Source organism: Corynebacterium sp. 2571A, assembly GCF_055700935.1.
This window is the reverse complement of the sequence record NZ_JASTTE010000004.1, coordinates 57,672-171,601: the sequence shown is the minus strand read 5'-3', so window position 1 is coordinate 171,601 and position 113,930 is coordinate 57,672. Positions and strand designations below refer to the sequence as shown.

104 protein-coding genes (2 of these 104 cut by a window edge) are annotated in these 113,930 nt (G+C 66.8%); 26 read left to right on the top strand and 78 right to left on the bottom strand.

Annotated features, from left to right (window positions below):
- The 3 genes from QQS53_RS09515 to QQS53_RS09505 all read left to right on the top strand — a co-directional run.
- A protein-coding gene (locus tag QQS53_RS09515; protein ID WP_472775600.1) for an inorganic phosphate transporter crosses the window boundary here: on the top strand, nt 1-1,025 show its 3' portion. It extends 265 nt beyond the left edge of the window; 1,025 of the gene's 1,290 nt are visible here — the last part of the coding sequence; the start codon falls outside the window, past its left edge; its stop codon occupies nt 1,023-1,025.
- 5 nt (nt 1,026-1,030) lie between these two features.
- Complete coding sequence (locus QQS53_RS09510) at nt 1,031-1,321, top strand: hypothetical protein (protein WP_472775599.1); 291 nt, start codon at nt 1,031-1,033, stop codon at nt 1,319-1,321.
- Between the two features lie 140 nt (nt 1,322-1,461).
- On the top strand, nt 1,462-1,719 hold the full coding sequence (locus QQS53_RS09505; protein ID WP_472775598.1) for a hypothetical protein: 258 nt from the start codon (nt 1,462-1,464) through the stop codon (nt 1,717-1,719).
- A 132-nt stretch (nt 1,720-1,851) separates the two neighbouring features.
- Here the strand turns inward: QQS53_RS09505 and QQS53_RS09500 are convergent, their stop codons facing one another.
- From QQS53_RS09500 to QQS53_RS09465, 8 genes are all read right to left on the bottom strand, one after another.
- Nucleotides 1,852-3,483 (bottom strand): ABC-F family ATP-binding cassette domain-containing protein, encoded by a 1,632-nt coding sequence (locus QQS53_RS09500; protein ID WP_472775597.1) that lies wholly within the window; start codon nt 3,481-3,483, stop codon nt 1,852-1,854.
- A gap of 93 nt (nt 3,484-3,576) precedes the next feature.
- On the bottom strand, nt 3,577-3,984 hold the full coding sequence (locus QQS53_RS09495) for a metal-sulfur cluster assembly factor (RefSeq protein WP_070768020.1): 408 nt from the start codon (nt 3,982-3,984) through the stop codon (nt 3,577-3,579).
- Nucleotides 3,984-4,433 (bottom strand): Fe-S cluster assembly sulfur transfer protein SufU, encoded by a 450-nt coding sequence (sufU, locus tag QQS53_RS09490; protein WP_290221825.1) that lies wholly within the window; start codon nt 4,431-4,433, stop codon nt 3,984-3,986. Before sufU ends, QQS53_RS09495 begins: the two co-directional genes overlap by 1 nt.
- On the bottom strand, nt 4,434-5,678 hold the full coding sequence (locus tag QQS53_RS09485) for a cysteine desulfurase (RefSeq protein WP_472775596.1): 1,245 nt from the start codon (nt 5,676-5,678) through the stop codon (nt 4,434-4,436).
- An 11-nt stretch (nt 5,679-5,689) separates the two neighbouring features.
- Nucleotides 5,690-6,448: a Fe-S cluster assembly ATPase SufC gene (gene sufC / locus QQS53_RS09480; protein WP_472775595.1), complete on the bottom strand. Its 759-nt coding sequence runs from the start codon at nt 6,446-6,448 to the stop codon at nt 5,690-5,692.
- Between the two features lie 41 nt (nt 6,449-6,489).
- Complete coding sequence (gene sufD, locus QQS53_RS09475) at nt 6,490-7,656, bottom strand: Fe-S cluster assembly protein SufD (protein WP_472775594.1); 1,167 nt, start codon at nt 7,654-7,656, stop codon at nt 6,490-6,492.
- Nucleotides 7,657-7,661: 5 nt separating this feature from the next.
- Nucleotides 7,662-9,107 (bottom strand): Fe-S cluster assembly protein SufB, encoded by a 1,446-nt coding sequence (sufB, locus tag QQS53_RS09470; protein WP_368526515.1) that lies wholly within the window; start codon nt 9,105-9,107, stop codon nt 7,662-7,664.
- 30 nt (nt 9,108-9,137) lie between these two features.
- Nucleotides 9,138-9,857: a helix-turn-helix transcriptional regulator gene (locus QQS53_RS09465; RefSeq protein WP_472775593.1), complete on the bottom strand. Its 720-nt coding sequence runs from the start codon at nt 9,855-9,857 to the stop codon at nt 9,138-9,140.
- A 188-nt stretch (nt 9,858-10,045) separates the two neighbouring features.
- On the opposite strand from QQS53_RS09465, the gene mptB reads away from it, so the two are divergent.
- The 5 genes from mptB (at nt 10,046) to QQS53_RS09440 (ending at nt 15,695) form a co-directional block, all read left to right on the top strand.
- Nucleotides 10,046-11,809, top strand: a complete 1,764-nt coding sequence (mptB, locus tag QQS53_RS09460; protein ID WP_472775592.1) for a polyprenol phosphomannose-dependent alpha 1,6 mannosyltransferase MptB — start codon at nt 10,046-10,048, stop codon at nt 11,807-11,809.
- Between the two features lie 6 nt (nt 11,810-11,815).
- Nucleotides 11,816-12,748, top strand: a complete 933-nt coding sequence (locus QQS53_RS09455) for an ABC transporter ATP-binding protein (RefSeq protein WP_472775591.1) — start codon at nt 11,816-11,818, stop codon at nt 12,746-12,748.
- A gap of 10 nt (nt 12,749-12,758) precedes the next feature.
- Complete coding sequence (locus tag QQS53_RS09450) at nt 12,759-13,571, top strand: ABC transporter permease (RefSeq protein WP_472775590.1); 813 nt, start codon at nt 12,759-12,761, stop codon at nt 13,569-13,571.
- Nucleotides 13,572-13,645: 74 nt separating this feature from the next.
- Nucleotides 13,646-14,710: a COX15/CtaA family protein gene (locus QQS53_RS09445; RefSeq protein ID WP_472775589.1), complete on the top strand. Its 1,065-nt coding sequence runs from the start codon at nt 13,646-13,648 to the stop codon at nt 14,708-14,710.
- A gap of 19 nt (nt 14,711-14,729) precedes the next feature.
- A complete protein-coding gene (locus tag QQS53_RS09440) occupies nt 14,730-15,695 on the top strand; it encodes a quinone oxidoreductase family protein (RefSeq protein ID WP_472775588.1) in 966 nt (321 codons plus the stop codon).
- Nucleotides 15,696-15,801: 106 nt separating this feature from the next.
- Here the strand turns inward: QQS53_RS09440 and QQS53_RS09435 are convergent, their stop codons facing one another.
- Nucleotides 15,802-16,776, bottom strand: a complete 975-nt coding sequence (locus QQS53_RS09435; protein ID WP_472775587.1) for a heme o synthase — start codon at nt 16,774-16,776, stop codon at nt 15,802-15,804.
- Between the two features lie 401 nt (nt 16,777-17,177).
- Between QQS53_RS09435 and tkt the strand changes: the two genes are divergently transcribed.
- The 5 genes from tkt (at nt 17,178) to pgl (ending at nt 23,841) form a co-directional block, all read left to right on the top strand.
- Nucleotides 17,178-19,253 (top strand): transketolase, encoded by a 2,076-nt coding sequence (tkt, locus tag QQS53_RS09430; protein WP_472775689.1) that lies wholly within the window; start codon nt 17,178-17,180, stop codon nt 19,251-19,253.
- Between the two features lie 57 nt (nt 19,254-19,310).
- Entirely contained in the window at nt 19,311-20,408 is a 1,098-nt protein-coding gene (tal, locus tag QQS53_RS09425) for a transaldolase (protein WP_472775586.1), read from the top strand.
- Nucleotides 20,409-20,571: 163 nt separating this feature from the next.
- Nucleotides 20,572-22,104 carry a glucose-6-phosphate dehydrogenase gene (zwf, locus tag QQS53_RS09420; RefSeq protein ID WP_472775585.1) on the top strand — a complete coding sequence of 511 codons (1,533 nt, stop codon included), beginning with the start codon at nt 20,572-20,574 and terminating at the stop codon, nt 22,102-22,104.
- Nucleotides 22,105-22,131: 27 nt separating this feature from the next.
- A complete protein-coding gene (locus QQS53_RS09415) occupies nt 22,132-23,064 on the top strand; it encodes a glucose-6-phosphate dehydrogenase assembly protein OpcA (RefSeq protein ID WP_472775584.1) in 933 nt (310 codons plus the stop codon).
- An 18-nt stretch (nt 23,065-23,082) separates the two neighbouring features.
- Nucleotides 23,083-23,841 carry a 6-phosphogluconolactonase gene (pgl, locus tag QQS53_RS09410; protein ID WP_472775583.1) on the top strand — a complete coding sequence of 253 codons (759 nt, stop codon included), beginning with the start codon at nt 23,083-23,085 and terminating at the stop codon, nt 23,839-23,841.
- Nucleotides 23,842-23,956: 115 nt separating this feature from the next.
- Here the strand turns inward: pgl and secG are convergent, their stop codons facing one another.
- The 29 genes from secG to pyrR all read right to left on the bottom strand — a co-directional run bounded on the left by secG (nt 23,957) and on the right by pyrR (nt 56,335).
- The gene (secG, locus tag QQS53_RS09405; protein WP_070768004.1) at nt 23,957-24,190 is read right to left on the bottom strand and encodes a preprotein translocase subunit SecG; all 234 of its coding nucleotides are present in this window, start codon (nt 24,188-24,190) and stop codon (nt 23,957-23,959) included.
- A 184-nt stretch (nt 24,191-24,374) separates the two neighbouring features.
- The gene (gene tpiA / locus QQS53_RS09400) at nt 24,375-25,157 is read right to left on the bottom strand and encodes a triose-phosphate isomerase (RefSeq protein WP_472775582.1); all 783 of its coding nucleotides are present in this window, start codon (nt 25,155-25,157) and stop codon (nt 24,375-24,377) included.
- A gap of 68 nt (nt 25,158-25,225) precedes the next feature.
- Nucleotides 25,226-26,443 carry a phosphoglycerate kinase gene (locus QQS53_RS09395; RefSeq protein ID WP_472775581.1) on the bottom strand — a complete coding sequence of 406 codons (1,218 nt, stop codon included), beginning with the start codon at nt 26,441-26,443 and terminating at the stop codon, nt 25,226-25,228.
- Nucleotides 26,444-26,575: 132 nt separating this feature from the next.
- On the bottom strand, nt 26,576-27,583 hold the full coding sequence (gene gap, locus QQS53_RS09390; protein ID WP_472775580.1) for a type I glyceraldehyde-3-phosphate dehydrogenase: 1,008 nt from the start codon (nt 27,581-27,583) through the stop codon (nt 26,576-26,578).
- 357 nt (nt 27,584-27,940) lie between these two features.
- The gene (gene whiA, locus QQS53_RS09385) at nt 27,941-28,969 is read right to left on the bottom strand and encodes a DNA-binding protein WhiA (RefSeq protein ID WP_472775579.1); all 1,029 of its coding nucleotides are present in this window, start codon (nt 28,967-28,969) and stop codon (nt 27,941-27,943) included.
- Between the two features lie 121 nt (nt 28,970-29,090).
- The gene (locus QQS53_RS09380; RefSeq protein WP_472775578.1) at nt 29,091-30,074 is read right to left on the bottom strand and encodes a gluconeogenesis factor YvcK family protein; all 984 of its coding nucleotides are present in this window, start codon (nt 30,072-30,074) and stop codon (nt 29,091-29,093) included.
- A gap of 287 nt (nt 30,075-30,361) precedes the next feature.
- Nucleotides 30,362-31,234, bottom strand: coding sequence for an RNase adapter RapZ (rapZ, locus tag QQS53_RS09375; RefSeq protein WP_472775577.1), 873 nt, complete (start codon nt 31,232-31,234; stop codon nt 30,362-30,364).
- A 47-nt stretch (nt 31,235-31,281) separates the two neighbouring features.
- The gene (uvrC, locus tag QQS53_RS09370; protein ID WP_472775576.1) at nt 31,282-33,348 is read right to left on the bottom strand and encodes an excinuclease ABC subunit UvrC; all 2,067 of its coding nucleotides are present in this window, start codon (nt 33,346-33,348) and stop codon (nt 31,282-31,284) included.
- Nucleotides 33,349-33,356: 8 nt separating this feature from the next.
- Nucleotides 33,357-33,896, bottom strand: coding sequence for a PH domain-containing protein (locus QQS53_RS09365; protein WP_472775575.1), 540 nt, complete (start codon nt 33,894-33,896; stop codon nt 33,357-33,359).
- A complete protein-coding gene (ribH, locus tag QQS53_RS09360) occupies nt 33,896-34,417 on the bottom strand; it encodes a 6,7-dimethyl-8-ribityllumazine synthase (RefSeq protein WP_472775574.1) in 522 nt (173 codons plus the stop codon). The genes QQS53_RS09365 and ribH overlap by 1 nt, the downstream gene beginning before the upstream one ends.
- 105 nt (nt 34,418-34,522) lie before the next feature.
- Nucleotides 34,523-35,809, bottom strand: a complete 1,287-nt coding sequence (locus QQS53_RS09355; protein ID WP_472775573.1) for a bifunctional 3,4-dihydroxy-2-butanone-4-phosphate synthase/GTP cyclohydrolase II — start codon at nt 35,807-35,809, stop codon at nt 34,523-34,525.
- A complete protein-coding gene (locus QQS53_RS09350) occupies nt 35,799-36,443 on the bottom strand; it encodes a riboflavin synthase (RefSeq protein ID WP_472775572.1) in 645 nt (214 codons plus the stop codon). Before QQS53_RS09350 ends, QQS53_RS09355 begins: the two co-directional genes overlap by 11 nt.
- 89 nt (nt 36,444-36,532) lie before the next feature.
- Complete coding sequence (gene ribD / locus QQS53_RS09345) at nt 36,533-37,585, bottom strand: bifunctional diaminohydroxyphosphoribosylaminopyrimidine deaminase/5-amino-6-(5-phosphoribosylamino)uracil reductase RibD (protein ID WP_472775571.1); 1,053 nt, start codon at nt 37,583-37,585, stop codon at nt 36,533-36,535.
- A 100-nt stretch (nt 37,586-37,685) separates the two neighbouring features.
- Nucleotides 37,686-38,363, bottom strand: a complete 678-nt coding sequence (gene rpe / locus QQS53_RS09340; RefSeq protein WP_472775570.1) for a ribulose-phosphate 3-epimerase — start codon at nt 38,361-38,363, stop codon at nt 37,686-37,688.
- A 10-nt stretch (nt 38,364-38,373) separates the two neighbouring features.
- Entirely contained in the window at nt 38,374-40,011 is a 1,638-nt protein-coding gene (locus QQS53_RS09335) for an RsmB/NOP family class I SAM-dependent RNA methyltransferase (protein ID WP_472775569.1), read from the bottom strand.
- Nucleotides 40,008-40,979 carry a methionyl-tRNA formyltransferase gene (gene fmt / locus QQS53_RS09330; RefSeq protein ID WP_472775568.1) on the bottom strand — a complete coding sequence of 324 codons (972 nt, stop codon included), beginning with the start codon at nt 40,977-40,979 and terminating at the stop codon, nt 40,008-40,010. Before fmt ends, QQS53_RS09335 begins: the two co-directional genes overlap by 4 nt.
- A 122-nt stretch (nt 40,980-41,101) precedes the next feature.
- Complete coding sequence (gene def / locus QQS53_RS09325; RefSeq protein WP_472775567.1) at nt 41,102-41,632, bottom strand: peptide deformylase; 531 nt, start codon at nt 41,630-41,632, stop codon at nt 41,102-41,104.
- A gap of 35 nt (nt 41,633-41,667) precedes the next feature.
- Complete coding sequence (locus QQS53_RS09320) at nt 41,668-43,701, bottom strand: primosomal protein N' (RefSeq protein WP_472775566.1); 2,034 nt, start codon at nt 43,699-43,701, stop codon at nt 41,668-41,670.
- 11 nt (nt 43,702-43,712) lie between these two features.
- Nucleotides 43,713-44,942, bottom strand: coding sequence for a methionine adenosyltransferase (gene metK / locus QQS53_RS09315; protein ID WP_472775565.1), 1,230 nt, complete (start codon nt 44,940-44,942; stop codon nt 43,713-43,715).
- Nucleotides 44,943-45,067: 125 nt separating this feature from the next.
- Nucleotides 45,068-46,363 (bottom strand): bifunctional phosphopantothenoylcysteine decarboxylase/phosphopantothenate--cysteine ligase CoaBC, encoded by a 1,296-nt coding sequence (gene coaBC / locus QQS53_RS09310; RefSeq protein WP_472775564.1) that lies wholly within the window; start codon nt 46,361-46,363, stop codon nt 45,068-45,070.
- A 123-nt stretch (nt 46,364-46,486) separates the two neighbouring features.
- Nucleotides 46,487-46,789 carry a DNA-directed RNA polymerase subunit omega gene (rpoZ, locus tag QQS53_RS09305; protein ID WP_070768356.1) on the bottom strand — a complete coding sequence of 101 codons (303 nt, stop codon included), beginning with the start codon at nt 46,787-46,789 and terminating at the stop codon, nt 46,487-46,489.
- A 41-nt stretch (nt 46,790-46,830) separates the two neighbouring features.
- Nucleotides 46,831-47,400 carry a guanylate kinase gene (gene gmk / locus QQS53_RS09300; protein ID WP_472775563.1) on the bottom strand — a complete coding sequence of 190 codons (570 nt, stop codon included), beginning with the start codon at nt 47,398-47,400 and terminating at the stop codon, nt 46,831-46,833.
- A gap of 8 nt (nt 47,401-47,408) precedes the next feature.
- The gene (gene mihF, locus QQS53_RS09295) at nt 47,409-47,729 is read right to left on the bottom strand and encodes an integration host factor, actinobacterial type (protein ID WP_070768354.1); all 321 of its coding nucleotides are present in this window, start codon (nt 47,727-47,729) and stop codon (nt 47,409-47,411) included.
- A gap of 239 nt (nt 47,730-47,968) precedes the next feature.
- Nucleotides 47,969-48,838, bottom strand: a complete 870-nt coding sequence (gene pyrF / locus QQS53_RS09290; protein ID WP_472775562.1) for an orotidine-5'-phosphate decarboxylase — start codon at nt 48,836-48,838, stop codon at nt 47,969-47,971.
- Complete coding sequence (gene carB / locus QQS53_RS09285; RefSeq protein ID WP_472775561.1) at nt 48,819-52,163, bottom strand: carbamoyl-phosphate synthase large subunit; 3,345 nt, start codon at nt 52,161-52,163, stop codon at nt 48,819-48,821. Before carB ends, pyrF begins: the two co-directional genes overlap by 20 nt.
- Before the next feature lie 26 nt (nt 52,164-52,189).
- Nucleotides 52,190-53,350 (bottom strand): glutamine-hydrolyzing carbamoyl-phosphate synthase small subunit, encoded by a 1,161-nt coding sequence (gene carA / locus QQS53_RS09280; protein ID WP_472775560.1) that lies wholly within the window; start codon nt 53,348-53,350, stop codon nt 52,190-52,192.
- 75 nt (nt 53,351-53,425) lie between these two features.
- Nucleotides 53,426-54,787 (bottom strand): dihydroorotase, encoded by a 1,362-nt coding sequence (locus QQS53_RS09275; RefSeq protein WP_472775559.1) that lies wholly within the window; start codon nt 54,785-54,787, stop codon nt 53,426-53,428.
- A 13-nt stretch (nt 54,788-54,800) separates the two neighbouring features.
- Nucleotides 54,801-55,754, bottom strand: a complete 954-nt coding sequence (locus QQS53_RS09270; protein ID WP_472775558.1) for an aspartate carbamoyltransferase catalytic subunit — start codon at nt 55,752-55,754, stop codon at nt 54,801-54,803.
- 2 nt (nt 55,755-55,756) lie between these two features.
- On the bottom strand, nt 55,757-56,335 hold the full coding sequence (pyrR, locus tag QQS53_RS09265) for a bifunctional pyr operon transcriptional regulator/uracil phosphoribosyltransferase PyrR (RefSeq protein ID WP_472775557.1): 579 nt from the start codon (nt 56,333-56,335) through the stop codon (nt 55,757-55,759).
- Between the two features lie 278 nt (nt 56,336-56,613).
- On the opposite strand from pyrR, the gene QQS53_RS09260 reads away from it, so the two are divergent.
- The 3 genes from QQS53_RS09260 to QQS53_RS09250 all read left to right on the top strand — a co-directional run bounded on the left by QQS53_RS09260 (nt 56,614) and on the right by QQS53_RS09250 (nt 59,128).
- The gene (locus QQS53_RS09260) at nt 56,614-57,990 is read left to right on the top strand and encodes a TIGR01777 family oxidoreductase (RefSeq protein WP_472775556.1); all 1,377 of its coding nucleotides are present in this window, start codon (nt 56,614-56,616) and stop codon (nt 57,988-57,990) included.
- A 168-nt stretch (nt 57,991-58,158) separates the two neighbouring features.
- Entirely contained in the window at nt 58,159-58,650 is a 492-nt protein-coding gene (locus tag QQS53_RS09255) for a YbjN domain-containing protein (protein ID WP_472775555.1), read from the top strand.
- Nucleotides 58,643-59,128 carry a YbjN domain-containing protein gene (locus QQS53_RS09250; protein ID WP_472775554.1) on the top strand — a complete coding sequence of 162 codons (486 nt, stop codon included), beginning with the start codon at nt 58,643-58,645 and terminating at the stop codon, nt 59,126-59,128. The genes QQS53_RS09255 and QQS53_RS09250 overlap by 8 nt, the downstream gene beginning before the upstream one ends.
- Before the next feature lie 160 nt (nt 59,129-59,288).
- Here QQS53_RS09250 and nusB read toward each other — a convergent pair whose 3' ends face one another.
- The 15 genes from nusB to aspS form a co-directional block, all read right to left on the bottom strand.
- Complete coding sequence (gene nusB / locus QQS53_RS09245; RefSeq protein WP_472775688.1) at nt 59,289-59,900, bottom strand: transcription antitermination factor NusB; 612 nt, start codon at nt 59,898-59,900, stop codon at nt 59,289-59,291.
- Between the two features lie 73 nt (nt 59,901-59,973).
- A complete protein-coding gene (gene efp / locus QQS53_RS09240) occupies nt 59,974-60,537 on the bottom strand; it encodes an elongation factor P (protein ID WP_472775553.1) in 564 nt (187 codons plus the stop codon).
- A 174-nt stretch (nt 60,538-60,711) separates the two neighbouring features.
- Nucleotides 60,712-61,809: a M24 family metallopeptidase gene (locus QQS53_RS09235; RefSeq protein WP_472775552.1), complete on the bottom strand. Its 1,098-nt coding sequence runs from the start codon at nt 61,807-61,809 to the stop codon at nt 60,712-60,714.
- Between the two features lie 128 nt (nt 61,810-61,937).
- Nucleotides 61,938-62,387: a type II 3-dehydroquinate dehydratase gene (gene aroQ / locus QQS53_RS09230; protein ID WP_472775551.1), complete on the bottom strand. Its 450-nt coding sequence runs from the start codon at nt 62,385-62,387 to the stop codon at nt 61,938-61,940.
- A complete protein-coding gene (aroB, locus tag QQS53_RS09225) occupies nt 62,387-63,457 on the bottom strand; it encodes a 3-dehydroquinate synthase (RefSeq protein ID WP_472775550.1) in 1,071 nt (356 codons plus the stop codon). Before aroB ends, aroQ begins: the two co-directional genes overlap by 1 nt.
- 55 nt (nt 63,458-63,512) lie before the next feature.
- Entirely contained in the window at nt 63,513-64,049 is a 537-nt protein-coding gene (locus QQS53_RS09220) for a shikimate kinase (RefSeq protein WP_472775549.1), read from the bottom strand.
- A 33-nt stretch (nt 64,050-64,082) separates the two neighbouring features.
- Complete coding sequence (gene aroC, locus QQS53_RS09215) at nt 64,083-65,306, bottom strand: chorismate synthase (protein WP_472775548.1); 1,224 nt, start codon at nt 65,304-65,306, stop codon at nt 64,083-64,085.
- 44 nt (nt 65,307-65,350) lie between these two features.
- Nucleotides 65,351-65,857 (bottom strand): prepilin peptidase, encoded by a 507-nt coding sequence (locus tag QQS53_RS09210; RefSeq protein WP_472775547.1) that lies wholly within the window; start codon nt 65,855-65,857, stop codon nt 65,351-65,353.
- A gap of 93 nt (nt 65,858-65,950) precedes the next feature.
- Nucleotides 65,951-66,799 (bottom strand): shikimate dehydrogenase, encoded by an 849-nt coding sequence (locus QQS53_RS09205; RefSeq protein WP_472775546.1) that lies wholly within the window; start codon nt 66,797-66,799, stop codon nt 65,951-65,953.
- 28 nt (nt 66,800-66,827) lie between these two features.
- A complete protein-coding gene (gene mltG / locus QQS53_RS09200) occupies nt 66,828-68,027 on the bottom strand; it encodes an endolytic transglycosylase MltG (RefSeq protein ID WP_472775687.1) in 1,200 nt (399 codons plus the stop codon).
- Nucleotides 68,028-68,087: 60 nt separating this feature from the next.
- Complete coding sequence (gene ruvX / locus QQS53_RS09195; RefSeq protein ID WP_472775545.1) at nt 68,088-68,621, bottom strand: Holliday junction resolvase RuvX; 534 nt, start codon at nt 68,619-68,621, stop codon at nt 68,088-68,090.
- A 4-nt stretch (nt 68,622-68,625) separates the two neighbouring features.
- Nucleotides 68,626-71,292: an alanine--tRNA ligase gene (gene alaS / locus QQS53_RS09190; protein ID WP_472775544.1), complete on the bottom strand. Its 2,667-nt coding sequence runs from the start codon at nt 71,290-71,292 to the stop codon at nt 68,626-68,628.
- A 201-nt stretch (nt 71,293-71,493) separates the two neighbouring features.
- Nucleotides 71,494-72,873 carry a replication-associated recombination protein A gene (locus tag QQS53_RS09185; RefSeq protein WP_472775543.1) on the bottom strand — a complete coding sequence of 460 codons (1,380 nt, stop codon included), beginning with the start codon at nt 72,871-72,873 and terminating at the stop codon, nt 71,494-71,496.
- A gap of 68 nt (nt 72,874-72,941) precedes the next feature.
- A complete protein-coding gene (locus QQS53_RS09180) occupies nt 72,942-74,159 on the bottom strand; it encodes a phosphotransferase family protein (protein ID WP_472775542.1) in 1,218 nt (405 codons plus the stop codon).
- Between the two features lie 67 nt (nt 74,160-74,226).
- Nucleotides 74,227-76,059: an aspartate--tRNA ligase gene (gene aspS / locus QQS53_RS09175; protein ID WP_472775541.1), complete on the bottom strand. Its 1,833-nt coding sequence runs from the start codon at nt 76,057-76,059 to the stop codon at nt 74,227-74,229.
- 411 nt (nt 76,060-76,470) lie between these two features.
- Here aspS and ypfJ point away from each other — a divergent pair, with 411 nt between their 5' ends.
- From ypfJ to QQS53_RS09150, 5 genes are all read left to right on the top strand, one after another.
- On the top strand, nt 76,471-77,364 hold the full coding sequence (gene ypfJ / locus QQS53_RS09170) for a KPN_02809 family neutral zinc metallopeptidase (RefSeq protein ID WP_472775540.1): 894 nt from the start codon (nt 76,471-76,473) through the stop codon (nt 77,362-77,364).
- A 42-nt stretch (nt 77,365-77,406) separates the two neighbouring features.
- Nucleotides 77,407-78,192 (top strand): CBS domain-containing protein, encoded by a 786-nt coding sequence (locus tag QQS53_RS09165; RefSeq protein ID WP_472775539.1) that lies wholly within the window; start codon nt 77,407-77,409, stop codon nt 78,190-78,192.
- Nucleotides 78,193-78,250: 58 nt separating this feature from the next.
- Nucleotides 78,251-79,363, top strand: coding sequence for an LLM class flavin-dependent oxidoreductase (locus tag QQS53_RS09160; protein ID WP_472775538.1), 1,113 nt, complete (start codon nt 78,251-78,253; stop codon nt 79,361-79,363).
- A gap of 55 nt (nt 79,364-79,418) precedes the next feature.
- Nucleotides 79,419-80,282: a CE1759 family FMN reductase gene (locus QQS53_RS09155; protein WP_472775537.1), complete on the top strand. Its 864-nt coding sequence runs from the start codon at nt 79,419-79,421 to the stop codon at nt 80,280-80,282.
- Between the two features lie 105 nt (nt 80,283-80,387).
- Nucleotides 80,388-81,797, top strand: a complete 1,410-nt coding sequence (locus QQS53_RS09150; RefSeq protein WP_472775536.1) for an L-serine ammonia-lyase — start codon at nt 80,388-80,390, stop codon at nt 81,795-81,797.
- 47 nt (nt 81,798-81,844) lie between these two features.
- On the opposite strand, the gene QQS53_RS09145 is transcribed toward QQS53_RS09150, so the two are convergent.
- The gene (locus QQS53_RS09145; protein ID WP_472775535.1) at nt 81,845-83,863 is read right to left on the bottom strand and encodes a YhgE/Pip family protein; all 2,019 of its coding nucleotides are present in this window, start codon (nt 83,861-83,863) and stop codon (nt 81,845-81,847) included.
- On the bottom strand, nt 83,860-84,618 hold the full coding sequence (locus QQS53_RS09140; protein ID WP_472775534.1) for a hypothetical protein: 759 nt from the start codon (nt 84,616-84,618) through the stop codon (nt 83,860-83,862). The genes QQS53_RS09145 and QQS53_RS09140 overlap by 4 nt, the downstream gene beginning before the upstream one ends.
- A gap of 136 nt (nt 84,619-84,754) precedes the next feature.
- On the opposite strand from QQS53_RS09140, the gene QQS53_RS09135 reads away from it, so the two are divergent.
- Nucleotides 84,755-85,339: a TetR/AcrR family transcriptional regulator gene (locus QQS53_RS09135; RefSeq protein ID WP_472775533.1), complete on the top strand. Its 585-nt coding sequence runs from the start codon at nt 84,755-84,757 to the stop codon at nt 85,337-85,339.
- Here the strand turns inward: QQS53_RS09135 and hisS are convergent.
- The 3 genes from hisS to tpx form a co-directional block, all read right to left on the bottom strand.
- Complete coding sequence (gene hisS, locus QQS53_RS09130) at nt 85,320-86,600, bottom strand: histidine--tRNA ligase (RefSeq protein WP_472775532.1); 1,281 nt, start codon at nt 86,598-86,600, stop codon at nt 85,320-85,322. The two genes, QQS53_RS09135 and hisS, sit on opposite strands and share 20 nt — an antisense overlap.
- 6 nt (nt 86,601-86,606) lie before the next feature.
- The gene (locus QQS53_RS09125; protein WP_472775531.1) at nt 86,607-87,254 is read right to left on the bottom strand and encodes an MBL fold metallo-hydrolase; all 648 of its coding nucleotides are present in this window, start codon (nt 87,252-87,254) and stop codon (nt 86,607-86,609) included.
- A 178-nt stretch (nt 87,255-87,432) separates the two neighbouring features.
- A complete protein-coding gene (tpx, locus tag QQS53_RS09120; RefSeq protein WP_472775530.1) occupies nt 87,433-87,930 on the bottom strand; it encodes a thiol peroxidase in 498 nt (165 codons plus the stop codon).
- A gap of 190 nt (nt 87,931-88,120) precedes the next feature.
- On the opposite strand from tpx, the gene QQS53_RS09115 reads away from it, so the two are divergent.
- Nucleotides 88,121-88,984 (top strand): peptidylprolyl isomerase, encoded by an 864-nt coding sequence (locus tag QQS53_RS09115; protein ID WP_472775529.1) that lies wholly within the window; start codon nt 88,121-88,123, stop codon nt 88,982-88,984.
- 341 nt (nt 88,985-89,325) lie between these two features.
- On the top strand, nt 89,326-89,694 hold the full coding sequence (locus QQS53_RS09110) for a hypothetical protein (protein ID WP_472775528.1): 369 nt from the start codon (nt 89,326-89,328) through the stop codon (nt 89,692-89,694).
- A gap of 135 nt (nt 89,695-89,829) precedes the next feature.
- Here QQS53_RS09110 and QQS53_RS09105 read toward each other — a convergent pair whose 3' ends face one another.
- The 13 genes from QQS53_RS09105 to QQS53_RS09045 all read right to left on the bottom strand — a co-directional run bounded on the left by QQS53_RS09105 (nt 89,830) and on the right by QQS53_RS09045 (nt 105,518).
- A complete protein-coding gene (locus QQS53_RS09105) occupies nt 89,830-90,384 on the bottom strand; it encodes a DUF421 domain-containing protein (RefSeq protein WP_472775527.1) in 555 nt (184 codons plus the stop codon).
- Between the two features lie 149 nt (nt 90,385-90,533).
- The gene (locus QQS53_RS09100) at nt 90,534-92,618 is read right to left on the bottom strand and encodes a bifunctional metallophosphatase/5'-nucleotidase (RefSeq protein ID WP_472775526.1); all 2,085 of its coding nucleotides are present in this window, start codon (nt 92,616-92,618) and stop codon (nt 90,534-90,536) included.
- A 217-nt stretch (nt 92,619-92,835) separates the two neighbouring features.
- Complete coding sequence (locus QQS53_RS09095; RefSeq protein ID WP_472775525.1) at nt 92,836-95,130, bottom strand: RelA/SpoT family protein; 2,295 nt, start codon at nt 95,128-95,130, stop codon at nt 92,836-92,838.
- A 47-nt stretch (nt 95,131-95,177) separates the two neighbouring features.
- Complete coding sequence (locus tag QQS53_RS09090; protein WP_070768318.1) at nt 95,178-95,729, bottom strand: adenine phosphoribosyltransferase; 552 nt, start codon at nt 95,727-95,729, stop codon at nt 95,178-95,180.
- A complete protein-coding gene (locus QQS53_RS09085; protein ID WP_472775524.1) occupies nt 95,730-97,382 on the bottom strand; it encodes an ABC transporter substrate-binding protein in 1,653 nt (550 codons plus the stop codon). It abuts the gene before it with no gap.
- A gap of 93 nt (nt 97,383-97,475) precedes the next feature.
- Nucleotides 97,476-98,642 carry a protein translocase subunit SecF gene (gene secF, locus QQS53_RS09080; RefSeq protein WP_472775523.1) on the bottom strand — a complete coding sequence of 389 codons (1,167 nt, stop codon included), beginning with the start codon at nt 98,640-98,642 and terminating at the stop codon, nt 97,476-97,478.
- Nucleotides 98,642-100,483, bottom strand: a complete 1,842-nt coding sequence (gene secD / locus QQS53_RS09075) for a protein translocase subunit SecD (RefSeq protein WP_472775686.1) — start codon at nt 100,481-100,483, stop codon at nt 98,642-98,644. Before secD ends, secF begins: the two co-directional genes overlap by 1 nt.
- Nucleotides 100,484-100,809: 326 nt before the next feature.
- A complete protein-coding gene (gene yajC / locus QQS53_RS09070; protein WP_472775522.1) occupies nt 100,810-101,157 on the bottom strand; it encodes a preprotein translocase subunit YajC in 348 nt (115 codons plus the stop codon).
- A 67-nt stretch (nt 101,158-101,224) separates the two neighbouring features.
- Nucleotides 101,225-102,322, bottom strand: a complete 1,098-nt coding sequence (ruvB, locus tag QQS53_RS09065) for a Holliday junction branch migration DNA helicase RuvB (protein ID WP_070768315.1) — start codon at nt 102,320-102,322, stop codon at nt 101,225-101,227.
- Between the two features lie 43 nt (nt 102,323-102,365).
- Entirely contained in the window at nt 102,366-102,983 is a 618-nt protein-coding gene (ruvA, locus tag QQS53_RS09060) for a Holliday junction branch migration protein RuvA (protein ID WP_472775521.1), read from the bottom strand.
- 88 nt (nt 102,984-103,071) lie between these two features.
- The gene (gene ruvC / locus QQS53_RS09055; RefSeq protein ID WP_472775520.1) at nt 103,072-103,656 is read right to left on the bottom strand and encodes a crossover junction endodeoxyribonuclease RuvC; all 585 of its coding nucleotides are present in this window, start codon (nt 103,654-103,656) and stop codon (nt 103,072-103,074) included.
- Between the two features lie 185 nt (nt 103,657-103,841).
- Nucleotides 103,842-104,594: a YebC/PmpR family DNA-binding transcriptional regulator gene (locus QQS53_RS09050; protein WP_472775519.1), complete on the bottom strand. Its 753-nt coding sequence runs from the start codon at nt 104,592-104,594 to the stop codon at nt 103,842-103,844.
- 96 nt (nt 104,595-104,690) lie between these two features.
- Nucleotides 104,691-105,518, bottom strand: a complete 828-nt coding sequence (locus QQS53_RS09045) for an acyl-CoA thioesterase (RefSeq protein WP_472775518.1) — start codon at nt 105,516-105,518, stop codon at nt 104,691-104,693.
- Nucleotides 105,519-105,682: 164 nt separating this feature from the next.
- Between QQS53_RS09045 and QQS53_RS09040 the strand changes: the two genes are divergently transcribed.
- Nucleotides 105,683-106,162: a DUF3817 domain-containing protein gene (locus QQS53_RS09040; RefSeq protein ID WP_472775517.1), complete on the top strand. Its 480-nt coding sequence runs from the start codon at nt 105,683-105,685 to the stop codon at nt 106,160-106,162.
- Between the two features lie 119 nt (nt 106,163-106,281).
- Nucleotides 106,282-107,595: a DUF2029 domain-containing protein gene (locus tag QQS53_RS09035; RefSeq protein ID WP_472775516.1), complete on the top strand. Its 1,314-nt coding sequence runs from the start codon at nt 106,282-106,284 to the stop codon at nt 107,593-107,595.
- On the opposite strand, the gene QQS53_RS09030 is transcribed toward QQS53_RS09035, so the two are convergent.
- The 7 genes from QQS53_RS09030 to QQS53_RS09000 all read right to left on the bottom strand — a co-directional run.
- Nucleotides 107,512-107,967 carry a hypothetical protein gene (locus QQS53_RS09030; protein ID WP_472775515.1) on the bottom strand — a complete coding sequence of 152 codons (456 nt, stop codon included), beginning with the start codon at nt 107,965-107,967 and terminating at the stop codon, nt 107,512-107,514. The two genes, QQS53_RS09035 and QQS53_RS09030, sit on opposite strands and share 84 nt — an antisense overlap.
- Nucleotides 107,968-109,071 (bottom strand): glycosyltransferase family 4 protein, encoded by a 1,104-nt coding sequence (locus QQS53_RS09025; protein ID WP_472775514.1) that lies wholly within the window; start codon nt 109,069-109,071, stop codon nt 107,968-107,970.
- A 6-nt stretch (nt 109,072-109,077) separates the two neighbouring features.
- Nucleotides 109,078-110,010 (bottom strand): phosphatidylinositol mannoside acyltransferase, encoded by a 933-nt coding sequence (locus tag QQS53_RS09020; protein ID WP_472775513.1) that lies wholly within the window; start codon nt 110,008-110,010, stop codon nt 109,078-109,080.
- Between the two features lie 15 nt (nt 110,011-110,025).
- Nucleotides 110,026-110,643 (bottom strand): phosphatidylinositol phosphate synthase, encoded by a 618-nt coding sequence (gene pgsA, locus QQS53_RS09015; RefSeq protein ID WP_472775512.1) that lies wholly within the window; start codon nt 110,641-110,643, stop codon nt 110,026-110,028.
- Nucleotides 110,636-111,211: an HIT family protein gene (locus QQS53_RS09010; protein WP_472775511.1), complete on the bottom strand. Its 576-nt coding sequence runs from the start codon at nt 111,209-111,211 to the stop codon at nt 110,636-110,638. Before QQS53_RS09010 ends, pgsA begins: the two co-directional genes overlap by 8 nt.
- A complete protein-coding gene (gene thrS / locus QQS53_RS09005) occupies nt 111,204-113,261 on the bottom strand; it encodes a threonine--tRNA ligase (RefSeq protein WP_472775510.1) in 2,058 nt (685 codons plus the stop codon). The genes QQS53_RS09010 and thrS overlap by 8 nt, the downstream gene beginning before the upstream one ends.
- 72 nt (nt 113,262-113,333) lie before the next feature.
- Nucleotides 113,334-113,930 carry the final stretch of a Dyp-type peroxidase gene (locus QQS53_RS09000; RefSeq protein ID WP_472775509.1) on the bottom strand. 657 nt of this gene lie beyond the right edge of the window, so the window shows 597 of its 1,254 coding nt (coding positions 658-1,254); its start codon lies off the right edge, out of view; it ends in the stop codon at nt 113,334-113,336.

Sequence of the window (113,930 nt, the reverse complement as noted above, 5' to 3'; positions counted from 1 at the left end):
CCGACGGGCAGGCACTGCTGATGGTGGTCTTCACCGGCCTTATCGGCGGCATCCTGTGGAACCTGTTCACCTGGCTGCTGGGAATGCCGTCGAGCTCCTCCCACGCCCTGTTTGGCGGCCTGATTGGCGCGGCGTTTGCCGCCATGGGCTCCGGCGGCGTGGAGTGGTCCTCCATCGCCGGCAAGATCATCATCCCGGCCCTGGCCTCCCCCGTCATCGCCGCTCTCGTTTCCGCCTGCGCCACCGCCCTGGTCTACTGGGTCACCAACACCATCCCGACCAAGGTCAAGAACGAGCACTTCCGCCACGGCCAGATCGTCACCGCCTGCCTGGTTTCCCTGGCACACGGTGCCGGCGACGCACAGAAGACGATGGGTGTCATCTTCCTGGCCCTGGTCGCCGCCGGCGAAACCTCCGCCGAGGCACGCATCCCGACCTGGGTCATCTTCGCCTGTGCTATCGCCATCGCAGCCGGCACCCTTTCCGGCGGCTGGCGCGTTATCCGCACCCTGGGCAAGGGCTTGGTCGAAATCGAATCCCCGCAAGGCATGGCCGCTGAGGCAACCTCGGCCGCCATCATCCTGACCTCCGCCACCGGCGGCATGGCGCTGTCCACCACCCACGTGTCCACCGGCTCCATCATGGGCACCGGCATCGGTAAGCGCGGCGCCGACGTCCGCTGGGGCGTGGCCATGCGCATGGCTGCCGCCTGGCTGATTACGCTGCCCTGCGCCGCTTTCGTCGGCTTTGTCAGCTGGTGGCTCGCCCACGGCGTGTCCGCCTTCTCCTCGCTGACGGTGGGCGCCATCGTCGACTTCGTCCTGTTGGTCGCCATGGCAGCCCTCATCGTTGTCCGCTCGCGCATGAACCCGGTGGATGCCTCCAACGTCAACGAAGACTGGGACAAGGACGCCGAGTCCGTCGACTCCTCCATGGCGCGCGTCAAAGAGCCGGTCCCCGCCCCCACCGCGGCCGCTGAGCCGGTCGCCGCCTCCGATTCCGCTAGCCCGCAGGAAGGTCGCTAAACGCCATGACCGTCACCGAGATTTTCCAATCCATCCTTCACGTCGCCGGCCTTGCCCTTCTCTTCGGCGCCGGCATCCCCCTCCTGTTTTCGCTCGGCATGCGCTGCATGACCGGCGATCCCATCCGCAACGCCGACGGCGTCGTGGTGGACGACACCCCGGCAAGCCCGCAGATGAAGGTGCTTGGCTGGACCGTCTACGCCGTTCTAGCCGCCGTCATCATCCTGGCCATCGTCTGGATTGCCCGCGACACTATCTCCCACTACTTCGGCATGGAGCTCTTCGGCGGCCTATAAACACTGGTTCGTGATTCCAAACACATTCAAGGTGAACAGAAAGTAAACTCCTAGTTACCTAGGGGTTGCTTTCGCAGTATGGGCGTCCTACAATTGAGGCATCAACAAAGAGACGATCCGTATTCACGTGGAGGTGAATCATGAAGACGACAATGCGCACCATCCTGGATGGCATTGCTGATACGTTCAAGGATTCTCTCACCGGTACCGGCGTGGATACCATTTCCGCTACCCCGGTCGACGCTGCGGTGGCAGAATACTTGGTCGAGGCCGACTCGACCCCGGCAAGCACGAAGGAGGCCGCCACGGCCTTCGAAGTTATCGCCGGCCACGCCCCCGATACCGACGAGATGATTCAGCTCGAAGCATTCCTGCTGAGCTTCGGTTGGCTGCGCTAAGCCCAACCGCCCAAAGACGCACCGCCGCGGCTGCCTGCATGGCAACCCGCGGCGGTGCTTTTTGTCTCGAGCCTCCCCCTCTTCCCCGCCACCTGGCCACACGGCTGGCAGGGGGCGTAAGCGTTAAGGCGTTTAGGCCAGCTCGACGATCTCCATGTACTCGTCCGACCACAGGTCCTCGTCGCCGTCGGGCATAATGATGACGCGCTCGGGTTCAAGGGCCTTGACCGCACCCGGGTCGTGGGTCACGAGGACGACGGCACCGGTGTAGGTGCGCAGGGCGTCGAGGACCTGTTCGCGGGAGATCGGGTCCAGGTTGTTGGTCGGCTCGTCCAGCAGCAGGACGTTGGCGCGTGAGGAGACCAGCGTGGCCAGGGCCAGGCGGGTCTTCTCACCGCCGGAAAGCGTGCCGGCGGGTTGCTCCAGCTTGTCGCCGGAGAACATGAACGCGCCCAGCAGACCGCGCAGGTCCTGCTGGCCGGCCTCCGGGCAGGCCTCGATGGTGTTTTCCCACACGGTCTTGTCGCCATCGATGGTGTCGTGCTCCTGGGCGAAATAGCCGATCCGCAGGCCGTGGCCGCTGACGATACCGCCTTCGCCGTCGGTGCGCTCCACCCCGGCCAGCAGCTTAAGCAAGGTGGTCTTGCCCGCGCTGTTGGTACCCAGCACCACCACGCGGGAGCCCTTGTCGATGGCCAGGTCGACGCCGGCGAAGACCTCCAGGGAGCCGTACATCTTGGTCAGCCCCTTGGCGTTCATCGGGGTCTTGCCGCAGGGCGCGGGCTCCGGGAACTTGATGCTGGCGAACTTGTCGCTCACGCGCACCTCGTCCAGCTCGTTCATCATGCGGTCGGCGCGGGCGAGCATCTGCTTCGCGGCCGCGGCCTTCGTCGCCTTCGCGCCCAGCTTCGCGGCCTGCTTGTGCAGCGCGGCGGCCTTCTTCTCCGCATTGGCGCGCTCGCGGCGCCGGCGGGCCTCGTCGGTAGCACGCGCGTCGAGGTACTTCTTGTACCCCATGTTGTAGACGTCGGCCTCGGCGCGGACCGCGTCCAAAAACCAGATCTTGTTACAGACGGCAGCAAGAAGCTCCACGTCGTGGGAGATCATGATGAGGCCGCCCTCGTGCTTAGCCAGGAAGCCGCGCAGCCAGGTGATCGAGTCCGCGTCTAGGTGGTTGGTGGGCTCGTCCAGCAGCAGGGTCGTGTTCGACTTGCCCGCTCCCGCGGTGGCGGAGAAGAGGATTTGAGCCAGCTCCACGCGGCGGCGCTGGCCGCCCGACAGGGTCTTGAGCTGCTGGTCCAGCACGCGCTGCGGCAGACCCAGGTTATCGCAAATCTGGGCGCACTCGGCCGCGGCCTCGTAGCCGCCCAGCGCCTGGTAGCGCTCTTCCAGGCGCGAAAACTTGGCGATTGCCTTGTCGCGCTTGTTGTCGTCGTCCGTATTTTCCATGATGTGCTGCTGCTTTTCCATGGAGCGCTGGATTTCATCCAGGCCACGGGCGGAGAGCACGCGGTTGCGGGCGGACTGATCGATGTTGCCTTCGCGGGAGTCCTGCGGCAGGTAACCGATGGGCCCGGAGGTGGTCACCGAACCGCCATAAGGCTCCGTCTCCCCCGACAAAATGCGCATCGTGGTGGTCTTGCCGGCGCCGTTGCGCCCGATCAGCCCGATACGGTCCCCCGGCTGGACGCGCAGGTGCTGCCCCGGGGCGTTGAGCAAAGTGCGGGCGCCGACGCGAACTTCCAAGTCATTGGTAACAATCACAACCCGCTAGTCTATCAACTTCCGCGCAGCACAAAGCCAGGCCCCCTGGGCGAGCAGGGGAACCTGGCCAAGTGTGAGAAAACGGAGACTAGCCTAGACGGCGAACCCGAGGGCCTGGAGCTGTTCGCGCCCCTCCTCGGTGATCATGTTCGGACCCCACGGCGGCATCCAGACCCAGTTGATTTCCAACTGGTCGGCTACCTTGTTGCCCACGACCGCCTGCTCGGCCTGTTCGGCGATGATGTCGGTCAACGGGCACGCCGGAGAGGTCAGTGTCATGTTAACGACGGCCTTTTCCTTGCCCTCGTTTTCTTCCATCCAGATCTCGTAGACCAAGCCGAGGTCGACGACGTTGATGCCGAGCTCGGGGTCGATGACGTCGCGGAGGAACTCAGCGACGTCGTAGGCCTTCGCGATCTGCTCCTCGGTCTGCTCGGGGCGCTCGCGGCCCCCGTCGAAGCTCGAGGACTCGTTCTGGTACGGGTCAGTGGGCTGGGTCATTAGTGCTCCAATTCGTTGAGTGCGTCGCCTGCAGCGGCTTGGAATGCCTTCCAGCCTAGCAACGCGCATTTGACTCGGGCTGGGTATTGAGAAACCCCGGCGAAGGCCACGCCGTCGCCGATGATTTCGTCGTCGCCCTCTTCCTTGCCGCGGGAGGTCACCATCTTCTCGAACTCGGCGAGCTTCTGGTTTGCCACCTCCAGCGGCTGGCCCACGATCTCCTCGGCCATGACCGAGGTCGAGGCCTGCGAAATCGAGCACCCTTCCGCGTCGTAGGAAATGTCCTCCACGGTCTTGCCGTCCTCGGACAGCTTGACGCGCAAGGTCAGCTCGTCGCCACAGGACGGGTTCACGTGGTGAACCTCGGCCTGGTGGCCCTCCCGCAGGCCCTTGTACTGAGGGTTCTTGTAGTGATCCAGGATCACCTCTTGGTACATCGAATCCAGCATCTACACCACTCCAAAGAATTCTTGCGCCTTCTTGATGGCGGCGACCAGCTGGTCGACTTCTTCGCGCGTGTTGTACAGGTAGAAGCTCGCGCGGGCCGTGGACTGCACGCCCACCGCGCGGTGCACCGGCCACGCGCAGTGGTGACCCACGCGGATGGCGACGCCCTGGTCATCGAGCACCTGGCCCATATCGTGCGGGTGCACGCCGTCGACGAGGAAGGAAATGGCCCCGCCGCGGCGATCCGCCGTCTTCGGCCCCACGATGGTCAGGCCGTCGATCTGGTTCAGCTGCTCCAACGCGTACTCGGTCAGTTCCCGCTCGTGGGCCTGGATGTTGTCCATGCCGATCTCGGACAGGTACTTGACCGCCGCGCCCAAGCCGACGACCTGGCTGGTCATCTGGGTACCGGCCTCGAAGCGCTGCGGCGGCTCCGCAAAGGTGGTGCCTTCCATCTTGACGACCTCGATCATCGAGCCGCCCGTCAAAAACGGCGGGAGGGCCTTCAGGTGCTCGGCCTTGCCGTAGAGCGCGCCGATGCCGGAGGGCCCGCACATCTTGTGCCCGGAGAAGGCGGCGAAGTCCACATCGAGCGCGTGGAAGTCGACCGGCATGTGCGGGACGGACTGGCACGCGTCCAAGACGGTGAGCGCTCCCACGGCCTTCGCGCGGGAAACAATCTCCGCGACGTCGGCGACGGCACCCGTCACGTTGGACTGGTGGGTGAACGCGACCACCTTGACGGACTCGTCCAGCTCCAGGGAGTCCAGGTCGATCCGGCCGTCCTCGGTGACCGAGTACCACTTCAGGGTGGCGCCGGTGCGCCGCGCCAGTTCCTGCCAGGGAACCAGGTTGGCGTGGTGCTCCAGCTCGGTGATGACGATGGTGTCGTCGGCCGTGACGGCCAAGTCGCCGGCGCGGTCGTCGCCTAGGACGTAGGCCACCTCGTTGAGGGCCTCCGTCGCGTTCTTGGTGAACGCGATCTCGTCTCGGTCGGCGCCCACGAAGGCGGCGATAGCCTGGCGGGCCGACTCGTAGGCGTCGTCAGCTTCCTCGGCCAGCTGGTAGGCGCCGCGGTGGACAGGTGCGAAGGTGTGCAGGACGAAGTCCTCCTCCGCCTTCCACACAGGCAGGGGCCGCTGCGAGGTCGCCCCGGAGTCGAGGTAGACCAGCGGCTTATCCCCGCGCACGGTGCGGCTTAAGACGGGGAACTGCGCCCGAATAGCTTGCGTATCTAGTGCTGACATAGTCTCCGGCTTTACTTGACGAACTTGTCGTAGCCCTCGGCCTCGAGCTGGTCTGCCAGTTCGGCGCCGCCGGTCTTGACGACCTGGCCGTGGGCGAAAACGTGGACGAAATCCGGCTTCACGTAGTTGAGGATGCGCTTGTAGTGCGTAATCAGCAGGATGCCGCCGTTGGTCTCGTCCTGGTACTGGTTGATCCCGTCGGAGACAATGCGCAGCGCGTCCACGTCGAGGCCGGAGTCGGTCTCATCCATGATGGCCATCTTCGGCTTCAGGATGTCCAGCTGCATGACCTCGTGGCGCTTCTTCTCGCCGCCGGAGAAGCCCTCGTTCACGGAGCGGTGTGCGAAGGACTTGTCGATCTGCAGCTGCTCGCGGGCCGCGGTCAGTTCCTTGTTCCATTCGCGCAGCTTCGGGGCCTCGCCGCGGGTTGCGGTGACGGCGGAGCGCAGGAACTGGCTCATCTTCACGCCCGGGACCTCGGTCGGGTACTGCATGGCCAAAAAGAGGCCGGCGCGGGCGCGCTCGTCGACTTCCATGTCCAGCACGTTCTCGCCGTCGAGGAGGATTTCTCCCTCGGTGACCTCGTACTTCGGGTGGCCGGCGATGACGTAAGACAGGGTGGACTTGCCGGAGCCGTTCGGGCCCATGATGGCGTGGGTCTCACCGGAGTTGATGGTCAGGTTCACGCCCTTGAGGATCTCCTTGGGCTCTTCGCCCTCTTCGTTCGGGAGCACCTGGGCGTGGAGGTTCTTGATTTCCAGAGTTGACATAGCGATTTAATCTTTCTGTTGCGTGGGTTTCAGCAGGGGCGCTAGGCGTTGATCTTCGCTAGCTCGTCAGAAACACGGTTTTCCAGCTCTTCGCGCAGGGACTCGACCGGAATGCGGTTGATGACCTCGTTGAAGAAGCCGCGGATGATAAGCCGGCGGGCCTCGGCCTCCGGGATACCGCGGGACATGAGGTAGAACAGCTCCAAGTCATCGAAGCGGCCGACGGTGGCAGCGTGGCCGGCGCCGGTGATTTCCCCGGTCTCGATCTCCAGGTTCGGGATCGCGTCGGCGCGCGCACCGTCGGTCAGAATGAGGTTGTTGTTCGTCTCATAGGTGTCGGTGCCCTGCGCGTCGGCGCGGATGAGCACGTCGCCCACCCAGCAGGTGCGGGACTCGGCCTTCTTGTCGCCCTGCAGCGCGCCCTTGTAGAGCACGCGGGAGCGGCAGTTCGGCACGGAGTGGTCGACCAGCATGCGGTTTTCGAAGTACTGGCCGGAGTCCGCGAAGTAGACGCCGAGCAGCTCGACGTCGGCGCCCGGGGCGCTGAAGGTCACGCGCGGGACGATGCGCACGATCTCGCCGCCGAAAATGGCGGAGTTGTGGCGCAGGGTGGCGTCGCGGCCCATCTTGATCGCCTGGTGCGACAGGTGGACTGCGTCGTTGTCCCAGTCGGCGTCGACAATGACGGTGACGTGGGCGCCGTCGCCGATGACGAACTCGACGTTGTCAGCGTGGGTGCCAGAGCCCTCGTACTTGAGCACGACGGTGGCCTCGGCGTGGTGGCCGACCTCGATGGAGGTCGCACCGAAGCTGGTGACGCCGTCGCCGCGGCCGGTGATCGTCACGATGGTCGGCTCGCTAAGCTGGGCTTCCGGTTCGATGGTGACTATCTGGGCCTCCGGCATGGAGGTCCACGCCTGGGCTGCCACACGGTCGGTGGGCTTGCCGGCCCGACCCAGCCGCTCGTCGGTGGGAGCAACCGTCTCGGTGCGGACCTCGTCCGGACCGGTGACATTCACGTCCTGGGCTACGGCCTCAGCAAACTCGCCGTTGTGCAGGCCGCGGAGGTTGCGCAGGGAGATAAAGCGCCACACCTCGTCGCGCCCCTTCGGGATGTCGAAGTCCGCCACGTCGAAGGAACCGAAGAGATCGCCTTTGGTGACCTGGTTCGGGTTCTTACGAGCAGAAAATTCGTTTGAGTTCACCATCGGGACTAGCCCACCGATCCTTCCATCTGTAGCTCGATGAGGCGGTTGAGCTCTAGGGCGTACTCCATCGGGAGCTCCTTGGCGATAGGCTCAACGAAACCGCGCACGATCATTGCCATTGCTTCTTCTTCCGCGATGCCACGCGACATCAGGTAGAACAACTGCTCCTCCGACACCTGCGAGACGGTCGCCTCGTGGCCCAGGGTCACGTGGTCGTTGCGGATGTCGTTGTAGGGGTATGTGTCCGAACGCGAGATGCTGTCGACCAGCAGGGCGTCGCACTCCACGTTAGAGGTGGAGTGGTGCGCGTTCTGGTTGACCTGCACCAGTCCGCGGTAGGCCGCGCGCCCGCCGGCGCGGGCGACGGACTTGGACACGATGTTCGAGGAGGTGTGCGGCGCCATGTGCGTCATCTTCGCGCCGGTGTCCTGGAACTGATCCTCGCCGGCGAAGGCCACGGAGAGCACCTCGCCACGGGCGTGCTCGCCGGTCAGCCAGACGGCCGGGTACTTCATGGTCACCTTGGAGCCGATGTTGCCGTCGACCCACTCCATGGTCGCGCCCTCTTCGCACTTGGTGCGCTTGGTCACCAGGTTGTAGACGTTGTTCGACCAGTTCTGGATGGTCGTGTAGCGGCAACGGCCGCCCTTCTTGACGATAATCTCCACGACGGCGGAGTGCAGGGAGTCCGACTTGTAGATCGGCGCGGTGCAGCCCTCGACGTAGTGCACGTAGGCGTCCTCATCGACGATGATGAGGGTGCGCTCGAACTGCCCCATGTTTTCCGTGTTGATGCGGAAATAAGCCTGCAGCGGGATGTCCACGTGGACTCCCGGCGGAACGTAGATAAAGGAGCCACCGGACCAGACGGCGGAGTTCAGCGAGGAGAACTTGTTGTCGCCGGCCGGGATGACCGTGCCGAAGTACTCCTTGAACAGCTCCTCGTGCTCGCGCAGCGCGGTGTCGGTGTCAACGAAGATAACGCCCTGGCGCTCCAGGTCCTCGCGGATCTGGTGGTAGACGACCTCCGACTCGTACTGGGCGGCGACGCCAGCCACCAGGCGCTGTTTTTCGGCGTCCGGAATACCCAGCTTGTCGTAGGTCTCCTTAATGTCGGCGGGCAGATCGTCCCAGGTCTGGGCCTGCTCCTCGGTCGACTTGACGTAGTACTTGATGTTGTCGAAGTCGATGCCGGACAAATCCGCGCCCCAGGTCGGAATCGGCTTCTTCTCGAAAATGTTGAGGGCCTTGAGCCGCTGGTTGAGCATCCACTCGGGCTCGTTCTTCTGACGCGAGATGTCACGAACGACCTCCTCGCTCAGCCCACGACGTGCCGATGCACCGGCCACGTCCGAGTCGTGCCAGCCATATTCGTACGCACCGATGGACTCGATGATTTCATCATCGGTCATCTTGGCCTCGGTACCCGGCGCAGATTGTGCCTGAGTCATGACCCGCTCCTTTCTCACTGCGTGTGAAGATTAGTTGCGTTGATTAAAAATTGGTGTCAAGGGGATGTTAGTCGTGCATATCCCGTGGCCGTCCGCGATGGAGGCCAAAGGCTGCACGTGCTTGCCTAACAGGGCGGAAAAGACCTCCTGCTCCGCTTCACACAACTCGGGGTGCTCCGCTGCCACGTGAGCCACGGGGCAATGGTGCTGGCAAATCTGCACTCCGTGTCCCGCGCTGGTCACGGTGGCGGCGTAACCGTGGTCGTCCAAGGCCGCGGCGAGCTCCGCCGCGATCTCTTCCACGGATTCGCCCTCCTGGACCAAGGGTTCCACGTCCGCCAGCAAGCGCTCCATACGGGCTTTCGCAAATTGCTTGACGGCCGCAGAGCCGCCGACTTCCCGAAGGGCTGTCAGCGCCTCGGAGGCGAGTTCGTCGTAGGCGTGCCCGAACTGGGCCCGCCCCTTGTCGGTGAGGCGGAAATGTTTGGCGGGGCGCCCACGCCCGGCCGGTTCCCCGTACTTGGGGTGCGGCCGGCGGTGGACAACCTCCGTCAAATCCTCTTCCACCAGGATGTCTAGATGGCGTCGCACGCCCGCGGCGGACAGCCCCAGGCGCTTTCCCAGGTACGAAGCGGTGACCGGACCGTCCTTGAGCAGCAGAAGCATGACTTGGCGACGAGTATCCCCCTCCGTGGAGCGAGACTCCTTTGCCCGGCTGGCCGCCGCGGCAGCTCGCGCCTTCTCAGTCATGTCTTCCACCTCCTTGCGCACTCGCCGTGCACACTTAACAAGTCGTATCCGAGTCAGCCCCGTCGGTACCCGGGCTAACACTTTAGACAACACTAGTGTTCCCTAATTCATTCCCGAATGCCACCAACGCTGGTTATCGGCGTGCCGCCCGCCGGCCCCCGCAGCCCGAGTGCGTAAAGTAGACGCCGATGAAAAAGATGTTCGCCGACGGTCTCGCCTCGCTGAGATCCGCACTTCCCCGCCTGGGCACGGCCGGTTCCCGGTCGGCGTTGCTGCACACCAGCGACGAGTCGGCCTCCCGCGCGGAACGCGCGGAAGGCGGCGAGAAGGGCGCTCGCTTCGATCTGTTGCCGGTCGACCCCGTAGGGGGTGGCCGGGGGCGATATCCCGTCGGCCACCTGCGCGGCTTTTTCGTCCTGCGCTGGATGGGCACCGTAGGCGCCTTACTTATCGCCTTCGGCGGCCTGGGCGCGGGCGCGGTGCCCGTGGTCGGCAACCCTTACGACAACGTCCCCTTCGGGTCACTGATGTCCCGCATGCTGCAGACCGCCTCCGCCCTGGTCTTTCTGGGCGTAGCCCTGCTGGTGGTGGCCTGGGTGCTCATGGCGCCCTACGTGGGCGCGCCCCTGCGCCGCGCGCAGCGGACTCACCCGGCCATCGCCCCGCACCTGATTTGGCGCACCTTCGCCGGCTGGGTCATCCCACTTATCCTGACCGCTCCCCTGTTCACCCAGGACATCTATTCCTACCTGGCCAACGGCTCCATCGTCGTCGCCGGGCTGGACCCCTATTCGGCGGGCCCGGTGCAGCTGCTGGGACCGGAAAACGAGCTGGCCCGGTCCGTGCCGTTCATCTGGGCGAATTCGCCCTCCCCGTACGGCCCGGTCGCCCTGGGGCTGGCGGGCGCGGTCAGCTGGCTGACCCAAGACTCCATCCTTTTGGGCGTTATCTCCCACCGCCTGCTGTCCATCCTGGGCGTCGGCGCAGCCGGCTGGGCGCTGACCCGGCTGGCGCTGCGCTGCCGGGTGAAGGTCGCCACGGCCCTGTGGCTGGGCATCCTCAACCCGCTGACGGTCCTCCACCTCATCGGCGGCATCCACAACGAATCCATCATGCTGGGGCTCATCCTGGTCGGCGTCGAGTGCGGCCTCCGCGCCGCCGACCGGGTGGCGGACCTGCCGGCTGACGCGGGGCTGGACAGCCCCGCCGGCCGCGCTATCGCCGGCTACCTGGCCCTGTCCGTCGCGCTCATCTCCTGCGCCGGCATGGTCAAGGTCACCGGCTTTATCGCCCTGGGCTTCGTCGGCATGACCCTAGCCCGCACACTGGGCCGCCACCGCGGCGCCAGCCCGCTGCGGGCCATCGCCTTATCTGCCGCTCTCCACCTGGTCCTCCTCGTTGCGACCATCGCCGCGGTCACTCTGCTCACCGGCATCGGCCTGGGCTGGATCACCGGCCAGGGCGGCGCGGCCACCATCCGGTCCTGGATGTCGGCGACCACCTCGGTGGGTGTGGGCACCGGCTTCCTGGGAATGCAAGTAGGGCTGGGCGACCACACCGACGCCATCCTCTCGGTCACCCGCACCCTGGGCGTCTTGCTCGCCGGCGTATTCATGGTGCGCATGCTCTTTGCCACCTTCCGCGGCTCCATCCACCCCGTCGGCGGGCTGGGGGTCTCCACCCTGGTGCTGGTCGTCTTCTTCCCGGTGGTCCACCCCTGGTACATCCTGTGGGCGGTCTTTCCGCTGGCCGCCTGGGCCAACCGCCTGGTCTTCCGCGTAGCGGTGGTCGGCTACTCGGCCATCGTTAGCTTCTTCGTCCTGCCCCGCGGCCTGGGGCTGCCGCCGATGACCATCCTGCTGATCTACCTTGCCGCGGCGGTAATGTTCGTCATAGTCGGCGGAATCTGGTGGGTACTATTACGCCGATCGCGGGTCGATCTCCTAAGGTAGTGCGGTGTGACTAAAACTTTCGATGGATCTTTAGCGTTAGAGCTCCGCGGGGTACACAAGACCTACGGCAGTAAACCCGCCGTCAACGGGCTCGACCTGCGGGTGCCGCGTGGGCAGATGCTCTGTCTGCTCGGACCGAACGGTGCCGGCAAGACCACCACCATTGAAATGTGCGAGGGGTTCATCTCCCCCACCTCCGGCTCCATCCGCGTGCTGGGGCTGGATCCCACCACGCAGGCGGACCAGGTGCGCGCCCGGATCGGCATCATGCTCCAGGGCGGCGGTTCCTATTCCGGCATTCGCGTGCGCGAGATGCTGCACCTGGCCGCCAGCTACAACCAGAACCCGCACGACCCGGACTGGCTGATGGAGCTGCTCGGCCTCGAGGGCGTGGCCCGCAATACCTACCGCCGGCTCTCCGGCGGCCAGAAGCAGCGCCTGTCCCTGGCGCTGGCGATCATCTCCCGGCCCGAGCTGGTCTTCCTCGACGAGCCGACCGCGGGCATGGATGCCCAGTCCCGGCTGGCCGTCTGGCGGCTTATCGATGCCCTCAAACGCGACGGCACCACCATCGTGCTGACCACCCACCTCATGGACGAGGCCGAGGCCCTGGCGGACTACATCGCCATCATCGACCGGGGCGAACTGATCGCTGAGGGCACCCCCAGCGAGCTGATGACGCGTACCGCGAACCCGCAGGTGACGGTCTCGACCAATGAGGCCATCGACGTCGAACGCTTCGCCCGTGACTCCGGCATCGGCCTCGACCTGGTCCGGCCGCTGCACTACCGCGTGCACGCCGCGGGCACCCCGGAGCTTCTGGCCCGGTTGACCCAGGCCCTAGCCAGCCAGGGGGTCCTGGCGCACCGCATCGACACCGCCCACCGGAACCTCGAGGACGTCTTCCTCGATCTCACCGGCCGAGAACTACGCAGCTAAGGGGAAAGCCATGGATACACCAACCACACCTGCTGATTCCTCCCGGGCCGCAGGGCGCTCCGCTGATTTCCCGCCGGGCACCTTCCGGCCGGCCCCGCACCGGGCCTCGGCGGCCAAGCTGGCCTGGGCCCAGGGGGCCATCGAGTCCAAGCTGATGCTCCGCCACGGCGAGCAGTTACTGCTGAGCATCATCATCCCGGCGCTTTTGCTCTTCGGCGCGGCCCGGATGCCGCTTTTGGCGGACGAGATGAGCCTCGACCAGATCTTCCCGATGGTGCTCGCCGTGGCCGCCACCAGCGCCGGCTTTACCGGGCAGGCCATCTCCCTGGCCTTCGACCGGCGCTACGGCGCCCTGAAGCGCACCGGCGCCTCCGGCGTGCCCGCCTGGACCATCGTGACCGGGAAAATCATGGCGGTGCTGTCGATGGTCACCGTCCAGGTGGTAGTCCTCGGCGTCATCGCCGTGCTCCTGGGCTTTCGGACCAGCTGGCTGGGCGTGCTGTTGGCGCTAGTCATCCTGCTGTTCGGCGTGGCCACCTTCACCGCCCTGGGCCTTATCCTGGGCGGCACGCTGTCCTCCGAGATCGTCCTGGCGCTGGCCAACCTCATCTGGTTCCTGCTGCTCGGCGTGGTCGGCTGGGCGATGTACAGCCAGGGCCTGGGTTCCAACGGCCTGCTCAACGTGGTGCCCACGGTGGCCCTGGCCGGCGGACTGGCCGACGCGTTCGCCGGTGACCTACCCTGGGTACAGATGCTTGTCCTGGCCGCCTGGGCGGGGGCCGCGTCGTTGGCGGCGGCCAAATGGTTCCGGTTCGAAGGCTAAGTGTGAGTTATTTCTAAAAACCCAGCTTGAGACCTACTTTTCTTTTTAGTTCGACGTGAGTACGGAGTACCCTTATGACCGTGAGTGACAACGTGACAACCCCTGCTTCCCCTACCTCGGGTGATACCCGCCCCGGGTTCTTTGCCCGCCTGGGCGACTTCGTCCGCAACGGCGTGCCCAGCCTGCGCCAGCAGCGCATCATCGCGTTCATCCTGCTGTTGTGCCAGGGCGGCATTACGGTGTCCGGTTCCATCGTCCGCGTGACCGGCTCCGGCCTGGGCTGCGTGACGTGGCCTAATTGCCACCCCGGTTCGCTCGTCCCGCTGGAGGGCACCGCGCCGCTGATCCACCAGTTCATCGAGTTCGGCAACCGCCTGCTGACCTTCGTCGTGCTGGCGGCCGCCCTGGCCGCCGCCTTCGCCATGCACCGCGCACGCCGCCGCAAGGAGCTCAAGGTCTACGCGTGGATTTCGGTCGCCGGCATCTTCGTCCAGGCGCTGATCGGCGCGCTGTCGGTCTTCCTGAAGCTGAAGTGGTGGGCCGTGGCCATGCACTTCCTGCCGTCGATGGTCCTGGTCTGGATCGCTGCGCTGCTGTATACCCGCCTGCGCCAGCCGGACGACGGTACCCCGACCCAGGCCTTCCCGCGCACCATCCGCAACCTGGCCGCCGTCGCCGCAGCCGCCCTGGCCGTCGTGCTCATCACCGGCACCTTCGTCACCGGATCGGGCCGCCACGCCGGCGACGCCGAGGAGGGCATGCTGGGCCGCCTCCACTTGGACACCGAGTCCATGGCCGTCGTCCACGCGATGTGCATGTACGTCTACCTGGCCCTGACCCTGGTCGTCATCATCTTGCTCTACCGCAACCGCGTTTCCCGCCGGCCGCTCAACATCGGCTGGTACCTGGTGGTCGCTATTTTGATTCAGTGGGCCATCGGCGTCATCCAGTTCCGCCTGGGTATTCCCCGCTGGACCATCCCGGTCCACATCGGGATGTCCTCCCTCGTCACCGCGCTGAGCGCGGCACTTTACGCCTACGGCTTCGTCCGTACCGGCGGCACCGAGGACCTGGAAACGGGCTCGGTCGAGGGTGATAAGCGCTACGCCGATCGCCAAGCTGCCCTCGCCGCGCGCTAAAAACAGTTAACGTGGGTGTATGCATGCTATTCAAGTAAAGCGCACCGGCGGCCCGGAAGTACTGGAGTACGTGTCCGTGGATGCCCCCGTCCCCACCGACAACGAGGTTCTCGTGGATGTCGAGCGGGCGGGGGTTAACTATATCGACACCTACTACCGCGAGGGCATCTACAACGCCAACGTCCCGTTCATCCTCGGCCTGGAAGGCGTCGGCCGCGTCAGCCACGATCCCCGCGGCGAGATCGCCGAAGGCACCCTCGTGGCCTGGCACCACGCCTTCGGCTCCTACGCCGAGCAGGTCTGCGTGGACCGCAACCGCATGGCCCAGGTGCCGGACGATTTCCCGCTGAATATCGCCGCGTCCATGATGCTCCAGGGTATGACGGCGCACTACCTCACCCACGGCGTCTACCAGCTGGAGGAAGGCTCCACCTGCCTGATCACCGCCGGCGCCGGCGGCGTGGGCCTGCTGGCCACCCAGATGGCCAAGTACTTGGGCGCCACGGTCTATTCGGTGGTCTCCTCCGATGAGAAGGAGCAGCTGGCCTACGAGGCCGGCGCGGACCAGGTCTTCCGCTACTCCGACGTGCTGGCCGAACAGGTCCGCCGCTTCAACGGCGGCCAGGGCGTCGACGTGGTCTACGACGGCGTCGGCCAAGCCACCTTCCAGGAGTCCCTCGAGGTCGTCCGCCCGCGCGGCACCGTCTGCCTCTTCGGCGCGGCCTCCGGCCCGGTAGAGCCCATCGACCCGCAGGTGCTCAACACCCACGGCGCCATTTTCCTGACCCGCCCCTCGCTAGCCGCCTACACGGCTTCCGATGCCGAGTTCCAGAAGCGCTCCCAGGCCGTCGTCGAGATGATCCGCAGCGGCCACCTGACCCTGCGCGTGAGCAACGAGTACCCGCTCGAGCAGGCCGAGCAAGCCCACCGCGACCTGCAGGCCCGCAAGACCACCGGCTCCATCGTCTTAAACCCCCGCGCCTAGCGCCTTAGACGCTTAAAACCCAGCCCGTCCTACCCCTGGTGGAAGAATTCACCGGATGGTAGGCGGGCTGGGTTTCGTGCGGCGTGCTCCCCAGCTTCCGCGCGGTCTAGAAGCCGAGGGCCTCGCCGACGGTCTGCCAGCCCAGCACGGCGTCGATGGACAGGCCGATAAAGAGCACGGACAGGTAGTTGTTCGAGTAGATGAACAAGCGCATGGGCTTGACCGTCTGCCCGCCCTTGACGCCTTGGTGCAGGCGGATGGCCATCCACAGGAAGGCGGCGCCGGAGAGCACCGCGACCACCAGGTAGATCCAGGACGTGGCCGGGACGATCAGCCAGGACACGATGACGGTGCCGATGGTGTACCAGACGATCTGGCGGGTGACCTCCTCGTCGGAGGCCACCACGGGCAGCATAGGCACGCCGGCGCGGCGGTAGTCCTCCTTATACTTCATGGCCAACGCCCAGGTGTGCGGCGGGGTCCAGAAGAAGATGATGAGGAACAAGACGATGGCCTGCCACCACTGGCCCGGCTCGTCGGCCGGGGCGTTGTCCTTGATGACGGCCCAGCCGACCATCGCCGGCATGCAGCCGGCCAGCCCGCCCCAGACGATGTTTTGGGCGTTGCGCATCTTCAAAAACTTCGTGTAGACGAAGACGTAGAACAGGTTCGTCAGGATGACGAAGAAGGCGGCGAGCCAGGAGTTGGCGATAACGCCGAGCCAGAAGATGGACAGCGCCAGCATGATCCAGGCGAAGATGGCGGCGTTGCGCTTGCTGATCTTCGCGCGAACCAGCGGGCGGGCGCGGGTGCGCTGCATCTTCTGGTCGAGGTCGTAGTCCACCACGTTGTTGAACGTGTGGGCCGCCGCCGCGCCCATCCAGCCGCCGAAGAGCGTGGAGAGAATGAGCCAGATGTTGTCGCTGACGGCCTCGAAACCGCGCTGCGCCTGGAGCATCGCCGGAATTGCCGCGACGAGGAGGAGCTCGATGATCCTCGGTTTAGTCAGCGCAACATAGGCCTTGATGGTCTCCAAGGAATCATCCTCCAGCGTCCTGGGCACGAGCGGGTTGGTGGTCATAAGGCGGCCGAAAAGGCCGCAGTTAAGTGGTCGCCCCTACGCGGGCGATAGTTCCGCGCACGCCGTGATTCGTTACCAACTTCACAACGCCGGCGGGTGGGCAGGATTATTAGGGCGTATGGCGGCCCAGCCGCGCTCCGCAAGGGGGTGCGCTGGTCCAGCCCCGGCCTTCCCTATCCCTGCCAGCCTACAACGTTTGGCGGATAAACCTTAAATTCTCCCCAACGCCGTGGCGCCGCCAACCATTTCTCCCCCGGCTTCGGTGGATGCCTCGGCAGGTGCTCCCTTGGGGACGCAAAGTTCACTACACTGAGGGAGGAATTTTCTAAGCATTTAAGACACCGAGCTAGTAAGGACCATTTACCGTGTCGGAAATTACCTTGTCGCCTGAGCTGCAGGCCATGACCGAGCGCCGCTACCCCGAGGATTGGAGCGACCGTGACACCCGCGCGGTCGACACCATCCGCGTGCTTGCCGCCGACGCCGTACAGAACTGCGGTTCCGGGCACCCGGGTACCGCGATGTCGCTCGCGCCGCTGGCTTACACGCTGTACCAGCGGATCCTCCACCACGACCCGCAGGATAAGGACTGGGCCGGCCGCGACCGCTTCGTTTTGTCCGTGGGCCACTCCTCCCTTACCCAGTACATCCAGCTCTTCCTGGGCGGTTTCGGCCTGGAGATGGACGACCTGAAGGCCCTGCGCACCTGGGGCTCGCGCACCCCGGGCCACCCGGAGGTCCACCACACCGACGGCGTCGAAATCACCACCGGCCCGCTGGGCCAGGGCCTGGCTTCCTCAGTGGGCATGGCCATGGCCGCCCGCAAGGAGCGCGGGCTCTTCGACCCGGAGGCACCGGCCGGCGAGTCCCCCTTCGATCACTTCGTCTACGTCATCGCTTCCGACGGCGACCTGCAGGAGGGCGTGACCGCCGAGGCCTCCTCCCTGGCGGGCACGCAGCAGCTGGGCAACCTGATCGTCTTCTGGGACGACAACCGCATCTCCATCGAGGACGACACCAATATCGCCTTCAACGAGGACGTCGTGGCCCGCTACGAGGCCTACGGCTGGCACGTCCAGACCGTCGAGTCCGGCGAGGACGTCGTGGCCATCGAAAAGGCGGCGCGCGAGGCCCAGAAGGTCACCGACCAGCCCTCCTTCATCCGCGTCAAGACCGTCATCGGCTACCCGGCGCCGAACAAGATGAACACCGGTGGCGCCCACGGCGCCGCGCTGGGCGACGACGAGGTTGCCGCCACCAAGGAGATCCTGGGCTTCGACCCGCAGGAGAGCTTCCACATCGACGCCGACGTGCTCGAGCACACCCGCGGCCTAGTCGAGCGCGGCGCGCAGGCCCACGCCGCCTGGCAGGAGCGCTTCGACGCCTGGGCCGAGAAGAACCCCGAGGCCAAGCAGCTCTTCGACCGGATGCAAGCCCGCCAGCTGCCGGAGGACTTCGCGGCCGAGCTGCCGACTTGGTCCACCGAGGACAAGCCGCTGGCTACCCGCAAGGCCTCGGAGGCGACCATCCAGACGCTGGCCGCTGCCCTGCCGGAGATGTGGGGCGGGTCGGCCGACCTGGCCGGTTCCAACAACACCGTGATCAAGGGCGCGGATTCCTTCGGCCCGACCGCTATCACCACCGACGCGTGGTCCGCCCAGCCCTACGGCCGCAACCTGCACTTCGGCATCCGCGAGCACGCGATGGCGGCGATCATGAACGGTATCGCCCTGCACGGCAATACCCGCGTCTACGGCGGCACCTTCCTGATCTTCTCCGAGTACCAGTTCCCGGCCATCCGCCTAGGCGCCCTGATGTCCACGGACACCTACTACGTCTGGACCCACGACTCCGTCGGTCTGGGCGAGGACGGCCCGACCCACCAGCCGGTCGAGACCCTGGCGGCCCTGCGCGCGGTGCCCAACCTGGCGGTGATCCGCCCGGCGGACGCGAACGAGACCGCCCAGGCATGGGCCGCCGCCCTGGAGCGCCCGGCCGCCCCGAAGGGCCTGTCGCTAACCCGCCAGAACCTGCCCATCCTGGACGGCACCGCCGACAAGGCCGCCGAGGGCGTGCGCCGCGGCGCCTACACGCTGGTCGAGGCGACCGGCGGCGAGCCCGAGGTCATCCTGATCGCCACCGGCTCCGAGGTCCAGTACGCCGTCGAAGCTGCCAAGATCCTCGAGGAGCAGTCCGTGCCCACCCGCGTGGTCTCCGCGCCGTGCCTCGAGTGGTTCGAGGAGCAGGACGCCGACTACCGCGAGCAGGTGCTGCCGGCCAAGGTCCGGGCCCGCGTGTCCGTGGAGGCCGCGGTGGCCCAGCCGTGGCACAAGTACACCGGCACCTTCGGCCGCAACATCTCCCTCGAGCACTACGGCGCCTCGGCCCCGGCAGAAGAGCTCTTCGAGAAGTTCGGCTTCACCGCCCAGGCCGTCGTGGAGGCCGCCCAGGAATCCCTGGCCGCCGCCCGCGCCTAGTTTCTACCCAGCCCGACCGAACTACCTAATCCGAGCATTTCTTTAAGGAGAGCGCACATGAACAACGTTGACAAGCTCGCCCAGATGGGCACCTCGACGTGGCTGGACGACCTGTCCCGCCAGCGTCTACAGTCCGGCAACCTCCGCGAACTCATCGACACCAAGAGCGTGGTCGGGGTCACGACCAACCCGACCATCTTCGCCAAGGCCATGTCCCAGGGCACGGCTTACGATGCCGACATCGCCAAGCTCAAGGAGCAGGGCGCGGCTGTGGACGAGGCCGTCTACAGCCTGGCCATCGACGACGTGCGCGCCGCCTGCGACGAGCTGCACGACGTTTTCATCGACAGCAACGGCGAGGACGGCCGCGTGTCCATCGAGGTCGACCCGCGCATCTCTGACGACGCCGAGGCCACCTTCAACCAGGCCCGCGACCTGTGGAAGAAGGTCGATCGCCCCAACGCGATGATTAAAATCCCGGCGACCGACGGCTCGCTGCAGGCCATCGAGGACGCGTTGGCGGAAGGTATCTGCGTCAACGTGACCCTGATTTTTTCCCTGAAGCGCTACGTCAAGGTCGTCGACCGCTACAAGGAGGGCATCCGCCGCGCGGAGGCCGCCGGCCTGGACGTGACCAAGATTTTCTCGGTCGCCTCGATCTTCATCTCCCGCATCGACACCGAGGTCGACAAGCGGCTGGAGGAAATCGGCACCCCCGAAGCACTAGAGCTGCGCGGCCAGGTCGGCCTGGCCGAGGCCAAGCTCTGCTACGGCTTCTTCGAGTCCGCCTTCCTCCACCCGGAGCGCCTGCCCGCCCCGGATCCGCTGCCGGCCGGCGCGAATTTCCAGCGCCCGCTGTGGGCTTCTACCGGCGTGAAGAACCCGGAGTACCCGGCCACCCTGTACGTGACCGAGCTGGCCGGCCCGGAGACCGTCAACACCATGCCGGAGGCCACCCTGGACGCCTTCCTGGACGCGGACGTGCGCCTGGGTGACGCCCTGACCGGCATGCTGGAGACCGCCAACAGCACCTGCGGGCGCGCGGGGCAGCTGGTCTCCCTCGAGGAGGTCTACGAGCAGCTCGAGCAGGAGGGCGTCGACAAGTTCGTGGCCTCCTGGAACGAGCTGCTGGAGACCATGTCCGCGAAGCTCTAGGGCCCGCCGTTTGCTCGCCCGAAGGTGGGCATAGCGTCCCTGCCTAGGGCCGCGATTCGCAGCGCACCGCCGAAGTTAACCGGCGGTGCGCTCCTCGCTACAATGGGTAACCGCAACCTTAAAATAAATATTGTCTTCTTAATCTCCGGCGAAAGGATTTCCCGTGTCAGACCCCAGTTCCTGGGACAACCCGTTAAGGGATGAAAGAGACAAACGCCTACCCCGCATTGCTGGCCCCTCCGGCATGGTCATCTTCGGCGTTACCGGCGATCTGGCACGGAAGAAGCTCCTGCCGGCCATCTACGACCTGGCCAACCGCGGCCTGCTGCCGGCCGGGTTCACCCTGGTCGGCTACGGCCGCCGCGATTGGGACAAGCAGGAGTTCGCCGACTACGTCCTGGACGCCGTCCAGGCCGGGGCCCGCACCGAGTTCCGCGAGCACGTCTGGCAGCACTTGGCCCAGGGCGTAGAGTTCGTCACCGGCGGCTTCGACGACGCCGGTTTCGACAAGCTCTCGGCCCGCCTGAGCGAGCTGGACACCGCGCGCGGCACCGGCGGCAACTGGGCCTATTACCTGTCCGTCCCGCCGGAGTTTTTCTCCAGCATCTGCCACCAGCTCGAGCGCGTCGGCATGGCCAACAGCTCGGACAACACGTGGCGCCGCGTCATCATCGAAAAGCCCTTCGGCCACGACCAAAAGTCGGCCCGGGAGCTCAACGAGGTCGTCAACGCGGTCTTCCCGGAGCAGTCCGTCTTCCGCATCGACCACTACCTGGGCAAGGAAACGGTGCAGAACATCATGGCGCTGCGCTTTGCCAACCAGATCTTTGAGCCGATGTGGAACGCCCACTACATCGACCACGTGCAGATCACCATGGCCGAGGACATCGGGCTGGGCGGCCGCGCCGGCTACTACGACGGCATCGGCGCCGCCCGCGACGTCATCCAGAACCACCTGCTGCAGCTGCTGGCGCTAGTGGCCATGGAGGAGCCCTCCTCCTTCGAGCCGGAGGCCCTGCAGGCGGAAAAGACCAAGGTGCTGCGCGCCACGACGCCGGTGCACCCGCTGAACAAGACCACCGCCCGCGGCCAGTACACCGCCGGGTGGCAGGGCTCGGAATACGTCAAGGGCCTGCGCGAGGAGGAAGGCTTCGATCCGGAGTCGACGACGGAGACCTACGCGGCTTGCACGCTGGAGGTCAACTCCCGGCGCTGGGGCGGGGTGCCGTTCTACCTGCGCACCGGCAAGCGCCTGGGGCGCCGCGTGACCGAGATCGCCTTGGTCTTCAAGCACGCACCGCACCAGCCCTTCCAGAACGGCCAGGCGGATGCGCTGGGCCAGAACGCCGTGGTGATCCGCGTGCAGCCGGACGAGGGCGTGACCATGCGCTTCGGTTCCAAGGTGCCAGGCTCCACGATGGAGGTCCGCGACGTGAACATGGACTTCGCCTACGCCGAGGCTTTCACCGAGGAATCCCCGGAGGCCTACGAGCGGCTTATCCTCGACGCGCTGCTGGACGAGTCCTCGCTCTTCCCCACCAACGAGGAAGTCGAGCTGTCCTGGGCGATCCTGGACCCCATCCTCGATTACTGGGCCGAGGCCGGCCGCCCGGACGAGTACCCGGCCGGCACCTGGGGCCCGGAGTCCGCCGACAAGATGCTGCGCCGCCGGGGTCACTCCTGGCGCCGTCCTTAAGAGTTCGAGCGAAAAGAGACATTTGCCATGATTATTCCCTTGCCAGATACCACCACGCGCGACATCTCCAAGAAGCTGGTCGAGGCCCAGGAGCACTACACGCTGACCACCGGCCGCGTGCTGACCTTGATTGTCTCCGCATACCAGGGCGATGACATCAACGTCATCCTCGACTCCATCCGGGACGCCTCCCACGAGCACCCGGCCCGCGTGCTGGTTGTCATCTCCGAGGACCCGGCGGCCGAGACCAGTCTGGACGCCGAGTTGCGCGTCGGCGGCGAGGCCGGCGCCTCCGAAATCGTCATCATGCGCCTGCACGGCGAGCTCGCCCACCAGGCCGAGGCCGTCGTCACCCCGCTGCTACTGCCCGATACCCCGATCGTGGCCTGGTGGCCGACGCGCTACCCGGATTCGCCGGCCGAAGCCCCCATCGGCAGCCTGGCGCAGCGCCGCATCACCGATATCGCCCATTCGGACGGCCCGACCCCGCAGATGCTCCAGCAGCTCTCCGACGGCTACCAGCCGGGCGATTCGGACATGTCCTGGGCGATGATCACCCTGTGGCGCGGCATCGTGGCTTCCGCCCTGGACCGACTGCCGCACGAGCCAGTCGGCTCGGTGACCATCTCCGGGCCCAAGTCGCACCCGGCCGTGGATCTGGCCGCCGGCTGGCTGGCCGACCGCCTGGGCGTGGCCGTGCGCCGCGCCGCGGACGACCCGAGCCTGCACCACCACTTCCCCATCTCCAAGCTCATTTTCCACCGGGATTCCGGGGACATCAGCCTCACGGTGGTCGACCACGGCAGCGTCGAGCTGGCCGTGCCGAACTCGCCCACCTCGCTGGTGGCGCTGAGCGTACGCTCCCAGGCCGAGGTGCTCGCCGAAGAGCTGCGCCACTTGGACACCGATCAGATTTTCGCCAACGCTCTGCGCGCCTTGCCGCGCGTGAGCTACGTCTAGAAAGGAAGGCCCGCGCAGATGGTCGATATTCACCGCGTTTCGGACAAGGCCGCCCTCATCGAGCAGGCCGCACTCGACTTCATCGATCTGGTCGCCGCTTGCCAGACGCCCGGCGGCGGACGCCACGGCGACGGGGTCGCCCGCGTGGTGCTGACCGGCGGCAGCGCCGGCATCGGGATGCTCGAGCAGCTGCGCCGCTTCGCCGACGCCGCGCAGGCCCAAGGCGAGGATTTCCCGGCCCTGCAGGTGGACTGGTCCCGCGTGCACGTCTTCTTCGGCGACGAGCGCAACGTGGCCGTCGATGATCCAGAGTCCAACGAGGGACAGGCCCGCGCCGCCCTGCTCGACCACGTCGGCATCCCGGATTCCCACATCCACGGCTACGGCTTGGGCGACGCCGACCTCGAGCAGGCCGCCGCGGATTACGCCGCGGTGCTAGACGAGTACGCCCCGCGCGGTTTCGATCTCCACCTTTTGGGCATGGGCGGTGAGGGCCATATCAACTCGCTTTTCCCCCACACCCCGGCGGTGCGGGAGCAGGAAAGCCTGGTGGTCGCGGTGACCGACTCCCCCAAGCCCCCGGCCGAGCGCGCCAGCCTGACCCTGCCGGCCATCCGCCGCGCTGAGCAGGTCTGGCTGCTGGTCAGCGGTCAGGAAAAGGCCGAGGCCGCCCAGCACGTCATCGACCGCGCGGACGCCCTCGACTGGCCGGCCGCCGGCGCCCAGGGCGAGCGCGCCACCCGCCTCTACCTGGCAGACGACGCCGCCGCGCAGTAGCCGGGAAAGCCAGTCACTACCGACAAAAGCACCGCCTAGCTGGGGATACCAGCTAGGCGGTGCTTTAATATGCGCGGCGTGTGCGGCGGAGCGGAAGCGCCCCGCTGCCCGCGGTTTAGCTGTAGGCGGTGATCAGGTTCAGGCCGATCACGCAGCCCAGCCAGATGATGACCAGCACGACGGTCACGCGGTCCAGGTTCTTTTCCACGACGGTGGAACCGGACAGGTTAGACTGCACCCCGCCGCCGAACAGGCTAGAGAGGCCGCCGCCCTTGCCCTTGTGGAGCAGGACGAACACAGACATCAAGACTGCTGCGATAACCAGAATGATCTGCAATGCCAGGGTCATTAAAATTCCTTGCTTCTCGAAGAGGCCGAAAGGTCTGGGCGCCGGCCAGCGGGCGCGGTCAATGCGCGGCACGCTCCAGCGCTTTTTGTACTCGGGCTAGTCTACACCACCTGCCACCATGGCAGTAGTAGCGCCCCGCCGAAGCCCCGGCACCGCAGAGACGGCGCCGGGGCGGGCGGGTCTATTAGTTGACGGCGTTGCCGGCGTTGGCCACCAGCTTGGCGAAGTCCTCGCCCACCAGGGAGGCGCCACCGACCAGGCCGCCGTCCACGTCCGGCTGGCTGACCAGCTCGGCCGCGGAGTCCACCTTCATGCTGCCGCCGTAGAGGATGCGCATTTTCTGCGCGGTCTCCTCGCCGGCCAGCTCGCCCAGCACGCCGCGGATGGCGGCGCAGACTTCCTGCGCGTCGGCGGCGGAGGCAACCTTTCCGGTGCCGATAGCCCAGACCGGCTCGTAGGCCACGACGACCTTGGCCAGCTGCTCCTTATCGAGGCCGGCCAGGGAGTTGCGCGTCTGGTTGACCACGAAGTCCACGTGGGTGCCGGCCTCCCGCACGTCGAGCGGCTCGCCCACGCAGACGATCGGGCTAATGCCCTGGCTCAGTGCCGCCGCGGCCTTCTGCGCCACGGTCTCGTCCGTCTCGTAGTGGTACTGGCGCCGCTCGGAGTGGCCGACGATGGCCCAGCTAGCCCCCAGCTTGGACAGCATGTGGGCGGAGACCTCGCCGGTGAAGGCGCCGGACTCGTGGCGGGAGACATCCTGCGCGCCGTAGGTGATCTTCAGGTTGTCCCCGTCGACCAGGGTCTGGATGGTGCGCAGATCCGTGAACGGCACGAGGAAGGCCACGTCCGCCTTCTCGTAGTATTCCTTCGGCAAGGAGAAGGCGAATTTCTGCACCGAACCGATGGCCTCAATGTGGTCAAGGTTCATCTTCCAGTTGCCCGCGATAAGCGGTTTACGTGCCATGACGTGGTGGTCCTTTCTTAGGGGTTTAAACGGAGGCTGCCCGCGCGGTTACGCGGGGCGTGCACAAGCTAGGCTTCGAGGACGGAAACGCCCGGCAGTTCCTTGCCTTCCAGGAATTCCAGCGATGCGCCGCCGCCGGTGGAGATGTGGCTGAAGCCGTCCTCGTCCAGGCCCAGGGCGCGCACGGAGGCCGCGGAGTCGCCGCCGCCGACCACGGTGAAGGACCCGTTGGCCTTGGTGGCGTCGATGATGGCCTGGGCCACGCCGGCCGTGCCGCGGGAGAAGGCCTCCATCTCGAAAACGCCCATCGGGCCGTTCCAGAACACGGTCTTGGACTCGGCCAGCACGGAGGCGAATTCCTGGACGGTCTTCGGGCCGATGTCCAGGGACATCCAGCCCTCCGGGATCTCGGAGACCGAGTTGGTCTCGTGCTCGGCGTCGGCGGCGAACTCGGTGGCGGAGACCAGGTCGACCGGCAGGACGATCTTGTCGCCAAAGCGCTCGAGCAGGTCGCGGCAGTTGTCGATCTGGTCCTCCTGGAGCAGGGACTTCTGCACGTTGTAGCCCTTGGCCGCCAGCAGGGTGTAGCACATGCCGCCGCCGATGATGACCTTGTCGGCCTTGCCGGCCAGGGCCTCGATGACGCCCAGCTTGTCGGAGACCTTGGCGCCGCCCAGAACGACGACGTAGGGGTGCTCCGGCTCCTTCGCCACGGTGGAGAGCACGTCCAGCTCCTTCTGGACCAGCTTGCCGGCGTAGGGCGGCAGCTTCTTGGCGACGTCGTAGACGGAGGCCTGGGCGCGGTGGACCACGCCGAAGCCGTCGGAGACGAAAGCGCCGTTGTCGGCGGCTAGGGCGGCCAGCTCAGCGGCGAACGCCTCGCGCTCGGCCTCGTCCTTGGAGGTCTCGCGCGGGTCGAAGCGGACGTTTTCCAGCAGGACAACGTCACCGTCGTTCAGGCCGTTGGCGCGCTCGTGGGCGTCCTCGCCGCAGACATCACCGGCCAGCGCGACGTACTGCCCCAGGGCCTCGGACAGGGCCTCCGCGACCGGAGCCAGGGAGTACTTCGGGTTGACCTCGCCCTTCGGGCGGCCCAGGTGGGCGGTCAGGATGACCTTGGCGCCGCCGTCGACCAGCGCGCGGATGGTCGGCAGCGAAGCGGTAATGCGGCCCGGGTCCGTGATGTTTCCTTCGTCGTCCAGCGGGACGTTGAAGTCGGAGCGCACGAGCACGTGGCGGGACTCCACGCCCTCGGAAAGCAGTTCGTCTAGCGTCTTGAAAGCCATAGTTTTTCCTACTCCTTTGGCGAAATTTGATGCACCTAAAACAATACCGACCCAACGCGGGCGGCGCCGTAAAGTGGGCTGGGCCTGCGCTGGGTCGGTGTCACAGAAAACTGTTTCCTGAGAAACTGTTCCTTAGAGGTTTGCTGCCACCTGGTCGGTCAGGCGCAGCAGCTGGGCGGTGTAGCCCCACTCGTTGTCGTACCAGCCGAGAACCTTAACCAGGTTGCCGTTGGAGACCTTGGTCATGCCGGAGTCGAAGATGCAGCCGTGGCCGTCGGTGACGATGTCGGTGGAGACCAGCGGGTCCTCGGTGTAGCCCAAAACGTCAGCGAACTCGCCGGTGGCGGCTTCCTTGATGGCGGCGTTGATTTCCTCGACGGTGACGTCGCGGGAGGCGGTGAAGGTCAGGTCGGTGGCGGAGCCAGTGATGATCGGCACGCGCATGGCGTAGCCGTCCAGCTTGCCCTCCAAGTTCGGCAGGACCTTAGCCACGGCCTTGGCAGCACCGGTGGAAGTCGGAACCATGTTGACGGCAGCGGCGCGGGCGCGGCGCAGGTCCTTGTGCGGAGCGTCCTGCAGGCGCTGGTCGCCGGTGTAGGCGTGGATGGTGGTCATCAGGCCGTTTTCGATACCGAACTTCTCGTCCAGGACCTTGGCCATCGGCGCCAGGCAGTTGGTGGTGCAGGAGGCAGCCGAGATGATGTTGTGGTTAGCCGGATCGTAGTCCTCGGAGTTAACGCCGTAGACGAAGGTGGCGTCGACCTCCTTGCCCGGAGCGGAGATGATGACCTTCTTGGCGCCGGACTCGAGGTGCGCGCGAGCGCTCTCGCCGGTGCGGAACTTGCCGGTGGACTCGATGACGATGTCAACGCCGTGCTCGCCCCAGTTGAGATCCTTCGGATCCTTCTCCTCGGTGACGACCACACGCTTGCCATCGACGGTGATGGACTCGTCGTCGTAGGTGATTTCGCCCGGGAAGCGTCCCAGAACGGAGTCGTACTTCAGCAGGTTTGCCAGGGTCTGGTTGTCGGTCAGGTCGTTGACCGCGACGATCTCCAGGTCGTGCTCGCCTTCGACGACTGCGCGGAAGAAGTTGCGGCCAATGCGCCCGAAGCCGTTGATGCCTACGCGGATAGTCACTTGATGTTCTCCTAGAAAATTGGATGTACGTAAGGTTTTACGTCTGGTGGAACTCACCGAGGGCTACGTGAGGTAGCTTGGCTTCTCCTCGACAACTTCCAACAAGACCGATACTACCGGCGCTCGCGCTAGCGCGCACGGGTAACGGAAAGCAAATCAACAAAACCAGACATATTCTCACATCCGGTGACTAATATTCCTGGACACGGCCACAAAACACCGCCCATACCCGCAGGTTAGAAGGGGATGCCCGGTTTGGCCCGCATAGCGCCGAGGGAAAGATAGGTGACGTGATTCTGGGCACAAATCCCCGCGCGGGACGGGTTAAGCCACTCCCCTCGGTCGGTTCCGGCCGCCCTAGCTCTCCCCGCCGGCCTGGTCCTCGCCGTGCCCGGCGCCGTCCGCGTCGAAGAGATCCTCGGTGACTGCCTCGCTGGTAGAAGGGATGCCTAGTTCTTCGGCCCGCTTGTCCGCCATGGACAGCAGGCGCCGGATCCGGCCGGCCACCGCGTCCTTGGTCATCGGCGGATCAGCCAGGCGGCCGAGCTCCTCCAGGGAGGCCTCGCGGTGCTGCACGCGCAGCTGGCCGGCGTCCGCCAGGTGCTCCGGCACGTCGTCGCCCAGGATCTCCATGGCGCGCTCCACGCGGGCCGCCGCGGTCACGGCCGCGCGCGCCGAACGCCGCAGGTTGGCGTCGTCGAAATTCTGCAGGCGCTCCCCGCTCATGCGCACCTCGTTGCGCAGGCGCTTCTTCTCCCACTTCAGGCGGGTGACCTGCGCGCCCATGCGGGTCAGCAGCGCGCCGATGGCGTCGCCGTCGCGCACCACCACGCGGTCGGCCCCGCGGGTCTCCTTAGTCTTGACGGACAGGCCCAGGCGCCGGGCGCAGCCCACCAGGGCCAGCGCAGCTTCCTGGCACGGGCAGACGACCTCCAGCGAGGAGGACCGGCCCGGCTCGGTCAGGGAGCCGGCAGCCAGGAAGGCCCCGCGCCACGCGGCCTCGTTGTCGGCGATGGAGCCGGAAATCACCTGCGGCGGCAGCCCCACCACCGGGTGCCCGGAGCGGGTTATAAGCCCCAGGCGGCGGACTAGGTCGGGAGTGCCGTCGGTGATCCGGATGTGGATCCGGGCCCGCTTGTGGGCCTGGGCGGCGGTCGGGCCCACCACGTGGCTGCCCACCTTGATCCCGTAAAGCTCGTCCAGGGCCGCAATCACCCGGTCGGCCGTGTCCTGGTCCGGCAGCTGTACCTCGTACATCATGGAGCTGCCCGAGACGGTCAGCTCGCCGGCGAAACGCAAGATGGCCGCCAGCTCTGCTGCCCGCGCGCTAGTGCGGGTGGCGTGCACCGCCGTCAACTCTTTTTTGACCGCGTCGGTAAGAGTCATCTTCTATGCCTTCCTGCCCTTTCTATTCTGCCGAGCCCAGCTTCCGGGCCCCGCAGCGGCTCACCGGTTGTCGTCAGGTAATCGAAATGGAGATGAAAAATATTAAAACAGAATGCCTATTCTAGCGCCCGGCCTCGAGGAAGGCGGAATGCATCCGGGAAAGCGCAGCAGACAGCTTATCCGGGTCGTGGACGCTGGTGGGCTGGCCGTTCTCGTCCAACCGGCACAGATCCGCGTACTCGACCGTGGCCCCCAGCGCGCGGGCGGCGCGCTGCAGGTATTCCCGCTCGCTGGGCGCGGTGAGGATCTTCTCCTCCACCAGGATCTTGTCGATCCGCAGGCCCGGGGCGTGCTGGGCGAGCACATGCAGGTGGCGCTCCGCCGAAAAGCCCTGGGTCTCCCCCGGCTCCGCGGACAGGTTGAGCACCACCACGCGCAGGGCATCGGCAGCGCTGATGGCCTCCATCAGACGCGGGATGACCACGTGCGGCAGCACGGAGGAAAACCACGAGCCCGGCCCCAACGTGATGAGGTCGGCCTGGCCGATGGCCTCCAGGACCAGATCGTTGACCTCGGCGTCCTCGGGGATGATCCGCACGCGGCGGACCTGCCCCGGCGTCGAGGCCACGGCCACCTGGCCGCGGACCGAGCGCACCACCCGCGGGTCCTCGTCGAGGCCGGCGACCTCCGCCTCGATTTCCAAAGGCTGGTTGACCACCGGCAGGACGCGGCCGTGCGACTCGGTCAGCTCCGCGACCTTGTCGAGGGCGGCCTGGCTATCGCCCAGGATCTCCGTCAGCCCCGCGATGAGCAGGTTGCCCAGGGCGTGCCCGGCCAAGGCCCCGTGCCCGCCGAAGCGGTGCTGGAGTGTAGTCGCCCAGAAACGGCCCTCGTCCTCGCCGTCGGACAGCGCCGCCAAGGCCATGCGCAGATCCCCCGGCGGGATGATCGCCAGTTCCCGGCGCAGGCGCCCGGAGGAGCCGCCGTCGTCCGCCACTGTCACGATAGCGGTCACCTTCGTGGCGCCGGTCTCCTGCGCCGCGAGCAAGGTTTGGTACAAGCCGTGCCCGCCGCCCAGGCAGGCTACGTGGAAGGGATTAGACATCGGAAAAGATCCCTGCCGCCTTTCTTTCGTCTCGTCGCCGGTGGCCGCTTCCGTCGATCCTTGGCGCTCTAGGCCCAGGGCCCGGAAGCTCACACAGGTCCTTGCCTAGTATCAGGGCGCGGGGCGCCCGGCCTGCTGCGGACCACCGACTGTGCGGGCGGTAGTCGCCCGCGTTCGTAGTGGAATATTCAGTTACTGGAAAGCCTGTGCTGGGACTTGCTTGGGAGCACCGCCTCCCGCCAGTGGCTGGGTGGCTAGTTGGCTGGGTGGCTAGTTGGCTAGGTGGCTTAATCCCGCTCGATATCTCTGTGCAGCACGCTCACGTCCACCTTGCCCGCCTCGCGAAGGCGGTGGGCGATCTCCTCGGCCACCGCTACGGAGCGGTGGTGCCCGCCGGTGCAGCCGACGCCGACCGTGATGAAGTTCTTGCCTTCGTGGTGGTAGCCGGCCAGCATGGAATCCAACATCGACATAAACCGGTTGATGAACTCCTCCGCGCTCGGTTGGGAGAGCACGTAATCAGCCACCGGCGCGTCCGTGCCGCGGTAGGGCCGAAGCTCGTGGACCCAATACGGGTTCGGGAGGAAACGCACGTCGACGACCAGGTCCGCGTCGCGCGGCGAGCCGTGCTTGAAGCCGAAGGACTCGACGGTGACGTGCTGCTTCTGGCTGCCCAGCGGCCCGAAGGAGGCCTCGATCGCGCGGCGCAGATCGTGAACCGACAGGTTCGTGGTGTCCAGGATGATATCGGCGCGGGCGCGCACGCTCGCAATAGCGTCGCGCTCCCGGCGGATGCCCACCTTGAGGGTGTCCTCGCCCTGCAGCGGGTGGGTGCGCCGGACGGAATCGAAGCGCCGGATCAGTACGTCGTCCCGGGCATCCATGAACAGCACGGTGGGCTGCATGTCCCGCTCGCGTAGCTGGTCGAAGGTCTCCAGCAAGGAGCCGGGGAACATGCGGCTGCGCACGTCGGTGACGACCGCGACCTTGTCGACGGGCGAGTCGTCCTGGGCGCACAGCTCCAGCAGCTCCACGATGAGAACCGGGGGCAGGTTGTGCGCGACGAAGTAGCCCTTGTCTTCTAAAACCTTGGCCGCCGTACTGAGCCCGCCGCCGGACATGCCGGTCAGCAGGATGGGAGGGGTGACAAATTGTGCCATGTGGCTATTCTATCTGGTTCGCCGCCGCTTCCGGCCCGCCCGGACGCCTAGCGCGCCTGCAGGCCGTCGAAGACGGTCTGGGCCAGCTTCGGACCGAAGCCTTTGACCTCGGCGATCTCCTCGACGGAGGCTTGCTTGAGCTTTTTGACCGAACCGAAGTGCTTGACCAGGTCCTTGCGCCGCTGCGGCCCGAGGCCTGGGATGGCATCCAGCACCGACGAGCGCATCCGCGCCGAGCGCTGCTGCCGGTGGTAGGTAATGGCAAAGCGGTGGGCCTCGTCGCGGATCTGCTGCAGCAGGTAGAGCGCCTGCGAGTTGCGCGGCAGGATCACCGGCTCGTCGTCGCCGGGCACCCAGATCTCCTCCAGGCGCTTGGCCAGGCCCACGAGCACGACGTCGTTGATGCCCAGCTCGTCGAAGACCTCCTGGGCCGCGGCCACCTGGGGCGCGCCGCCGTCGACGATGAACAGCTGCGGCGGGTAGGCGAAGCGGCGCCCGGCCTCCGCGGATTCCTCCACCACCTGCTCGTCGGAGAAGGTCTGCTCCTCCGACTCCTCGTCCGGGTTGGCCAGCTTGTCCACGTGGTGGCGCTTGAAGCGGCGGCGGGTGACCTCCGCGATCGAGCCGACGTCGTCGGAGCGGCCGTCGCCAGCGGCCTCCTTGATGCGGTAACGGCGGTAATCCGATTTGCGCGGCAGGCCGTCCTCGAAGACCACCAGGGAGGCCACCACGTCCGTGCCCTGGATGTGGGAGATGTCCGTGCACTCGATGCGCAGGGGCGCCTGCTCCATGCCCAGGGCTTCCTGGATGTCTTGCAGCGCGGCGGAACGCGCCGTCAGGTCCCCCACCCGCTTGAGCTTGTGCTGGCGCAGGGAGTCCTTGGCGTTGCGCGTGACCGTCTCCATCAGGGCGCGCTTGTCCCCGCGCTGCGGCACGCGCAGGTCCACCCGCGCCCCGCGGAGCTCCTCCAGTAGCTGTTTGACCTCCGCGTCCTCGGCCGGCAGGTGCTGGACCAAGATCTCGGGCGGGACCACTTTGACCGTGCGCGACTTCGCGTGGGACTCCTGGTCGACGCCGCGGCGCGGCACGCCCAGGTCAATGGCCGCGTCCTCGGCGGCCTCCTGCTTCTCGCGCTCCACGGCGTCGGAATAGAACTGGATGAGGAAGTTCTGGATGAGCGCCGGCAGCGCCGGGTCCTCCTCGCCCTCGGCGACCGTCTCGGTGCTCGCCTGGTCCCCAACCTTTTCCACGACCCAGCCGCGCTGGCCGCGGATGCGACCGTCACGCACGTGGAAAATCTGCACCGCGGCCTCGAGCTCGTCGGTGTGGAAGGCGATGAGATCGGCGTCCGTGCCGTCGCCGAAGACGACGGACTGCTGCTCCATGATTTTGTTGATGGCGCCCAGGTCGTCCCGCAGGCGCGCGGCCCGCTCGAATTCCAGGTTGGCGGAGGCCTCCTTCATCTCCTGGGTCAGCTGGCGGATAACCGAGGCGGTGTTGCCGTTCATGAAGGAAACCAAGCGCTTGACGGTGGCGCGGTGCTCGTCCTCGCTGACGCGGCCGATGCAGGGGGCATCGCACTTGCCGATATAGCCCAGCAGGCAGGGCCGGCCGAGCGCCTCGTGGCGGTTGAACACGCCCTTGGTGCAGGTGCGCATGGGGAACACACGGGTGAGCAGGTCGAGGGTCTCGCGCACGGCCCACGCGTGCGAATAGGGGCCGAAATAGCGCACGCCCTTGCGCCGCGGGCCACGGTAGAAGAAGGCGCGCGGGAAGCGCTCGCCCACCGATACCGCGAGCATCGGGTAGGTCTTGTCGTCGCGGTACATCACGTTGAACCGCGGGTCGAAGCGCTTAATCCAGGTGTACTCCAGCTGGAGCGCTTCCACCTCGCTGGCCACCACGGTCCACTCCACGGAGGCGGCGGTCAGCACCATCTGGCGGGTGCGCGGGTGCAGCTGGGTGATGTCCTGGAAGTAATTGGACAGCCGGGCCCGCAAGTTCTTCGCCTTGCCCACGTAGACGACGCGGCGGTTGTCGTCTCGGAACTTGTAGACCCCCGGTTCCGTGGGGATGGTTCCGGGGGCCGGCCGATAGGTAGTTGGATCAGCCACAGCGGCGCCTAATCCTGCGGCATGTAGCGGGCTTCCAGGGCGCGGAACTTGTTGACGGAGTCCATGATGGTGGACTTGTCACCGGCCTGCAGGGCCCACATCGGTACGTATTCGAATTCCGGCAGCTCCAGGTGCGCCATGCGCGCGCCCTCGGGGAAGGACAGGCCGTAGATGACGGCCCACGGGTAGAAGCGGGTGCCCACGATGTTGCGGACCTCTACCCCGTCCTCGTTGGCCCGCACGCGCGGGCGGGTCAGGATGAGCCAGAACAGGATGGACAGCAGCACGCCCACGCCGGGGAAGGCGAACTTGTCAATGGTGGTCACGGTAGCGCCCGTGAACTCGATGTCCAAGGTAAGGCCCATGAAGATGTGGACAGCCATGACTACGATGACGACGATGACCGCCAGCTTGCGCAGGTACGGGGATTTGACCTCCAGCTCCCACGGCTTCTTGCTGGTCTGGGCGAAGGGGTCGATGCGGGTATAGGCCAGCAACTCCTCTTCGGACAGTTGTGGCTTCGCCGGCTTGCCAGTGCTGTCAGTCATCAGTGCTCCACTCCTTTTTCTGCGCCCTCATAGTCTACGTCCGCGCTGCCGGTTTGGTTAATCGCCCGCAGCTTCAGCACGGTGTCCAAGGCCGCCACCATGGCCTCAGATCCCTTGTTCTCGGCGGAGCCGGCAAAACCGGCCCGGTCCACGGCTTGGTCGTGGTCGTTGACGGTGAGGATGCCGTTGGCCACCGGCGTGGACTCATCCAGCGCGATCCGGGTCAGCCCCTGGGTGACGGAGTCGCAAACGTAGTCGAAGTGCGGGGTTCCGCCGCGGATGACGCAGCCCAGCGCCACCACGGCGTCGAAACGCCGCGCCGCGGCCTGCACGGCCACGGGGATCTCCAGCGCCCCGACGACCCGGAAGCCCTCGGCGCGCGCGCCGTTGCGCTCGGCGGCGGCCAGCGCCTGCTCGTGCAGCTGATCGCAGATGTCCGCGTTCCAGGTCGCGGTGATGACGGCTACGGAAATCCCGCGCGCATCGACCGAGTCGATTTCCGACAAGCCTTCCTTACTCATTTTGGTACCTCTTTCCGGTCGGTGGTCTTTGCTGTCGGTGCAGTTTTTCTGTCGGTGGTGCTGTCTTGGCGGTGGTGCTGCGCCGTGCGCGGCGGCTGGTATTGCCTAGGAGGTTACGCCGTGTTCGGCGTCCCACGTGGCGACCTGCGGCAGGTCGTGGCCCATCCGGTCGCGCTTGGTGCGCAGGTACTTGATGTTGTCCGCGTTCGGCGCGACCTCCAGCGGCTGGTGCGCGCTCACGTCCACGCCGAAGCCAGCCAGGCCCTCGCCCTTGTGCGGGTTGTTGGTCAGCAGGCGGGCGGAGACGATCCCCAGGTCCCGCAGGATCTGCCCCGCCACTGAGTATTCCCGGGCGTCCTCCGGCAGGCCCTGCTCCAGGTTGGCGTCCACGGTGTCCAGCCCCTGGTCCTGGAGCTGGTAGGCCTGCAGCTTGTGCAGCAGGCCGATGCCGCGGCCTTCGTGGCCGCGCAGGTAGATGACCACGCCGCTGCCGGCCTCTTGGATGATTTCCAGCGAGCGGTGCAGCTGCTGGCCGCAGTCGCAGCGACGGGAGGAGAACACGTCCCCGGTCAGGCACTCCGAATGCACCCGCACGGTGACGTTTTCCGCCCCAACCAGCTGCTCCGGATCGCCGGCGATGAGGGCCACGTGCTCCTGGCCGTCCACCGCGTGGCGGTAGCCGATGGCGGTAAAGCGGCCGTAGTCGGTGGGCAGCTGGGTGTCCACGACGCGCTCGACCTGAGACTCGTGGCGGCGGCGCCACTGGATGAGCTGCTCGATGGAGATCATCGCCAGCCCGTGCTCGTCGGCGAAGCGGCGCAGCTCCGGCGAGCGCGCCATGTCCGTCGGATCCTCCTCGGAGACGATCTCGCACAAAACGCCGGCCGGGCGCAGGCCCGCCAGGCGGGCCAGGTCCACCGAGGCCTCCGTGTGGCCCTCGCGCTCTAAGACCCCACCCGGGCGGGCGGCCAGCGGCACCACGTGGCCAGGCCGGGTGAAGTCCAGCGTGGTGGATTCCGGATCCGCCAGGCGGCGGATGGTCTCGGCGCGGGAGGTCGCGGAAATGCCCGTGGTGCCGGTCGCGGCGTCGACGGTCACGGTGTAGGCGGTTCCGCGCACGTCCTCGTTGCGCGCGACCATGGGCGGCAGGTTCAGCCGGGCGCAGTCGGCCGGCATCAGCGGGGCGCAGATATAGCCGGAGGAATAGCGCACCATGAAAGCAACCAGCTCCGGGGTGGCCAGCTCGGCGGCGAAGATCAGATCGCCCTCGTTTTCCCGATCCTCGTTATCGACCACGACGACGGGCTTGCCGGCCGCGATCTCCGCGATTGCGGTCTCCACCGAATCCAACCGCACGCTACCCGCGGCGGTCTGCTGCTCCTCAACGCTCATAGTGCTCAACCTTAGTCGGGTCGAAACCGCCGCCGGCCTTCGGGTAGGCCAGCATGTTTTCCACGTATTTCGCCAGGATATCGACCTCCAGGTTCACCACGTCCCCGGGCGCTAGGTCGCCGTGGGTGGTATCCCGCAGGGTCACCGGGATAAGGGAAACCTCGAACCAGTCCTCGCCGCGGGCGCTGACGGTCAGCGAGGTCCCGTTGATGGCGATGGAGCCCTTCTCCACGACGTAGCGCGCCAGCGGCTCCGGCAGCGCAAAGCGCAAGACCTCCCAGTGCTTAGAGGGCGTGCGCTCGAGCAGGCGGCTGGTGCCGTCGACGTGGCCTTGGACGATATGCCCGCCCAGCCGCGCGGAGGCCGCCAGAGCCCGCTCCACGTTCACCCGGTCGCCAACGCCCAGCTGCCCCAGCGCGCTGCGGTTCAGGGATTCCTGCATCACGTCCGCGGCAAAGCCGGTCCGGTCCGCGTTGAGTTCCGCCACGGTCAGGCACACGCCATTGACGGCGATGGAATCCCCCAGGCCCGCGTCCTGGACCACGTGCGGGGCGCGGACCCACAGCCGGATGGAATCCCCCAGCTGCTCGAGGGACTCGACTTCCCCCGTTTCTTCAATCAAGCCGGTAAACACTTCTGGTGCGTATCTCCTTCGCCGTTGGCTGCCGCCTTTCGCGGCGGCGCTCACTGCGTCTTCGTTGGGTTTAAAGGTATTCGGTTGTGCTAAAGCTTCATGCTCTCCAACGCCGCGTCGCTGGTGACGTATTCCACCAGGACGTCTTCGCCCAGCTGGCGGGTGCCCAGGTGGTGAAAGCGCGGGGCGTCCGCCAGGGTGTCGGCCAGCGGGTGGGCCAGGATGCCGAGCCCCTCGCCCAGCAACATGGGCGAGATATAGGCGTTGATGGCGTCGACGTAGCCGCCGTAGAACAGGGCGCTGGCCAGCCCGGCACCGCCCTCGACGAGCACGTCGCGGACCCCGTCGTCGTACATTTCCTCCATGGCTTCTTCGAGGTCACCGTACTGGGTATAGCCCAGCTCCCGGAGGTTGGTCGACGCCGGGCCCGCGGCGCGCAGGTCGCGCTTGCCGATGACCACGCGCCGCGGCTGGTGCTCATACAGGCTGCCGTCCGCCCGCCGCGCGGTCAGCGAGGGGTTATCCGCGAGCGCCGTGCCGGTGCCAACCACGATCGCGTCACGGTGGGCGCGGTCCCGGTGCGCGTACTCGCGGGCGGCGGTGCCCGTGATCCACTGGCTCGTGCCGTCGGCCGCCGCGGTGTAGCCGTCCAGGGTCTGCGCGAATTTCACGGTCACGTGCGGCCGGCCCAGGCGCACGGCGGTCAGCCACGGGACCACGGCGTCGCGGGTGCGCAGGGCCGCCGGCACGTCCTGTTTTTCCACCTCGATGCCGTGCTGGCGCAGGGCCTCTGCCCCGCCGGCCGCACCGGTCGGGTCCGCGTGCAGGTAGATAACCCGCGCCACCTGGGCATCGATGAGCGCCTGAGCGCACGGCCCGGTCCGCCCGGTGTGGTTGCACGGCTCCAGGGTCACGACCACGGTGCTGCCCGCGGCGGCCTCCCCGGCCGCGCGCAGGGCCACGACCTCCGCGTGGTCGCTGCCGGCCGGCTGCGTGGCTCCCTCGCCCACGACCTCACCGTTCGGGCCGAGCACGACCGCACCCACCGGCGGGTTCGGGCTGGTAGTCCCCCGCACGCCGGCGCCCAATTCGATTGCTCGTTCAATGGCGCGCTCGATGCCCGCTGCGAGTCCTTCTGGCATGCGATTCCTTTCCAAAAAGTCTGTGTTCTTCGCCGTTGTGCGGCCCAGCCCGGCGGCTGCGTGCGTGGTAGATGAATGGATACGCGGTAGGTGGCTGTTGTTAAGAGGCGGTGGTTTGGGTGGCGGCCGCGCGCAGGTCGTCGACGGCCTGGCCCGGGTCGGCGTGTTTGAAGACGGCGGAGCCGGCCACGAAGGCATCCACCCCGGCCGCGGCGGCCTCCGAGATGGTCGTGGCGTCGATGCCGCCGTCGATCTCGATGAGGGTTCCCAGGCCGCGCTCGTCGATAGCCGCGCGGAGCGCACGGGCCTTGTCCAGCATCTCCGGCATGAACTTCTGGCCGCCGAAGCCGGGCTCGACGCTCATGACCAGGACCAGGTCGATATCCTCCAAGATCTCCAGCCACGATTCAATGGGAGTGTCCGGCTTGATGGAAATGCCGGCCATTACCCCCTGGCTGCGCAGGTCGCGGGCCAGCTCCACCACGGCGGCCGTGCTCTCCATGGCCTCGACGTGGAAGATCACGCAGTCGGCGCCGGCCTCGATATAGGTCTGCGCCCACTTCTCGGGGTGCTCGATCATCAGGTGCACGTCCAGGTGCTGGTCGGTCAGGCCGTTGACCGTGGAGGTGATACCCGGGCCAAAAGACAGGTTGGGGACGAAGTGGCCATCCATGATGTCCACGTGGATCCAATCCGCGTTGGAAATAGCGGAGATCTGCTGGCCGAGCCGCGAGAAATCCGCGGCCAGGATGGACGGCGAAATGATCGGTGCTGACATGTCTACTATCCTACGTGTCCTTGCGGCGCAGGGCCGCGAAAAACATCGCGTCCGTGCCGTGCCGGTGCGGCCACATCTGGACGGACTTCTCCTCGCCCACGTCGGTCATTGCCTCCGGCAGGAGCGCGTGCGCGTCCTCCTCCACGGCGCCCAGCTGCGCGACGGCCTTGTCCACGATTGCGCGGGTCTCGCGCAGATCCGGCGAGCACGTGGAGTAGATGAGGATCCCGCCCGGGCGCAGCAGCTCCAGCCCGGAGCGCAGCAGCTCGAACTGCAGGCGGCTGAGCTCGGCCAGGTCGGCTTCCTCCTTGCGCCAGCGCGCCTCCGGGCGGCGGCGCAGGGCGCCCAGTCCGGAACAGGGCGCGTCCACCAGAACGCGGTCGTAGCCGGGCTCGAGGCCCGGGTCGCAACCGTCGGCCACGTGGACCCGCACCGGCAGGTCCCCGGCGGTGCGGTCGATGAGCTTGGCGCGGTGCTCGCTGACCTCGACGGCGTCCACCTTCGCGCCCTCGATGCGCGCGAGCGCTCCCATGAGCGCGGCCTTGCCGCCCGGGCCGGCGCACAGGTCCAGCCAGCGGCCGTGATCCTCGCCGCTGACCTCCGCCTCGACGACGGCAAGGGCGATGAGCTGGGAGCCCTCGTCCTGGACGGCGGCCATGCGCTCCTTGACCGGCTCCAGGTCAGCCGGGTCGCCGTGCTCCAAGTAGACCGCATAAGGCGAGTAGCGCCCCTGCTCGCAGCCGGTCATCAGCGCGAGTTCCTCAGCGGTGATTTCCCCGGGGCGCGCCACCAGGTGCACCACGGGCCGCTCGGAGTCCGCGGCCAGTGCGGCGGGCAGCTCCTCGCGGCCGACCACGCGGGCAAAGGAGCGGGCGATCCACTCCGGGTGGGCGTGCTCGAAGGCCAGGCGGGCGACCTCGTCGTCCGGGGCCAGCAGGTTGATCCAGTCCTCGCGGCTGCGGCGGGTCACCGAGCGCATAATGCCGTTGGCAAAGCCCTTGGCCTTGGTCTCCCCGGCCGCCTCCACCAAACGCACGGTGGTATCCACGGCCGCGTGGTCCTCGACCCGGGTGTAGAGCACCTGGTAGACACCCATCCGCAGGGCGTCCAGCACGGCCGGCGCGATGGCCGAAAGATCGCGGCTCGAGCAGCGCGCAATAACCGCGTCCACCACGCCCTCGGCGCGCAGGGTGCCGTAGGCGATCTCGGTGGCAAAGGCGGCGTCGCGGCCGCTGAGCTTCTGCTCCCGCAGCGCCCGCGGCAAAATGAGGTTCGCGAAAGCGCCCTCCTGGTGCACGCGCTGCAGGGTCTCCAGCGCCACCGCGCGCGGCAGGTCCAGCCCGGCCTGCTTCGCCGCCTGGGCCAGGGAGGCCGCCTGCGCGCGCTCGTTCAGGCGCTGCCCGGAGCCGCCCTGCCGACCGGCGCGGTGGGACGAGCCGGCGCCGGCTCCCCCACGCCCCTGCCGGTGGCCGCGGTTGTTGCGGTTATCGCGGTTGTCGCGGAAATTCTTCCCTCCGCGAGGATTGCGCCCGCCGCCGCGGCCGTTACCGCCGCGGCCGTTGCCGTCACGGCCGTTGCCCGCACCCTGGCTGGGCTTGTCCTTCGGCTTGTCCCCCGACTTCGAGCGGGAACGGAAACCACCACTCATTCGAAGACCACCTTTCCATCGTTCTGGTTGAGGCCCCGGGCCCAGGCCGCGGCCTCCATCATCTTCTTGCCCGGCGGCTGGATGTTGCCCAGCTGCACCACGCCGCTGCCGGTGCCGACGAAGACGGAGTCCTTGGCCACGTGCAGCTCGCCCGGCTGCAGCTGTTCCAGATGGTCACGGTCCGGGCGGGCGTCGCCGTCCAGGCTGACGGGCGTCAACGGCCCCAGCTTGACGCGCTTGTCGCCCCACAGGGTCCACGCGCCCGGGGCCGGGGTGTGGGCGCGCACGGTGCGGTCGATGGCAAAGGCCGGGTCCTGCCAGCGAATGCGGGCATCGTCCTTGGAGATCTTGGCGGCGTACGTCGCCTCGCCCTCCTGGGCGCGCGGCGCGGCCTGCCCGCTTTCTAACAGGTCCATAGTGGCCACCAGCAGGTAGCCGCCGGTATAGGCCAGCCGGGTCAGCAGGTCATCGGCGGTGTCGGTGGGCTGGATTTCCTCCGTGACGGTGCCGAGGATTTCCCCGGTATCCAGGCCCTCGTCGATCCGGAAGGTCGTCGCGCCTGTGATGTCGTCCCCGGCGGCGATGGCGGCCTGGACCGGCGCCGCACCCCGCCAGGCGGGCAGGAGGGAAAAGTGCAGGTTGACCCAGCCGTGCGGGGCCACTCCCAGCAGGTCCGGGGTGATCAGGTTGCCGTAGGCCACGACCGGGATGGCTTCGGGGGCCAGCTCAATGAGCCGGCGGCGCAGCTCCTGGCCGTCCTCGGTGCCCGGCTTCAGGGTGGTCGGCGTAAGCACCTCAATGCCGTGGCTTTCCGCACAGGCCTTGACGGGGCTGGGGTGCAGGCTGCGCCCGCGCCCGCGGCGCGCGTCCGGCCGCGTGATGACGGCTACGACCTCGTGCTCGGATGCGATGAGCTTTTCTAAGGCAACCACTGCCGGCTCTGGTGTCCCGGCAAAAACAATGCGCATGACGGTTTGGCCCTCGTCCTTCCCAATTGACCTCTAGCTCCCGGCCGCCCGCAGGTGTTACGGGCAACCCGGTTTACCTTCGCGTTTGGCGTTGTCTCCCCAATGATACGGACTGGTGCCTCCTAACGGTTAAACCAGTCCGCGGAGCGAATGGTCGCCATTGCCTCCCGGCGATCCTCGGTGCTCAGGTGCGCTAGAAACAGTACCCCGTCGAGGTGATCCGACTCGTGCTGGATGCAGCGCGCCAAGAGCCCGCCGGCCAGCAGGCACACCGGCCGGCCCCACTCGTCCGAGCCGCTGACCACCACCCGCTCGTGCCGCGGCACCTTGCCGGGCACCCCGGGGATGGACAGGCAGCCTTCGCGCCCGGGCACCAGCGGTGCGGCTTTCCCGTCGGCGCCGGGGACGAGCGGCGCCCAGGAGGGGTTGACCAGCACGCCGCGGCGGCGCGCGCCGCTATCCGGGCAGTCGTAGACGAAGACCCGCTGGGTCACGTCCACCTGGTTGGCGGCCAGCCCGACGCCGCCGGCCGCATCCATGGTTTCGAGCATGTCCCGAGCCAGCGCGCGCAGCCCCGGGCCGAAGGAGGTCACCGCGTCCGCCGCGGTGTTGAGCACGGGATCGCCGAAAAGGCGGATTTGTCGCAACGTCATGGTCGTTGTCCCTTTCTGGCGGCTGGTGCGCCGTTTTAGCCAATATGGATCGGATCTACCTGGATGCGCAGGGGCGCGTCGTCCTTGCGGGAAGTGCGCGCTGCGTTCGCCTGCCGCAGGGCGCGTCCGAGCTCGGAGCGCGGCCCCAGCGGGGTGCGCACAAGCACCCGTTGCGGCGCGCCCAGGCGCTGTTCATCGTAGTCGCCGGGTAGTTTCAGCCCCGGCGGCAGCGGCACCGGGCCGAGGATCTCCGCGTTGGCGGGCAGCTCGGCAAGTTCCAGGAAGCCGTCCAGGGCGGCGTCCGGGCCGTCGATGGCCGCCATGTGCACCGCGGGCGGGAAGCGGACCTCCCGCCGGCTGGACAGCTCCGCGTGGGCGGCGGCCGCGAAGTCCCACTCGGCCAAGTACTGCACCAGCGGCAGGTCCGGGTCCGCGGCGACGATGACCTCGCCGCCTTGGCCGGCCGGGGCGGCCAGGCGGGCGGCGCGCGCCCACTTAGCCAAGGCGTCCTCGCCGGCGCGCAGGTCCTGCCGGTTGAGCAGCGCGCCGGTGTCCATCAAGATCACGGCGCCGTACAAGCCGCCGCGCACGGCTGGCTCCGCCCCCGGGGTCGCGACCACCAGCTGCGCGGAGTGCTCGACATCCTCGAGGACGCGGTTGCCGCCGGAGACCTTGACCCGCACCGAGGGAAACGCCCGGCCGAATTCCTCGGCGGTGCGCTCCTGCCCCAGCACGATCGCGCGCAGCCGGGGCGAGCCGCACTCGCTGCAGCGGTGATGGGCGGCGATCCGGCCGCACCAGCGGCAGGTCGGGGCTGAGGCCTGCCCCGCTGCGCCGGAGCCTTCCTCCGGCGGCAAGCCGATGGGCCCGTTGCAGTGGCGGCAGCGGGCCGGGGCGCGGCAATTGCCGCAGGCCAGAATGGGCAAGTACCCGGCCCGCGGGGACTGCACCAGGACGGGCTCGCCGCGGTCCAGCGCGCTGGCCATCGCCTGGAAGGCCGGGCCCTGCAGCCGGGTGGTCCCGCCCTCGGTGTTGCGGGACAAGTCGATGCCGTAAGTGCCGACGGGCACAACCGCGGGCATCCGGGCGCGCAGGGTGGCCGGGGCCGGGACGAGGTCGTGCATCCAGCCGGCCTCGACCAGCAGTTGGGTCTCCGCGGTGCGGGAGAAGCCGGCGATGATAAGCGAGGCGGACTCCTGGGCGGCGCGCGTGCTTAAGACCTCGCGGGCGTGGACATAAGGCTTGACGTTGTCGACCAGGTTGTCGTTGCCGTCGTCGACCACCACGGCCAGCCGCAGGCCCTTCACCGGGGCGAAGGCGGCCGAGCGGGTCCCCAGCACGATCCGAGCCTGCCCCTTGACCGCGGAGAGGAAGCGGCGGTAGCGCGCCTGCGGGCCCAGGCTGTTGGACAGCACGGTGATCTGCTTGGCGGAGACGTATTCGCGCAGGCCCTCTTCCAGCTCGTCGAGCTGGCGCTGCGTCGGCACGACGAGCAGCACCGCGCCGCCGTCGATGGCGACCTTGGCGCTGAGCGCCGCTAGCGGGCGGTGCCAATCGTTGCCGGGGGCCATCTGCCAGGCCGCGCGGGCGGGGTTGCCGCCTAGAACGTAGTCCACGAAGGACTGCCCGTGGACATAGCCGGCCCAGTCGGACAGGTCCGGTTCCGTGGTGCTACCGAGCTCTTCCCACGGAGTGGAAAAGTCCGCCTCTTCGGCCTTGGCGTGGCGCGGCGGCAGAGCCGAGCGGATGATGTCGGAGCGCACCCCGCCGTAACGATCGGCTAAGGATTCGACCAGGGCGGCCAGCTGCGGCGGGTAGACCACGAAATCCGAGATGACGCGCTCGATAAAGCGTAGCTCGCCACTGAATTCCGGGGTCGGCTCGCGGCTTAGCACCAGGGCATCGCACAGCCGCCCGGCGAAGCGGATGCGCACGCGCACGCCGGGCTGGGCGGCCGCCGAGTCCGCCTCGGTGACGTAGTAGTCGAAGCCGCGGTCCAGGTGGGAGATGCCCAATAAAGGCAACACCCGCGCCACCGGTTTGGTGGCAGCGGGTGTCTTGGGTGGCATAGGCCCCGATTCTACAGTCCGGCGGCAGCGCGCAGGGCGGCGGCCCGCTCGGTCGACTCCCAGGGCAGGTCAACGTCAGTGCGCCCGAAGTGGCCGTAGGCAGCCGTCTGGCGGTAGATGGGCCGCAGCAGGTCCAGGTCGCGGATAATAGCGGCCGGGCGGAGGTCGAAGACCTCGTTGACGGCGGCCTGGATGGCGCCGTCGGTCAGGTCGCCGTGGGCGGTGCCGAAGGTCTCCACGTACAGGCCCACGGGCTTGGCGCGGCCGATGGCGTAGGCCACCTGCACCTCGGCCTTATCCGCCAGGCCGGCGGCCACGATGTTCTTGGCCACCCAGCGCATGGCGTAGGCCGCCGAGCGGTCGACCTTCGATGGGTCCTTGCCGGAGAAGGCACCGCCGCCGTGGCGGGCCATGCCGCCATAGGTGTCGACGATGATCTTGCGGCCGGTCAGGCCGGCGTCCCCCATTGGGCCGCCCAGGATGAACGAGCCCGAGGGGTTAACCAGCAAGGTGGTGCGCTCCGAGTCGTAGAAGTGCGCCAGGCCGGCGTCCTCGATGACCCACTCGACCACGTGGGTGCGCAGCTGCTCGGCCAGCTCCTCCTGGGTGATCTCCTCGTCGTGCTGGGTGGAGATCACAATGGTGTCTAGGTGCTTCGGGTTGCCGGCGTCGTCGTAGGCGAAGGTGACCTGGGTCTTTCCGTCCGGGCGCAGGTGGTCGACAATGCCTTCCTTGCGGACCTGGGTCAGGCGGCGGGCCAGGCGGTGGGCCAAGGCGATGGGCAGCGGCATGTACTCGTCGGTCTCGTTGGTGGCGTAGCCGAACATCAGGCCCTGGTCGCCGGCGCCAGCCTGGTCATCCGCCTCGAATTCGTCGCCGGAGCGGACCTCGGTGGACGAGTCAACGCCGGCGCCGATCTCGGCGGACTGCTCGCCGATGGCGACGTTGACGCCGCAGGTATTCCCGTCGAAGCCGACGTCGGAGGAGGTAAATCCGATTTCCGTAAGGGTGGAGCGCACCAGCTGCGGGATTTCGACGTACGTGGAGGTGCGCACCTCCCCGACCACGTGGACCTGGCCGGTGGTGACCAGGGTTTCGACGGCTACGCGCGCATGCGGATCCCCGTCCAGCATGGCGTCCAGGATGGCGTCGGAGATGGCATCGCAGATCTTGTCTGGGTGACCTTCGGTAACAGACTCGCTGGTAAATAGGCGGGTCGCCGCGGTGGCGTTGTCTGACACGTATTTATCCTTTTCTACGAAGTACAGTCTTTTTCAGCTCGGCTGACGCGTCAAGCTTTAACAATCCCCCACCATAGACCAAGCAGTCTATAAGGGCAACCTAGTCTGTCTGTGGGTAAGAAACCTCACGCCTCATTCTCCGCGCCCATCACGCGGTCCACCGCGGCCAGGATCTGGGCCGCGACGACCTGTTTCGTCCCGTGGGCCACCTCCTGCGGCTCGGCGCCCGGGGTCAGCAGCCAGCCCTGGTTGTCGAGCTGACCAAAAACCTTGCCGTGCCCGACCTCGTTGGCCATGAGCACGTCGCAGCCCTTGCGCTGTAGCTTGGCCTGCGCCAGCTCGACGGCGGTGTGGTTGTCGTCTCCCGTTTCCGCGGCGAAGCCAACCAGGACCTGGTGCGCCGGCAGCTCGCCCGCCGCGCGACGGTCCACCAGGGTCTTGAGGATATCCGGGTTTTCCACCAGCTCGAGGCGGGAGAGATCCGCGTCGTCCGCGCCCTTTTTCATCTTGGAACCGGCCACGGTGGCCGGTCGGTAATCGGCCACGGCCGCGGACATGATGACCACGTCGGCGTCCGCGGATTCGGCCTCCATGGCCTCCAGCATGTCCCGGGTCGAGGTCACCCGCACCACGCGGGCGCCGGCCGGCACCGGCAGGTCCTCCACGTTGCCTGCGACCAGGACGACCTCGGCGCCGCGCTGGCTGGCCAGCTCGGCCAGGGCAAAACCCTGGCGGCCGGAGGAACGGTTGCCGAGGTAGCGCACCGGGTCCAGGTCCTCTTGGGTACCGCCGGCGGAGATGACCACCTTCGTGCCCTGCCAGTCGGCGCGCGGTGCGTAGCCGGCCAGGGTCGTGCGGGTCAGCTCCGCGATCTGCGCGGGTTCCAGCAGGCGTCCGGCGCCGGAGTCAGCGCCGGTCAGCCGCCCGTGCGCCGGGTAGAGCACCGTGACGCCGCGGCGGCGCAGGGTGGCCACGTTGTCCTGGGTCGCGGGGTGGTTCCACATCTCCGTGTGCATGGCGGGGGCCACGATCACCGGGCAGGTCGCGACCAAAACGGAGGCGGTGAGCAGGTCGTCGGCGCGCCCGGCGGCTAGGCGGGCGATGAGATCCGCGGTGGCCGGGGCGATAACAATGGCGTCGGCATGCTGGCCGAGCGAGACGTGCTGGACCTCGTCGACGGCGGTAAAAACCGAGGTGTCCACCGGGTGGCCGGACAGGGCCTCGAAGGTCGCGGCGCCGACGAACTTGAGCGCGTTCGGGGTCGGGATGACCCGCACGTCGGCGCCGTGCTCTTTCAGGTCGCGCACCAGGTGGCAGGCCTTGTAGGCGGCGATCCCGCCGGCCACACCCACCAGGATGCGCGGGGTGGGCGCCGCCGGCTGGCGGGCTTCTTGCTGCTCTTGTCCGTTCTGCTCAGTCACAGCACCTCATTGTACGCACCGGTCCCGCTCCCCCGGCGCTGCGCGGTGCCCAGAGCGCGCAAAAACCTCCCGGCGGGGCGGGATGCCCGTACCGGGAGGTGTGCTGCGCGGAACGCGAGTGGCTTAGTTGCCTTCCTCGTGGTCCAGCAGGCCCGCGTCGATCTCACGCAGGGCGATGGACAGCGGCTTTTCGCCGGCTTCCGGGGTGACCAGCGGGCCGACGAACTCGAACACGCTATCACCATGGTTCTGGTAGTAGCTGTTGATCTGGCGAGCACGCTTCGCGGCGAAGATCACCAGGGCGTACTTGGAAGATACCTTGTCCAGCAGCTCATCGATCGGCGGAGCGGTGATGCCCTCGGGGGCGTCGAAGACCGGCTCGGCCTTTACTGCCTCAGCGGTGTCATTGGTGGTCACGTTAGTCACATGCACCTTTTCGTTGAATTGCGGATACTTGAATACTGACTCTAACCTTGCAGGATAGCACTGATGGCGGCGACCGCCTCTTCCAAGTCCTCGTTGACCACCACGTGGTCGAACTCGTCTTGGGCTGCTAGCTCCTGCCGTGCGGTTTCCAGCCTACGCTCGATAACGTCCTGCGGTTCCGTCCCCCGGCCGGTCAAGCGGTCCACCAGCGTTTCCCACGACGGGGGCGCTAGGAAGACCAGCTGCGCCTCGGGCAGCGCCTTCTTGACGGCACGGGCGCCGACCAGATCAACCTCGACCAAGACCGGGCGGCCTTCGGCCATCGCGTCCTTCACGGGCTGCGCTGGCGTACCCGACCGCTGGAGCCCGCCGTGGATCTCTGCCCACTCGAGCATCTCGCCGGAGTCGATGCGCTCTTGGAACTGTTCCGGGGTGACGAAGAAATAGTCAACCCCGTCTTGCTCACCAGGACGGGGTTGCCGGGTCGTCATGGACACGCTGAAATACAGCCGGTCCACTCCGGTGCGTAGGCGCGAAACCACCGTGGATTTACCCACTGCGGACGGCCCAGCCAGTACCACTAGCCGCCCGCGCTTGGTTGCACCAGACATGACGGGACTTAGGAGGAGTAGCCGAAGCGCTCCAGCAGGGCGCGACGCTGGCGCTCACCCAGGCCGCGCAGGCGGCGGGTCTGAGCAATCTCCAGGTCTTCCATGATTTCCTTAGCCTTGACCTTGCCCACCTTCGGCAGTGCTTCCAGGAGAGCGGAGACCTTGGTCTTGCCGATGATCTCGTCGCTTTCTGCCTTGTCCAGAACTTCCTTCAGGTTGGTAGCGCCGCGCTTCAGATCAGCCTTCAGCTCAGCGCGAGCCTTACGGGCCTCAGCAGCCTTTGCGAGGGCTTCCTTACGCTGCTCATCGGTCAACTTTGGAAGGGCCACAGGGTTTCCTCCGATTCGTTAGATTGATTTTGACGTCCAGTACATGAATACCAGATTCCGGAGCCAGTACCAGCGCCTTACACGCAGGCACGCGCTCCGACTTCTGGCAATCCTAGCACTGCTAGTAAGTCGATGACGTTACCGGGCTTGGTGTCGGGCACCGTTTCAGCACGTCATCAAGGTGCGGTTACTAAAATACCAGGTTAGGCCCGGGGCCGATAATCGGCCCGGCGGGCCCGCTAATCCCGGAATTCCGCCGCGGTGGAGTCCGCGGATTTTCGCAGGTCATCTACCTTAGGGCCGCGCTCCAGGATGGCCCGCGAGACATTCGCGAAGCCCAGTTCGGCCCGCCCGGCAACGATCGTGCGGACCTGCTCGGGGCCAGCGCCTTGGGCGCCCACGCCCGGTAGCAGGACCGGCCCGTTGAGCTGGCCCAACTCCGGCGGGGTGTCCAGCGTCGCGCCGACCACCACGCCGATATCCCCGGCCTGGCCCGGCCGGTCGGCCGCGTTGCGCTCAGCGCAGGCATCCACCACGGACTGGGCCACGGAGCGGGAGCTACCCGGCTCCTGGAACCCCTGGATTTTTCGCGCCTCCGGGTTGGAGGTAGCCGCCAGCACGAAGATGCCGCGCCCGGTCGCCCGCGCGGCCGCGAAGGCCGGCTCCAGGGCGCCCACGCCCAGGTACGGGCTCAGCGTCACCGCGTCGGCCCGCAGGGGCGAGTCCTCGGCCATCCAGGCGTCGGCGTAGCCGGCCATGGTGGAGCCAATATCGCCGCGCTTGGCGTCCGCCACGCTCAAGCAGCCGGCCTCCCGCAGGCCGGACAGGGTCTCTTCCAGGGCCGCCAGTCCCGCTGAGCCGAAGCGCTCGTAGAAAGCCACCTGCGGCTTGACCAGCGCGGCCACCGGCGCGAACGCCTCCACGCAGCGGCGGCTAAATTCGCGCACGCCGGCGGCGTCCACGCCCAGGCCCCACTGCTTAAGCAGGTACGGGTGCGGGTCGATGCCGACGCACAGCCGGCCGCGTTCCTGGCCGGCGGCGACCAGCCGCTCACCGAAGCCCGGCCCGGGGTTGCCGGGCTGCTGCTGGCTAGTTGTTGACTGGGGCATGCTTGAGCTCCTGCAGCGCGCGTACCTCGAAGTTGCCCTGGCGCTGCGCCTCGAGCGCCTGGACGCCGGCGGTCACGCCCTGGACGGTGTTAATCAGCGGCACGTCCACCTCGACGGCGGCGGCGCGGATCTCGTAGCCGTCGTGGCGGGAGCCGGAGGAACCGGCCGGGGTGTTGATGATGAGGTCAACCTCGCCGTCCAGGATGCGGTCCACGATGGACTTGCCCTCTGCCCCGCCGCGGATATCCGAGGACTTGAGCACGCACTCGCATTCGATACCGTTGCGGCGCAGGATGGAGGCGGTCCCGGCGGTGGCCAGGATCTTGTATCCCAGCGTCGACAGGCGGTGTATCGGGAAGATGAGCGTGCGCTTGTCGCGGTTGGCCACGGAGACGAAGACCGAGCCCTCCTTCGGCAGCTTGGCAAAGCCGGCGGTCTCGGCCTTGAAGTAGGCGGCACCGAAGTTGTCGGCCAGGCCCATGACCTCGCCGGTGGACTTCATCTCCGGCGACAGCAGGGTGTCGAGCATGGAGCCGTCCGGGCGGCGGAAGCGGTTGAAGGGCAAGACCGCTTCCTTGACCGCCAGCGGGTGCTCCATCGGCAGCGCGCCGCCGTCGTAGCTTTCCGGCAGCATGCCCTCGGAGCGCAGGTCGGAAATGGTCGAGCCCATCATGATGCGGGCGGCGGCCTTCGCCAGCTGCACGCCGGTCGCCTTGGAGACGAACGGGACCGTGCGGGAGGCGCGCGGGTTGGCCTCGATGATGTAGAGCACGTCGTCCTTGAGCGCGTACTGGACGTTCATCAGGCCCTTGACGCCGATGCCCTCGGCGAGCTTGCGGGTCGACTCGCGGACCTTCTCGATGTCCTGCGGCCCCAGGGTCATCGGCGGCAGCGAGCAGGAGGAGTCGCCGGAGTGGATGCCGGCTTCCTCGATGTGCTCCATGACGCCGCCCAGGTAGACCTCCTCGCCGTCGCACAGGGCGTCGACGTCGATCTCGATGGCCGAATCCAGGAAGCGGTCCACCAGCACCGGGTGGTCTTCGCTGAGCTCGGTGGCGCGCTCGATGTAGGACTCCAGGGAGGCCTCGTCGTAGACGATCTCCATGCCGCGCCCACCCAGGACGTAAGACGGGCGCACCAGGACCGGGTAGCCGATGTTGGCGGCGACCTCGCGGGCCTCGGCGAAGCTGGTGGCGGTACCGAACTCGGGGGCCGGCAGCTCGGCGGCGGCCAGCACCTTGCCGAATTCGCCGCGGTCCTCGGCCAGGTTGATGGCGTCCGGGGTGGTGCCCACGACCGGCACCCCGGCCTCGGCCAGGCGCTCGGCCAGGCCCAGCGGGGTCTGGCCGCCGAGCTGGACGATGACGCCGGCGACCGTGCCGGAGGTGGACTCGGCGTGGTAGATCTCCATGACGTCCTCGAACGTCAGCGGCTCGAAGTAGAGGCGGTCGGCGGTGTCGTAGTCCGTGGAGACGGTCTCCGGGTTGCAGTTGACCATGACGGTCTCGTAGCCCTGACGCGACAGCTCGAGCGCGGCGTGCACGCAGGAGTAGTCGAACTCGATGCCCTGGCCAATGCGGTTCGGGCCGGAGCCCAAGATGATGACCTTGTCGCGCTCGCGCTGCTCGGCCACCTCGGACTCGGCGTCCGGGTCCAGCTCGTAGGCCGAGTAGTGGTACGGGGTCTGGGCCTCGAACTCGCCCGCGCAGGTGTCCACCGTCTTGTAGACCGGGCGGATGCCCAGGGACCAGCGCAGGGAGCGCACGCCGTCCTCGCCGGCGAATTCCGTGCGCAGCGCGGCGATCTGGGCGTCCGACAGGCCCAAGTACTTGGCCTCGCGCAGCAGGTCGGCGTCCAAGACCGGGGCCTCCAGCAGCTTGGTGCGGAAGGTCACCAGCGCCTGCAGCTCGGCCAGGAACCACGGGTCGATGCCGGAGGCCGCGTGGACCTCGTCCACGGTAGCGCCCAGGCGCAGGGCCAGCTCGGCGTCGTACATGCGGCCCTCGGTCGGGGTGCGCAGGTCCTCCAGGACGGCGTCCTTGTCGCCGGCGCGCTCGCCGGCGAAGAACTCGTCGTCGGTGGTCCAGAAGCCCGCGGGCTTGTTCTCCAGCGAGCGCATGACCTTGTTCAGGCCGGCGATGTAGTTGCGGCCGATGCCCATGGCCTCGCCCACCGACTTCATGGTGGTGGTCAGGGTGTCGTCGGCGCCCGGGAATTTCTCAAAGGCAAAGCGCGGGGCCTTGACGATGACGTAGTCCAGGGTCGGCTCGAAGGCCGCCGGGGTCACGCCGGTGATGTCGTTGGTGACCTCGTCCAGCGTGTAGCCGATGGCCAGCTTGGCGGCCAGCTTGGCGATCGGGAAGCCGGTGGCCTTGGACGCCAGCGCGGAGGAACGCGACACGCGCGGGTTCATCTCGATGACGATGATGCGCCCGTCCTCCGGGTTCACGGCGAACTGGATGTTGCAGCCGCCGGTGTCCACGCCCACGGCGCGGATGATGGAGATACCAAGGTCGCGCATCTTCTGGTACTCGCGGTCGGTCAGGGTCAGCGCCGGGGCCACGGTGACCGAGTCGCCGGTGTGCACGCCCAGGGCGTCGACGTTTTCGATGGAGGCGATGACCACGACGTTGTCGTCGCCGTCGCGCATGAGCTCGAGCTCGAATTCCTTCCAGCCGAGGATGGACTCCTCAATGAGCACGTTGGCCTCCGGGGAGGCGGCCAGGCCGCCGCCGGCGATACGGTCTAGGTCCTCGTAGCTAAACGCCAGGCCGGAGCCCAGGCCGCCCATGGTAAACGACGGGCGGACGACGACCGGCAGGCCCAGCTTCTCGACGGCGGCGTGGACCTCGTCCATGTTGTAGCAGACCGCCGAGCGGGCGGACTCGCCGCCGACGGAGGCGACGATGTCCTTGAACTTCTGGCGGTCCTCGCCGCGCTCGATGGCGTCAATGTCGGCGCCGATGAGCTCGATGTCGTATTTGTCCAGGAGGCCGAGGCGGTCCAGCTGGATGGCCGCGTTCAGGGCGGTCTGGCCGCCCAGGGTGGCCAGCACGGCGTCGATCCGGTGGCCCTCCTCAATTTCCTTGACAAAGATCTTCTCGATGAACTCCGGCTCGATAGGCTCGACGTAGGTGTGGTCGGCGAATTCCGGGTCCGTCATGATGGTGGCCGGGTTGGAGTTGACCAGGGTTACCCGCAGGCCTTCCTCCTTGAGCACGCGGCAGGCCTGGGTGCCGGAGTAGTCGAACTCGCAGGCCTGGCCGATGACAATGGGTCCGGAGCCAATGACCAGGACGTGGTTAATATCGTTGCGCTTAGGCATGGTTTCTTTGCTATCCTTCCTGGTCTTTACTTGTTTTCTGCACGCTGGCTGAGCAGCTCGATGAACTGGTCAAACAGCGGGTTGGCGTCGTGGGGGCCGGCGGCGGATTCCGGGTGGTACTGCACGGAATAGGCCTTGCCGCTCTTCAGCGCCACGCCCTCGACGGTGCCGTCGTTGAGGCAGGTGTGGGTGATAATGGCCGGCCCGAAGTCGGACTCGAACTCCCCGCCCGGCTTGCCCGTCGGGTTGTCCAGCGCGAAGCCGTGGTTCTGGGAAGTGATGTCGATCTTGCCGGTGAGGTGGTTTTGCACCGGGACGTTGATGCCGCGGTGGCCGAACTTCATCTTGTAGGTGCCCAGGCCCAGCGCGCGGCCGAGCAGCTGGTTGCCGAAGCAGATGCCGAAGAACGGGTAGCCGGCGGACAGGATGTCGCGGACGATGCCGACCATCTCATCGGCCGTGGCCGGGTCGCCCGGCCCGTTGGAAATGAAGACCCCATCCGGGTGGTACTGCTCGATCTCTGCGAGCGGGGTGCCGGACGGCACGACGACGGTCTCGATCCCGCGGCGGGCGAAGTGGCGCGGGGTGGCGGACTTGATACCCATGTCATAGGCGACGACGGTATAGCGCTTCTCCCCTTCCGCCTCCACGGTGTAGGGCTTAGCGGTTGTCACCTCGCTGGACAGGTCGGCGCCTTCCATCGAGTCTTGGCCCTTGACCTCGGCGAGCAGTTCCTCGACGTCGCGCTCGGCGGCCTCGCCGCTGAAGATGCCGGCGGCGATGGAGCCGTAGTTGCGCAGGTGGCGGACCAGGGAGCGGGTGTCGACGCCGCGGATGCCGATGATGTTCTGGGCTTCCATCTCCTCCGGCAGGCTGCGCTCGGCGCGCCAGTTGGACACGCGGTGCGCCAGGTCGCGGATCACCAGGCCGGCGACCCAGATGCGGTTGCCGCGGGACTCGTTGTCCTCGTCGTTCCAGCCGGTGTTGCCGATCTGCGGGGCGGCTGTGACCACAATCTGGCGGTGGTAGGACGGGTCCGTCATGGTTTCCTGGTAGCCGGTCATGCCGGTGGTAAACACGGCCTCACCGAGGGTCGTGCCGGTGGCGCCGAAGCCGAAGCCGCGGAACGTGCGGCCGTCGGCCAGGACCAGGATGGCCGGCGTGTTGGGGTGGGCGGAGTCAGTCATGAATGTGCCTTTCGCTGACTAGTGAATCTTTAAAGTTATTGTATGCGGTCTGATGTATTTCTTCCACGACCGACTTTAGTCGTCAGTCCCGCGGGAGTACGTCACCGCGCCACGCAGGATGGTGTGGGTAACCTGCGCGTTGAATTCCTCCCCCTCATAGGGGTTGTTCCGCGCCTTGGAGGCCAGCCGCGTCGAGTCCGAGGTCCACGGGCTCTGCGGGTCCACCAGCGTCAGGTTCGCCGGCTCCCCGACCGCGACCGGGCGCCCGTGGCCGGGCAGACGGGTGATCTCCGCCGGGCGCTCCGACATCACGCGGGCGACGAAGCGCCAGTCGGCCAGGCCGGAAGCGACGAAGATCTTGGCGATAACCGCCAGCGAGGACTCCAGGCCGAGCATGCCCGGCTTAGCGTTTTCGAATTCCACGCACTTGTCCTCGGCGCCGTGCGGCGCGTGGTCCGTGGCCACGCAGTCGATGACCCCGTCCAGCAGCGCCTGGCGCAGGGCCTGTGTGTCGTGCTCCTCGCGCAGCGGCGGGTTAACGCGGAAGACGCCGTCGTAGGTGTGCAGCTTGTCGTCGGTCAGCAGCAGGTGGTGCGGGGTCACCTCCGCAGTCAGGGGGATGTCCTGGGACTTAGCCCACTTGAGCAGCTCCACGGTGCCGGTGGTCGAGGCGTGGCAGATGTGCACGCGGTTGCCGTAGTCGCGGGCCAGCAGGGCGTCGCGGGCGACAATTGATTCCTCGGCCACCCGCGGCCAGCCGGTCAGCCCCAGTTTGGCGGCGGTCTCACCTTCGTGCGCCACTGCCCCGTCGGTCAGTCGCGGCTCCTCGGCGTGCTGGGCCAGCAATACGTCCAGGCCCTTGGCGTATTCCAGGGCGCGGCGCATCAGCTGCGGGTCGGCCACGCACTTGCCGTCGTCGGAAAACATCCGCACCTTGGCGTCGCTGCGGGCCATCATGCCGAACTCGGTGAGCGTCTTGCCCTCGAGCCCCTTGGTGATAGAGCCCACCGGGTGCACGTCGCAGGTGCCGATGCGCTGGGCCTTAGCCCAGATGGACTCCGCGATGACCGGCTGGTCCGTGACCGGGTTGGTATTGGCCATGGTGAACACAGCGGTGAACCCGCCCTTGGCGGCGGCCCGGGAACCGGTCTCGATGGTCTCAGTGTCCTCGCGGCCCGGCTCGCGCAGGTGGACGTGCATGTCCACCAGGCCCGGCAGCAGGACGTTGCCGGCGCCGTCGATGACCTCGGCCTGCTGGGCGTCGTCCCCGGCCAGCTTCTCGGCCAGGCCCGGGCCCATCTCGGCGATGACGCCGTCGCGGACCAGGACGTCGACCGGGTCGCCTTCGCCGTAGGGGCGGACGTGGGAAATAAGCAGCAGGCGCTGCGGCGCCGGGTGGGTGGCGCCGGTAGCCGGGAATTGAGAAGTGTTGGTCATGAGTATCTTTCTCCTATTCCGCCGAGCTTTCGCCGCCGGCGAGCAAAGTGAACAAGACTGCCATGCGCAGGTGCACGCCGTTGTTGACCTGCTGCAGGACGGCGGTGTTGTCGTAGTCAGCCACCTGGTAGTTGATTTCCATGCCGCGGAGCATCGGCCCCGGGTGCATGATGATGGCGTCCTTTTTCATCTGGGCCGCGCGCTGCGGCGACAGGCCGTAGAGGTTGGCGTATTCGCGGTGCGACGGGAAGAAGCCGCCGTGCATGCGCTCGGCCTGCACGCGCAGCATCATAACCACGTCGGCGTCGGCCAGCTCGGCGTCGAAGTCGTAGGCCACGCGCACCGACCAGTTCTCCACGCCGTTCGGCAGCAGCGTCGCTGGGGCGACCAGGGTGACCTCCGCGCCGAGCTTGGTGAGCAGATCCACGTTGGAGCGCACCACGCGCGAGTGCAGGCAGTCGCCCACGATTTTCACGCGGAGGCCGGAGAAGTTCCCGCCGCTAATCCCCAGGCGTTGGCGCATGGTCACCGCGTCCAGCAGGGCCTGGGTGGGGTGCTGGTGCGCGCCGTCGCCGGCGTTGATGACCGACGGGCCCTCGCCGTTCGGGGCCACCCAGCGGGCCAGCTGCTGCGGCGCGCCGGAGGACGGGTGGCGGATGATGATGGCGTCCGCGCCGATGGCGGCCAGGGTCAGGCCGGTATCGCGCAGAGACTCGCCCTTTTTCACCGAGGACGTCGAGGCCGACAGGTTGATGACGTCGGCCGACATCCACTTGCCGGCGGTCTCGAACGACGAGCGGGTGCGCGTGGAGTTCTCGTAGAACAGGGTGTAGATGGTCCGTCCGCGCAAGGTCGGCAGCTTCTTGACCTCGCGGCCGTCGAGGACCTCTTTGAAACGGTCTGCCTCGTCCAGAAGCGCCACCAGGTCGGTCGCGCTGACGTCGGCAATATCGAGTAGGTGCTTCATCACTAATCCTCCCGGTAGACGCGGGTCAGCACGACCGCGTCGCGGTCATCAAGGTCGCGGCTGTAGACGGCAATGTCCTCGTCGCGCGACGTCGGGATGTTCTTGCCCACGTAGTCCGCGCGGATGGGGACCTCGCGGTGGCCGCGGTCGACCAAACAGGCCAGCTGGATAACGCGGGGGCGCCCCACATCAGACAAGGCGTCCAGGGCGGCGCGGATGGTGCGGCCGGAAAACAAGACGTCGTCGACCAGGATGACGGTCGTGCCGTCGATACCGCCGCCGGGGATCCGGGTCGGCTGCAGGGCACGGTGCGGTTTGGAGCGCAGGTCGTCGCGGTAGAGGGTGATGTCCAGAGAGCCGCACGGCACGGTCACGCCGGCGAATTCTTGGATCTTTTCTGCTAGCCGGTGGGCCAACGGCACACCACCGGAAGGAATGCCCAGCAAAACGACTGGGTTTGCGTCGGCCTCATCAAGGGCCGTCTTTTCGATGATTTGGTGCGCGATGCGTGCGACAGTGCGCGCGACGTCGTCTGAGCTCAGCAGCTCAGTGGACTCCGCGGAGGTGTCGGAACCACTCATCGTGACCTCCTTCCCCGCCTCACAGTGCGGTCTTTAAAGGATGTCGAATAAGGGTCAGATGAAATTATTCACGTAAGCGGGTAGGGGATTTGCCTGACCCGCACGTGCTAAGGCGAATCTTAGCAGCCCCCGCACCCGGATCGCACCCCTGCGCGTAGCTGAAACACGGGCTCCCCCGAACTGGGGGCGGGCCGAGCGCGTGGCCGGCCAAAAACTGGGACAATAGTTGGTTACACTCCACCGAATACCCGGACTTTTTAAAGGAGTTCTTTCACACCGTGACATTCCAGGCACAACACGTCATCCCCGCCGACCGCGAGCAGGTATGGGACTGGCACAACCGTCCCGGCGCCGTGAGCCGGCTGACCCCACCTTTCCTACCCATGTCCCCGCGGGAACAAGCCCGCAGCCTGGCCGACGGCACCACCGTTTTTTCTCTGCCGGCCGGGCTCAAGTGGGTCGCCCGCCACGACTTGTCCCGGTACCGCCGCGGATTTTCCTTCAGCGACGTCTGCGTTTCCGCCCCGCTCAAGCGGCTGGCCTCCTGGCGCCACGACCACGAGTTCGCCGACCACGCGGGCGGCACCTTGATCACGGACACGGTGGATACCCGCATCCCCGATAGCGCGCTGGAGTCCGCCTTTGCCTACCGGCAGCACAAGTTGATCGGGGACTTTAACTTCATCAACCAGCTGCGGGACCAGGGCATCAACGTCCTGGCCACCGAGACCCGCCCGCTGACCGTGGCGATGACTGGCTCCCGCGGCTCCGTCGGGCGCGCGCTTACGGCCCAGCTGACCACGCTGGGCCACCGCGTCATCCAGCTGGTCCGCTCGGAGGCCAAGGAAGGCCAGCGCACCTGGAACCCGGACGCGCCGGCGCGCAACCTGCTCGACGATGTCGACGTGCTGGTGCACCTGGCCGGCGAGCCGATCTTCGGGCGCTTCAACGACAAGCACAAGCAGGAAATCCGCGACTCCCGCGTGGGGCCCACCCAAAAGCTCGCCCAGCTGGTGGCCGCCAGCCCGGATACCCACACCTTCGTCTGCGCCTCCGCCATCGGCTACTACGGCAACGACCGCGGCGACGAGGTGCTTACCGAGGACTCCGCCTCCGGCGACGGCTTCTTGGCCGATGTGGTCCGCGACTGGGAGGCCGCGACCGCCGAGGCCCGCGAGGCCGGCAAGCGCGTGGTCAACATCCGCACCGGGATCGCCCTGACCGGCGCCAGCGGACTGCTGCCGCTGCTGCGCGCGCTGTTTTCCACGGGGCTTGGCGGCTCCTTCGGCGACGGGGATTTCTGGTTCTCCTGGGTCGCCTTTGACGACCTGTGTGATATCTACACCCGCGCCATCTTCGACACCGCCCTGTCTGGCCCCGTCAACGCCGCCTCCCCTGCCCCGGTGCTGAACCGGGAGATGACCAAGGCCCTGGCCGAGCAGCTCAAGCGCCCAGCCGTCCTGCCTATCCCCACCTTCGGCCCGGCCCTGCTGCTGGGCAAGGAGGGCGCCCAAGAGCTCGCGCTGGCCGACCAGCGCGTGGCCCCGGCTAAGCTGCAAGAGCACGGCCACGTCATGCGTTTCGGCAGCATCCAGGACACCTTCGCCCACGAGCTGGGCAACCAGCGGCTCTGGCAGCCGTCCGACTCCCACTAACCGCCCGCGCCCCACGCCGGCAAGCTCTCCGTTATGCTGGGTGGACGGGTTACCCGCCAAGGACTTTGGCCTGCCCACCGGCACGCCCGGTGCGCACTGCCCAGGGCCCGCGGTAGGTAACGAATGTTTTTCGACCCCCTTTAAGCTACAAGTTTGGATTTTGTCCCAGTGACTGATGAACAACCCCAATTGCACCCGGACACCCCAGTGGAGCCGGTGACCCTCGCCCGCGTCGGGGAAATCTTCGACGCCGAAAAGCTCCAGTACCGGATGGAAAACCAGCCGGTCAGCGACGAGGAGACCATCGACATCCTGCGGACCGGTTTCTCCAACGCCGCCATTGCCATGCAGGTGCGGGAAAACACCCTCATTCTCGATTCGGTCTGGCGCGGCGACGTGCCGGCCTCGGAGGGCCCGAAGGTTTTGGCCCAGCTCAACCAGTGGAACACCGAGCATTTCGCCCCCACCCTGCGTTTCTTTGAGACCGGCGAGGGCAGCCTGGCCGTCTCCGCCGTGCGCGAGCTCAACATCAGCCAGGGCCTGTCCCGCAACCAGATCGGTGCCTTCGTGATGTCCACCCTGGATGCCGTCGTACAGTCGTTTACCTGGCTGGAGCAGCAGTACCCGGAACTCGTGACTTGGGAGGAGCACAATGACTAACCAGAACCCCACCGACACCGCCCTGCCGGAGGTCACCCTGGACCGCGTCATCGACGCGATGCGCACCTTCGAGATCGAGCTGGAGAAGATCGAAGGCCGCAACGACGCCGCCACGGCTAACCTCAACGGCCTGCCGTGCATGTTCGCGGTGCTGGACTCCGTGGTCATCGTCCGCTGCGATGTGGCTACCGACGCCTCCTTCTCCCAGGCCGACGCCGGGCTCTTCCTGGCAGCCAACCAGATAAACTCGGTCTCCTTCGGCGCCCGCGTGGCCATCGCCGAGCACGAGGACATGCTCATCGTGCGTTCCGAGCGCGACCTGCCGGTGGCCGCCGGCGCGACCGACGGCCAGCTGACCGCCGCGCTCCAGGCCGCCGTCGACGGCGTCATCGGCGCCCAGAACGCCATGGTCTCCGCCGCCGAGGAAATGGCCAAGATGGGCTCCGAGACCGCCCAGGAAGCCGGCGGCGACAACTAGCCGAGCCCATTCAGCACGAAAAGCTGGCTGCCCTCCTTCTCCCGCCTCGCGCACTAGCGCGGGTGGATGGGAAAGGCAGCCAGCTTTTTAGATCCTGCAGACAGCGCCCCTCAGCCGGCCTAGGCCGAAGCCGACCTGAGCCGGCGCGGTGGGACCGCGCCTACTTGGCCGGAGAATCGTCCGCAGCCGGGGAGTTACCCTCCGACGAGTCAGCAGTGGCCTCTGCATCATCGGCAGTGGTTTCAGCGCCGGTAACCGTGGCGTCTTCGGAGCTGTCCCCAGCGCCGAGGTCGCCCTCGCCAGCCAGGTCCCCCTCGGCGGCCATCGGGCTGCCGGCGCGGCGGGACTGCGCGATATCGTCGAGGACCGCGTTGATGTACGGGGCGGCCTTGATATGCGAGTATTCGCTGGCCAGCTCCACGCCTTCGGTCACGGCGGTAGCCAGCGGCACCTCCGGGTTGTAAAGCAGCTCCCAGGTGGACACGCGCAGGATGGCGCGCTCGACGGGAGGCAGCCGGTCTAGGCGCCAATCGTCGGCGAGGTAGCGGGCGATCGCGTCGTCGATGTCGTCCAGCTCTTCGGCCACGCCCTGGACGATTTCAGCGGTGTAGTCCGCGATCGGCGCAACGCCGTGCTCGCCTTCCAGGGCCAGGCCCTTTCGTTCCTCGACGATGGCTACCGGATCGATGTCGCGGTTTTCTGCCTCGTAGAGGATGTCGGCGGCACGCCGCCGTGCCCGGTACCGCGCGCCGTGGCGACGGTTGCGGGACACACGCTCGGGAGACGAGCTGTGCTGCTCGTTATTTTCTTCCGTCACTGGGTCCTTCTTTTGTTCTTGCTGCACGCTAGTTGCTGACGCGGGACAGGTACTCGCCCGTCCGGGTATCAACCTTGAGCACGTTGCCGGTCTCGATGAACAGCGGGACCTGGATCTCGGCGCCGGTCTCCAGGGTGGCCGGCTTGGTGCCACCGTTGGAGCGGTCGCCCTGCAGGCCCGGATCGGTGTGCTCGACCTTCAGGTCAACGTTGATCGGCAGCTCGGCGAACAGCGGCTCGCCATCGTGGAAGGAGACCTGCACGCGCATGTTCTCCAGCAGGAAGTTGGCGGCGTCGCCGAACTTGTCCGGGCTCAGCTCGACCTGCTCGAAGTCCTTGTCGTCCATGACGACGTAGTTGCTGCCGTCGTGGTACAGGTAGGTCATGTCGCGGCGGTCCACCGTCGCGGTCTCGACCTTGGCGCCGGCGTTCCACGTCTTGTCCGTGACCTTGCCCGAGACAACGTCCTTGAGCTTGGTGCGCACGAAAGCGGGGCCCTTGCCCGGCTTGACGTGCTGGAACTCAATAATCTGCTGGAGCTTATTGTCGATCTTGAGAACAAGACCGTTCTTGAATGCGGTGGTATCAGCCACGAATCAATCTCCCGAAGTCTGGTGGATTAAAAGTTACATCTTGCCAGTTTACTATCCCTGCCGGAATGCGTGTAAAACCGGCGCCCACTTTTTGTGGTGGGCAACCGGCGGCAACGCCCCCGGGCGGTGAGTGCGTCCGCGCGGGCAGTACCTCGCGTGGACCTGGGGCCGGGGCTAGAAAGACCGCAGTTCCTTCGGCGAGCGGGTGATGATAGTCGGGGCGCCGTCGGTGATGATGAGGGTGTCCTCGATCCGCACGCCGCCCTTGCCGGGCACGTAGACGCCCGGCTCGATGGTCAGCGTCATGCCGGCGGCCAGGGTGCCCTTGGCGTTCCGGGCCGCAGCGGGCGCCTCGTGGACCAGCAGGCCCACGCCGTGGCCGGTCGAGTGGACGAAGTACTCGCCGTAGCCGGCCTTTTCGATGACGTCGCGGCAGGCCTTGTCCACGTCCGCGAGTGCAGTGCCCGGGGTGGCCGCCGCCACGCCGGCCTCCTGAGCGCGTTTAACCACGTCGTAAATCTCCCGGGCGAACTCGTCCGGTTCACCGATGACGACGGTGCGCGTCATATCGGAGTTGAAGCCACGCAGGTGGGCGCCGAAGTCGATGGTGACTAGGTCGCCGTCTTCCAGCACGCGGTCGTCGGCGCCGTGGTGCGGCAGCGCGGAGTTCGGGCCGGAGGCCACGATGGTGTCGAAGCTGGTGCGCTCCGCGCCGGCCGCTCGCATCCGGTATTCCAGGTCGGCTGCGATCTGGCGCTCGGTGCGGCCCGCGCGGACCTCGCCCGCGGCCAACATCGCCTCGAAGGCATCGGTAGCCAGCTGCGCCAGGGAGTCCAGGCGTTCCAGCTCGAGCGGATCCTTGTAGAGGCGGATCTCCTCAATCACGCCGGAGATAGGAACCAGGGTCACGTCCTCCGGGCAAGCCTTCTCCAGCGCCGCGTGCTGGTTGACCGAGACCGTGTCCGCTTCGAAGCCGACCCGCAGCGGCCCCTGCCCCTCCAGGGTCTTGAGCAGGGCCGTGCCGACCCCGCGCTCAATAATCGGGGTGATGTCCGGCACTTCCTGCTTAATCTGGGTGGTGTAGCGCCCGTCGGTGGCGATAGCGGCGGAGAGGTCCTTCCGCAGCAGCAGCGCGCCGTTCGAGCCGGAGAAATTCGACAGGTAACGCACGTGGATAAGGTCGGTGACCAAAATCGCGTCGATGCGCTGCCCCGCCAACTGCGCCGCTAGCTTCCGGCGCCGGTCGCTAAAACGAGTATCTGCCAAAGCCATGGTTAATCCTTTCCGCTGAGCACAATGCACTAAAGGCGGGCTTTTCATGCCCACCGCGTAGGAGACCCATTCTAGCCTGTGTCCGCAGACACGGTAACCGTTTTCACGCCGGCGCAAAGGCGCGAGACTTAGGACATGGCGGTGAAGTACTCGAGGGCGGCGAGGTAGCCGACCGGGCCCAGTCCGGCGATGACGCCGCGGGCGATAGCCGACAGGTAGGAGTACTGCCGGAATTCTTCCCGGGCGTGCACGTTGGACAGGTGGACCTCCACGAAGCCCGCGCCGTCGGCGATCTCCGCGAGGGCGTCGCGGATGGCCACGGAGGTGTGAGTAAAGGCCCCGGGGTTGATGATGACGCCCGCGCCGGCGTCGGCGGCGGCGTGAACGCGGTCGATGATTTCACCCTCGTGGTTGGACTGGAAAAAGTCCAGCTCCAGTTCGCCCCCCTCCGCGCGGAGCTTCTCGCCGCGCTGGCGGATCATCTCCTCGATGTCGCGCAGGGTGGTGGTGCCGTAGACGTCCGGCTGGCGCTTGCCCAGCCGGTTCAGGTTGGGCCCGTTGATGATAACTACCTGCATTAGCTGCTCACTTTCTCAGATGCTCGGCGCAATTCGTCCTCGCTCGGGCCCTCGATGCGGGTGGTCGCCCCCACCGCGGTCAAGGCCACGAAGCGGATTTTACCGTCGCGGTTCTTCTTGTCGTGGCGCATGGCCGCGTGCAGCTCCGGCCACTGGCCGTCGCGGTAGGCAACCGGCAGGCCGACGGAGGTGAGGACCGCGCGGTGCAGCTCGACCACGTCGGCGTCGATGAGCCCGCGGGCCTCGGCCAGGTAGGCCACGAACATCATGCCCACGGCCACGGCGTTGCCGTGGCGCCAGGAGTAGTCCTCCGCGCGCTCGATGGCGTGCCCGAAGGTGTGCCCGTAGTTCAGGGTCTCCCGCAGGCCGGACTCCTTGAGGTCCTCGCCCACCACGCGGGCCTTGACCGCCACCGAGCGGGCGATAAGTTCCGGCAGGGCGCCGTCCGGGTCCAGGCAGGCGGCCGGGTCGCGGCGGTAGAGCTCGATAATCTCCGGGTCGTGGATGAAACCGGTCTTGATGATTTCCGCCGAGCCGGCCACCATCTCTTCGTCCGGGAGGCTGCGCAGCACCTCGATATCGGCGAAGACGGCCAGCGGCTCGTGGAAGGAACCCACCAGGTTCTTGCCGGCCGCGGTGTTGATGCCGGTCTTGCCGCCGACGGCCGCGTCCACCATGGCCAGCAGCGTCGTCGGTACTTGCACCACGCGGATGCCGCGCATCCAGGTCGCCGCGACGAATCCAGCCAGGTCCGTGGTCGCGCCGCCGCCGAAGCCAACGACGAGGTCCTGGCGGCCAAAGCCGGCCGCGCCGAGCTTGTCCCACAGCTCGCTGACCACGCTGAGCTGCTTGGCGCGCTCAGCGTCCGGCAAGAGCCAGACGTGGCAGCGCACGCCGGCGCCCTCAACCGCGTCGGCGAGCCGGCGCGCCGAGGCGCTCAAGACCTCGGGGCAGAGGATGGCCACCTGCGCCGCGCCGGAGACCCGGATGGTCTCGACGATCTCCGGGGCCAGACCGTGACCAATGTGGACGTGATACGGTGCCGGACCGTTAACCGGAATGACGGGCATGGGCTTCTCCTCGACAAAATTAGGGGTGGGGTGTGGCGGTTAGGGGGTGGTATTCCTACAGGGTCTCCAAGAAGCCGAGGATATCCCCGACCACCTGCTGCGGACTGCGCCCGTCGGTGCGGGCACGGTAGTCGGCGACCTCGCGGTAGAACTCATCGCGCTGGTCGAGCAGCTCCTGGTAGCGCGCCAACGGGTCCTCCGACTGCAGGACCGGGCGGGAGTTGTTGCTGGAGGTGCGGCGCACGCCTTCCTCCGCGCTGACTTCCACCCAGATGACGGTGTGGCGCTCCAGCAGGTCGCGGGTGGCCGGGCTGACCACGGCTCCCCCGCCGAGGCTGACCACGCCGCCGGCGGACAGGGCCTCGGCCACGTGCTTTTCTTCCGCGCGGCGGAAATCTTCCTCGCCCAGCTCGGCGAAGACCTCGCCGCAGGGCTTGCCGTGGGCGACCTCGATCAGCTGGTCCGAATCCACCAGCCCGACGTTCAGCGCCCGGGCGAGCCGGCGCCCGATGGTCGATTTACCGGCGCCGGGCGGTCCCACCAGCACCGCCAGCGGTCGCGGAGCTCCCGTCGCTAAAGGAGGTACGGTCATCGTAGTCCTGGCCTTTCCAGTGTGATTGGTCTTTTAGGCTTCGGGGTTATCCTGCGGGAAGTTCAAGCGCTGGGCGACGTAGTCCTGGTAAGCGGCGATGTTGCGCTTGGTCTCCGCTAAGCTGTCGCCACCGAACTTCTCCAGCACGGCGCGGGCGACGACGAGTGCCACCATGGCCTCGGCCACCACGCCGGCCGCGGGCACCGCGCACACGTCGGAGCGCTGGTGGATGGCGGTCGCGGCGGAGCCGTCGGCCATGTCCACGGTCTTCAGCGCACGCGGCACGGTGGAAATGGGCTTCATGGCCGCCCGCACCCGCAGCTGCTGGCCGTTGGTCATGCCGCCCTCGAGGCCGCCCGCGCGGTTAGTCAGCCGGTCGACGCCGTCGTCCGTGCGCACCATCTCGTCGTGCGCGGCGGAGCCGCGGCGGCGGGCCTCGGCGAAGCCATCGCCGATCTCCACGCCCTTGATGGCCTGGATACCCATCAGCGCGGCCGCCAGCTGGGCGTCGAGGCGATCCTCGCCGCTGATGTGCGAGCCCAAGCCGATGGGCAGGCCGTCGACGACGACCTCCACGACCCCGCCTAAAGTGTCGCCCTGCTTCTTGGCGGTCTCGATCTCGGTGACCATGCTCTCCTCAGCGGCCTTGTCGAAGGAACGCACCGGGGAGGCATCGATAGCCGCAAGATCCGCCGGCGCCGGGGCCGGGCCCTCGTAAGGATCGGAGGCACCGATGGAGATGACGTGGGAGATCACCTCCACGCCGAGGGTCTCCCGCAGGAAGTTGCGGGCGAAAGTGGCCGCGGCCACGCGGGCGGCGGTCTCCCGGGCGGAGGAACGCTCCAGGATCGGGCGGGCCTCGGCGTGGTCGTACTTGACCATGCCGGCAAAATCCGCGTGGCCCGGGCGCGGGCGAGTCAGCGCCGCGCCGCGGCCCGACTGCATGGCTTCGGCGACCTGCGCGTCGTCCATATCCAGCGGGTCCGGGCTCATCACGGTGGTCCACTTCGGCCACTCAGTGTTGCCGATCATCACCGCAATCGGGCTGCCCAAGGTCTGGCCGTGGCGGACGCCGGCGAGCAGGGTCAGCTCATCGGCCTCGAACTTCATTCGGGCGCCGCGGCCGTAGCCCAGCCTCCTCCGCGATAGTTGCTGCGCAATCTCGTCCTTAGTAATCGGAACCCCGGCCGGTAGGTGCTCAAGCAGCGCGATGAGCGCCTGCCCGTGGGATTCTCCCGCAGTTGTCCAACGAAGCATGGCTGTCATTATTTCACGCCGGCCCTGTGAAGTGGTGCATCCGTCTACATTATGGGGGTAGCCACCCACCTGGCGGCCGCCACCGCGGCGGCGGCAAAGAGCATGGCCGGACCGTGTGGGACACCCCGGTCAACCGCCTTCCGGCCGCTTCCGGCAGCGGTGCATAATAATCCGGCCGCCAGGGTCACCAGCCCGGCAATGACCATCGCGGCGAGCACCCCGGCCGTCCCGGCAAGCGCGGCGCAGCCCACCCCGAGCGGGGCCGCGAGCTTGATGTCCCCGCCGCCTAAGCGCCCGGCCGGGCCGGGCAGCAGCGCCTGGGCGAGGTAGACGCCCGGCCAGATAAGCCCTACGGCCCAGGACGGATACTGAAACAGCGCGAGGACTGCTACTGCCCCGGCGGGCAGCGTCAGCCAGTTGGGCAGGCGCCGGGCGCTAAGGTCCCACCAGCACAGCGCCGCGGCCCAGGCCACCAGCAGCCCCAGCCCCACGGCACAGGCCGCGATTGGTGACTCTTCCCCCGTGGGCACGAAAGGCGCAGTGTGCACCATGAGCTGATTCTCCCCCGCTTCCCCCAAAGCTTGAACCTCGTGTAGTCCAGCTTAAGGGATCGGGCGCGGGGCTGCCCAAGGCGCGGTCGTGGGCTAGCTGCGCTTGGCGCGGTTTATTACCGAGCTCTGGCGGGCGGCCAGGGCGTTGTTGAGCGCGTCAATCATCTCTTCTTGCGGGGCGGGCTGGCCCGTGAACTGCTCGAACTGACTGAAGGCCTGGTGGGCCAGCATGATGTGCCCGTTGACCGTCGCGTAGCCGTTGGCCGCGGCGGCCACGGTCAGCGGAGTCGGCCAGGGCTCGTAAATGACGTCTAGCACCGGCGCGTGCGCGAGATCCAGCAGGTGGTCGTCCAGCGCCGCTGAGGGAACCGTGGAGACGATGACCCCGCTGCCCAGGGACAGCTGCTCCAAGTCGGTGTGGAAGTCCGTGGTGCGCAGCTCCAGGCCCAGCTCGCGGGCTAGCGGCTCGAGCTCGGCGCGGCGGTTGGAGCGGTTGAGCACCGTGACGGTCTTAACGCCGCGCTGGGCCAGAGCCCACAGCGCCGGGCGCGCGGTACCGCCGGCGCCGATGACCACGGCCTCGTCCAGGTGCCGGTCCCCCAGCAGGCGCTGCAGCGCGCCGAGGACGCCCTCCGTGTCGGTGTTGTCGGCCCGCCAGCGCGCCTCGCCCAGCCGCACCAGGGTATTGGCCGAGCCCAACAGGCGGGCGCGGTCGGTGACCTCGTCGGCGATCTCCACCGCGGCGAACTTGCCCGGCATGGTCACGGAGAAACCGCGCACGTCGGCGGCGGCCCCACGCACGAGCCCGGGGAGCTGCTCGGCCGTGCACTCCTGCCGGCCGTAGTCCCAGTCCTCCAGACCGAGGGCCGCGTAACCGGCGTTGTGCAAAACCGGGGAGAGCGAGTGATCGATGGGCGAGCCCAATACCGCCGCGCGTGGCATGACCGAGGTCTCCTAGTTCTCTAGTTCTCTAGTTTTCAGCGTTTTCGGCGCTCTCGGAGTCGGCCGGGTTGGTGCCTTGGCGCTGGTGGTCCAGGATGCCCGAGTCGAGGGCCTCGCGGACCTTTTCCTGGTGCTCGTCGAAGTTGTTGGTGAACACGGTCGTGCCCTGATCATCCACGGTGACGAAGAAGAGCCACTCGCCCTCGGCGGGGTGCTCCATCGCCTGGATGGCTTCCTCCGACGGCGACGCGATCGGCGTATCCGGCAGGCCATCCTTGGCGTAGGTGTTCCACGGCGTCTTGCGGTCGCGGTCCTCGTCGGTGGTGGCCAGCTCGACGTCCTCCAGGCCGTAGTTGACGGTGGAGTCGAACTCCAGGCGCATAGGCTCGTCCAGGCGGTTCAGGATGACGCGCGCGACCTTGTCGAACTCGCCGGCCGGGGCCTCGCGCTCGACCAGGGAGGCAGAGGTCAGCAGCTCGTAGGGGCTCACACCAATGGCCTGGGCACGGCCCACGATGTCGGTCTCGTTGTACTGCTCCGCAGAGCGGGAGACCAGGTCGGTCAGGATCTCCTCGGCGCTCATGTTCGGGTCCAGGATGTAGCGGCCCGGCGCAATGAGGCCCTCCAGGCGCTTCGGATCGTCGCCGCGGGCCTTGACCGGTTCGATAGCCCACTCCGGGGCACCCAGCTGCTGCGGGTCCACGGTCGCCGCGACGCGCTCCAGCTCCTCCTTCTGGACGCAGTTGCCTTCCTCGCAGGTGACCTTCTCGATCATGGAGTAGATGCCGTAGCGCACGTCGCCGCCGATGACGGAGACGTCTTGGAGCGTCGCGCCGCCCTGCACGTCCAGCAGGTCGACCTGGTTGTTCAGGTCGAGCAGCGCCTTGACCGCAGAATCTGCGCTCATCTCCTCCTGCAGGCGGTAGAAGCCGGGCTGCAGCGAGCCGGCGTCAACGTTGTTGGCGGCGGCAGTCTGGAAAGCCTCGTCGCTTTTCACCACGCCCTTGTCCACCAAGTCGGGGCCCAGCTCCGAGATGGAGGACCCCTCGGGTACCTGGATCAGCTGGGTCACGCCGTTACCCGTCCCTTCAAAGTCGGTGCGCGAACCCCCCTTGTCGCCCACCAGGATCTGGCCGCCGATGTAGACGATCGCGCCGATGATCAGCACGAAGGAGGCGATCAGCACGGCTAAGCCACGCTGTCGTCGCTTCACGAACTTCGGTTCCATGCGCCTAGCCAAGCGCTGTTCATTGCGGCTCACTAATTTAGTCTCCTGAGGTCGAAGGCTTTATTGGTCTGCGTAATTCTGGTTATCGGATAATGCTCGCGCGCGGGCGTCCAGCCAGCTTTGGAGAATCTCCACAGCAGCGGCTTGGTCAATCACTTTACGGCCCTTCTTCTCGGATACTCCAGAGGCGCGCAAGGCTTGGGTGGCGACCACCGTGGTGAGACGCTCATCCGCCAATCTGACAGGTGCTAACGAGACCATCGTTTCAGACTTCGCCAACCGGCGACGGATACGAAACGCAATCTCCTTGGCGTGCTTGACGCTCTTGGATCCATTGGCCTGTAAATCCCGCGGCAGCCCGACGACGACTTCGGCGACTTGGTACTGTTCGGCCAGCTCAACGAGCCGATCGATGTCCGCACCGTCGCGGTCCTTGAAGCCGGTGACCCGCGCGACGGTCTCGACGGGGGTCGCCAGGCGCGCGTCGCGATCGCTGACTGCTACCCCAATTCGGACGGTGCCGACGTCCACGCCGAGCCGCCGGCCGGGGCCGGGGTCGTCTAGGCCGGGAGTATCCGGTGTGACTTTCGCCATAGACCTACAGCTTCTCCAGCATGTCCCTGACGGCGTCGAAGCCGCGCTCGGCCCCCTCGGCCAGGTGGCCGGAGCCCTGCGCCATGTCCGGCTTGCCGCCGCCGCGGCCGTCGACGTATTCGCCAAAGAGCTTGACGATGTCACCGGCCTTCACGCCGCGTTCCACGGCGGACGGGGTCGCGGCGATGATGAAGGAGAACTTCTCGCCGTTCTTCGCGCCCAGCGCGATAACGCCGTCGCGCTCCTTCAGGCGGTTCTTCAAGTCCGTGGCCACGGTGCGCAGGTCGTTGCCGTCCGTGCCCTCCGGCAGGCGCAGCATGATGGTCTGGAAACCGTTGACCTCGCGGGCGGCGCCCACGAAGTCCGCGGCCTGGGCTTGGAGCTGGGCCTTGCGGAGGCTGGAGATTTCCTTCTCCGCGGCCTTGAGCTTCTCGCTCAGCTGGGCGATCCGCTCCGGCAGCTCCTCGGTCTGGACCTTCAGGTCGCGGGATACGTCCTCGACCAGGGCGGCTTCCTTGGAGAAGTACTTGAACGCGTCCAGGCCGGTGTAGGCCTCGATGCGGCGGGCGCCGGAGCCCACGGAGGACTCACCCAGCACGGAGACCGGGCCCACCTGGGAGGAGGCGCCGACGTGGGTGCCGCCGCAGAGCTCGATGGAGAACGGGCCGCCGATTTCCACGACGCGGACGTTGCGGCCGTAGTTCTCGCCGAACAGCGCCATAGCGCCCATCGCCTTGGCCTCCTCCAGGGAGGTCTCGATGGTGTTGACCGCCAGGTTGGAGTCCACCGCCTGGTTGGTGATGAGGGCGATCTCCTCCATCTGCGCCTCGGTGAGCTGGTCGGTGAAGTTGAAGTCGAAGCGCAGGTAGCCCGGGCGGTTCATGGAACCGGCCTGGACCGCGGTCGGGCCCAGCACCTGGCGTAGCGCGGCGTGGATGAGGTGGGTGGCCGTGTGCGCCTGGGTAGCGCCGTGGCGCCAGGCGGCGTCGACCTCCGCGGTCATGCGGGTGCCCAGATCCAGCCCGCCGGCGGTCACGGTGGCCTTGTGGACCCACAGCTTCTTGCCGATCTTCTGCACGTCGTCGACCTGCAGGGTGGTCTCGCCCGCCACCAGGCGGCCGCGGTCGGCCATCTGGCCGCCGGACTCGGCGTACAGCGGGGTCTGGTCCAGGATGACCTCGACCTGGTCTCCTACCTCGGCCTCGGTGACCTTCTCGCCGTTGCGCACCAGGCCAATGACCTGGGCGTCGGAGCTAAGCTCTTCGTAGCCGGTGAAGACGGTCGGCTGGTTGTCGACCCACTCGCGGTAGAGCGACTCATCGGTGTGCCCGTGCTTCTTGGCGCGGTTGTCGGCCTTGGCGCGCGCCTTCTGCTCGGCCATGGCGGCCTCGAAGGCGGGCATGTCGACCTCGAGGCCGGCCTCGGCGGCCATCTCGAGGGTCAGGTCGATCGGGAAGCCGTAGGTGTCGTGCAGGGCGAAGGCGTCCTCGCCGCGCAGGGTCTTCTTGCCGGCGGCCTTAACAGCAGCGGCGGCCTCGTCGAAGCGGTAGGTGCCGGACTCGAGGGTCTTGAGGAAGGCCTTTTCCTCGGTCTTGGCCACGCGGAGGATGCGCTCGCGGTTGTCCGCGATCTCCGGGTAGGACGGCTCCATGGTGTCCATGACCGTGGTCAGGAAACGCTCGATGGTCTCCCCGGTCGCGCCCAACAGGCGGGCGGAGCGGATGATGCGGCGCAGAAGGCGGCGCAGGATGTAGCCGCGGCCCTCGTTGGACGGGGTCACGCCGTCCAGGATGAGCATCATGCCGGTGCGGGAGTGGTCCGCGATGACGCGGAAGCGGATGTCATCCTCGTGGTTCGAGTTGTACTTCGATCCGGTCAGCTCCTCGGCCACGTCGATGACCGGGCGAAGCAGGTCCGTCTCGTAGACGTTGTCCACGCCTTGGAGCAGGCAGGCGACGCGCTCGATGCCCAGGCCGGTATCGATGTTCTTCTTCGGCAGCTCGCCGACAATTTCGAAATCGCCCTTGCCGTTGCCTTCGCCGCGCTCGTTCTGCATGAAGACCAGGTTCCAGATCTCCATGTATCGGTTGTCGTCCGCGGCCGGACCGCCCTCTTTGCCGTATTCGGCGCCGCGGTCGTAGTAGATTTCGGAGCACGGGCCGCAGGGCCCGGGCACGCCCATGGACCAGTAATTGTCCTCCATGCCCATGCGCTGGATGCGCTCTTCGGGCACGCCGATCTTGTCGTGCCAGATGCTGGCGGCCTCGTCGTCGGTCTCGTAGACGGTGACCCACAGGCGCTCCGGGTCCAGGCCGAAGCCGCCCTCCTCGATCGAGTTGGTGAGCAGCTCCCACGCGTTAGTGATAGCGCCTTCCTTGAAGTACTGGCCGAAGGAGAAGTTGCCGGCCATCTGGAAGAAGGTGTTGTGGCGGGTGGTGATGCCGACCTCTTCGATGTCCAGGGTGCGCACGCACTTCTGGATGGAGGTTGCCAGCCCATTCGGGAAGGGTGGGTTCTGCTGGCCCAGGAAATAGGGCTTGAAGGGAACCATGCCGGCGTTGACGAACAGCAGGTTAGGATCGTCCAGGATCAGCGAGGCGCTGGGGACGGGCTCGTGGCCCTTATTCACAAAATGCGCCGTAAAGCGCTCCCGAATCTCGTGGGTCTTCACCAGGTAACTTCCTTTGACTATCGACTAACGTCAGTAACAGCGCTCAACTTTACCCGCCCCGCAGCTGCGGGTGAAGTTCGGGACGCCCAAATCACCCAGTCCCGCCGGCTTGCTCACGCGCCGGTCCGGCACCGTGCTAGCGCCCGGCTACTGCCCGGCTACTGCCCGGCTAGTGCCTGCTCGGCTGCTCAACCGTGCCCGCTAGCCGCTCCCGCGCCCGCGGACGATGTCCCGCAGGCGGCCCAAGAAGCCGCGCACGCGCTTTTCCGCCCCGTGATCGGTGGGCTGGTAGTAGACCGCGTCCGCCAGGGTGTCCGGCAGGTACTGCTGGGCCACCACACCGCGCGGATCGTCATGCGGGTAGACGTAGCCCACGGCGTTGCCCAGATCCTTCGCCCCGGCGTAGTGGCCGTCGCGCAGGTGGGCGGGCACGAAGCCGGACTTGCCGGCGCGCACGTCGCCCAGGGCGGCATCGATAGCGCCAATCACCGAATTCGACTTCGGCGCGGTCGCCAAGTGGATGGTGGCCTGCGCCAGCGGGATCCGCGCCTCCGGCAGGCCGATGAGCTGCGCGGCCTGGGCGGCGGCCACGGCGGTCGGCAGCGCGGTCGGATCCGCCATGCCGATGTCCTCCGAGGCGTGCACGATAAGCCGCCGGGCGATAAACCGCGGGTCCTCCCCCGCCTCGATCATGCGCGCCAGGTAGTGCAGGGCCGCGTCCGGGTCCGAGCCGCGGATCGACTTTATGAAGGCGGAGACGACGTCGTAGTGCTGGTCGCCGTCGCGGTCGTAGCGCACCACCGCCTTGTTGACGTTGTCCTTGATGGTCTGGGTGTCCAACTCCCCGCCGTCGGGCACTGCCTCGGCCGCGGCCTCCAGATAGGTCAGCACGCGGCGGGCGTCGCCGCCGGCCAGTAGCACCAGCTGGTCCCGGGCCTCGGCGTTCACGGTAATCCGGCCGCCCAGCCCGCGCTCGTCGCCTACCGCCCGGTCCACCAGCGTCTTAAGATCCTCGTCGCCTAGCGGGTTCAGCTGCAGCAGCAGCGAGCGCGACAGCAGCGGGGAGACCACGGAGAAGGACGGGTTTTCCGTGGTCGCGGCGACCAGCAGCACGGTGCGGTTTTCGACGGCCGCCAACAGCGCATCCTGTTGCGTCTTGGAAAAGCGGTGCACCTCGTCGATAAACAGGACGGTGCGCGCGCCGCGGGCCGCCTCGTGGCGGGCCTGCGTGATGACCTCGCGCACCTGCTTGACCCCGGAGTCCAACGCGGACAGGCCCACGAAGTTCTGCCCCATCGCGCTGGCGATGAGCGAGGCGATGGTGGTCTTGCCCGTTCCCGGCGGGCCGTACAAGATGACGGAGGCTTCCCCGGAGCCCTCCACCAGCCGGCGCAGGGGCTTGCCCGGGTCGAGCAGGTGCTTTTGGCCGACCACCTCGTCCAAGGCGCGCGGGCGCATGCGCGCGGCCAGCGGCGAGCCAGCGTGGGTGCTAAACATCTGCTGCCCGCGTCCGGCCCGTCCGCTGGACTGCTCGGCTTCCGGGGACGGGGAAACCCCCCCGAAGAGATCTTCTTGAGCCACGGCGGCTAGCACCTCACTTTCTTTATCAACGTCCGGGTCGGCAACGCGGGGTTATGTACCGCGCCGGCCTAGGGCTGGCCGGGCTCGCTCAGGCGCCGAGCGACCACCGCGCCGAATTCCGCCGCCGGCTGGCAGTCGCCGTCTTCGCAGCGGTTGGCAAAGCGCGACAGTGCCTCGAAGGTCTCGAAGAGATCGCGGCGGATGAGCAGCTCGTCGTCGTTGAACGGGCCGTGGTCCGCGGTGCGCAGGAGGGAGTCTTCCGGGCCCACCGGGATTTCCTCGTGGCCGCGCAGGACGGCAGCGAGCACTTCTACCCCGCCGGCGGACATGGTGGTCAGGCTGGAAAAGGCCCAGCCGACCAGGCAAGCGGTGACCAAATGCTGGATCTGGCCGGCGTCCTTGAACTGCGGCCATAGGCCGTGAACCTCCCGGGCCCAGGCCTCGATGAAGACGTCCGCCTCCGCGTCGGAGACCGGCTGGGCGAAGAGGAACTGCGGGAAGCCGGCGATAACGCAGGCGACGTCGAAGCCGACGTTGCGGAAACCGGCCCACTCATAGTCCAGGAAGTGAATGTTGTCGGCCACGATGATGTTGTCCGGCGACAGGTCGAAGGGGGTAAAGGCGCGGTAGCGGCCGGACTGCAGCGACTTGGCCGCCTGGTCCGCCAGGTCCTTGACCTCGTCGGGGACCGCCAGCCCGGCGGCCTCGGCGATGGTCACGCCGCGGTAGATGGAGTCATAGAGGGCCTTGTCGCGCATGACCTGGTTCTCGGCGTACTCCGGGTGCTTTTTCAGCATCCGCGACAGCAGCAGGTCGTAGTCCTGCTCGCGGTCGGCGGTGCCGGCGTGCATCTGTCCCAGCTCCGCGCCCAGGGAGCGCAACAGCGTGCGCCGCACATCCTCGTCGGCGGACTCTAGGGCCTCGGCGAAGGTATCCGTATTGCCGGAGTCGGTGAGCACCACCGTGCGCTTGTCCACGTCGTGTGCCAGCAGCACCGGCCCGGGGCGCACGTCCGCCGCCAGGGAGTTGGTGAACTGGTAGGCCACGATCTCCCGGAGGAAGGCGGCGTCATCCACGGCGTAACCGGTGGCCGGGTTGTGCTTGATGACCACGGAGCGGTGCGGGAGGAACGGGGAATTGGCCACTCGGGCGCGCAGCACGACCGCATGCCCCGAACCGGTCAAGGCTTCAACGTCGCTGAGCTTTTGCGTTCCCCCAAATCGGTTGGACAATAAGTCCTCCGCAAAGGCGACAATTGCCTGCTGGTCCGGCTGTGCAGTCTCCACCTAAAATCTCCTCCTGGGTAAACGGTAAACCCCGGCACACGCACCGCGTGGACCGGGGCGTGCCGCCTTAGTTATCCGTCGAGTCGGGCGCCTTCGGCTTGGATTCCTTATCCGCCTTGGCGTTCTTTTCCGGCTTGAAGTCCACGCCGGTCTCCTTGCGCTGCGCGGCCGGGATCGGGGCCGGGGCATCCGTCAGCGGGTCGACGCCGCCGCCGGACTTCGGGAAGGCGATGACGTCGCGGATGGAGTCGAAGCCGCCCAGCAGGGAGACAATGCGGTCCCAGCCGAAGGCGATGCCGCCGTGCGGCGGGGCGCCGAAGGCGAAGGCGTCCAGCAGGAAGCCGAACTTCTCACGGGCTTCTCCCTCACCAATGCCCATGACGTCGAAGACACGCTCCTGAACGTCGCGCTGGTGGATACGGATGGAGCCGCCGCCGATTTCGTTGCCGTTGCAGACGATGTCGTAGGCGTAGGCGGTGGCCTCCCCCGGGTTCTCGTCGAAGGAGTCAATCCACTCCGGCTTCGGCGAGGTGAAGGCGTGGTGCACGGCGGTCCACTTGGAATGGCCCAGGGCGACGTCGCCGGAGGCGGTGGCGTCGGCAGCCGGCTCGAAGAGCGGGGCGTCGACGACCCAGGTAAAGGCCCAGTCACCTTCCTTGATAAGGCCCAGCTTGCGAGCGATCTCGCCGCGGGCTGCGCCCAGCAGCGCACGGGAGGACTTGGTGTCGCCGGCGGCGAAGAAGATGGCGTCGCCCGGCTTGGCGCCGACGTGCTCGGCGATGCCGGCGCGCTCGGCGTCGGTGATGTTCTTGGCCACCGGGCCGCCCAGGGTGCCGTCCTCGGCGACGGTGATGTAGGCCAGGCCCTTGGCGCCGCGCTGCTTGGCCCAGTCCTGCCAGGCGTCGAACTGGCGACGCGGCTGGGAAGCGCCGCCGTCCATGACGACCGCGCCGACGTATTCGTTCTGGAAGACACGGAAGGTGGTGTCCTTGAAGAAGTCGGTGCACTCCACGATCTTGATGTCGAAGCGCAGGTCCGGCTTGTCGGAGCCGTAGTACTTCATGGCGTCCGCGTAGGTCATGCGCGGGATCGGCGTGGTGATGTCGTAGCCGATGAGCTTCCACAGGGCCACCAGGATCTCCTCGGCCAGGGCGATGATGTCGTCCTGGTCCACGAAGGACATCTCAACGTCCAGCTGGGTGAACTCCGGCTGGCGGTCGGCACGGAAGTCCTCGTCGCGGTAGCATCGCGCGATTTGGTAGTAGCGCTCCATGCCGGCGACCATGAGCAGCTGCTTGAACAGCTGCGGGGACTGCGGCAGCGCGTACCAAGAGCCCGGCTTCAGGCGGGCCGGCACCAGGAAGTCGCGCGCGCCCTCCGGGGTAGACCGGGTCAGGGTCGGGGTCTCGATCTCGGTGAAGTCGTGGGAGTCCAACACCTGGCGGGCCGCGCGGTTGGCGGCCGATCGCAGGCGCAGGGCGTTGCCCTGGCTCTGGCGGCGCAGGTCCAGGTAGCGGTAGCGCAGGCGCGCTTCCTCGCCCACCTCGCCGGAGGTCGACGGATCATCGATCTGGAACGGCAGGGCCGCCGACTTGTTCAGCACCTCCAGGTCGGTGACGTTGACCTCGATCTCGCCGGACGGCAGGTTCGGGTTCTCCGAGCCCTCCGGGCGGGCCTCGACCACGCCGGTGACCTTGATGCAGCACTCGGACCGCAGGTCGTGGGCGCGCTCGGCGACCTCGGACTCGCGGAAGACTACCTGCGCCAGACCGCTCCGGTCGCGCAGGTCAATGAAGATCACTCCGCCGTGGTCACGGCGGCGAGACACCCACCCCGTAAGCGTTACTGTCTCGCCGGCAATATCCTTGCGGAGCTCGCCCGCCAAATGGGTACGCAGCACTGTTGCTCAAATCCCTTCACACATAGCTTCCTCGGTAGCTTCCGCTTTATCCCCGCCCGGCGCGCCGCGGCCACCGTGCGGCACGCATCACGCAGTGCTCACGGCGCCCCAGCGCCCAGCTCGGCGACGGGAGGCAGAAGTTGACGCCTTCAGTCTACCCACCCACGGCAAGCGGTAGTGACTTATCCCCCACCTGCCGGCAGTAGGTGCCCGCCCGGGGCGGGCAGTGCCCACGGTTTGGCCCGGGCACAGCCACGGCTCAAAGCCCAACCCAAAAACACGGCCACCCAGGCAGTATCCCTCCTTCAACCCCCGGTACGCCCACGGCTCAGCCGGCGCAATGGAACCACCGCGGTGGCGAGATCTCACGCTAAAGAGGTAGATAAGGCTCGGACATGGCACACTTAAGCTATGACTTTTCGCAGTGGCGGTGACATTAGTGGCAAACGGGCGCGTACCGGCGGTGGCGGTCGCGGCGGCGTCGTGGCGGCCGGCGGCGGCCTCGGCACCGTGGTCCTCATTGGCCTGTACCTGTTGCTGGGCGGCAGCCCGGGGCAGCTGGGCGGGCTGCTCGGCTCCGAGGAGCCGGCTAGCCAGTCCGGCTCCGGGCCGGAGGCCGGCAGCGAGTTGGAGCACTGCCAGACCCCGGAGGACGGCAACAAGTACGACGACTGCCGCGTGGACTTCACCGGCGTGTCCCTGGACCGGGTGTGGAGCGAGGTCCTGCCGGAGCAGGCCGGCATTGACTACACCGAGCCGGAGCGCGTGGTCTTCGAGCAAGCCACCCAGTCGGGCTGCGGCGCGGCCTCTGCCGCCACCGGCCCGTTCTACTGCCCGGCGGATAACACCGCCTATTTCGACACCTCCTTCTTCCAGCAGCTGGAGAGCTTCGGCGGCTCCTCCGCCCCGCTGGCGCAGATGTACATCGTGGCCCACGAGTTCGGCCACCACATCCAGAACCTGGAGGGCACCCTCGGCCTGTCGAATTACGACGACCCGGGCGAGGATTCCAACGCGGTCAAGATTGAGCTGCAGGCCGACTGCTACGCGGGTATCTGGGCCTCCCACGCGGACAAGGGCGACAACGCCCTCCTCGAGCCCATCACCGAGGAGCAGGTCGCTGAGGCCATCGAGACCGCCCGCGCGGTCGGCGACGACAACATCCAGTCCCGCTCCGGCGGGCAGGTGGATCCGGACTCCTTTACCCACGGCACCTCCGAGCAGCGCCAGGAGTCCTTCCTGGCCGGCTACCAGTCCGGCTCCATGAAGTCCTGCGACACCCTGGGCCGCGGCGCCTACAAATAAACCCACACCGTATCTAATTAGCCTCCTTAAGCTCCGGACGGGGTGAACGGCTCCCCGTCGCAGGCGGGGCCGGCCTCTACACTGGGGGCCACGACTTCTGACTGGCAGTCCGGCCACGGCGCCCACCGCTTTATTGCCGCTTTCAACGACATCGAGCAACACCTGAGAGCCCGTCTGCAGGCGCGCGACGGGGACTCCTTCCGGCGGCTTATCGACTCCGCCCGGCACGAGCACTTGCTCAACTCCCAGCAGGCCGAGGCCCTGCACGACTACACGAGCCTGCGCAACGCCATCTCCCACGGCCGCTACCACGACGGCGCGCCTATTGCGGAGCCGAACCCCCGGGTCATCGAGCAGATTGAGCGGCTGCGGGACTTGCTGATGGACCCGCCCGGCGCGGTGGCGCGGCTAGGCAACCAGAAGGTGGAGACGGTAACGCCCGAGGACTCGGTGCTCTCGGCGTTGGAACTTATCCGCACCCACGGGTTTTCGCAGTTGCCCGTCTACGACTCCGGCGCCTTCCTACAGCTGCTGACCACCAACACCATTGCGCACTGGGTCGCGGCTGACTTGGGCGACAACCAGACCATTGATGCCCGCACGGTGGCCGACGTGCTGGAGCGGGCGGAAAACACCGACCGGGCGGTATTCCTGCCCAAGACGGTGGGCGCCCAGGCGGCTATCGATGCCCTGACTTCCCCGGCGCGCGATGGCTCCCTGCCCTTCGCGCTGATTATCACCGAGACCGGCGAGAAATCCCAGCGCCCGATCCGCGTGATTACCCAGTCCGACGTGGGGGTTTTGTTGGAGGCCGTGGAGTGGGAATAACTCCCCTCGAGATTTTGTTGACACGTCATAGATAGTTGATCGAGAAAGGATCCCCACCATGCAATTCGGCATCTTCACCATTGGCGACGTGACCACTGACCCGACCAACGGCACCACCCCCACGGAGGCGGAGCGCATCCGCAACTTGACGGAGATCGCGCTCAAGGCCGAGGAGGTCGGCCTCGACGTCTTCGCCACCGGCGAGCACCACAACCCACCATTCGTCCCGTCCTCGCCCACGACGCACCTGGCCTATATCGCCGCGCAGACGGAGCGCCTGCAGCTGTCGACCTCGACCACGCTTATCACCACCAACGACCCGGTCAAGATTGCCGAAGACTACGCCTTCCTGCAGCACCTGTCCGGCGGGCGCGTCGATCTGATGATGGGCCGCGGCAACACCGGCCCGGTCTACCCGTGGTTCGGCAAGGACATCCGCCAGGGCATCCCGCTGGCCGTGGAGAACTACCACCTGCTGCGCCGCCTGTGGCGCGAGCCTTCCGTCAACTGGCAGGGCAAGTTCCGTACCCCGCTGCAGGCCTTTACCTCCACGCCCGCCCCGCTGGATGGGGTCCCGCCGTTCGTGTGGCACGGCTCCATCCGCTCGCCGCAGATTGCGGAGCAGGCCGCCTACTACGGCGACGGCTTCTTCCACAACAACATCTTCTGGAACAAGGAGCACACCGCCAAGATGGTGAACATGTACCGCCGCCGCTACGCCAAGTACGGCCACGGGCAGGAAGACCAGGCCATCGTCGGCCTGGGCGGCCAGGTCTTCATCGCGGACACGGAGCAGGAGGCCAAGGACTTCTTCCGCCCCTACTTCGACAACGCCCCGGTCTACGGACACGGCCCCTCGCTGGAGGATTTCACCGAGATGACCCCGCTGACCGTCGGCACCGCCGAGCAGGTCATCGAGCGCACCATGCAGTTCGCCGACTGGGTGGGCGACTACCAGCGCCAGCTCTTCCTCATCGATCACGCCGGCCTGCCCCAGGAAGTAGTCCTGGATCAGATTGAGCGCCTGGGCACCCAGGTCGTGCCGGAGCTGCGCCGCCGCTTCGAAAAGCGCCGCCCGGATCACGTCCCCTCCGATCCGCCGACCCACGCCAGGCTGCGCAACACCCCGGATTCGCCGCACTTTCGCGTCAACCCCGGCGAGGAAAGCTAGCCCGCCGGCCCCTCCCTGTCCCCGGCCCGTATACCAACCCAAGGAGGTTTTTACTGTGCACACCCTCGTGGTCGTGACCGCCGGCCTGTCCACCCCCTCTACTACCCGCCAGCTGGGCGAGGAGCTCGCCGCGGCCACCGAAGCCCGCGTCACCGCCCGCGGGGAGGGCCTCAACATCGAGTTCATTGAGGTCCGCAACCTGGCCCAGGACCTGACCAACGCCATGACCAACTGGGGCGCGGCGACCCCGGCGCTGGACGATGCCCGCCGGTTGCTCAGCTCCGCCAGCGCGCTCATCGCGGTCACCCCGGTCTTCCAGGGCAGCTACTCCGGGCTGTTCAAGATGTTCTTCGACACCCTGGACCCGCAGGCGATCACCGGCATGCCCACGCTGATTGCCGCCACCGGCGGCTCCTCGCGCCACGCGCTCATCCTGGACTACGCCCTGCGGCCCTTGATGAACTACCTGCACGCCGTCGTGGTCCCCACGGGCATCTACCGCGCCACGGAGGACTACGGCGCGGCCCCGGCCGGCGGCGAGGCCGGCCACGGGGGACTGAGCCCCAACCGCATTAGCCAGGCCGCCGAGCAGCTCGCCGACCTCATCGTCACGCCGACCGACCGGGTGGGCGGCCTGTCCGCCTCCCCCGCGGTGACGCGTTCGGCACCGAACCGCCAAAACGGTATCGACTACGAGGACGACTTCACTCCCATGAGCGAACTCCTCGGCAGTGACGCCGGCAGCAACCCCGACACCGAGGCTGCCACCGGCGCCGAGGCTGTCCCCGGCGCCGAGGCTGTCCCCGGCGCCGCGACTACCCCCGAGCCGGGCGCGGGCTTGGGCGATGCCACCGGGTTTGTCGACGTCAGCCCGAACGCCGCGACTAGTGAGCAGGACGCGGAGGGCCCGGAGAGGTAGGCCGCAACCCAAATGTGGGGTTCGTCACGTAGACTTGGGTGAGAAAAGTTACCCTAAGTTACAATCCACGTCTGTTTACTCAGAGAAAGGTGGCTTGAACCCAACATGACAATTAGCGTCGTTGATATCTTCTCCATCGGGATCGGGCCGTCCTCGTCCCACACCGTCGGCCCCATGCGCGCCGCCAAGGCGTTCATCGATTCCCTGCCCCAGCTGCCCGCGCGGGTGCACACAGAGCTGCGCGGCTCCCTGGCGGCCACCGGCCGCGGGCACGCGACCGACCGCGCGGTCATCCTCGGCCTAGCCGGGTGGACCCCGCTGACGGTGCCGCTGGATGCCGAGCCGGACCCGTCCAGCCCCATCCCCTCCGAGGGCACCGTCACAGGGCCTGCGGGCAGCCTCGAGTTTGAGATTGGCTTCAACAACGAGCCGGTGCCGGAGCACCCGAACTGCCTCATCTTTAGCGCCTGGGACGGCGCGGGCAACGAGATCGCCACGGGTCAGGAATGGTTCTCCGTGGGCGGCGGATTCATCCTCTCCCGCGCGGAGCTGGAGGCCGAAAAGGAGGCCTCCAGCGAGGTGCCCGCGGGTGTCGCCGCGGCCGCTGTCGAGGACCAGGTCCCTTACCCGTTTACCTCCGGCGCGGAGCTGCTCGAGCTGTGCGAGGCCCACGACCTGCCGGTGTGGGAAATCGTCCTGGCCAACGAGGCCGTGCTCCACCGCAGCTCCGGCGGCGCGGACCACGTCCTGCGCCACCTGGACACCGTCTGGGACACCATGCGCGAGTGCGTGACCGAGGGCATTTCCACCAAGGGCACCCTGCCGGGTGGGCTGCGCGTGCCCCGGCGCGCCCCGCAGGTCTACCAGACCCTGCTGGAAAAGCAGGAGGACCCCTCCTGCGGCTTCTCCGCGATGGAGTGGACCAACCTCTACGCCTTGGCCGTCAACGAGCAGAACGCCGCCGGCGGCCGCGTCATCACCGCGCCCACCAACGGCGCCTGCGGGATCATCCCCGCCGTGCTGCACTACGCGCGCGACTTCATGGCCAACTTCACCCGCGAAGACGCCCGCCGCTACCTGCTGACCTCGGGGGCTATTGGCACCATCATCAAGGAAAACGCCTCCATCTCCGGCGCCGAGGTCGGCTGCCAGGGCGAGGTCGGCTCCGCCTCCGCTATGGCGGCGGCCGGTATGTGCGAGTTGCTGGGCGGAAGCGCGCGCCAGATCGAAAACGCCGCGGAGATCGCCCTCGAGCACAACCTCGGCCTGACCTGCGACCCGGTCGGCGGGCTCGTGCAGATCCCCTGCATCGAGCGCAACGCCATCGGCGCGGTCAAGTCCATCAACGCCGCCCGCATGGCCATGCTGGGCGAGGGCACGCACTACGTCTCCCTGGACAACGCCGTGCAGACCATGGCGGAAACCGGCCGGGACATGCTCTCCAAGTACAAGGAGACCTCCCTGGGTGGCCTGGCCAAGACCATGGGCTTTTCCGTCACCCAGGTCGAGTGCTAGCTGCCTAGTGCCCTAGCCGCCCGGAGGGCATTGCCACTCCGGCTTGCCTAGAGGGCCACCTCCGGGTGAAGGTCCTTCATGGCGATGTGGCGCCCGCGCCAGGCGCCCACCACGGCGATGGCCATGAAGATGACCAAGATTGCTGCTAGGGCCCCGATGGCCTGCTGCAGGCGCGGATCGGCGGCGTCGTAGTGGAAGATCATCTGCCGCAGGAGGTTCGTCGAGTACGTCATCGGGTCGTAGTTGTGGAACCACTGGAGGAAGGCCGGCTGGGTCTCCGGCGGGTACAGGCCGCCGGAGGAGACGATTTGCAGCGCCATTAGGCAAATACAGATCACCCGGCCGACGGTAGCGCCCAGCAGGGCGTTAATACCCAGCGCGATGGCCTGGAAGGTCACCGCGGTCAGGCACATGGCCAGCCACATACCGACCTCGTGGCTGGCGTTGAGGCCCAGCGCCAGCTTCTGCACCAAGAACATGACGGTGGCCTGGCCGATGCCCACGATGGACGCAGGCAGGTAGGAGGCCAGCACGACGCGCAGCGGGGACATGCCGGACTCGATGGCGCGGCGCTGCAGCGGGTGCAGCACCATGAAGGTGACCGTGGCACCCATGAACAGGCCCAGCGAGATGAAGATCGGGGCCAGGCCCTCGCCGAAGATGGCGAGGCTGTCGCCCTGCCGGTTCTGCTCCACCGGGTTCGACATCGCACCGGCGTAATCGGCGCGCTGGTCGTCGCCGTAGTGCGGCACCTTGCCGCCGGCCTCAGTAAGCTTCAGCGCGAGCGTGCCCGAGCCCTCGTCGAGCTGGACCAGCCCGTCGCTAAGCTGCTTCGCGCCGACCGAGAGCTGCTGCGAACCGTCTACCAGCTTGCTGGTGCCCTGGCTCAGGGTCTGGGTGCCGACCACCAGCTGGCTCGACCCATCGTTGAGCTTGTGCAGGCCCGTCGCCAGCTGCTGGGATCCGTCGGTGGCGCGCTGCATGCCCTGTGAGTACTCGCTGGCCGGATCGGTGAGCTGGCGGGCGATTTCCTGCGCGCCGCCGCTGAGCTTTTCCACATCCCCCAGCACCGGCGAATCCGGGCCGAGGGCCTGCGTGCGCACCTGCTCGATGACCCCGTCCAACTGGTTGGCCAGATCCTGGGCCGGCGGCAGCCCGGTGGCCCGCAGCTGGCTGGAGACGTTGACCAGGCCCGCCAGCAGCTGTGCCTGGGCGTCGGCGGCCTGGCCGACCATGCCAGTGATCTGATCCACGCCGCCGGAAACCTGGCTGGCGCCCTCGCCCAGGCGCTGCGTGGCGGAGTTGAGCTGACCCAGCCCGCCGGCCAGCTGGTCGGCCGCATTGCTTGCTGTGCCCAGGCCCTCGTCGAGCTCCTGGGCTCCAGACTCAAGCTTCTTCGCGCCCTCATCCGCACTCACAATGCCCTCGTGGAGTTCGCCCGCACCAGAGTCCAGCTTCTTCGACGCCTCAGCCGCACTACCGGCACCGTCGGAGAGCTCGTTCGCGCCGTCCGCGGCCTGGCCTACCCCGTCCCCGATGGTGTTGAAGCCGACCAGGAGGTTGTCGGTCACGCGGGTGCCCAGCTCCTCGTTGATCGTGCCCAGGACGGTGGAGACCACCTGGTTGCCCAGGGTCTGCGCGATCTGCCCGTTGTCGTTGTTAAAGGTAGCGTTCAGGCTCGCCCGCCGCGGGTTATCCCCACGCACGGACAGTACCGACTCGGAGAAGTCTTCCGGCAGTTCCATCGCGAAGTAGTACTCGCCGCTGCGAACCCCGTCGCGGGCGGTCTCCGCGTCCACCACGTCCAGGTTTATCTGATCCGACTCGACCAGCCGGTCGGTGATCTGCTGCCCCGCGTCCAGGTGCTCGCCGTCGGCGTCGGCGCCCTTGTCGGAATTCACAAAAGCGACCGGCAGCTCGTTGACCTTGCCGACCGGGTCCCAGTAGGACCAGACGAAAAGGCCGCCAAACAACAGCGGCAGCAGGATAATGACCACGAAGGCCAGCGGAGGCAGCTTGCCGTGGCCGAAGCGGCGGATTTCGGTACCTAGGTGTGTCAGGTTCATGCCTGCTCTCCTTCCGCGGCGCTCGGCCCCGCCTGGGACCCCGACAGGGCCATCCCCGGATCATGAATGCGGACTTCGTAGTCGGCGAGGCCGGAGGCGTCCGCGTTAGCGCTAATGCAGACCACGGGTAAGCGGTCTGCCAGGCGGCGCACGGTGGAAAGGAAGTCCTCGCGCAGGCGCCATGAGCGCAGCTGGTCCACGTCGTCGATGACCAGCGCCACCGCCTCGGGCCGGGCGATAAGAGCCAGTGCTACGCGCAGCTTGAGGCGGGTGAGCACGTCGAGGTCGCCCACCTTGGTCTTCCGGCAGGTCTCCTCGTCGAGGTCGATTTCCAGCGCATCAAAGGCGTCCTGGACGCGTTCGTCGGACATAATCTTTCGGGGCGTGAGCCGGTACCACAGGCTGGTCCAGGCCAGCTGCTCGCGCACCACGGCCCGCACTGGCACGAGGCGCTCCAGGCCATCGATCTCCGGGGTTCCGGCATAGGCGATGTCGGAAAACAGCCTGCGGGCGGGAAGCTCTGCCCCGGCGGCGTGCGCGCTACCCTCCTCGTGCTGCCCGGCTAGCGCCGGGGTCCAGCGCACCTCGCCGCCTTTCTTCTTCATCCGACCGGCAAGGGTCAGGCCTAGCACGGTGGCGGAGGCCTCCCGGCTGACGTGCAGCAGGTTCAGGCCTTCGACAAGGTGGAAGTCCGGTACCGCAAAGCCGGTGCTCAGCACCAGGTTTTCGGTGCTGCACAGGTAAGCTTGTGTCATGGTGGCGGTTACTCCAAAGTAGAACGCACCCTGCACGTAGGGCTTGGGCCCAAACCGGAGGGTGTACTATCATTTAACGTAAATATACTTAACCCTTGCCGCCAAGATTGTCAACTGATCTACGAAAGGAAGCTCCATGCGCGCCGATGCCGCCCGCCGCCGCCAAGCCATAATCGCTGCAGCCCTCGAGCTGTTCCGGGCTCATGGCAACACGGTCAGCCTGGAGAGGATCGCAAGCCACGCAGACGTCGGGATCGCCACGCTTTACCGCAATTTCCCCGACCGTCAATCACTCATTGACGAATGCATGAGCACTTTTGCCCAGCGCTTTATCGGAACTCAAAACACACTGCTGAACCGACTGGATTCAGACCCCGAGCGGGCCGAAGAGACCGTGCAAGAATACGCTCGACAATTGCTGTCACTAGATTTAAGCGTGCTCGCCCCGAGTTTTCTGCCCTCCAACTTGGAATCACTGCGCCCCGAGCAGAAAGCGGTGCAGCAAGAGCTGATGGACAATGGTGCTCGTTTCATAGAAAAGGCGCGCGCCCTAGGCCACATCGGGCCTGGGGTCACGCACCTGGAATTCACCATCGGACTACTGGCGCTTCAACGCCCCCGCGAGGTGAAGTTGGGCGAGGTGGAAAACGATCTCGACAACGCGATGATCCGCATCTATCTCGCCGGTATTCGGGTAGGAATTACACCCGGGAAGCAATAGTGTCCACGACCTGGCCGATAGACACCTCCTGTTGGTCGTGGGAAGCCAGGTCCTTGACCGCCACGGTGCCGGCAGCAAGCTCGTTTTCCCCCAGCACCAATGCCAAGCGGGCGCCGGCGCGATCCGCGCCCTTCATAGCCCCCTTCAGGCCGCGGTCACCGTAGGCCATGTCGGCGGATACGCCACGGGCCCGCAAATCATTGATCAGCCGCGCCATCTTCTGCTTGGCCTCGGCCCCCAGCGCGACGCCGTAGACGTCGACGCGACGCTCGGTGCCGGCGAGGGTAATACCTTCGGCCTCGAGTGCCAGCACCGCGCGGTCCACGCCCAGGCCGTAACCGATGCCCGACAGGTCCTGCCCACCCAGCTGGGCCATCAGCCCGTCGTAGCGCCCGCCGCCGCCGATGCCGGACTGGGCGCCCAGGCCGTCGTGGACGAACTCGAAGGTGGTCTTGGTGTAGTAGTCAAGGCCGCGCACCATCCGCGGGTTGATGGTGTATGGGACCTCCATGTCCTCGAGCAGGCCCGTGACGGTCTCGAAGTGCTCGCGGCACTCGTTGCTCAGGTAGTCCAGCATGAGCGGCGCATCCGCGGTGGCTTCCTGGATTTCCGGGCGCTTATCGTCCAGTACGCGCAGCGGGTTGATCTGCGCGCGGTGGCGGGTCTCTTCGTCCAGATCCAGCTTGAAGAGGAATTCCTGCAGCTTGTCGCGGTACTGCGGGCGGCAGGTGTGATCGCCCAGGCTGGTCAGTTCCAGCCGGAAGCCGCTGAGCCCCAGCGCGCGGTAGGAGCGGTCTGCCAGGGCGATGACCTCGGCGTCCAGGGCCGGGTCGTCCACGCCGATGGCTTCGACGCCGACCTGCTGCAGCTGGCGGTAGCGTCCGGCCTGCGGGCGCTCGTAGCGGAAGAAGGGGCCGTAGTAGTTCAGCTTGACCGGTAGCTGGCCGCGGTCCAGGTTGTGCTGGATCACCGAGCGCATCACGCCGGCGGTACCCTCCGGGCGCAGGGTCACCGAGCGGTCGCCGCGATCGGCAAACGTGTACATCTCCTTGGAGACCACATCGGTCGACTCGCCCACGCCGCGGGCGAACAGGGAGGTGTCTTCGAAGACGGGCAGCTCAATGTGCTGGAAACCGGCCAGATGGGCCTGCTCGACCATGGTCTGGCGGACCTTGTAGAAGGTGGCGGACTCCGGCGGCAGGTAGTCCGGCACCCCCTTCGGGGCGGACAGGGGCTTAAACTGCTTCTTCTTGTCACTCACGCTCATCTACATTACCCGCCCGACCTTGAGCAAAAAGGGATTGGCCCCCCGCTCCTGCCGCATGGTGGAGGTCATCCCATGGCCCGGCAGGACCGCCAGGTTATCGGCCAGGCTCCACACCGGCCCGCGCAGGGAGGCATCCATGGCCGCCGGATCCGAATGCGGCAGGTCCGTGCGCCCGATGGAACCACGGAAGAGCACGTCGCCGGTAAACGCCACGTCCTCGTTGACCAGCAGGACGCTGCCCGGCGAGTGCCCCGGCGCGTGGTGGATGGCAAACTTCAAGCCGATCAGCTCGAGGTCTTCCCCGTCGCGAAGGTGGCGCACCTCAGCAATCGGGACCATGTGGGCGGCGTCAAAAAGCACCTTGGATTCTTCGGAAACACCCGAGCCGTCTTCCAGCATGAACTCGTCTTCCGCGTGGATATAGACCGGGCAGTTGTGCTTTTGGGCCAGGTCCCCGGCGTTGCGCGTGTGGTCAATGTGCCCGTGGGTTAGCACCACCGCCTCCAGGGTGACCTGGTGTTCGTTGAGCAATCCTTCCACGCGATCAAGGGCGTGCATACCGGGGTCGATGACGAAAGCCTTGTCCTCGTGCGTGACAAGGTAGCAATTCGTCTTGTAGGGACCCGCGGTGAAACCGTAATACTGCATGACTCCCAGAATAGTGACTCGGCCCCGCAGCGACCACGCGAGTCGTCCTCCCCTGCCAGCCGCCGCGGCCCAATTAACAGCAACCTCTCGCGGAATTGAACAACAACCTCGCGGACCGCCATAAGAAAAACCGCCGTCCCGCAGAGTGCGGGGCGGCGGCAGAACGCGCAAGCGCGGACTACTTCAGGGCAGCCAGGGCGGCGTCGTAGTCGGGCTCGGTGGTGATCTCGTCCACCAGCTCGGTGTAGACGACCTTGTGGTCGGCGTCAGTGACGACCACGGAGCGCGACAGCAGGCCCTTGAGCGGGGAGCCTTCCAGGGTGACGCCGAACTTCTCGCCGAAATCGGTGCGGAAGTCGGAGCCGCTGACGACGTTGTCGATGCCCTCGGTGGAGCAGAACCGTGCCTGCGCGAAGGGCAGGTCGCGGGAGACGGACAGCACCACGGTGTTGTCCAAGCCGGCGGCCTTCTCGTTGAAGTTACGCAGCTGGGCCGCGCAGACGTCGGTATCCAGAGACGGGAAGATGGAGATAACCAGGCGCTTGCCGGCGAAGTCCTGCGCGGTAATTTCCTTCAGATCGGTACCGACCAGGGTGAAGTCCGGAATCTGCTCGCCTACTGCGGGCAGCTCACCAGTGGTCGTCGTTGCATTTCCATCAAAGTTAACGTTTGCCATGGCCCCGAGGATACCCACACTCCCCTATGCCTGCCACGGCCCTGCTAAAGCCACACAGTCTCCGGCCTAATCCCCCACTTAAGCCAGGCGACGCGATAGGATTGTGTGCCAGTTGGTTCGGGCCGCGCCCAAAGCGTCCCGGACCGGAAGACGTGTTCATTCTGCCTACTGTGTAACGAGGAAAACTACAGTGCCTGATAACAAGAAGCGCAGCGAGGAGGCCTTGGCCAACCTCAACCGTGAGCTCAAGTCCCGCGAGCGCAAGACCAAAACCCGCCCCGTGGGCGTGGCTTTGATCGCCCTGCTCGCCATCGTCGCCCTCGTGGGCGGCGTCTGGTTCATGGCTTCGCGCGATAGCTCCGACGAGGAAATCACCGCGGAGGACCAGAACACTACTGAGACCACCGAGTCCGAAGAGCAGCCGGAGGCCGTTGCCCTGACCGGCAAGCGCGCCGAGGCACTCCCGGAGACCGTCACCTGTGAGTACCCGGCCACGGAGGGCCAGGACTCCAACGGCGCCACCGTCCCGAACGGCGACGACATCTCCACCAAGGGCACCGTGAAGGTGAACTTCGCTACCAACCAGGGCGACATGGAAATGGAGTTCGATCGCTCCGTGGCTCCCTGTACCGTCAACGCCATCACCCACCTGGCCGATGAGGGCTACTACGACGGCAGCGTCTGCCACCGCATGACCTCCGGCGGCCTGAACGTCCTGCAGTGCGGCGACCCGACCGGCACCGGCTCCGGCGGCCCGGGCTTCAGCTTCGCCAACGAGTACCCGACTGAGAAGGACGCTGAGGCCGGCCAGCCGGTGACCTACCCGAAGGGCTCCATCGCCATGGCTAACTCCGGTAAGGACACCAACGGCTCCCAGTTCTTCGTCAACTACGCCGACTCGCAGCTGGCACCGGACTACACCTACTTCGGCAAGCTGACCGAGAAGGGCCAGGAAACCCTCGACAAGATCGCTGAGAAGGGCGTCGAAGGCGGCCAGCCGGACGGCAAGCCCGCCGAAGAGGTCAAGATCGACAAGGTCTCCGTCGAGTCCTAACCCGTAACCAGAAACCGCCAGCCACGGCGAAGTTCTCAACGCCAAGCCCCGGCACCGCGCAACCTGCGCTCCGTGCCGGGGCTTCGCCATATCCGCCCTACCCCCGTAGAGCATCCCCCATGAGACCCACCAACTTAGGTAACCCACACTCAGCAGTTTCTTACCTTCAATTAAGGTATTACCAGTTAACCCGCTGTTTACCTGCGATTCTATATTCACCAAGAACTTTACGATTGCGGCTCCGATTGGCAGTTTCCTTAAACAGGTCTTGCAAACCCCTGCCTGTATCGCTACTATTTGTAGCGTCTGCAAGTACTCCACGGAATCTAAGGATTTTGATAATGAAGCTTTTCTCCCGTAAGTCCCTGGTTGCTGGCGCAACCGCCATCGCCGTGTCCTTCGCTGGCGTCAACGTTGCCAACGCTGAAGATGGCGCCTCCCAGCCTGCCGGCTCCGTCGAGGCCTCGGCTAACAAAGACGAAAAGAAGCAGGACGAGGGCGACAAGGGCCAGGACAACAAGAACGATAACGAAAACTCCGGTTCCTCCATCTCCGACCTGTCCTCCAGCAAGGGCAAGGACGGCGAGAAGAAGGAAGTGGATCCGGACGAGATCAAGGCTTGGATCGGCGTCGTCAGCGCTGTCATCGGCGTGCTGGGCTCCATCTTCGCTTTCGTCAACAAGTACATCGACATCCCGGGCCAGAAGTAAGCCGGAGTCGCACTAGCTGCTAGCTAGCACGCTTAATACCCCGTGGGTTTATCCACGGGGTATTTTTTATGCCTTGGCTTGGGGCTGGGTTTATGTGTCCGTGCGGTTTTCCGCTTTCCTGTACCCCTTCGTGCTCTATTCTTGGCCGAGTCCTTTGACGTCTCGGAAGACGTCTGGGTCCATGGTCTTGCCTTCTTGAATGACGGCTATTTGGCCGGTGGGCTCTAGGATCATGGCTTGGACTTCTTGCTTGCTGCCGAGGCCGGCTTTACGGATGGCCGAATAGATGTCGGTGTCGCTGACGTGGGCGAAGTCGGCGTTGGCCTCGATTTTCTCCCCGTGGTGCATGATGAGGATGGGAATACGGTCGATGAACCGGGACCAGCCCACGGCGTTGCGCAGGACGCCAAAGGCGGCCTCCAGCCCCATGAGAGTGGCGAGTCCTAGGACGCCGGCGGCCAGTGACGGGGGCACGCCTACGATGACGCGGCCGGCAACGGCGCCGAACATGATGATAATGACGGCATCGGAAGCGGTCATGGAGGTCAGCACGCGGGATCCGAAGACCTTCACCAAGAGCATAAATGCTAGGTATATGCCGATCGACGCCAAGATGACGATCGGGATACGGTGCCACTCCAGCCCCAGCTGGTAGTAGGCCTCATCCAGAAGAATTTGCTGCCAACTCACACGCCCTAGTTTAGTCGGTGGTATGTACGGGTGGAGCGAGCCCGGTGAGTTGGCCCTTGGGGGCGGTAATACGGAGCGAGGCCCGGGGGTCTACCCCAGGGCCTCGGTGTTTTTGGTTGCGCTAGTGTTTCAGCTGCGCGGTGTTGGGCTTAGAGGCCGAACTGCTTGCGCAGGTCCTCAATCATCTTGCGGACCGGGGCCGGCAGCGTGATGATGCCGGTGCCGACCGCGCCCATCAGGCCGGCGACGAGAGCGGCGATTACGCCGGCGCCAATGCCCACCGAGGACAGTAGCGAATCACTGGAGCCGGAGCTCAGGCTGGAGGAGGAGCTCTGGCTAGAGCCGTTGTCGTCGGTGTCGTCGTCGTTGTCATCGCCGCCGTTGCCGTCGGCGGCGGCCACGGTGACCGGGATGATGACCTCGGTGCCCTGGTCGGTGGTGACCTTGAGCTCCTGCTCGCCGGAGAGGTCCTCCGGGACGGTCAGCTCGACGGTGGCGCGGCCGCGCTCACCCATCTGGTCGTCGCCGTCCTGGCGGGCGTTGTCGATCTCGGCCTCGACGGTTGCCTCACCCAGGGAGACGGTAGCGGTCTGGGCCATCGGCTCGCCCTCGCTGGTGTAGTTGAGGGAGGAAAGCTCCACGGTCAGCTTCTCCCCGGCCTTCGGCTCGCCGGACAGGTGCACGCCGACCTGGCCCTGGCCGGTACGCACGTCGGCCTCGCCGCTGGCGATGTAATCGATCATCGCCTGGGTGTCCATGTATCCCACGTCCACGATGTCCTTGACCTGGTCCTCTTTGAAGAAGCCGTCACCGCCGCCGGCCAGGAAGGTCGACAGCGCCACGGTGTAATTCTTCTCCCGGTCGAGCGGCTCGCCGTTGATGATGACCGACTGGACGCGCTGGCCCTGCTCCGCCTGCGGGTCGTAGGCCACGGAGACGTTCTCCGACAGGCCCAGCGCCAGGCGCGGGCGGGAGTTGCCCGGCTGCCACTGGTTCTCCAGGGCGTCGACCAGGTCCTGGCCGGTAATGGTGCCGTAGGCAATGGAGTTGCCAAACGGCTGGACCTCGAAGATGTCCTGGTAGGTCACGGTGCCGCCCTTGAGGTCGGCGCGCACGCCGCCGGCGTTCATCAGGCCCAGATCGATGTCCTTGTCAACCTGCTTGGACATGCTCACGCGCTGGCCCTCAGCGATGAAGTTGTTCAGAGTGGACTCGACGCCGCGGTTGGATCCCGGCTCCTTGCCCTCATCGGAGCCGCGGAACATGGCCTGCGGGGTCTCGCCGGCTTCCTCGGCGCCCTTCTCCGCGGCCTTGTCCTTGGCCTCCGCCACCAAGCCCGCGATCTCCGCGTTCGGCTCCAGGGCCGCTGCATCCGAGTAGTCGTACTGAGTCAGCTCCACGTCGGTGAGCTCCCCGGCGGTCTTGTCGTAGGTGAAGTCCACGTCGTTGAGCACCTTGCCGTACTCGTGGCCCTGGGCCCAGTGCAGCGGCAGTGCGCCTTCGCGCTCGACGGTGCCCTGGGAACGCACGTGGGAGTCACCGCCGAAGAGGACGTCCACGTCGTTGTTGAAGCCCTCGGCGTACTGCTCCGCGTCCTCGTGCATCAGCGCCACGACGATGTCGGCCTCGCCGGACTCCTTCAGGCGGGTGGCCTCCTTGTTGGTGGCCTCCACCGGGTCGGAGAAGGTGATGCCCTCGATGGCGCTCGGCGCGACCTTCTCGGCGGTCAGCTGGGTCACGGTGCCCACGTAGCCGACCTTGACGCCGTCGATCTCAGACACGTGGGAGGCTTCCATCGCCGGCTCGCCATTCTTGAGGACGTTGGCGCCCAGCACCGGGTAGTCGGACTTCGGGATGATGCGGTCGGTCAGGTCGTCAAAGCCCTGGTCGAACTCGTGGTTACCCACGGCGCTGGCCTCCACGCCCATGGCGTTGAGGACCTGCAGGGTGTACTCGTCATCGGTGATGGCGGAGACGAACGCGGAGCCGCCGACGTTATCGCCCGAAGTGGTCAGGTCGTAGTCCTGGTCCTGGTTGACCTGCTCGACCAGGCTCATCAGCTTGGCCGCACCGAGTTCCGGATCGGCTTCTTCCAGGTGGCCGTGGAAGTCGGTGAAGTTAGACACCGAGAAGCTGACCTTGTCCTCGGCGAAGGCGGCCGGAGCGCCCTGGAGGGCGACGGCGGTGACGGTGGTTGCCGCCACGAGGCGGCCAATGCGACGGAAGTTACTCATGGGAGTTCTCCTGCGAGACTTGGGAAAAGGGACTAGAGACAAGTCCTTTATAAACCCGTGACCGCGCCGGCGCAGCGCGCGCGAAGTTAGGTCCCCGCTTCCCCTGCGGTGTTAACCTCGCCGCGGCGCAGAGTTCACCTGCCAGTCACCGGGCGGGGGCAGTGCGCTCTCCCCTGTCGCTATTTCTCCGGCCGCTGGCCCCGCGGTGCGCGCGGGGTTAGGCGGTGACGCGGTAGACGTCGAAAACACCCTCGGTGTTGCGCAGCGTGGTCATCAGCTGGCCCAGCTGCTTGGTGTCGGAGACCGAGAAGGTGAACTTCAGTGTCGCGATGTGATCGTCGCCGCGGTTCGAGGTCATCGACAGCACGTTCAGGTTCTGATCGCTAAAGATCCGCGTGATTTCGAACAGCAGGCCCTGGCGGTCCAGCGCCTCCAGCTGCAGGGTGGCGGCAAAAGCGCCCGAGGCGGAATTGCCGGTCGCCCAGGACACGTCCATCATGCGCTCCGGCTGGCTGCGCAACTTTTCCGCGTTGGTGCAGTCCACGCGGTGCACGGAGACCCCGCCGCCGCGGGTGACGAAGCCGAAGATCTCGTCGCCCGGCACCGGCTGGCAGCACTTGGCCATCTTGGCCATCACGTCCGGGCTGCCTTCCACCAGGATGCCGGTGCCCGAGGAGGAATCCTCCGTCTCCTTGGTGCGGGAATTTTCCAGCGCCGACAGCGGGGTGCGGTCCGCCAGGGCCTCGACCGCGTCGTCCCGGTCGCCAAACAGGGAGGTCAGCTGGTTGGCCACGTGCTGGGCGGAGACATTGCCCGAGCCGATGGCCGTGTAGAGCGAATCCACGTCCGGGTAGTGCAGCTGCTTGGCCACCTGCTTCATCGAGCTGGCCGTAAACAGCCGGTAGAGCGGCAGGCCGCCGCGCTGGACCTCCGTGGCCAGGGCGTCGCGGCCGGCTTCGAGGTGCTCTTCTCGGCGCTCCTTGGCGAACCACTGGCGCACCTTCGCCTTCGCGCGCGGCGAGACCAAAAACTCCTGCCAGTCGCGCGACGGGCCGGCGTTGGCGTCCTTGGAGGTAAAGATCTCAACCTTGTCGCCGGATTTCAGCGTCGACTCCAGTGCCACCAGCTTGCCGTTGACCTTCGCCCCGATACAGCGGTGACCGACTTCAGTGTGCACCGCGTAGGCGAAGTCGACCGGCGTGGACCCGGCCGGCAGGTTGATGACATCCCCCTTCGGGGTGAACGCGAAGATCTGCTTGGCGGACAGGTCGTAGCGCAGGGAGTCCAGGAAGTCGTTCGGATCGGCGGCTTCCTTCTGCCAATCGAGCAGCTGGCGCATCCACGCCATCTGGTCGACCTCTTCCTGGTGGCCCGAGTTTTTACCCTTGGTCTCCTTGTAGCGCCAGTGCGCGGCCACGCCGAACTCGGCGTTGTAGTGCATCTCGTGCGTGCGCACCTGCACCTCCAGCGAGGAGCCGCCGTCGGCCAGCACCGTGGTGTGCAGCGACTGGTAGACGCCGAAGCGCGGCGAGGAAATATAGTCCTTGAACCGGCCCGGCAGCGCCGAGTAGAGGGCGTGGACCACGCCGATGGCGGCGTAACAGCTGTTGATGTCCTCGACCAGGATGCGGATACCCACCAGGTCGAAGATCTCGTCGAAGTCGCGGCCACGCACGATCATCTTCTGGTAGATGGACCAGTAGTGCTTCGGCCGGCCCATCACCTCAGCCTGGATGCCGTTCTCCTTCAGCGCGGCGCCGACCTCTTCCTTGATCTGCTTCAGCGCGCGGTCGCGCGACGGGGCGCGGGCGGCCACCATGCGCACGATCTCGTCGTACTTCTTCGGGTACAGGATGGCAAACGCCAGGTCCTCGAGCTCCCACTTAACGCTCGCCATGCCCAGGCGGTGCGCCAGCGGGGCGATGACGTCGAGGGTCTGGCGGGCCTTCTTCGCCTGCTTCTCCGGCGGCAGGAAGCGCATGGTGCGCATGTTGTGCAGACGGTCGGCGACCTTGATGACCAGCACGCGCGGGTCCTGGGCCATGGCCACGATCATCTTGCGGATGGTCTCCGCCTCAGCGGCGGCGCCCAGCGCGACCTTGTCCAGCTTCGTCACGCCGTCGACGAGCCGGGCGACCTCGGGGCCGAAATCACCGGTCAGGTCCTCGAGGGAATAGTCCGTGTCCTCCACCGTGTCGTGCAGGAGAGCGGCGGCCACCGTGGTGGTGTCCATGCCAATCTCCGCGGCGATGGTAGCCACCGCCAGCGGGTGCGTAATATACGGGTCCCCCGACTTGCGCATCACGCCCTCGTGCAGGCGCTCGGCGGTTTCGTAGGCGTTGTTCAGCAGCTCCACGTCTGCCCGCGGATGGAACTCGCGGTGGATGGACAGCAAAGGCTCCAAGACGGGATTCACCTTGGTCCGCCCACCCGTCAGGGAACGAGCCAGGCGGGCGGACATGCTGCGCATACTCGACCCAGCGGGGCGTTTCGCCGGTTTATCGTGAGTCATTACGCGCCCCTTTCCGAACTAAACTACTAATTAGTTCAGTCTAGCGCTTAATTCTCCTCAGGTGTGCGTAAGACCACCAAAGGCGTTCCCGCAAGCCGCTCGCGCCCGCCCAGGCCGTCGACCTCGATGACCACGACGTTGCCAACGACCTCGGCGCCGGCCTGTTCCAGCAGCTGGCGGGCGCCGAAGAGGGTGCCGCCGGTGGCCAGAACGTCATCCACCAGGGCGATCTTCTTGCCCTTGAGCTCCGCGCCGTTGGCGGGAATCTCCAACGCGGCGGTGCCGTATTCCAGCTCGTACTCGGTGTGCAGGACCGGCGGCGGCAGCTTACCCGCCTTGCGGATGGCCAGGATCCCCACGCCCATCTTGTAGGCGACAGCCGAGCCCAGCAGGAATCCGCGGGCGTCCAGCCCACCGATCATCTCGGCGCCGAGTTCCTCGCAGGCCTCGGCCAGACCGTCGACCACGACACTGAAGGCATCCGCGTCGGCCAGCACCGGGGTCAGGTCTTCGAAGAGGACGCCCGGCTCCGGGAAATCCTGGACGTAGCGGATCTTGTCTTGTAGGGCTTCATTAGCGTTGGAGTACTCAGAACTCACTTAATTATCCTTCGATTTCGATTCGGTGGCGCCTTCGGGGATCAGCGCCCACCTGTCCATATTCCAACCGATTCCCGACAACCCAGTGTACGGTACCACGTGTTTGACATCGTTGCGGACCACGAAGGTCTTCGGCTGCGCGGCCAGCGGGATGGTCCGCACCGTCTGCCACTGCTCGGCCTCGGCCTTGTTGAGCTCTTCCACGTTCGAAATCCGCGGCTCCACGGTCGAGAACTCCGTGAGGGGATCGATGGGGCCCAAGAAGGCATCGATAGCCGGCATACCCGTTTCCGGGTCCGGGTTGAGCATGTACTGCGAGGTGTTTTCCGCGCTCACGTCCTCGACCGCGATCCCGGCCGGACGGCAGGTCTCCGCGATCTTTTCCACCATGGCGGCAAAGCGCTCGTTGGGGCCTAGGTAACCGATGCGGATGGTCTGCCCGCTCAGGGTCTGCGCGATGGCGTTGTCAGTGCCCACGTGCGGCTCGGTGGCCCGCTTCAGGTACTTGCCGATGGGGTCGTTGTGCCGCAGCACGTGCTGGTAGACGGGCGGGACCTCCACCCCGGATTCGGTGGAGCTGAGCTTGGCGAGCGCGGCCTGGTCGATGCACTCGGAAAACGCCCGCCGCGGTTCTTCCTGGGCGAATAGACCGTACTCCGACAGGACCAGCGACTCGGTCAGGTCGCCGACAACCGGCTCGATCTCATAGGGGTTATCGTCCGCGTCGCGGTCCAGCCAGGCGGGGTTCGCCTCGCGGGAGTCGACCACGCCGAGGGTCCCGGCGTCCTTCAGCGCACCGGAATCCGCGTCCGCGGGCCAGACGGTCACCGGGGCGATTTCGGCCTCGTCGCCGAAGAAGTGCGGGTTGCGCTCCAGGACCACTTCCCCGCTCTTACCGACATGGTCGATGACGTACGGGCCGAAGGAGACCTGCAGCTCCGGATCGAATTCGGCCAGCTGGAAGTCGAAGCGCCAGATGCGCGCGACCTCCTCCAGCACCGTGGGATCCTGGGAGTACAAGGCGGTGGTCAGCTCCTGGGAGTCCATCCCCAGCTTCTGGGCGATGGCGTGGGCCGGCATGACCGTGCCCGGCCCGAACAGGCCGCGCCAGCGCTGGCCCGTGCCGGGTGCGAAGACCACCTCGAAGACCTTGTTCTCCGGCGCGCACTTGAACTGCTGGATGTCTTGGGCCAGCGGCATGTGGGAGCCGAAGGTTTCCTTCATGCTACCGGCCGTGTACGCCAAAAGGTAGTCCACGCAGGTCACCGGCTGGCCGTCGGAGAATTGCGCGTCATCGCTGAGCGTGTAGACCACCGACTTGGGCTCGTCCTCAGAGCCCGGGTTTACCTCCTGGGCATTGACCAGGTCCGTGTTGGGGATCATCTGGCCGCGCGGGCCCGGCACGAAGGCGGCCGGGTACAGGCGGCTGGACAGCTGCGCCACGCTGCCGGCCGAGCCGAAGGCGGTGCCGGCGTTGGTGGTCACCAGCTCCGAGGAGGTCTGGTAGCCGAAGTGGTCGCTGGAGGCCTTACCCTCCTCCTCGGCGGGCTCGTCGCTCTGTCCGCACGCCGCCAGGCCCAGGGCCAGGCTGGTGGCCACCGCCGCGGCTGCCAGCCGCCCCAGCGCTGGGTATTTCTTGACTCCACTTCCCATGACGGGCTTACTCCTACCTGGAACTAGCGATTAGAAAACCCCGGGGTGAAACGCCCCGGGGTAAGAAACTGACCGTGGACCACCTGGGTCGGGCTACTGCCCCGGGCGCCAGGTGGCGCCGGAACCGGAAGTGCCTTCGCCCGGGCGCGGGCCGTGGTCCTCGTCAGACTCGGCGATGTCGTCGTTGGCCGAGGCCGTGACCGGGGAAGCCACGGTGCGCTTCGCGCCGCCTTCCTCAGCCGGGGCGTCCTCGTCAACCTCGCCGGAGCGGTAGCGCTCAACCTCGGCGTTGTGCCGGCGGAACTCCTTCTTCCGGTTGACCATGCTGACCAGCAACGGGGTGGCCAGGAACAGCGAGGAGAAAATGCCCTCGATGACGCCGATGAGCTGGATGAGCGCCAGGTCCTTGAGCGTGCCGATGCCCATCAGCCAGACCGCGACCACGAACAGGGCGATAATCGGCAGCGCCGAAATCACCGAGGTGGAAATCGAACGCATCACCGTCTGGTTGATGGCCAGGTTGGCCTGTTCGCCGTAGGTGTGTTTGCGCTGCCCCAAAATGCCCTGGGTGTTCTCGTTGACCTTGTCGAAGACGATGACGGAGTCGTAGATGGAGAACGTCAGGACGGTCAGCAGACCGATGATGACCGCCGGGGAAACCTCGAGCCCGAACAGGGCGTAGATGCCGGCGATGATGACGCCGTCGACGATCAGCGCGAGGATGGCCGCGAAGGCCATCGTGCGCTGCAGGCGGATAGCCACGTAAACCGTCGCCGCGATGAGGAAGACCAGCATCGCGATGATCATGCGCTCGGTAATCGAGGAGCCCCAGGACTCAGACACGGTGGAGGTACCGATGGCGTCCGGGGTCGCCTCGCCCTCGGCGTTTTCCGGCTGGTACTCCTCGTAGATGGCCTGGCGGGCGCTATCGACCTGCTCCTGGCTCAGGCGCTCGGAGGTGATCTCCAGCGTCTCCGAGGCGCCGGAACCGACGATCTGGACCTGCTCGGGCTCCACGCCGGTAGCGTCCTCGAAGGTCTGTCCGACCTCCTCTTCCACCAGGTCCGCGGCCGGCATGGTCACGGTGGTGCCGCCCTCGAAGTCCAGCGAGAGGCTGAAGCCGCGGATGAGGATCGCGGCGATGGACACGACCAGCAGGCCGATGGTGATCGAGTACCACAGCTTGCTCCGGCCGATGAAGTCGATACCGCCCTCGTCGGAGTAGAGGCGATCCAACCGGGAAATCTTGTTCTTAGCCATTAGTTGTTCTCCTCGCCCTGCTCGGTGCGCTTGCTGCGCGCGGTGCGCTCGGTCTGCCCAGGCTTCGTGTCTGAAGTATCCGCGGTCTGCTCGCCGCGCGGATGCGTCTTACCATAGTGTCCCTTCGCCCGGTTCTCCTCAGCCAGCGCGAAGATGCCGCCCAGGCCGTTCATGGACGGCTTGGCGAAGACCGGCTTGCGGGCGGCCAGCATCATCAACGGCGCGGTGATAAGGAAGGAGACGACCAGGTCGAAGACGGTGGTCAGCCCCAGGGTGAAGGCGAAGCCCTTGACCTCGCCGATGGCCAGGAAGTAGACGACCACGGAGCCGATCAGCGTCACGGCGTTACCGGTGACGATGGTGGTGCGCGCCCGCTCCCAGGCCTTGGTGGTGGCCGAGCGGAAGGTGCGGCCTTCCAGGATCTCGTCCTTGATGCGTTCGTAGTAGACCACGAAGGAGTCGGCCATGGCGCCAACACCGATGACCAGGCCGGCGATGCCGGACAGGTCCAGCGAGTAGCCGACCCAGCGGCCCAGCAGCACCAGGGAGCCGTAGGTCAGGGCCATCGCGCCGACCAGCGTCAGGAAGGAGACGAAGGCGAAGGCGCGGTAGTAGTAGACCGAGTAGGCTAGGACCAGAATCAGGCCGACCAGGCCGGCGATGAGGCCGGCCTGCAGGGCGGCGTGGCCCAGCGACGGCGGGACCGTCTCGGTGGTACCGCCCGGCTCGCCGTTTTCACCCACGAAGGACAGCGGCAGCGCGCCGTAGCGCAGGTTGTTGGCCAGCGACTGGGCTTCCTCCTGGCTGAAGTCGCCGGTAATCGAGGTGGCCGAGCCGTACGGGGTCGCGCCCTGAATCTGCGGCGCGGAAATAACCCCGGAGTCCAGGGTGATGGCGATCTGCTTCTGCAGGTACTCCTCGGTCAGCTTCGCCCAGGTGGCCGAGCCGTTCGGGCCATCGCCGGTCTGGAAGGAGAAGCTGATCTGCATCTGGCCGGTGTCCGGGTTCAGGCCACCGTCGATCGGGGAATCCGTGTCGATTTCGGAGCCGGTCAGGCGGGTGCCGTTAGGATCCTCGACGCCGTCCAGCAGCGGGGCCGGGTCCAGGATGTACGGCATGCCCTGCGAGTAGTCACAGGTAACCAGCGGCTTGGCCGGGTCGTCCGCGCCCGCCAGCGGATCCGTATCCTGGGTGCAGGTCATCAGGGCCGAGGCCGCAGAAAGCGTGGTCGGGTCCTCCGACTGGCGGTCCTTGAGCAGCATCTCGGTCATCTCGTCGCGGCGCTCCGCCTGCTCCAGGGAGTTCTCCGGCTCCGGCAGCGGCTCGGCGCTGACCTTCTTCTCATCCACCTTGGTGTTGTTGGAGCCCTGCCCCTCGGCCTGCTCGTTGGCCTGGTTGATGGCATCGGTCACGCGCTTGAGCGACTGGTTTGCCTCGTCTTCCGAGAGCACGCCGTATTTCACCCAGCGGTTGGCCATGTCTTCCATCTCCGGCAGCAGCTTGGTCATGTCCGGGGTGGGCTGTTCGGCCACCGGGCGGAAGAGCAGCTGGGAGGTCTGGCCAACCGACTGCGCTTCCTGGGTGTCCTCGCCCGGGACGGTAATCACCAGCGTGTTGCCGTTGATGACCACCTCGGAGCCGGACACGCCCATGCCGTTGACGCGCTGCTCCAGAATCTCGCGGGCCTGCTGCAGCTGGTCCTGGGTGGGTTCTTCGCCCTGCGGGACCAGCGTTACGCGGGTACCACCCTGCAGGTCGATGCCGAGCTTGGTGCTGGCGGTGCGATCGCCAGTAAAGAATACGAGCGCCCACACCGCCAGCAGGATGACCACGAAGAGCATGATGGCGCGCTTCGGCCATTTCCTACTGGCGTTGTTGATGGCGCCTTTGTGAGGAGCGGACACGAATTCAATCTCCTGTGCATTGCAAGTTACAGGGCTAAGTAAAAATCGCTGCCTTTAACGGAGTAAAGGAGCGAACACGATCCATCATGGTACGTCATATCCGTGGCAAAACCTCAAAAGGTCGCCAGAAAAGGGCCCAGGTGTGACCATGACAACGCTCACAGTACGGACCAAGACAGAAAAATCCGCCTGCCGGCGGCACGCGCTAGGCACGTCTTCGACAGGCGGCGGACGGAATAAGGCTCGCCGGGGTGCGAGCTTTCTTAGTTCTTCTCGTCCGGGTTAACCGGCTTGTCTTCGGGGTGGACATCAGTCTGCTGCGGCTCGGCCGGGGCCTCGCCCACCGGGTTCGGGGCGGTATTCGCCGCGCGCAGGATACCCATCTTGTCGACGGTGATAACCATGCCGCGGGCGACCTCCAGGTCGATATCCCCTTCGCGCACCGCGGTCACGGTGCCGTGGATGCCGCCGGCGGTCACGACGCGCTTGCCCGGGGTCAGCGAGGCCTGGAAGGCCGCGACTTCTTTCTGACGCTGGCGCTGCTTGCGCATAGCGAAGAAGGTGGGCAGGACTAAAAGGACAACGAGGACGATAAATAGTACTAGTTCCATACCGATCCAGTGTGCCAGACTTTTCAGTTTAGCTGTTAATCAAGCGCCGTTTGGCAGCAAGAATCTATTAAAACAGGCCAATCGCCCCGTCGGGCGGGGTCAGCCCCAGGTGCTGCCAGGCCGCCGCCGTGGCCACGCGCCCGCGGCCCGTGCGGGCGATCATGCCGGCGCGCACGAGGTAGGGCTCGCAGACCTCCTCCACGGTGGAGGGCTCCTCCCCTACGGCGATCGCTAGGGTGTTCACGCCGACGGGCCCGCCGTTGTGGCCCTCGATAAGCGCGTGGAGCACTGCCCGGTCCAGGCGGTCCAGTCCCATCTCGTCCACGTCGAAGACGGCCAAGGCGCCCTGGGCGGCCGCCAGGTCGATCTCGCCGTCGCCGTTGACCTCGGCGAAGTCGCGCACGCGCCGCAGCAGGCGGTTGGCAATACGCGGGGTGCCGCGCGAGCGCGAGCCGATCTCCACCGCCGCCTCCCGCGTGATCTCCACGTCGAGGATCTGGGCCGCGCGCTTGATGACCCGGGTAAGATCCGCGGTGTCGTAGAACTCCATCTGCGCGGTGAAACCGAAGCGGTCCCGCAGCGGGCCGGTCAGCATGCCGGCGCGGGTGGTGGCACCCACCAGGGTGAACGGCGGGATTTCCAGCGGGATGGAGGTCGCACCCGGGCCCTTGCCCACGATGACGTCGATCCGGAAGTCCTCCATCGCCATGTACAGCATTTCCTCGGCTGGGCGGGCGATGCGGTGGATCTCATCGATAAACAGCACATCGCCCTCCATGAGGTTGGAGAGCATGGCGGCCAAGTCGCCGGCGCGCTCCAGCGCCGGGCCCGAGGTCATCCGCAGGCTGGTGCCCAGCTCCTGGGCGACGATCATCGCCATGGTGGTCTTGCCCAACCCGGGCGGGCCGGACAGCAGCACGTGGTCCGGGGTCACCCCGCGCTTCTTCGCGCCCTGCAGCACCAGCGAGAGCTGCTCGCGGACTTTGGGCTGCCCGATGAACTCGTCCAGGCTCTTCGGGCGCAGAGAGCGCTCGATGTCGCGCTCGCCCTGCTGCGCGTGCCCGTCGACGTCGTCGTTGCGCCGATCCGCGGCCTGCGCGCTGCCCTGGCGCGCGGCCTCCAGCCCGTCGGGCAGCTGGAACTCGGTGCGCTCAATATCTGACATGTTCTAACACCCTACCCGTCGTCAAACCCTGGCGTGCGCCTACTTATTTCTTCCCCAGCCGGGCCAGTGCGCTGCGCAAGACCACCGGCGTGGCGGCATCGGGCTGCTCGGCCACGATTGCCTCGACGGCCCCGGCCGCGGCCTTTTCCGTGAAGCCCAGGCCCACCAGCGCCTCGGTGACCTGCTGGACCACCGGCTCACTGGCCGCGGGCACCCCGCCGGCAGCCGCGCCGTCACCCGCGGCCGCACCGGCCCCGGCGAAGCCGGCCACCTTGTCCTTGAGCTCGAGCGCTAGCCGCTCCGCCATGCGCTTGCCCACGCCGGGGATGGTCTGTAGGCGCTTGGCGTCCGACTGGCTAATCGCCTGCGCCAGCTCGTTGGCCTCCAGCACCGACAGCGCGGCCAGCGCCAGCTTCGGGCCGAGCCCGGAGACGGACTGCAGCAGGTGGAACATCTCGCGGTCCTCGGCGGTGCCGAAGCCGTAGAGGGTCATGGAGTCTTCCTTGACCACCATGGAGGTCAGCACGAAGGCCTCCTCCCCGCGGGTCAGCCGCCCCAGCGTGGGCGGGGCGGCGTGCACCAGGTAGCCCACGCCCTGGCATTCGATAACGGCGTGATCTAGCGCGATGGAGATGACCTCTCCGCGCAGCGATGCGATCATGGCGAGGGCTTTCCTTTCTTCCCGGGTGGAGTTCTAGGAGACAAAGAGTTCTTAAAGTTTCGGGCGGTTGGGGCTTAATAGTCGCGGTCTAACCTGACTGCGCCGCGCGGGCGCGCGCCAGGGATTGCTGTTGGGCCTGCCGCTGGGCTTGGGTCCTTTCCCGCACCTGCTCGGCGTGGGCGAGGGCCGGGGCGCGCCAGCAGTGACTGACGGCGAGCGCTAGCGCGTCGGCGGCATCGGCCGGCTTGGGCGGCTCGCTAAGCCCCAGGATACGGGTGATCATGGCGGTCATCTGCTTCTTGTCAGCGCGGCCGTTGCCGGAGACGGCCTTCTTGACCTCCGAGGGGGTGTACATGTGCACGTCCAGGCCGCGCTCGGCCGCGGCGAGCACCAGGACCCCGACGGCGTGGGCGGTCTGCATGACCGTGGAGACGTTGCCGCGTTCGAAGACGCGCTCGATGGCCACGACGTCCGGTTGGTACTCGTCCATCCACTCCGCCACGGCCTTCGACAGGCGCAGCAGGCGCTCGGTGAGGTCCTTGTCCGCGGGCGTGCGCACCACACCGACGGAAATGGGGATGACGGCGCGGCCCCGGCCCGCCTGCACGACCGACAGGCCGCAGCGCGTCAGCCCCGGGTCGATGCCCATGACGCGCAAGCCTTCCAAGTTCACAGGCCACCTCCGTCACACATATGTTCTAGTACCTCATCACGCATACTACACGCGCTACGCCCGTCCGGCCAGCCTGGGTACCCCGGTGTTATCCGCCCGGTGCAGACACGACCAAGGGCAGCCGCGGCAAGAAATTCTCGCCCCGACTGCCCCGTTGCCAGGTTCTTAAGCCCCGGGCCGGCTTACTAGTCCTCGAGCTCGGCCAGGACCTCGTCGCTGAGATCCATGTTGGTGTAGACGTTCTGCACGTCGTCGGAGTCTTCCAGCGCATCGATGAGGCGGAAGATCTTCTTGGCGTCGGCCGCGCCGAGCGGGACCTCGACGGACGGGCGGAAGTCGGTGTCGGCGTCCTCGACGGAGATCTCCGCCTCCTCCAGGGCGCTGCGCACCGCGCGCACGTCGGCGGGCTGGCAGGTGATTTCGAACTGCTCGCCGCGGTCGTTGACCTCTTCGGCGCCGGCCTCGAGCACGGCCAGCAGCAGGTCGTCCTCGGTCAGATCGCCCTTCTGGACAACCACGACGCCGACGCGCGAGAACATATAAGACACGGAACCGGACTCGCCCAGGTTGCCGCCGTTCTTCGTCATGGCGGTGCGCACCTCGGTGGCCGCGCGGTTGCGGTTATCGGTCAGGCACTCAATGAGCATGGCCACGCCGTTGGGGCCGTAGCCTTCATACATGATGTTTTCCCAGTCGGCACCACCGGCTTCCTCGCCGGAACCGCGCTTGCGGGCGCGCTCGATGTTGTCGTTGGGGACGGAGGCCTTCTTGGCCTTCTTGATCATGTCGTCCAGCGTCGGGTTGGCCGCGGGATCGCCGCCGCCGGTGCGCGCCGCCACCTCGATATTCTTAATCAGCTTGGCAAATTCCTTGCCGCGCTTGGCGTCGTTGGCAGCTTTTTTATGCTTGGTCGTCGCCCATTTAGAGTGGCCGGACATAAGGTGTGCCCCTTCCTAGTTGGTTTTAACTAACGCGATTATACGTGCCGAGGCCATCGCGTCTCACTAGGACCCCGCGCAGGTCGCCTAACTCGGTCATTCCTTCAGCCACCGGATAAAGCCCTCCTGGTTGACTTGAGCAACCAGAGTGCCATCCTGGCGGAAGACCCGCCCCTGGGCGAAACCGCGCCCGCCGCCGGCGAACGGGGAATCCTGCTCGTAGAGCAACCACTCATCCACTTTTAGCTCGTCGAAGAACCATAGGCTGTGGTCGAGGCTGGCCATCTGCACGCGGGCCTCGGGGTGCGAAATCAGCGTCGAGTTGAGCAAGGTCATATCCGACAGGTAGGACAGCGCCACCTGGTTCAGGTCCGGGTCGTCGCCCAGCCCGGCGTTGTAGCGGAACCAGATATGCCGCGCGCCGGCGCCGTATTTGTCCTGGGCGTGGTGCGAGTTGTCGTGCTCGTCGGGGACCATCACAACGTCCCAGTCGCTCCACTCCCCCAGCACGATGCGCGAGGTCGACGGCCAGTCCGCCGCGTGGTCGCGGCACTCCTCCGGGCCCGGCACCTCCGGCAGCTGCGCGGCGTGCTCCGGGCCCTGGTCTCCGGGGCGGCGGAAGCTAACCAGCATCTCCACGATCTCCTTGTCGCCCTGCCAGCCGGTGACCCGGCGGTGGCTGAAGGTGCGCCCGTCGCGGACGGTGTGCACGGTGAAGTCGATGGGCTCGGCGGACAGCCCGCCACCGACGAAATACGCGTGCAGCGAGTTCGCCGTCTTTGCCTCGACCGTTTGCTGCGCCGACTGCAGCGCCTGGCCGATAACCTGGCCGCCGAAGGTGCGCTGCATCTCCGAGGGCACACCCGGACCGCGGTAGCGCCCATCGCCCAGGTCGGACAACTCAATTACCTGACGAAACGACACCGAAAGCTCCCTTCTCCTCCAGGTGGGCGCTGCCGCGCGAGGGCGCGCGGGGCGGCCGGCCGGCGCAGGTGCGGTGCGGCACCGGCCGGTGGACTATGACGCCCACCACATATACGGCTGCCCACCTTACCCGGTGGCGCGAGCCTCCGTAAGATGGTCGGGCAATGACTCCCCAGAAACTACACCTGTCCGCCGCTGTGCTCGAGATGTTGACCTGGACCCTCCTGCTGGTGGGTATGGCCCTGAAATACTCCGGTGTCACCGAGGCCGTCGTCCCCGTCGCCGGCAGCATCCACGGCTTCGGGTTCTTGAGCTTTGCGGTAATGACCTGCCTGATTTGGATCAACAACCGCTGGCCGGTGGGGATCGGCATCCTAGGCCTGGCCGTTTCCGTCATCCCTTTCGCCGCCCTGCCCTTCGCGCTGTGGACCGCACGCCGCGGCCTGGTGTCCGGCGGGTGGCGCTACCGCGACACCGACAGCCAGGCTACCCCCGCCGGGCCCGCCGATGCCCTGTTGGCGCAGGCGGTGCGCCACCCCCTGCGCTCTATCCTGTTGGCGGTAGTGGTTATTGCTATCGTATTTGGAGTCCTCGTGGCGCTGGGGCCGCCGGTCGATGTCGAAGGAATCCTCCGCGGCTCCTAAGCTCGTCGGATCCTCCGCGCAGCTGAGCCGGATCTTCGGCGGGCCCCTCGCGGCGCTTTAGGCGCCAGTTTCTGACCGTGTTGTGATCTATGTTGTGATGATGAAAAGACTTTTGAATAATGACTAAGCTTCTGCGGGCAGGCGGTGGCCTCCGCCGCGTCCCGGCCGTGTGGGCCGGCTGGGTGCTCGCGCGCCTGTGCTTGGCTTTGCTCATCAAGCTCAACCACGAGCCGCGGGGCGATCTTTTCTACTACCACGCGGCGATCTTCGGCTCGAACCCGCAGGATATGACCGAATACCCGCACGCCGGGACCTGGCCGACCTACCTGGCCGCCTGGCTGGGCGGCAGCGAGATCATGGCCTTCATGTTCGTCTTCGCCCTAGTCTGCCTGGCCTGCGACGCCACCTTCCTGGCCGCCCTCCTCCACCGGCACGACAAGCGCCCGACCGCCTTTGCCGCGGCCTGGTTCTGGGTGCTGTTCGGGCTGGCCGCCGGCCACGTCTTCCTCATGCGCCTGGACATCTTCCCCGGGCTCGCGGTCGGCTTCGCGGCCCTTGTCATCCACCGCTGGCCGGCGCTATCCTCCGGCCTCATCGCGCTCGCCTGCGCGATGAAACTGTGGCCGGGCGTGCTCGCCGCTGGCCTGGTCGGGCGCTTTTCCAGCGCCCGCGCCTGGCTGCGGGTGCTGACCTTCACGGTCTCCCTGGTAGCCTTCGCCGGCGTCACGCTGCTCGCGGGCGGCTGGGAGCGCCTGACCAGCCCCCTGGATTACCAGAACGTGCGCAGCCTGCAGATCGAGTCCATCGCGGCCACGCCCTTCATGTGGGACGCCTACCGGCACCCGGGGAATTACGACATCGGCATGGCGCCGTCGAAGTCCTTCGAGATCGCCGGCGCGGGCACCGACGGCGCGGTGCAGGCAACCACCTGGGCCATGGGCATTATCATCGCCTTCGCGCTGCTGTGGGCGCTCTACCGCTTCATCTGGGGCGGCTGGAGCCCGCAGACCACCATCGCCTGGGCCGCCGTCATCGTGCTGGGCCTTATCGTGACCAACAAGGTCTTCTCCCCGCAGTACATCATCTGGTTCGGCCCGCTCGTCGCGGTCGCCCTGCGCACGACGGCGCCGGGAAGTGCGCGCCGCAAGCTGGTGGCAACCCTGGGGGTTGTGACTGTCATCTGCGCGGGCCTGGGGACCTTCATCTACCCCTTCGGCTATGACTACCTCTGGAATTTCGTGGGCGAGCAGCTGGCCCCCGTGGCCGCGCTGATGGTGAGAAACGGCTTGGTGGTCGTCATGTTCGTGCTCGCCGTGGCGTGGTGGGTCCTCGAGCTGCGCGCCCAGGTGCTAGAAGGCCGTCAGATCGAAGAACTCGGGCAGCCGGGCGGTACCGCCCAGCCGGAAGGTGCGCACGAGGGGGCGCAGGCGTAGCGCGCGGGTATCCGCCACGGCCTCGTTGTAGAAGCGGTGGGCCAACTGGACGCGCACCTCGGCGTCGACCAGCTGCGCCGGCGGCGGCTCGCACACGCGGCGGATCTCCTCGCCCAGGCGGTGCTCGAGGTCGCTGCGCTGGGTAAACTGGCCCGGCACCAGGGCGGTCGCCTCGGCCTGCGCGCTGGCCTCGGCCAGCCGGGGCTCGAGCGCCGCCGCCACCGCCGCGCGCCTATCCAGCGCCGCCTGCAGCTGGGCCAGCGCCGCGTCCGTGCGGATGTGCAGGGTGTTCAGCCTCTGGGCCGTGAAATAGGCCCAGAGCATCACCCCGGTCACCACCACGGCGACTACCACGAGCAAGGCGGTACCCATCTACTTCACCTGCACTTTCGATCCGTCCTGCACGGTCTCGTAGACCGCCATCACCTGGGCGGCCACATGGTCCCAGTCATAGGTTAGCGCCCGACGGGTACCGGCGGCGGTGAGCCTGTCGCGCAACTCGGGGTTGTCCAGCACGTGGTTGAGCTGCCGGGCCAGCGCTTGGGCGTCGCCGTTGGCAAAGAGCAGGCCGGCCGGCTCCGCGGATTCGACGTCGCAGACGGCCGCGAAGGCCTCGAGGTCACTGGCGACGACCGCGCAGCCGGCCGCCATGGCCTCCACCAGCACGATGCCGAAGGACTCGCCGCCGGTATTCGGCGCGACGTAGATATCCGCCCGGCCCAGGATCTCGGCCTTCTCCGCGTCCGAAACGCGGCCGACGAAGTCCACCCCGTCGACCTCGCGGGCGCGTCCCCCGCCCATCACGGTCACCCGCACCTCGCGGTGGACCTCGGGCAGGGCCTCTAAGAGGATGTCCAGGCCCTTGCGCGGCTCGTCCAGCCGGCCCAAAAAGACGATCTCCGGGCGCGGATCGGCCCGCTGCGCGTCCTCCTGCGCCTGACGGGAGCGCGCGTAGACGGACGTGTCCACCCCGTTGGGGATGAGCACCGGGTCGCCGCCGAGCTGCTCGACCTGCCAGCGTCGCGCCATCTCGGAGACCGCGATCCCGCCGCGGACCTTCTCCAGCATCGGCGCCAGGATGGGCTTGGCCAGGGTCAGGATCGTCGAATTCGCCGCCGAGGCATGGTAGGTCGCCACGATGGGCCCGGTGGCCAGGTAGAGCGCCACCATCGAATAGCTCGGTGAGTTCGGCTCGTGGATGTGCAGCACGTCGAAGTCGCCTTCGGAGATGAACTGGCGCAGCCGGCGAAAGACCTGCGGGCCGATGGCCAGGCGGGCCACGGAGCCGTTATAGGCGATCGGCACCGACCGGCCTCCCTTGACCACGAAATACGGCAGCTCGGTCTCCTCGGCCGCGGGACCGATGACGCGCACGTAGTGTCCCTGCTCCAGGTAGACCGTCGCTAGGTCAAGGATGTGCGCTTGAACCCCGCCGGGTTCGTCGAAGGAATAGGGGCAGACGATGCCAATCCGCATAGGGGCTTACCTCCCGTCCTTCTCGCCCTCGGCGCGGCGGGCACGGTCGGCCCGCCGCCGCTCGACGTCGACGTTCCACTGCGGCTGCAGCATGTGCCAGTCGGCCGGGTGCGCGGCGATATTGGCCGCGAAACCGTCGGCCATGCGTTGGGTCGTCTCCGCCACGTCGGTCACCTCCAGCGCCGGCGCGCAGGACAGGCCCCAGCCGTCCTCGGTGAACCAGGGGTGCACCACGTGCAGGCGCGCGCCCGTCTGGGCGGCCAGCAGCGCCGGGCCGGCGGCCATGTTCGTCGTCTCCCCGAAAAACTCCACCGGCACGCCCGTGCGCGACAGGTCGCGCTCGGCCAACAGGCACACGACGCCCCCTGCCTCCAAGACTTCCTTGAGCCTGCCAAAGGGTGGCTCGGCCCCACCCGTGAGCGGCAGGACCTCGAAGCCTAGGGACTCGCGGTAGTCCACGAAGGCATCGAAAAGCACCTCAGGCCGCAGGCGCTCGGCCACGGTGGTGAACTGGCCGTGCATGGCCACCAGGCAAACACCGGCCATGTCCCAGTTGCCCGAGTGCGGCAGCGCCAGGATGACGCCGCGCCCGCGCGCCAGGCTGTCTTCTAGGTGTTCGCGGCCGACCAGGTCGCGCTGGAGGCGCGCGTGCAGGCCGGGGTCGTCGTGGATGGCCGGCAGCCGGAAGGCTTCCTTCCAGTAGCGCATATAGGAGCGCAGGGAGGCGCGCACCAGCTCGCGCGTGACGTTGTCGGCGCCCACGACGCGGGCCAGGTTGCGGCGCAGCTGGTCCATGCCGCGCCCGTGGTCGCAGGCCACGTCCGCAATCCGGTCAAACAGCCAGGTAGCCCACGCATCCGGCAGCCAGCGGACTACCCGCCAGCCGGCCAGATACCCGAGCGCCGAGAAATCAATATCGCGAGAGAAAAACCGCGCCATCGCTGCCCCTTAAAGTTACGCTTGGTCGGCTACCTTGTCCTGCTTCATGGCCATGATAAGCCGCTGGTAGATGGTGAAAATCGAGCCGATGGCCAGGATCCATAGGGAAATCGCCAGCGCGTTGGGCACGCCGAAGCCTTCTAGCCCCACGCCGACCAGGCCGATGATGAGCCGCTCGGGCCGCTCAATCAGCCCGCCGACCATGCGCAGCCCGGAGGCCTCGCCGCGGGCCTTAACATAGGAGATGACCTGCGAGGAAACCAGCACGATGAGGCCGGCGGCCACGGTGGACGGGTGCGCGTCGACGGTATAGACCAGGTACCAGATAATGGCGGCAAACAGCGCGCCGTCGGTCACGCGGTCACAGGAGGCGTCCAGCGTCGCGCCAAAGGGCGTGCCCCCGCCGCGGATCCGGGCCATGGTCCCGTCGATCATGTCGAAGGCGGCGAAAAGCCCGGACAGCACCGCCGCCCAGACCAGGTGCCCGGAGGGGATCAACAGCACCGAAATGGCGATGGTCACGATGGCGCCGACCGCGGTCACTGCGTTCGGGGTCAACCCGACCTTCAGAGCCGCTTTGGCTACCGGCTCCACCACCACCGCGGCTGGTTTCCTGCCGTGCACACTAAGCACGCGAATCCTCCTCGTCTATGTCCCGCCACGCCGCGGCCAAGAGACGGCGCGTCTCCTGCAACAGCTGCGGCAGTACTTTAACCCCATCCAGGATAGTCATAAAATTGCTATCTCCCGGCCACCGCGGCACGACATGCATGTGCAGGTGGTCTCCCACCGAGCCACCGGAAGCCTTACCTAGGTTAAGCCCCACGTTGACGGCCTCCGGCCGCGACACCCGCTTGAGGACGCGAATTGCCTTTTTCACAAAGGCCATCATCTCCGCGGTCTCGGACTCGGTGAGGTTTTCCAGCTGGGATTCCTTGCGGTAAGGCACCACCATGAGGTGGCCCGCGTTGTAGGGGAAGAGGTTCAGCAGCGCGTAGACCTCCCGCCCGCGCGCGATGATGAGCCCGTCCTCGTCGCTGCCTTGGGGGGCTTCGACGAACGGGTCCGTCGACCGCTTCTGGATATAGGCCATGCGGTACGGGGCCCAGAGCCGCTCGAGGCGGTCGGGCTCCCCCGCCCCGGAGTCGACATAGACGCCGGGGTCGGGCCGTTCGGATTCCGCGTTTTGGCCACTAGCCACGGAGGTTGCCCTCGCTCGGCTGATCGTTGACCCGCTGGGTCACCCACTTGTCGATGAGATCGACGGCCTCATCCACCGGCACGCCGTTGACCTGGGAACCGTCGAGGAAGCGGAAAGAGACCGCCCCGGCCTCGACGTCGCGGCCGCCGGCCAGCAGCATGAACGGGACCTTGCCCGTGGTGTGGTTGCGGATCTTCTTCTGCATGCGGTCGTCCGAGGTGTCCACCTCAGCGCGGATGCCGCGGGAGCGCAGCTTGGCGGTGACGTCCTCCAGGTAGGAGACGAACTCGTCCGCCACCGGGATGCCGATGACCTGCTGCGGCGCTAGCCAAGCCGGGAAGGCGCCGGCGTAGTGCTCCAGCAGGACGCCGAAGAAGCGCTCGATGGAGCCAAACAGCGCGCGGTGAATCATGATCGGGCGCTGCTTGGAGCCGTCCGGGGCGGTGTATTCCAGCTCGAAGCGCTCCGGCAGGTTGAAGTCCAGCTGCACGGTGGACATCTGCCAGGTACGGCCGATGGCGTCGCGCGCCTGCACCGAAATCTTCGGGCCATAGAAGGCCGCGCCCGCCGGATCCGGGACCAGCTCGAGGCCGGAGTTGGTGGCCACGCGCTCCAGGATGCTGGTGGAGCGCTCCCAGATCTCGTCCGAGCCGACGAACTTGTTCGGGTCCTTGGTGGACAGCTCCAGGTAGAAGTCGTCCAGGCCGTAGTCCTGCAGCAGGGAGATGATGAACTCCAGCACCTTGGTCAGCTCGTCCTCGAGCTGGTCCTCGGTGCAGTAGATGTGGGCATCGTCCTGCGTGAAGCCGCGCGCACGGGTCAGGCCGTGGACCACGCCGGACTTCTCGTAGCGGTAGACCGTACCGAACTCGAACAGGCGCAGCGGCAGCTCGCGGTAGGAGCGCCCGCGGGAGGCGAAGATCAGGTTGTGGAACGGGCAGTTCATCGGCTTGGCGTAGTAGTCCTGCGGCTGCTTGGTGCAGTTGCCCTCCGCGTCGTACTCGCCGTCCAGCTGCATGGGCGGGAACATACCGTCCGCGTAGAAGTCCAGGTGGCCGGACTTCTTGAACAGGTCGCCCTTGGTGATGTGCGGGGTGTTGACGAAGGAGTAGCCGTCCGCCAAGTGGCGGCGCCGGGAGTGGTTTTCCATCTCCATGCGCACGATGCCGCCGTTCGGGTGGAAGACCGGGAAGCCGGAGCCGATTTCGTCCGGGAAACTGAACAGGTCCAGCTCTGCGCCCAGGCGGCGGTGGTCGCGCTTTTCGGCCTCGGCCATCAGCGTCTGGTAGGCCTCCAGGGCCTCCTTGGACTCGAAGGCGGTGCCATAGATGCGCTGCAGGCCAGCCTTGGACTGATCGCCGCGCCAGTAGGCGGCCGAGGAGCGGGTCAACGCGAACGCCGGGATGTACTTCGTGGTCGGCAGGTGCGGGCCGCGGCACAGGTCGAACCACTCGACCTCGTTGGTGCGCGGGTTGACGTTGTCGTAGAAGGTCAGGTCGCCGGCGCCGACCTCGGCGGCCTCGTCCGAATCCGGGTCGACGTTGCCCTTGTCCTGGATGAGCTCCAGCTTGAAGGGCTCGTCGGCGAGCGCCTCGGCGGCCTGCTCCGGGCTCTCGTAGACCCCGCGGACAAAGCGCTGACCCGTCTTGATGATCTTCTTCATGCGCTTCTCGATGGCCTTGAGGTCCTCCGGGGTGAAGGGCTGTTCGGTCTGGAAGTCGTAGTAGAAGCCGTTCTCAATGGCCGGGCCGATGCCCAGCTTGGTGCCGGGGAACTCCGCCTGGACGGCCTGGGCCAGCACGTGGGCGCAGGAATGGCGGACCACCGCGCGGCCCTCTTCCTCGCTGGCGGCGACGGGGGTGAAGGTCTGTTCGGTCTCCGGAACATGGGACAGGTCCTTGAGGTTGCCCTCGGCATCCCGGACCACCACGACGGCCTCCGGGCCCTTGTTCGGCAGGTCCAGCTCGCGCATTGCGGCCCCGACGGCAGTGCCGGCCGGGCAGACGAAGGGCTCGTAGTTCACGGGGACTGCAGGAATAGCTTCCGCCATTTGGTGCGCTCCTTTGCGCTCATGCGGGCAGCAGCATACCTGGCCGCGGCCCGCGGTTTATTATTCCGGAGCTTATCTTACCGCGTCCAGCAGTGCGGATCCCCAAAAGGCCGAACCCGTGCCGCCGGCGCTGGTCCCGGGCGGGACGAAATAGACCGCGGAGCCGATATGGCTAATCCACGTGTTGAGGTGATCGGCCTCGTCCAGGCGGGCCTGGATGGGCTCGAACTGGCGCGTCGGGTCCTTCTGGAAGCAGATGAAAACCAGGCCCGCGTTAGACAGCTGGGTGAGGTCTTCTTCCTGCGAGTCGGCGTAATCGGGCATCAGGTCGTAGCTGTACGGGCGCCGCTTGAGCTTCTGCTCGGGGTGGTCGGCCGGCGGCCGGGCCCGGGCCATGTGGGAATTCGGGTCGATGACCGGCAGGCCATACTTGTCGGTGGCCGAATAGTCCGCCTCGTCCAGCTCCTCCTGCCCCGTCAGCGGCGCGCCGTTGGACAGCTTGCGGCCGACGGAGTTCTCCCGCGTGGCGCGGTCCAGCTTCTCCCAAGTATCCAGGTTCATGCGGATGCGGCGCACCACCATGCAGGTACCACCCTGGGCCCAGTCGGGGCCCTCATCAATCCACACCTGCTGATCGTATTCCTCCTCGCCGCGCGGGTTGACCGTGCC

What these genes read in the sequence shown, in the direction of transcription:
- pgl (WP_472775583.1), top strand. Translation starts at nt 23,083, where the DNA reads ATGGTCGATATTCACCGCGTTTCGGACAAGGCCGCCCTCATCGAGCAG.
- QQS53_RS09505 (WP_472775598.1), top strand. Translation starts at nt 1,462, where the DNA reads ATGAAGACGACAATGCGCACCATCCTGGATGGCATTGCTGATACGTTC.
- sufD (WP_472775594.1), bottom strand. Translation starts at nt 7,656, where the DNA reads ATGGTGAACTCAAACGAATTTTCTGCTCGTAAGAACCCGAACCAGGTC.
- mltG (WP_472775687.1), bottom strand. Translation starts at nt 68,027, where the DNA reads ATGGAACCGAAGTTCGTGAAGCGACGACAGCGTGGCTTAGCCGTGCTG.
- gmk (WP_472775563.1), bottom strand. Translation starts at nt 47,400, where the DNA reads ATGTCTGGTGCAACCAAGCGCGGGCGGCTAGTGGTACTGGCTGGGCCG.
- QQS53_RS09355 (WP_472775573.1), bottom strand. Translation starts at nt 35,809, where the DNA reads ATGAGCGTTGAGGAGCAGCAGACCGCCGCGGGTAGCGTGCGGTTGGAT.
- QQS53_RS09100 (WP_472775526.1), bottom strand. Translation starts at nt 92,618, where the DNA reads ATGAGTAACTTCCGTCGCATTGGCCGCCTCGTGGCGGCAACCACCGTC.
- QQS53_RS09205 (WP_472775546.1), bottom strand. Translation starts at nt 66,799, where the DNA reads ATGCCACGCGCGGCGGTATTGGGCTCGCCCATCGATCACTCGCTCTCC.
- secD (WP_472775686.1), bottom strand. Translation starts at nt 100,483, where the DNA reads ATGCTCTTCGTGGTCATCCTGCTGGCGGTGTGGGCGCTCGTATTCTTT.
- fmt (WP_472775568.1), bottom strand. Translation starts at nt 40,979, where the DNA reads ATGCGCATTGTTTTTGCCGGGACACCAGAGCCGGCAGTGGTTGCCTTA.
- aroB (WP_472775550.1), bottom strand. Translation starts at nt 63,457, where the DNA reads ATGCCCGTCATTCCGGTTAACGGTCCGGCACCGTATCACGTCCACATT.
- secF (WP_472775523.1), bottom strand. Translation starts at nt 98,642, where the DNA reads ATGGCTAAGAACAAGATTTCCCGGTTGGATCGCCTCTACTCCGACGAG.
- QQS53_RS09125 (WP_472775531.1), bottom strand. Translation starts at nt 87,254, where the DNA reads ATGCAGTATTACGGTTTCACCGCGGGTCCCTACAAGACGAATTGCTAC.
- aroC (WP_472775548.1), bottom strand. Translation starts at nt 65,306, where the DNA reads ATGCTTCGTTGGACAACTGCGGGAGAATCCCACGGGCAGGCGCTCATC.
- QQS53_RS09250 (WP_472775554.1), top strand. Translation starts at nt 58,643, where the DNA reads ATGACTAACCAGAACCCCACCGACACCGCCCTGCCGGAGGTCACCCTG.
- aroQ (WP_472775551.1), bottom strand. Translation starts at nt 62,387, where the DNA reads ATGCAGGTAGTTATCATCAACGGGCCCAACCTGAACCGGCTGGGCAAG.
- QQS53_RS09145 (WP_472775535.1), bottom strand. Translation starts at nt 83,863, where the DNA reads ATGAACCTGACACACCTAGGTACCGAAATCCGCCGCTTCGGCCACGGC.
- QQS53_RS09275 (WP_472775559.1), bottom strand. Translation starts at nt 54,787, where the DNA reads ATGACCAACACTTCTCAATTCCCGGCTACCGGCGCCACCCACCCGGCG.
- QQS53_RS09380 (WP_472775578.1), bottom strand. Translation starts at nt 30,074, where the DNA reads ATGTCTAATCCCTTCCACGTAGCCTGCCTGGGCGGCGGGCACGGCTTG.
- ribH (WP_472775574.1), bottom strand. Translation starts at nt 34,417, where the DNA reads ATGAGTAAGGAAGGCTTGTCGGAAATCGACTCGGTCGATGCGCGCGGG.
- QQS53_RS09020 (WP_472775513.1), bottom strand. Translation starts at nt 110,010, where the DNA reads ATGGCGCGGTTTTTCTCTCGCGATATTGATTTCTCGGCGCTCGGGTAT.
- QQS53_RS09415 (WP_472775584.1), top strand. Translation starts at nt 22,132, where the DNA reads ATGATTATTCCCTTGCCAGATACCACCACGCGCGACATCTCCAAGAAG.
- ruvA (WP_472775521.1), bottom strand. Translation starts at nt 102,983, where the DNA reads ATGATCGCATCGCTGCGCGGAGAGGTCATCTCCATCGCGCTAGATCAC.
- sufB (WP_368526515.1), bottom strand. Translation starts at nt 9,107, where the DNA reads ATGACTCAGGCACAATCTGCGCCGGGTACCGAGGCCAAGATGACCGAT.
- QQS53_RS09395 (WP_472775581.1), bottom strand. Translation starts at nt 26,443, where the DNA reads ATGGCTTTCAAGACGCTAGACGAACTGCTTTCCGAGGGCGTGGAGTCC.
- QQS53_RS09085 (WP_472775524.1), bottom strand. Translation starts at nt 97,382, where the DNA reads ATGGGAAGTGGAGTCAAGAAATACCCAGCGCTGGGGCGGCTGGCAGCC.
- QQS53_RS09035 (WP_472775516.1), top strand. Translation starts at nt 106,282, where the DNA reads ATGACTAAGCTTCTGCGGGCAGGCGGTGGCCTCCGCCGCGTCCCGGCC.
- QQS53_RS09495 (WP_070768020.1), bottom strand. Translation starts at nt 3,984, where the DNA reads ATGACCCAGCCCACTGACCCGTACCAGAACGAGTCCTCGAGCTTCGAC.
- tkt (WP_472775689.1), top strand. Translation starts at nt 17,178, where the DNA reads ATGACCGAGCGCCGCTACCCCGAGGATTGGAGCGACCGTGACACCCGC.
- QQS53_RS09270 (WP_472775558.1), bottom strand. Translation starts at nt 55,754, where the DNA reads ATGAAGCACCTACTCGATATTGCCGACGTCAGCGCGACCGACCTGGTG.
- QQS53_RS09365 (WP_472775575.1), bottom strand. Translation starts at nt 33,896, where the DNA reads ATGACTGACAGCACTGGCAAGCCGGCGAAGCCACAACTGTCCGAAGAG.
- QQS53_RS09150 (WP_472775536.1), top strand. Translation starts at nt 80,388, where the DNA reads ATGACAATTAGCGTCGTTGATATCTTCTCCATCGGGATCGGGCCGTCC.
- QQS53_RS09140 (WP_472775534.1), bottom strand. Translation starts at nt 84,618, where the DNA reads ATGACACAAGCTTACCTGTGCAGCACCGAAAACCTGGTGCTGAGCACC.
- ribD (WP_472775571.1), bottom strand. Translation starts at nt 37,585, where the DNA reads ATGCCAGAAGGACTCGCAGCGGGCATCGAGCGCGCCATTGAACGAGCA.
- mptB (WP_472775592.1), top strand. Translation starts at nt 10,046, where the DNA reads ATGAAAAAGATGTTCGCCGACGGTCTCGCCTCGCTGAGATCCGCACTT.
- pyrR (WP_472775557.1), bottom strand. Translation starts at nt 56,335, where the DNA reads ATGAGTGGTTCCGACACCTCCGCGGAGTCCACTGAGCTGCTGAGCTCA.
- QQS53_RS09510 (WP_472775599.1), top strand. Translation starts at nt 1,031, where the DNA reads ATGACCGTCACCGAGATTTTCCAATCCATCCTTCACGTCGCCGGCCTT.
- QQS53_RS09040 (WP_472775517.1), top strand. Translation starts at nt 105,683, where the DNA reads ATGACTCCCCAGAAACTACACCTGTCCGCCGCTGTGCTCGAGATGTTG.
- QQS53_RS09135 (WP_472775533.1), top strand. Translation starts at nt 84,755, where the DNA reads ATGCGCGCCGATGCCGCCCGCCGCCGCCAAGCCATAATCGCTGCAGCC.
- sufC (WP_472775595.1), bottom strand. Translation starts at nt 6,448, where the DNA reads ATGTCAACTCTGGAAATCAAGAACCTCCACGCCCAGGTGCTCCCGAAC.
- QQS53_RS09095 (WP_472775525.1), bottom strand. Translation starts at nt 95,130, where the DNA reads ATGACTCACGATAAACCGGCGAAACGCCCCGCTGGGTCGAGTATGCGC.
- yajC (WP_472775522.1), bottom strand. Translation starts at nt 101,157, where the DNA reads ATGGAACTAGTACTATTTATCGTCCTCGTTGTCCTTTTAGTCCTGCCC.
- QQS53_RS09050 (WP_472775519.1), bottom strand. Translation starts at nt 104,594, where the DNA reads ATGTCCGGCCACTCTAAATGGGCGACGACCAAGCATAAAAAAGCTGCC.
- tal (WP_472775586.1), top strand. Translation starts at nt 19,311, where the DNA reads ATGAACAACGTTGACAAGCTCGCCCAGATGGGCACCTCGACGTGGCTG.
- QQS53_RS09435 (WP_472775587.1), bottom strand. Translation starts at nt 16,776, where the DNA reads ATGACCACCAACCCGCTCGTGCCCAGGACGCTGGAGGATGATTCCTTG.
- QQS53_RS09485 (WP_472775596.1), bottom strand. Translation starts at nt 5,678, where the DNA reads ATGTCAGCACTAGATACGCAAGCTATTCGGGCGCAGTTCCCCGTCTTA.
- QQS53_RS09030 (WP_472775515.1), bottom strand. Translation starts at nt 107,967, where the DNA reads ATGGGTACCGCCTTGCTCGTGGTAGTCGCCGTGGTGGTGACCGGGGTG.
- whiA (WP_472775579.1), bottom strand. Translation starts at nt 28,969, where the DNA reads ATGACTCTTACCGACGCGGTCAAAAAAGAGTTGACGGCGGTGCACGCC.
- ypfJ (WP_472775540.1), top strand. Translation starts at nt 76,471, where the DNA reads ATGACTTTTCGCAGTGGCGGTGACATTAGTGGCAAACGGGCGCGTACC.
- rpe (WP_472775570.1), bottom strand. Translation starts at nt 38,363, where the DNA reads ATGTCAGCACCGATCATTTCGCCGTCCATCCTGGCCGCGGATTTCTCG.
- QQS53_RS09025 (WP_472775514.1), bottom strand. Translation starts at nt 109,071, where the DNA reads ATGCGGATTGGCATCGTCTGCCCCTATTCCTTCGACGAACCCGGCGGG.
- pyrF (WP_472775562.1), bottom strand. Translation starts at nt 48,838, where the DNA reads ATGCCCCAGTCAACAACTAGCCAGCAGCAGCCCGGCAACCCCGGGCCG.
- tpx (WP_472775530.1), bottom strand. Translation starts at nt 87,930, where the DNA reads ATGGCAAACGTTAACTTTGATGGAAATGCAACGACGACCACTGGTGAG.
- QQS53_RS09220 (WP_472775549.1), bottom strand. Translation starts at nt 64,049, where the DNA reads ATGACCGTACCTCCTTTAGCGACGGGAGCTCCGCGACCGCTGGCGGTG.
- QQS53_RS09210 (WP_472775547.1), bottom strand. Translation starts at nt 65,857, where the DNA reads ATGGTGCACACTGCGCCTTTCGTGCCCACGGGGGAAGAGTCACCAATC.
- carA (WP_472775560.1), bottom strand. Translation starts at nt 53,350, where the DNA reads ATGACTGACTCCGCCCACCCCAACACGCCGGCCATCCTGGTCCTGGCC.
- QQS53_RS09440 (WP_472775588.1), top strand. Translation starts at nt 14,730, where the DNA reads ATGCATGCTATTCAAGTAAAGCGCACCGGCGGCCCGGAAGTACTGGAG.
- rapZ (WP_472775577.1), bottom strand. Translation starts at nt 31,234, where the DNA reads ATGGCACAATTTGTCACCCCTCCCATCCTGCTGACCGGCATGTCCGGC.
- thrS (WP_472775510.1), bottom strand. Translation starts at nt 113,261, where the DNA reads ATGGCGGAAGCTATTCCTGCAGTCCCCGTGAACTACGAGCCCTTCGTC.
- ruvB (WP_070768315.1), bottom strand. Translation starts at nt 102,322, where the DNA reads ATGTCAGATATTGAGCGCACCGAGTTCCAGCTGCCCGACGGGCTGGAG.
- tpiA (WP_472775582.1), bottom strand. Translation starts at nt 25,157, where the DNA reads ATGGCACGTAAACCGCTTATCGCGGGCAACTGGAAGATGAACCTTGAC.
- sufU (WP_290221825.1), bottom strand. Translation starts at nt 4,433, where the DNA reads ATGCTGGATTCGATGTACCAAGAGGTGATCCTGGATCACTACAAGAAC.
- secG (WP_070768004.1), bottom strand. Translation starts at nt 24,190, where the DNA reads ATGACCCTGGCATTGCAGATCATTCTGGTTATCGCAGCAGTCTTGATG.
- QQS53_RS09335 (WP_472775569.1), bottom strand. Translation starts at nt 40,011, where the DNA reads ATGAGTGGTGGTTTCCGTTCCCGCTCGAAGTCGGGGGACAAGCCGAAG.
- QQS53_RS09320 (WP_472775566.1), bottom strand. Translation starts at nt 43,701, where the DNA reads ATGCCACCCAAGACACCCGCTGCCACCAAACCGGTGGCGCGGGTGTTG.
- ruvX (WP_472775545.1), bottom strand. Translation starts at nt 68,621, where the DNA reads ATGGCGAAAGTCACACCGGATACTCCCGGCCTAGACGACCCCGGCCCC.
- QQS53_RS09160 (WP_472775538.1), top strand. Translation starts at nt 78,251, where the DNA reads ATGCAATTCGGCATCTTCACCATTGGCGACGTGACCACTGACCCGACC.
- QQS53_RS09445 (WP_472775589.1), top strand. Translation starts at nt 13,646, where the DNA reads ATGACCGTGAGTGACAACGTGACAACCCCTGCTTCCCCTACCTCGGGT.
- QQS53_RS09110 (WP_472775528.1), top strand. Translation starts at nt 89,326, where the DNA reads ATGAAGCTTTTCTCCCGTAAGTCCCTGGTTGCTGGCGCAACCGCCATC.
- carB (WP_472775561.1), bottom strand. Translation starts at nt 52,163, where the DNA reads ATGCCTAAGCGCAACGATATTAACCACGTCCTGGTCATTGGCTCCGGA.
- QQS53_RS09450 (WP_472775590.1), top strand. Translation starts at nt 12,759, where the DNA reads ATGGATACACCAACCACACCTGCTGATTCCTCCCGGGCCGCAGGGCGC.
- def (WP_472775567.1), bottom strand. Translation starts at nt 41,632, where the DNA reads ATGACGTTGCGACAAATCCGCCTTTTCGGCGATCCCGTGCTCAACACC.
- QQS53_RS09235 (WP_472775552.1), bottom strand. Translation starts at nt 61,809, where the DNA reads ATGGCTTTGGCAGATACTCGTTTTAGCGACCGGCGCCGGAAGCTAGCG.
- QQS53_RS09465 (WP_472775593.1), bottom strand. Translation starts at nt 9,857, where the DNA reads ATGACTGAGAAGGCGCGAGCTGCCGCGGCGGCCAGCCGGGCAAAGGAG.